The 108,911-nt window shown below is 58.0% G+C and carries 99 protein-coding genes, 7 tRNA genes, 1 pseudogene and 1 riboswitch; of the genes and pseudogenes, 60 read left to right on the top strand and 47 right to left on the bottom strand.

Annotated elements, in window-relative coordinates; all coding sequences use genetic code 11:
* The first annotated feature begins 39 nt into the window (after window positions 1-39).
* The 5 genes from rfbA (at window position 40) to G5154_RS16965 (ending at window position 5,581) form a co-directional block, all read left to right on the top strand.
* Entirely contained in the window at window positions 40-918 is an 879-nt protein-coding gene (rfbA, locus tag G5154_RS16985; protein ID WP_040094731.1) for a glucose-1-phosphate thymidylyltransferase RfbA, read from the top strand.
* A gap of 62 nt (window positions 919-980) precedes the next feature.
* Window positions 981-1,532, top strand: coding sequence for a dTDP-4-dehydrorhamnose 3,5-epimerase (rfbC, locus tag G5154_RS16980; RefSeq protein WP_216979010.1), 552 nt, complete (start codon window positions 981-983; stop codon window positions 1,530-1,532).
* A gap of 106 nt (window positions 1,533-1,638) precedes the next feature.
* On the top strand, window positions 1,639-3,672 hold the full coding sequence (locus tag G5154_RS16975; protein WP_421251442.1) for a capsular polysaccharide biosynthesis protein: 2,034 nt from the start codon (window positions 1,639-1,641) through the stop codon (window positions 3,670-3,672).
* Between the two features lie 7 nt (window positions 3,673-3,679).
* A complete protein-coding gene (locus tag G5154_RS16970) occupies window positions 3,680-5,014 on the top strand; it encodes a capsule biosynthesis protein (RefSeq protein WP_421251441.1) in 1,335 nt (444 codons plus the stop codon).
* A gap of 60 nt (window positions 5,015-5,074) precedes the next feature.
* A complete protein-coding gene (locus G5154_RS16965) occupies window positions 5,075-5,581 on the top strand; it encodes a hypothetical protein (protein WP_216979007.1) in 507 nt (168 codons plus the stop codon).
* A gap of 317 nt (window positions 5,582-5,898) precedes the next feature.
* Here the strand turns inward: G5154_RS16965 and asnB are convergent, their stop codons facing one another.
* The 4 genes from asnB to G5154_RS16945 form a co-directional block, all read right to left on the bottom strand.
* Entirely contained in the window at window positions 5,899-7,563 is a 1,665-nt protein-coding gene (asnB, locus tag G5154_RS16960; RefSeq protein WP_005361356.1) for an asparagine synthase B, read from the bottom strand.
* A gap of 192 nt (window positions 7,564-7,755) precedes the next feature.
* Complete coding sequence (locus tag G5154_RS16955; protein WP_216979005.1) at window positions 7,756-8,124, bottom strand: cupin domain-containing protein; 369 nt, start codon at window positions 8,122-8,124, stop codon at window positions 7,756-7,758.
* Between the two features lie 125 nt (window positions 8,125-8,249).
* Complete coding sequence (locus G5154_RS16950) at window positions 8,250-9,824, bottom strand: cation:proton antiporter family protein (protein WP_159158691.1); 1,575 nt, start codon at window positions 9,822-9,824, stop codon at window positions 8,250-8,252.
* A 54-nt stretch (window positions 9,825-9,878) separates the two neighbouring features.
* Window positions 9,879-10,628, bottom strand: a complete 750-nt coding sequence (locus tag G5154_RS16945) for an HAD-IIA family hydrolase (protein ID WP_005337281.1) — start codon at window positions 10,626-10,628, stop codon at window positions 9,879-9,881.
* 198 nt (window positions 10,629-10,826) lie between these two features.
* On the opposite strand from G5154_RS16945, the gene G5154_RS16940 reads away from it, so the two are divergent.
* The gene (locus tag G5154_RS16940) at window positions 10,827-11,891 is read left to right on the top strand and encodes an adenosine deaminase (protein ID WP_216979004.1); all 1,065 of its coding nucleotides are present in this window, start codon (window positions 10,827-10,829) and stop codon (window positions 11,889-11,891) included.
* Between the two features lie 113 nt (window positions 11,892-12,004).
* On the opposite strand, the gene G5154_RS16935 is transcribed toward G5154_RS16940, so the two are convergent.
* The 4 genes from G5154_RS16935 to G5154_RS16920 all read right to left on the bottom strand — a co-directional run bounded on the left by G5154_RS16935 (window position 12,005) and on the right by G5154_RS16920 (window position 17,219).
* On the bottom strand, window positions 12,005-12,991 hold the full coding sequence (locus G5154_RS16935; protein WP_337072959.1) for a zinc-binding dehydrogenase: 987 nt from the start codon (window positions 12,989-12,991) through the stop codon (window positions 12,005-12,007).
* 146 nt (window positions 12,992-13,137) lie between these two features.
* Complete coding sequence (locus tag G5154_RS16930) at window positions 13,138-14,259, bottom strand: alkene reductase (RefSeq protein ID WP_216979002.1); 1,122 nt, start codon at window positions 14,257-14,259, stop codon at window positions 13,138-13,140.
* Window positions 14,260-14,455: 196 nt separating this feature from the next.
* Entirely contained in the window at window positions 14,456-15,991 is a 1,536-nt protein-coding gene (locus G5154_RS16925; protein WP_266135625.1) for a TerC family protein, read from the bottom strand.
* Between the two features lie 301 nt (window positions 15,992-16,292).
* Window positions 16,293-17,219 carry a cation diffusion facilitator family transporter gene (locus G5154_RS16920; RefSeq protein WP_421251440.1) on the bottom strand — a complete coding sequence of 309 codons (927 nt, stop codon included), beginning with the start codon at window positions 17,217-17,219 and terminating at the stop codon, window positions 16,293-16,295.
* A gap of 167 nt (window positions 17,220-17,386) precedes the next feature.
* On the opposite strand from G5154_RS16920, the gene G5154_RS16915 reads away from it, so the two are divergent.
* From G5154_RS16915 to G5154_RS16890, 6 genes are all read left to right on the top strand, one after another.
* Window positions 17,387-20,458 carry an FAD-binding and (Fe-S)-binding domain-containing protein gene (locus G5154_RS16915; protein WP_421251439.1) on the top strand — a complete coding sequence of 1,024 codons (3,072 nt, stop codon included), beginning with the start codon at window positions 17,387-17,389 and terminating at the stop codon, window positions 20,456-20,458.
* Entirely contained in the window at window positions 20,458-20,946 is a 489-nt protein-coding gene (locus G5154_RS16910) for a hypothetical protein (RefSeq protein WP_421251438.1), read from the top strand. The genes G5154_RS16915 and G5154_RS16910 overlap by 1 nt, the downstream gene beginning before the upstream one ends.
* A 168-nt stretch (window positions 20,947-21,114) precedes the next feature.
* Window positions 21,115-21,576 (top strand): hotdog fold thioesterase, encoded by a 462-nt coding sequence (locus tag G5154_RS16905; protein WP_421212157.1) that lies wholly within the window; start codon window positions 21,115-21,117, stop codon window positions 21,574-21,576.
* 180 nt (window positions 21,577-21,756) lie between these two features.
* Window positions 21,757-23,658: a DEAD/DEAH box helicase gene (locus G5154_RS16900; protein WP_421251437.1), complete on the top strand. Its 1,902-nt coding sequence runs from the start codon at window positions 21,757-21,759 to the stop codon at window positions 23,656-23,658.
* Between the two features lie 332 nt (window positions 23,659-23,990).
* Window positions 23,991-24,473 carry a molybdopterin-dependent oxidoreductase gene (locus G5154_RS16895; RefSeq protein ID WP_115520969.1) on the top strand — a complete coding sequence of 161 codons (483 nt, stop codon included), beginning with the start codon at window positions 23,991-23,993 and terminating at the stop codon, window positions 24,471-24,473.
* Window position 24,474: 1 nt separating this feature from the next.
* Window positions 24,475-26,391: a putative bifunctional diguanylate cyclase/phosphodiesterase gene (locus G5154_RS16890; RefSeq protein ID WP_421212156.1), complete on the top strand. Its 1,917-nt coding sequence runs from the start codon at window positions 24,475-24,477 to the stop codon at window positions 26,389-26,391.
* A gap of 98 nt (window positions 26,392-26,489) precedes the next feature.
* On the opposite strand, the pseudogene G5154_RS16885 reads toward G5154_RS16890, so the two are convergent.
* The 10 genes and pseudogenes from G5154_RS16885 to G5154_RS16840 form a co-directional block, all read right to left on the bottom strand.
* Window positions 26,490-27,779, bottom strand: a pseudogene (locus tag G5154_RS16885) (IS4 family transposase).
* A gap of 565 nt (window positions 27,780-28,344) precedes the next feature.
* A tRNA-Ser gene (locus G5154_RS16880) sits at window positions 28,345-28,432 on the bottom strand.
* A 145-nt stretch (window positions 28,433-28,577) separates the two neighbouring features.
* Window positions 28,578-29,195, bottom strand: a complete 618-nt coding sequence (locus G5154_RS16875) for a TPM domain-containing protein (RefSeq protein WP_164537057.1) — start codon at window positions 29,193-29,195, stop codon at window positions 28,578-28,580.
* 20 nt (window positions 29,196-29,215) lie between these two features.
* Window positions 29,216-29,941: a TPM domain-containing protein gene (locus G5154_RS16870; RefSeq protein WP_164537056.1), complete on the bottom strand. Its 726-nt coding sequence runs from the start codon at window positions 29,939-29,941 to the stop codon at window positions 29,216-29,218.
* Window positions 29,938-30,528 carry a LemA family protein gene (locus tag G5154_RS16865; RefSeq protein ID WP_164537055.1) on the bottom strand — a complete coding sequence of 197 codons (591 nt, stop codon included), beginning with the start codon at window positions 30,526-30,528 and terminating at the stop codon, window positions 29,938-29,940. Before G5154_RS16865 ends, G5154_RS16870 begins: the two co-directional genes overlap by 4 nt.
* Before the next feature lie 76 nt (window positions 30,529-30,604).
* Window positions 30,605-31,342 carry a penicillin-insensitive murein endopeptidase gene (mepA, locus tag G5154_RS16860; RefSeq protein ID WP_005346561.1) on the bottom strand — a complete coding sequence of 246 codons (738 nt, stop codon included), beginning with the start codon at window positions 31,340-31,342 and terminating at the stop codon, window positions 30,605-30,607.
* Window positions 31,336-32,241 (bottom strand): amino acid ABC transporter permease, encoded by a 906-nt coding sequence (locus tag G5154_RS16855; RefSeq protein ID WP_164537054.1) that lies wholly within the window; start codon window positions 32,239-32,241, stop codon window positions 31,336-31,338. Before G5154_RS16855 ends, mepA begins: the two co-directional genes overlap by 7 nt.
* Window positions 32,241-33,062, bottom strand: a complete 822-nt coding sequence (locus tag G5154_RS16850) for a transporter substrate-binding domain-containing protein (RefSeq protein ID WP_421251436.1) — start codon at window positions 33,060-33,062, stop codon at window positions 32,241-32,243. Before G5154_RS16850 ends, G5154_RS16855 begins: the two co-directional genes overlap by 1 nt.
* Before the next feature lie 2 nt (window positions 33,063-33,064).
* Window positions 33,065-33,862 (bottom strand): amino acid ABC transporter permease, encoded by a 798-nt coding sequence (locus tag G5154_RS16845; protein WP_421251435.1) that lies wholly within the window; start codon window positions 33,860-33,862, stop codon window positions 33,065-33,067.
* Complete coding sequence (locus G5154_RS16840) at window positions 33,855-34,625, bottom strand: amino acid ABC transporter ATP-binding protein (protein WP_127006476.1); 771 nt, start codon at window positions 34,623-34,625, stop codon at window positions 33,855-33,857. The genes G5154_RS16845 and G5154_RS16840 overlap by 8 nt, the downstream gene beginning before the upstream one ends.
* Before the next feature lie 106 nt (window positions 34,626-34,731).
* Here G5154_RS16840 and G5154_RS16835 point away from each other — a divergent pair, with 106 nt between their 5' ends.
* Both G5154_RS16835 and G5154_RS16830 read left to right on the top strand, forming a co-directional pair.
* Window positions 34,732-35,274 (top strand): hypothetical protein, encoded by a 543-nt coding sequence (locus G5154_RS16835; RefSeq protein ID WP_304520823.1) that lies wholly within the window; start codon window positions 34,732-34,734, stop codon window positions 35,272-35,274.
* A gap of 216 nt (window positions 35,275-35,490) precedes the next feature.
* Window positions 35,491-35,772, top strand: coding sequence for an RNA recognition motif domain-containing protein (locus G5154_RS16830; protein ID WP_005337180.1), 282 nt, complete (start codon window positions 35,491-35,493; stop codon window positions 35,770-35,772).
* A gap of 71 nt (window positions 35,773-35,843) precedes the next feature.
* Here G5154_RS16830 and G5154_RS16825 read toward each other — a convergent pair whose 3' ends face one another.
* Complete coding sequence (locus tag G5154_RS16825) at window positions 35,844-36,743, bottom strand: aldo/keto reductase (RefSeq protein WP_421251434.1); 900 nt, start codon at window positions 36,741-36,743, stop codon at window positions 35,844-35,846.
* A 147-nt stretch (window positions 36,744-36,890) separates the two neighbouring features.
* Here G5154_RS16825 and G5154_RS16820 point away from each other — a divergent pair, with 147 nt between their 5' ends.
* The 3 genes from G5154_RS16820 to ltaE all read left to right on the top strand — a co-directional run bounded on the left by G5154_RS16820 (window position 36,891) and on the right by ltaE (window position 39,220).
* Window positions 36,891-37,298 (top strand): helix-turn-helix domain-containing protein, encoded by a 408-nt coding sequence (locus G5154_RS16820; protein ID WP_005351138.1) that lies wholly within the window; start codon window positions 36,891-36,893, stop codon window positions 37,296-37,298.
* An 88-nt stretch (window positions 37,299-37,386) separates the two neighbouring features.
* Entirely contained in the window at window positions 37,387-38,088 is a 702-nt protein-coding gene (locus G5154_RS16815) for a short-chain dehydrogenase (protein ID WP_304520825.1), read from the top strand.
* 112 nt (window positions 38,089-38,200) lie between these two features.
* The gene (gene ltaE, locus G5154_RS16810) at window positions 38,201-39,220 is read left to right on the top strand and encodes a low-specificity L-threonine aldolase (RefSeq protein ID WP_421251433.1); all 1,020 of its coding nucleotides are present in this window, start codon (window positions 38,201-38,203) and stop codon (window positions 39,218-39,220) included.
* A gap of 90 nt (window positions 39,221-39,310) precedes the next feature.
* Here the strand turns inward: ltaE and G5154_RS16805 are convergent, their stop codons facing one another.
* From G5154_RS16805 to G5154_RS16795, 3 genes are read right to left on the bottom strand one after another with little or no spacing between them, the layout of a single operon-like run.
* Window positions 39,311-39,742, bottom strand: a complete 432-nt coding sequence (locus G5154_RS16805) for a PAS domain-containing protein (RefSeq protein WP_421251432.1) — start codon at window positions 39,740-39,742, stop codon at window positions 39,311-39,313.
* Between the two features lie 8 nt (window positions 39,743-39,750).
* Window positions 39,751-40,773 carry a response regulator gene (locus G5154_RS16800; protein WP_421251431.1) on the bottom strand — a complete coding sequence of 341 codons (1,023 nt, stop codon included), beginning with the start codon at window positions 40,771-40,773 and terminating at the stop codon, window positions 39,751-39,753.
* A gap of 54 nt (window positions 40,774-40,827) precedes the next feature.
* On the bottom strand, window positions 40,828-41,766 hold the full coding sequence (locus G5154_RS16795) for a LysR family transcriptional regulator (protein ID WP_337072945.1): 939 nt from the start codon (window positions 41,764-41,766) through the stop codon (window positions 40,828-40,830).
* A gap of 825 nt (window positions 41,767-42,591) precedes the next feature.
* Here G5154_RS16795 and G5154_RS16790 point away from each other — a divergent pair.
* From G5154_RS16790 to G5154_RS16770, 5 genes are all read left to right on the top strand, one after another.
* Window positions 42,592-44,544 (top strand): putative bifunctional diguanylate cyclase/phosphodiesterase, encoded by a 1,953-nt coding sequence (locus tag G5154_RS16790; protein WP_337072963.1) that lies wholly within the window; start codon window positions 42,592-42,594, stop codon window positions 44,542-44,544.
* 143 nt (window positions 44,545-44,687) lie between these two features.
* Window positions 44,688-46,253: an AbgT family transporter gene (locus G5154_RS16785; RefSeq protein ID WP_337072944.1), complete on the top strand. Its 1,566-nt coding sequence runs from the start codon at window positions 44,688-44,690 to the stop codon at window positions 46,251-46,253.
* Window positions 46,254-46,324: 71 nt separating this feature from the next.
* A complete protein-coding gene (gene nfsA, locus G5154_RS16780) occupies window positions 46,325-47,050 on the top strand; it encodes an oxygen-insensitive NADPH nitroreductase (RefSeq protein WP_421251430.1) in 726 nt (241 codons plus the stop codon).
* 191 nt (window positions 47,051-47,241) lie between these two features.
* The gene (locus tag G5154_RS16775; protein ID WP_005346503.1) at window positions 47,242-48,006 is read left to right on the top strand and encodes a hypothetical protein; all 765 of its coding nucleotides are present in this window, start codon (window positions 47,242-47,244) and stop codon (window positions 48,004-48,006) included.
* A complete protein-coding gene (locus G5154_RS16770) occupies window positions 48,000-48,593 on the top strand; it encodes a VOC family protein (protein WP_421251429.1) in 594 nt (197 codons plus the stop codon). The genes G5154_RS16775 and G5154_RS16770 overlap by 7 nt, the downstream gene beginning before the upstream one ends.
* A 106-nt stretch (window positions 48,594-48,699) precedes the next feature.
* On the opposite strand, the gene G5154_RS16765 is transcribed toward G5154_RS16770, so the two are convergent.
* Complete coding sequence (locus tag G5154_RS16765) at window positions 48,700-49,923, bottom strand: MFS transporter (protein ID WP_421251428.1); 1,224 nt, start codon at window positions 49,921-49,923, stop codon at window positions 48,700-48,702.
* Between the two features lie 95 nt (window positions 49,924-50,018).
* Here G5154_RS16765 and G5154_RS16760 point away from each other — a divergent pair, with 95 nt between their 5' ends.
* A complete protein-coding gene (locus G5154_RS16760) occupies window positions 50,019-50,894 on the top strand; it encodes a LysR family transcriptional regulator (RefSeq protein WP_042053074.1) in 876 nt (291 codons plus the stop codon).
* 63 nt (window positions 50,895-50,957) lie between these two features.
* Complete coding sequence (locus tag G5154_RS16755; protein ID WP_421251427.1) at window positions 50,958-51,914, top strand: LysR substrate-binding domain-containing protein; 957 nt, start codon at window positions 50,958-50,960, stop codon at window positions 51,912-51,914.
* Between the two features lie 81 nt (window positions 51,915-51,995).
* Here the strand turns inward: G5154_RS16755 and ribA are convergent, their stop codons facing one another.
* Entirely contained in the window at window positions 51,996-52,589 is a 594-nt protein-coding gene (ribA, locus tag G5154_RS16750; protein ID WP_005337152.1) for a GTP cyclohydrolase II, read from the bottom strand.
* A 248-nt stretch (window positions 52,590-52,837) separates the two neighbouring features.
* Between ribA and cmk the strand changes: the two genes are divergently transcribed.
* The 6 genes from cmk to pyrF all read left to right on the top strand — a co-directional run bounded on the left by cmk (window position 52,838) and on the right by pyrF (window position 58,011).
* Entirely contained in the window at window positions 52,838-53,530 is a 693-nt protein-coding gene (gene cmk / locus G5154_RS16745; protein WP_005351160.1) for a (d)CMP kinase, read from the top strand.
* A gap of 94 nt (window positions 53,531-53,624) precedes the next feature.
* Window positions 53,625-55,295 (top strand): 30S ribosomal protein S1, encoded by a 1,671-nt coding sequence (gene rpsA / locus G5154_RS16740; protein WP_005346482.1) that lies wholly within the window; start codon window positions 53,625-53,627, stop codon window positions 55,293-55,295.
* 92 nt (window positions 55,296-55,387) lie between these two features.
* A complete protein-coding gene (gene ihfB / locus G5154_RS16735) occupies window positions 55,388-55,672 on the top strand; it encodes an integration host factor subunit beta (protein ID WP_005299934.1) in 285 nt (94 codons plus the stop codon).
* A gap of 158 nt (window positions 55,673-55,830) precedes the next feature.
* Window positions 55,831-56,115, top strand: a complete 285-nt coding sequence (locus G5154_RS16730) for a LapA family protein (RefSeq protein WP_337072939.1) — start codon at window positions 55,831-55,833, stop codon at window positions 56,113-56,115.
* Between the two features lie 9 nt (window positions 56,116-56,124).
* On the top strand, window positions 56,125-57,291 hold the full coding sequence (lapB, locus tag G5154_RS16725) for a lipopolysaccharide assembly protein LapB (RefSeq protein ID WP_337072938.1): 1,167 nt from the start codon (window positions 56,125-56,127) through the stop codon (window positions 57,289-57,291).
* Between the two features lie 18 nt (window positions 57,292-57,309).
* Complete coding sequence (gene pyrF, locus G5154_RS16720) at window positions 57,310-58,011, top strand: orotidine-5'-phosphate decarboxylase (protein WP_421251426.1); 702 nt, start codon at window positions 57,310-57,312, stop codon at window positions 58,009-58,011.
* Here pyrF and rrtA read toward each other — a convergent pair.
* A complete protein-coding gene (gene rrtA, locus G5154_RS16715; protein ID WP_421251425.1) occupies window positions 57,986-58,579 on the bottom strand; it encodes a rhombosortase in 594 nt (197 codons plus the stop codon). The genes pyrF and rrtA overlap by 26 nt on opposite strands.
* Between rrtA and G5154_RS16710 the strand changes: the two genes are divergently transcribed.
* The 5 genes from G5154_RS16710 to G5154_RS16690 all read left to right on the top strand — a co-directional run bounded on the left by G5154_RS16710 (window position 58,578) and on the right by G5154_RS16690 (window position 61,466).
* Window positions 58,578-59,201 carry a tRNA-uridine aminocarboxypropyltransferase gene (locus tag G5154_RS16710; protein ID WP_337072935.1) on the top strand — a complete coding sequence of 208 codons (624 nt, stop codon included), beginning with the start codon at window positions 58,578-58,580 and terminating at the stop codon, window positions 59,199-59,201. The two genes, rrtA and G5154_RS16710, sit on opposite strands and share 2 nt — an antisense overlap.
* 20 nt (window positions 59,202-59,221) lie before the next feature.
* Window positions 59,222-59,929 carry a 7-cyano-7-deazaguanine synthase QueC gene (queC, locus tag G5154_RS16705; protein ID WP_421251423.1) on the top strand — a complete coding sequence of 236 codons (708 nt, stop codon included), beginning with the start codon at window positions 59,222-59,224 and terminating at the stop codon, window positions 59,927-59,929.
* A gap of 61 nt (window positions 59,930-59,990) precedes the next feature.
* The gene (queE, locus tag G5154_RS16700) at window positions 59,991-60,662 is read left to right on the top strand and encodes a 7-carboxy-7-deazaguanine synthase QueE (RefSeq protein ID WP_021231395.1); all 672 of its coding nucleotides are present in this window, start codon (window positions 59,991-59,993) and stop codon (window positions 60,660-60,662) included.
* 1 nt (window position 60,663) lies between these two features.
* The gene (locus G5154_RS16695; protein WP_005337126.1) at window positions 60,664-60,894 is read left to right on the top strand and encodes a DUF3820 family protein; all 231 of its coding nucleotides are present in this window, start codon (window positions 60,664-60,666) and stop codon (window positions 60,892-60,894) included.
* Entirely contained in the window at window positions 60,891-61,466 is a 576-nt protein-coding gene (locus G5154_RS16690) for a cob(I)yrinic acid a,c-diamide adenosyltransferase (protein ID WP_421251422.1), read from the top strand. The genes G5154_RS16695 and G5154_RS16690 overlap by 4 nt, the downstream gene beginning before the upstream one ends.
* 69 nt (window positions 61,467-61,535) lie before the next feature.
* On the opposite strand, the gene G5154_RS16685 is transcribed toward G5154_RS16690, so the two are convergent.
* Complete coding sequence (locus G5154_RS16685) at window positions 61,536-61,940, bottom strand: H-NS family nucleoid-associated regulatory protein (RefSeq protein ID WP_005346461.1); 405 nt, start codon at window positions 61,938-61,940, stop codon at window positions 61,536-61,538.
* Between the two features lie 302 nt (window positions 61,941-62,242).
* A riboswitch (Lysine riboswitch) is annotated at window positions 62,243-62,414 on the top strand.
* Window positions 62,415-62,502: 88 nt separating this feature from the next.
* Between G5154_RS16685 and G5154_RS16680 the strand changes: the two genes are divergently transcribed.
* Entirely contained in the window at window positions 62,503-64,083 is a 1,581-nt protein-coding gene (locus G5154_RS16680; protein WP_069555733.1) for a Na+/H+ antiporter NhaC family protein, read from the top strand.
* A gap of 91 nt (window positions 64,084-64,174) precedes the next feature.
* Window positions 64,175-64,756, top strand: coding sequence for a thymidine kinase (locus G5154_RS16675; protein ID WP_005337121.1), 582 nt, complete (start codon window positions 64,175-64,177; stop codon window positions 64,754-64,756).
* 80 nt (window positions 64,757-64,836) lie between these two features.
* Here the strand turns inward: G5154_RS16675 and G5154_RS16670 are convergent, their stop codons facing one another.
* Complete coding sequence (locus tag G5154_RS16670) at window positions 64,837-66,174, bottom strand: flavohemoglobin expression-modulating QEGLA motif protein (protein ID WP_005337120.1); 1,338 nt, start codon at window positions 66,172-66,174, stop codon at window positions 64,837-64,839.
* Between the two features lie 158 nt (window positions 66,175-66,332).
* Here G5154_RS16670 and G5154_RS16665 point away from each other — a divergent pair, with 158 nt between their 5' ends.
* Together G5154_RS16665 and G5154_RS16660 are read left to right on the top strand one after the other, a co-directional pair.
* Complete coding sequence (locus G5154_RS16665; protein ID WP_005337119.1) at window positions 66,333-66,788, top strand: YbjN domain-containing protein; 456 nt, start codon at window positions 66,333-66,335, stop codon at window positions 66,786-66,788.
* 134 nt (window positions 66,789-66,922) lie between these two features.
* Window positions 66,923-67,010 (top strand) — tRNA-Ser (locus tag G5154_RS16660).
* Between the two features lie 270 nt (window positions 67,011-67,280).
* Here the strand turns inward: G5154_RS16660 and G5154_RS16655 are convergent.
* From G5154_RS16655 to G5154_RS16620, 8 genes are all read right to left on the bottom strand, one after another.
* Entirely contained in the window at window positions 67,281-68,003 is a 723-nt protein-coding gene (locus tag G5154_RS16655) for an AcvB/VirJ family lysyl-phosphatidylglycerol hydrolase (RefSeq protein ID WP_421251421.1), read from the bottom strand.
* An 11-nt stretch (window positions 68,004-68,014) separates the two neighbouring features.
* Window positions 68,015-70,564: a bifunctional lysylphosphatidylglycerol flippase/synthetase MprF gene (gene mprF, locus G5154_RS16650; RefSeq protein ID WP_421251420.1), complete on the bottom strand. Its 2,550-nt coding sequence runs from the start codon at window positions 70,562-70,564 to the stop codon at window positions 68,015-68,017.
* Window positions 70,565-70,717: 153 nt separating this feature from the next.
* Entirely contained in the window at window positions 70,718-70,900 is a 183-nt protein-coding gene (locus G5154_RS16645) for a hypothetical protein (protein WP_005337116.1), read from the bottom strand.
* A gap of 54 nt (window positions 70,901-70,954) precedes the next feature.
* Window positions 70,955-72,280: a two-component system sensor histidine kinase RstB gene (gene rstB / locus G5154_RS16640; protein WP_421251419.1), complete on the bottom strand. Its 1,326-nt coding sequence runs from the start codon at window positions 72,278-72,280 to the stop codon at window positions 70,955-70,957.
* A gap of 21 nt (window positions 72,281-72,301) precedes the next feature.
* Window positions 72,302-73,012 carry a two-component system response regulator RstA gene (gene rstA / locus G5154_RS16635; protein ID WP_421251418.1) on the bottom strand — a complete coding sequence of 237 codons (711 nt, stop codon included), beginning with the start codon at window positions 73,010-73,012 and terminating at the stop codon, window positions 72,302-72,304.
* Between the two features lie 312 nt (window positions 73,013-73,324).
* A tRNA-His gene (locus tag G5154_RS16630) sits at window positions 73,325-73,400 on the bottom strand.
* Between the two features lie 53 nt (window positions 73,401-73,453).
* Window positions 73,454-73,530 (bottom strand) — tRNA-Arg (locus tag G5154_RS16625).
* 37 nt (window positions 73,531-73,567) lie between these two features.
* A tRNA-Pro gene (locus G5154_RS16620) sits at window positions 73,568-73,644 on the bottom strand.
* Window positions 73,645-73,857: 213 nt separating this feature from the next.
* Here G5154_RS16620 and folD point away from each other — a divergent pair.
* Window positions 73,858-74,712, top strand: coding sequence for a bifunctional methylenetetrahydrofolate dehydrogenase/methenyltetrahydrofolate cyclohydrolase FolD (gene folD, locus G5154_RS16615; RefSeq protein ID WP_064338144.1), 855 nt, complete (start codon window positions 73,858-73,860; stop codon window positions 74,710-74,712).
* Window positions 74,713-74,829: 117 nt separating this feature from the next.
* Here folD and cspD read toward each other — a convergent pair whose 3' ends face one another.
* Window positions 74,830-75,048: a cold shock-like protein CspD gene (gene cspD, locus G5154_RS16610; protein WP_005300025.1), complete on the bottom strand. Its 219-nt coding sequence runs from the start codon at window positions 75,046-75,048 to the stop codon at window positions 74,830-74,832.
* 229 nt (window positions 75,049-75,277) lie between these two features.
* Between cspD and clpS the strand changes: the two genes are divergently transcribed.
* Both clpS and clpA read left to right on the top strand, forming a co-directional pair.
* The gene (gene clpS / locus G5154_RS16605) at window positions 75,278-75,595 is read left to right on the top strand and encodes an ATP-dependent Clp protease adapter ClpS (protein ID WP_005337111.1); all 318 of its coding nucleotides are present in this window, start codon (window positions 75,278-75,280) and stop codon (window positions 75,593-75,595) included.
* 59 nt (window positions 75,596-75,654) lie between these two features.
* Window positions 75,655-77,910: an ATP-dependent Clp protease ATP-binding subunit ClpA gene (gene clpA / locus G5154_RS16600; protein WP_216978969.1), complete on the top strand. Its 2,256-nt coding sequence runs from the start codon at window positions 75,655-75,657 to the stop codon at window positions 77,908-77,910.
* A 68-nt stretch (window positions 77,911-77,978) separates the two neighbouring features.
* Here clpA and infA read toward each other — a convergent pair whose 3' ends face one another.
* From infA to aat, 3 genes are all read right to left on the bottom strand, one after another.
* Window positions 77,979-78,197 (bottom strand): translation initiation factor IF-1, encoded by a 219-nt coding sequence (gene infA / locus G5154_RS16595; RefSeq protein WP_005300033.1) that lies wholly within the window; start codon window positions 78,195-78,197, stop codon window positions 77,979-77,981.
* A 68-nt stretch (window positions 78,198-78,265) separates the two neighbouring features.
* Window positions 78,266-78,982: an arginyltransferase gene (locus G5154_RS16590; RefSeq protein ID WP_421251417.1), complete on the bottom strand. Its 717-nt coding sequence runs from the start codon at window positions 78,980-78,982 to the stop codon at window positions 78,266-78,268.
* Window positions 78,979-79,686 (bottom strand): leucyl/phenylalanyl-tRNA--protein transferase, encoded by a 708-nt coding sequence (gene aat, locus G5154_RS16585; RefSeq protein WP_019445527.1) that lies wholly within the window; start codon window positions 79,684-79,686, stop codon window positions 78,979-78,981. Before aat ends, G5154_RS16590 begins: the two co-directional genes overlap by 4 nt.
* Before the next feature lie 19 nt (window positions 79,687-79,705).
* Here aat and G5154_RS16580 point away from each other — a divergent pair, with 19 nt between their 5' ends.
* Entirely contained in the window at window positions 79,706-80,176 is a 471-nt protein-coding gene (locus tag G5154_RS16580) for a glycine zipper 2TM domain-containing protein (RefSeq protein WP_005337104.1), read from the top strand.
* Between the two features lie 107 nt (window positions 80,177-80,283).
* Here G5154_RS16580 and G5154_RS16575 read toward each other — a convergent pair whose 3' ends face one another.
* From G5154_RS16575 to ald, 3 genes are all read right to left on the bottom strand, one after another.
* On the bottom strand, window positions 80,284-81,531 hold the full coding sequence (locus G5154_RS16575; protein ID WP_216978965.1) for a diguanylate cyclase domain-containing protein: 1,248 nt from the start codon (window positions 81,529-81,531) through the stop codon (window positions 80,284-80,286).
* A 62-nt stretch (window positions 81,532-81,593) separates the two neighbouring features.
* Window positions 81,594-82,544: a thioredoxin-disulfide reductase gene (gene trxB, locus G5154_RS16570; RefSeq protein ID WP_005346409.1), complete on the bottom strand. Its 951-nt coding sequence runs from the start codon at window positions 82,542-82,544 to the stop codon at window positions 81,594-81,596.
* Window positions 82,545-82,730: 186 nt separating this feature from the next.
* Window positions 82,731-83,846, bottom strand: a complete 1,116-nt coding sequence (gene ald / locus G5154_RS16565) for an alanine dehydrogenase (protein ID WP_216978964.1) — start codon at window positions 83,844-83,846, stop codon at window positions 82,731-82,733.
* Window positions 83,847-83,996: 150 nt separating this feature from the next.
* On the opposite strand from ald, the gene lrp reads away from it, so the two are divergent.
* From lrp to G5154_RS16495, 14 genes are all read left to right on the top strand, one after another.
* Window positions 83,997-84,488 carry a leucine-responsive transcriptional regulator Lrp gene (gene lrp, locus G5154_RS16560; protein WP_005300047.1) on the top strand — a complete coding sequence of 164 codons (492 nt, stop codon included), beginning with the start codon at window positions 83,997-83,999 and terminating at the stop codon, window positions 84,486-84,488.
* A 202-nt stretch (window positions 84,489-84,690) separates the two neighbouring features.
* The gene (locus G5154_RS16555; protein ID WP_421212137.1) at window positions 84,691-87,207 is read left to right on the top strand and encodes a DNA translocase FtsK 4TM domain-containing protein; all 2,517 of its coding nucleotides are present in this window, start codon (window positions 84,691-84,693) and stop codon (window positions 87,205-87,207) included.
* Between the two features lie 80 nt (window positions 87,208-87,287).
* Window positions 87,288-87,896, top strand: coding sequence for an outer membrane lipoprotein chaperone LolA (gene lolA / locus G5154_RS16550; RefSeq protein ID WP_421212136.1), 609 nt, complete (start codon window positions 87,288-87,290; stop codon window positions 87,894-87,896).
* Window positions 87,896-89,233 carry a replication-associated recombination protein A gene (locus G5154_RS16545; protein ID WP_421212135.1) on the top strand — a complete coding sequence of 446 codons (1,338 nt, stop codon included), beginning with the start codon at window positions 87,896-87,898 and terminating at the stop codon, window positions 89,231-89,233. The genes lolA and G5154_RS16545 overlap by 1 nt, the downstream gene beginning before the upstream one ends.
* 287 nt (window positions 89,234-89,520) lie before the next feature.
* Window positions 89,521-90,816, top strand: a complete 1,296-nt coding sequence (gene serS, locus G5154_RS16540) for a serine--tRNA ligase (protein ID WP_421251416.1) — start codon at window positions 89,521-89,523, stop codon at window positions 90,814-90,816.
* A gap of 187 nt (window positions 90,817-91,003) precedes the next feature.
* Window positions 91,004-91,492 (top strand): CvpA family protein, encoded by a 489-nt coding sequence (locus tag G5154_RS16535; protein WP_033115174.1) that lies wholly within the window; start codon window positions 91,004-91,006, stop codon window positions 91,490-91,492.
* A gap of 21 nt (window positions 91,493-91,513) precedes the next feature.
* Entirely contained in the window at window positions 91,514-93,034 is a 1,521-nt protein-coding gene (gene purF / locus G5154_RS16530) for an amidophosphoribosyltransferase (protein ID WP_158113146.1), read from the top strand.
* 205 nt (window positions 93,035-93,239) lie between these two features.
* Window positions 93,240-93,998, top strand: a complete 759-nt coding sequence (miaE, locus tag G5154_RS16525; RefSeq protein ID WP_005346385.1) for a tRNA isopentenyl-2-thiomethyl-A-37 hydroxylase MiaE — start codon at window positions 93,240-93,242, stop codon at window positions 93,996-93,998.
* Between the two features lie 303 nt (window positions 93,999-94,301).
* Complete coding sequence (adk, locus tag G5154_RS16520; RefSeq protein WP_005337083.1) at window positions 94,302-94,946, top strand: adenylate kinase; 645 nt, start codon at window positions 94,302-94,304, stop codon at window positions 94,944-94,946.
* Between the two features lie 98 nt (window positions 94,947-95,044).
* Window positions 95,045-96,019, top strand: a complete 975-nt coding sequence (gene hemH, locus G5154_RS16515; RefSeq protein ID WP_005359991.1) for a ferrochelatase — start codon at window positions 95,045-95,047, stop codon at window positions 96,017-96,019.
* A 34-nt stretch (window positions 96,020-96,053) separates the two neighbouring features.
* A complete protein-coding gene (locus tag G5154_RS16510) occupies window positions 96,054-96,446 on the top strand; it encodes an MAPEG family protein (RefSeq protein WP_421251415.1) in 393 nt (130 codons plus the stop codon).
* A 186-nt stretch (window positions 96,447-96,632) separates the two neighbouring features.
* Complete coding sequence (locus G5154_RS16505; protein WP_421251414.1) at window positions 96,633-97,937, top strand: inosine/guanosine kinase; 1,305 nt, start codon at window positions 96,633-96,635, stop codon at window positions 97,935-97,937.
* Window positions 97,938-98,117: 180 nt separating this feature from the next.
* Window positions 98,118-98,480: a DUF2750 domain-containing protein gene (locus G5154_RS16500; RefSeq protein WP_005337077.1), complete on the top strand. Its 363-nt coding sequence runs from the start codon at window positions 98,118-98,120 to the stop codon at window positions 98,478-98,480.
* Window positions 98,481-98,655: 175 nt separating this feature from the next.
* Window positions 98,656-99,150: a hypothetical protein gene (locus G5154_RS16495; RefSeq protein WP_265776243.1), complete on the top strand. Its 495-nt coding sequence runs from the start codon at window positions 98,656-98,658 to the stop codon at window positions 99,148-99,150.
* Here the strand turns inward: G5154_RS16495 and G5154_RS16490 are convergent.
* Entirely contained in the window at window positions 99,113-100,753 is a 1,641-nt protein-coding gene (locus G5154_RS16490; protein ID WP_421212133.1) for an EAL domain-containing protein, read from the bottom strand. The genes G5154_RS16495 and G5154_RS16490 overlap by 38 nt on opposite strands.
* Before the next feature lie 189 nt (window positions 100,754-100,942).
* Here G5154_RS16490 and glgC point away from each other — a divergent pair, with 189 nt between their 5' ends.
* Complete coding sequence (gene glgC / locus G5154_RS16485) at window positions 100,943-102,217, top strand: glucose-1-phosphate adenylyltransferase (protein WP_005337070.1); 1,275 nt, start codon at window positions 100,943-100,945, stop codon at window positions 102,215-102,217.
* Window positions 102,218-102,301: 84 nt separating this feature from the next.
* Here the strand turns inward: glgC and G5154_RS16480 are convergent, their stop codons facing one another.
* Complete coding sequence (locus G5154_RS16480; RefSeq protein WP_421212132.1) at window positions 102,302-104,299, bottom strand: hypothetical protein; 1,998 nt, start codon at window positions 104,297-104,299, stop codon at window positions 102,302-102,304.
* 195 nt (window positions 104,300-104,494) lie between these two features.
* A complete protein-coding gene (locus G5154_RS16475) occupies window positions 104,495-105,046 on the bottom strand; it encodes a lipoprotein (protein ID WP_005337065.1) in 552 nt (183 codons plus the stop codon).
* Between the two features lie 278 nt (window positions 105,047-105,324).
* Between G5154_RS16475 and G5154_RS16470 the strand changes: the two genes are divergently transcribed.
* The gene (locus tag G5154_RS16470; RefSeq protein ID WP_394374037.1) at window positions 105,325-106,044 is read left to right on the top strand and encodes a hypothetical protein; all 720 of its coding nucleotides are present in this window, start codon (window positions 105,325-105,327) and stop codon (window positions 106,042-106,044) included.
* Between the two features lie 234 nt (window positions 106,045-106,278).
* On the opposite strand, the gene G5154_RS16465 is transcribed toward G5154_RS16470, so the two are convergent.
* Together G5154_RS16465 and G5154_RS16460 are read right to left on the bottom strand one after the other, a co-directional pair.
* Window positions 106,279-106,354, bottom strand: a tRNA-Asn gene (locus G5154_RS16465).
* A gap of 4 nt (window positions 106,355-106,358) precedes the next feature.
* Window positions 106,359-106,434 (bottom strand) — tRNA-Asn (locus tag G5154_RS16460).
* Between the two features lie 487 nt (window positions 106,435-106,921).
* Here G5154_RS16460 and dauA point away from each other — a divergent pair.
* Window positions 106,922-108,658, top strand: a complete 1,737-nt coding sequence (dauA, locus tag G5154_RS16455; protein ID WP_421251413.1) for a C4-dicarboxylic acid transporter DauA — start codon at window positions 106,922-106,924, stop codon at window positions 108,656-108,658.
* Window positions 108,659-108,911: the final 253 nt, after the last annotated feature.

Genomic DNA, 108,911 nt, shown 5'->3' with positions numbered 1-108,911 from the left:
CCCTTTTCTTTTGCAATTTAAAAATAAGAAACAAGCATCATGACCAAACGTAAAGGCATTATTCTGGCCGGTGGCTCTGGCACCCGTCTCTATCCGGTGACCATGGCAGTGAGCAAGCAGCTGTTGCCCATCTATGACAAGCCGATGATCTACTATCCGCTCAGCACCCTGATGCTGGCGGGAATTCGCGATATTTTGATCATCAGCACGCCGCAAGACACTCCCCGCTTTGAGCAATTGCTGGGTGATGGCAGCCAGTGGGGCCTGAATTTGCAGTACAAGGTGCAACCAAGCCCGGATGGGTTGGCGCAAGCCTTTATTCTGGGTGAAGAGTTTATCGGCTCAGACCCCTGTGCGCTGGTGCTGGGGGACAACATCTTCTACGGCCACGACCTGCAGAAACAGTTGGAAGCCGCCGCGGCCAAAGAGAGTGGCGCGACCGTCTTTGCCTACCATGTGCATGACCCCGAGCGTTATGGGGTGGTGGAATTTGATAAAGAGGGGACCGCTATCTCTCTGGAAGAGAAGCCGTTGGAGCCCAAGAGCAACTATGCGGTGACCGGCCTCTATTTCTATGACAACAGCGTGGTGGAGATCGCCAAGAGCCTGAAGCCGTCGCCCCGAGGTGAGCTGGAAATTACCGATGTGAACCGTATCTACCTGGAGCAAGGCAATCTGTCGGTGGCCATGATGGGCCGTGGTTATGCCTGGCTGGATACCGGAACCCATGAAAGCCTGATTGAAGCGAGCAACTTTATTCAAACTATCGAGACCCGTCAGGGATTGAAAGTGGCTTGCCCGGAAGAGATTGCGTATCGCCAGAAGTTTATCAATGCCGACCAGGTGCGTGAACTTGCAGCGCCGTTGGCAAAGAATGCGTATGGACAATATCTGTTAAGAATGGTTGCCAAAGCCTGATGTGATATGGGGGAGGGAAAATACTTCCCCCATTAAAAATTGAAGCAAGTGTGGATAGACAGATGAATGTAATCAAGACAGCAATTCCAGATGTGCTTATTTTTGAGCCAAAAGTGTTTGGTGATGAGCGAGGTTTTTTCTTTGAAAGTTTCAACCACAAGTTGTTTGAAGAGGCGGTAGGGTATCCGGTGACGTTTGTGCAGGATAATCACTCCAAATCATCGAAAGGGGTGTTGCGTGGATTGCACTATCAGTTGCCGCCCCATGCTCAGGGCAAACTGGTGCGTTGTGTGGCCGGTGAAGTGTTTGATGTAGCGGTAGATATTCGTAAAAGCTCCCCGACCTTCGGGCAATGGGTAGGCGTTCACCTTTCTGGAGAAAACAAGCGACAGCTGTGGATCCCGGAAGGATTTGCGCATGGCTTTGTTACTCTGACAGAGACGGCCGAGTTTTTGTATAAAACAACCAATTACTATGCCCCCGTAAGTGATAGAGGCATTGCATGGAATGATGCCTCTATTGGTATTAAGTGGCCCGAGTTAAACGCGGATATCCTGACCTCTGCAAAAGATAGTACTGCCAAGTCATTAGCGACCGCAGACCTGTTTATCTAAATTACACTCCCTGCATTACTGCAGGGAGTCTTTAGTTCGCTGAGATAATATGGATTTATATACGGGTTCGAAAGGTATTCTTGCCAGAAAAAACAATATTGAACCTATGCTTGGTTGCTCATTACGTCATATGGCAGGGGCCGTCTCTTTCTCTGAAAATGATGTTTTAGTTGGCTGGGGCCAAAAAGCCAATACCAGGCAGATTAAGCAGAAGGCACAAGCGTTAGGGTTGTCCTATTGGCAGCTGGAAGATGGCTTTATCGGTTATATCGGTCATCCCGCCAGGGGGGGCAAGGCGGTCTCGTTGATCGCCGATCCTGTGGGGATCTATTACGATGCCCGCCAGCCCAGCCAGCTTGAGCAGTTGATTGCCGCCCCGTGCGAGCCACAGATGTTGGCACGGGCCGAGCGATTGATCAGTGAGTTGGTTCACCTCGGGATCACCAAATACAACTGTTATGCCACTGTGCCGGCTCACGCTGCCAACCATGGCAGCGTGAGTCGTTTCGCCGCACAAGGGGGGGAGGGTGGCCTGCCATCGGCGCTGGCCGCGCGGTTGCAGCAGAGCGCCAAACCCAGGGTCCTGTTGGTCGATCAGGTGGCGGGAGATCTCTCCATTCCGGGGGCGCTGGCCAGTGAAGCTGATTTTGTGGCGATGGTGGAGGCGGCGCGCCGCAATCATCCCGATGCGCGCCTGCTGCTGCGCACCCATCCCGATACGCGCTTTGGCAAGAAAAGCGGTGTGCTGGCGCGCTTGCAGCTAAATGATGTTGAAGTGGTTGCCGAGCATTGTCATCCTCATGCGCTGCTCAATGCGGTGGATGCTGTCTATACAGTCTCATCCCAGCTTGGTTTTGAGGGGTTGTTGCTGGGCAAGCCGGTCTACTGCTTCGGTATGCCGTTTTATGCCGGTTGGGGGCTGACCCATGACAGCAAGCAGTGCGAGCGCCGCAACGTAAACGTGTCGCTCGCCCAGCTGGTCGCGGCAGCCTTGATTTGCTACCCGCGCTATCTGGACCCCGTGCTTGGCCAGCGTTGTGAAGTGGAAGAGGTCATTGCCATCATCGCTCGCCAGCAAAAGCCCGCTCCACGTTGGCGCAGGCTTTATCTGGTCGGTTTCTCGCTGTGGAAGCGCGCCTTTATGCAGGCGTTTTGTCATCACCTGGCCGAGGAGCTTTGTTTTGTTAGCAAGCCTCCCAAGCGGTTGACTGGTGATGAGCAGGTTCTGGTGTGGGGAAGTCGCTATCCCGAGCTGGTTTCAGCGATACGGGTCGAAGACGGCTTTATCCGCTCGAAAGGGTTGGGTTCCAACCTGTGCCGTCCTTCGTCACTGTCACTGGATCCGGTCGGCATTTATTTTGATAGCCGAACCCCCAGCGGGTTGGAGCAGTTGCTCAACTATCAGCAATTGACCGAGCCGGAGATTGAACGTGGAGAGAGGTTGATCTCGTTGCTTCGTCAACATCAGATCAGCAAGTACAACGTGGGGGAGATTCAACCCTATTCACCGCCCATGGATGGTCGACAACTGGTGTTGGTGGTGGGGCAGGTGGATGGTGATGCCTCTATTCTGACCGGTAGCCCGTGTATTCGCAGCAACGAGCAGTTGCTCTGGGCGGTGCGAGCGGCCAAACCCGACGCTCATATTCTCTACAAACCGCATCCTGATGTGGTGGCGGGCAACCGTGGCGGGGCGATTTCTGCGGCTTGTCTGGCGGAGTGTGTCGATAGTCAGGTGCTGGATGTTGGCCTCACCAGTCTGTATCCCCATGTGGATGAGCTGCATACCATGACGTCACTCAGTGGCTTCGAGGCGCTGGTGCAGGGAGTCAAAGTGACGACCTGGGGCCAACCCTTTTACAGTGGCTGGGGTCTGACCACGGATGCCAATCCGCCTGCTCGCCGTCAGCGCACGCTGCCTTTGTCAGCACTGGTCTATCTGACGCTGGTCGCCTATCCACTCTATCTGGATTGGCAAACCGGGCTCTGGATCAGCCCTGAGCAGTTGATCCACCAGTTGGCGACACAGGGACACTCATCAGCTCAGAAAGCGAGCCGCTGGCAACGCTGGCAGCTCAAGTTCGGTTATTTGATCCAGACGCTCATGCAGCGCCCCTCTCTCTCCCCGTTTTTGAGATAAGTCGTTAATGAAGATTTTGTTACTGCAAGGACCGCTTGGTCCTTTCTTTCAGACCCTGAGTCGTCAGTTGACCGAGGCGGGACATCAGGTGGTGAAGATCCAGTTCAATGGCGGGGATGAGTGCTGGCCCTGTGCTGGAGAAAATCTGCGCTTTCGCGGCAAACCGGAGAGCTGGAACGCCTTCTTTCGCCGGGTGCTCAAGCAGCATGGTATTGATGCGGTGATCTGTTACGGGGATTGCCGTTACTACCATCTGGAGGCAGGTCGCATCTGCAAGCTGAAGCGAGTGCCATTCTGGGCAATGGAAGAGGGGTACCTCAGGCCTGACTATGTGACCCTTGAGCAAGGGGGGGTCAATGCCTTCAGCCCCTGGTATGAGCGGCGCGATCAACTTGCCCAACTGGATTGGCCTGAGCCTTATGACAGTTCACTCAAGGTGGGCAAGACCTTCGCCGTGCGCGCCTGGTATGCCAGTCGCTACCACATCAACAAGTCGTTGTATCGCTGGCGTTATCCCCACTTCGTCAATCATCGCCCCTGGAGTCTGGTGCAAGAGGCGATGGGGTGGGTCTGCGGGGCCATGGTGAAGTATGGAAACGTGCGTCAGGATCGCGCCCTGCTCAAGGCGTTGCCCCGGCACGCTGGACGGATCTTTTTCGTGCCATTGCAAGTGACCGAAGACTTTCAAATCAGGGAACACTCAGACTTGAGCGGGGTCGAGGAGATGGTTGCGCAGGTGATCAACTCGTTTGCGCAGTATGCCAAGCCTGAAGATATATTGCTGTTCAAGCATCACCCCATGGATCGGGGCTATGTCAGCTATCGCGCCCAGATCAATCGACTCATTGCCGTACTTGGCCTGGAGGGGAGGGTCTTTTACGGTTATGAACTGCCACTGCCGACCCTTTATCCCTTGCTCAAGGGGGTTATTACCATCAACAGCACGGTCGGCCTCTCTGCCCTGCTCCATGACGTGCCCACCTTTTGTATGGGACGGGCACTCTATGATATCGCCGGGTTGACCACCAAAGGCTCGCTGGCCTCCTTCTGGCACAAGCAGAGCCCGGTATGTGCCGAGACATTCAAGCGGGTGCGCCACTCCTTGCTCCATCTGACCCAGCTCAATGCCAGTTTTTACCGTCATTTGAATATGAGTGCGCAGGCGGTCATGGAAAAAATGAAGCTTTCGAAGTCCTGTCTGGGAGATGGTGTTGTATCACCGGAACGCCGTATGAGAGTGAATAAAACAATGTGCCTTACATTGCCCTGGCTGTCGACTCTCGACAGTATTACCGACCCGTTTACATCTGTGGGTTCAACCGTTCTGATGTTACTCGTTTGAAGTCTGCTGAATTTTGCGTTAGTTTGTTAGTGAGAGGTAAATAAAACCAGGAAGGTTAACATGAACATTCACGGTTGCTTGTTATCCATTGGGTTATTGGGGTTGCCGACTTTTTCCATGGCAGCTGATCATGATCTTTCACTGATTATTCACGGCGCATCTATTCACAGTCATTGCTCAAAAGGTACAGGAAGCAAGAGCAAGACCTGTGATTTTAATGGTTTTAACCCCGGGCTGGGATTGGCGTGGGTGTTCTTGGGTGACAGCGACACGGGGAAACTGGCGCTTCGCGGTGGTTTTTATCGAGATTCTCTCGAGAATACAGCAGGTTATGCCGGTGTCTCTTATCGAAAAGAGTGGTATCTCACCGAACATGTATTTGCCGGAGTTGGCATGGAGGCCGGTTATCTCAACGGTTCGGGTATTGATGGTTTTGCTGCATTACCGATGGTGACATTGGGTTATAAATCGGTTGCATTGGAAATAGGCTATGCACCCAAGGTTGATTGGGTACCAGGAGGAGACCATGTTGCGGTCACCACATTTACATTGCGATGGACGCTATAATAGCCCGGATATATTGCTGCAAGGTTTTAATTTGTAACTTTACCACGTACTTTTCATTCATGGTTGCTGAGAAATACACGCTTCTTGTTACTATCTATATATTAAAGGGCAAGTTTTTCTGAAAAAAATAGAAAGTTGAAGATCACTTTTTTATGTGGGCGACAATGATGTTGGATTTATTCAAGATGGAGTCAACAGCATATTTATTTATCAATGTTGATTGCGTCTGAATAATTCGGAAAATAAAAAAGCCCTTCACCATGGTGAGGGGCTTTTTGCTATCTGGCGTTTACCCGCTTGGGTTGCTCCGTCTGGGTTTAGTAGCCCTGCTGGTGCACATCCATTACTGCGCGGCCAGACGGGTCGGCCATCTCCTTGAACTTGGCATCCCACTCCAGCGCGGTGGGAGTGGAGCAGGCGACCGACTTGCCGTAGGGCACGGTGCGGGCGGCGGCTTCCAGCGGGAAGTGCTCGTCGAAGATGGCGCGGTAGAAGTAGGCCTCCTTGGTGAGCGGGGTGTTGATGGGGAAGCGGAATGCGGCCGCCTCGAACATCTGATCCGTCACTTCCTGTTCCACCATGGCTTTCAGGCTGTCGATCCACGAATAGCCTACACCGTCGGAGAACTGCTCCTTCTGGCGCCATGCCACTTCGTGGGGCAGCAGGTCCTCGAACGCTTCGCGCAGGATGTGCTTCTCGATCTTGCCCTTGCCGCACATCTTGTCAGCCGGCTGCAGGCGCATCGCCACGTCCATGAACTCCTTGTCGAGGAAGGGCACACGACCTTCCACACCCCAGGCGGCCATCGACTTGTTGGCGCGCAGGCAGTCATAGAGGTGCAAAGAGGCGAGCTTGCGCACGTTCTCTTCGTGGAACTCGCGGGCGTTGGGCGCCTTGTGGAAGTAGAGGTAGCCACCGAACAGCTCGTCGGAGCCTTCACCGGAGAGCACCATCTTGATCCCCATCGCCTTGATGTAGCGGGCCATCAGATACATGGGCGTGGAGGCGCGGATGGTGGTGACGTCATAGGTCTCCAGGTGATAGATGACGTCGCGCAGGGCATCCAGACCCTCCTGCACGGTGAAGTGGATCTGGTGGTGGATGGTGCCCAGATGATCGGCTACCTTGCGGGCGGCGGCGAGATCCGGCGACCCTTCCAGACCGACGGCGAAGGAGTGCAGTTGCGGCCACCAGGCTTCGCTCTTGCCATCGTCCTCGATGCGACGCGCCGCATAGAGCTTGGTGATGGCGGAGATAACGGAGGAGTCCAGTCCGCCGGAGAGCAGCACGCCATAAGGCACGTCACACATCAGCTGGCGCTTGACCGCCGCTTCCAGCGCGGCTTTCAGCTCGGCTTTGTCGCTGACGTTGTGCTCGACCGCGCTGTATTCCATCCAGTCGCGCTTGTACCACTGTTTGAGCTCGCCATCCTTGCTCCACAGGTAGTGTCCCGGCGGGAAGGTTTCGACGCTCTTGCAGACCGGCACCAGCGCCTTCATCTCGGAGGCGACATAGAAATTGCCGTGCTCGTCGCGACCGGTATAGAGGGGGATGATCCCCATGTGGTCGCGACCAATCAGGTAGGCATCCTGTTCGGCGTCATAAAGAATGAAGGCAAAGATGCCGTTGAGATCGTCAAGAAACGCCGGGCCCTTCTCCTTGTAGAGCGCCAGCAGCACTTCACAGTCGGATTTGGTCTGGAACTGGAAGTCGACCTTGAGGGTTTTCTCCAGCTCTTTGTGGTTGTAGATCTCGCCGTTAACCGCCAGCACATGGGTGCGCTCGGGGTTGTAGAGCGGCTGGGCGCCATTGCCAGGGTCGACGATGGCCAGACGCTCGTGCACCAGAATGGCTTTGTCGGAGCTATAGACGCCGGACCAGTCAGGCCCGCGGTGACGCAGTCGCTTGGACATCTCCAGCGCCGATTTGCGCAGGGCTACTGCATCGGACTTGATATCCAGAATGCCGAAAATTGAACACATTGGCGGTAATCCTCTTGATTTTTATATGAGCCCCCCACGTTTGGGCTCGAAATTCCATTTACATTCCTCGTCAGACACAATGCCTAGCGGAAAAACCTTTTGCAAGCGGGAAAACCGCAGAAAATCATGCCGTAAGCGTCAAGCGGATCAACAGGATAAGGGCTGCTGCAACGGGGCAGGGTGACGTGAACGTCAAGTCGAGGCGGGTTCGAAGATGACGTAGACCTTGCGACAGGGGGTGAGGGTCTCCCACTCTCCGACAAAACCGGCTGGAATGACGAATTGATCGCCGGGTTTGAGGGCCAGCTGGCCGCCCAGATTGTCATGGATCACCACATCCCCCTCCAGCAGCTGGCAATACTCGTGTTCGGTGTAGTGGATGGCCCAGCGGCCGGGCTCGCAAGCCCAGAAGCCGACGTGAAACTGCTGGCGGGGGTCGGAGTAGTGGTTCCACACCGTCTGGCTCGGGTTGCCCGCTTTAATGCGCTCGGGGGCGGGCATCAGCGGGGTAGGGGCCGCCTCGTGGCGGTCGAGCAGGATCCAGTCGTTGAGGGTCTTCATGGTGCCTCCTTGGCTTCGGCAGATAGGAACGCGGGGCCATCCCGGCCCGCGTTTGTTTTATTAAACGAGATTGTGCATAACTTAAACGATGCGCATTCCCTTGCCAAGGGCTGCTGGCCGACGACTCAAAGCGGCTGCAAGCGGCGGATCACATGACGGGCAAAGCCGCTGCCCGCTTCGTTGTAGACGTTGAACACCGCATCCACCCCCTGCTCCTGCAAGGAGGCGATATCATCCTCGAAGCGGACGATGGCAGCGATCTTGCCGTTGAACCCGTGGCTGCGCAGCTTCTCGATGGCGTAGAGATTCCCCGAGTGGTGGGGCATGGCCAGCAGCACCAGATTGACCTGATTGGAGAGCAGCACCTTGTCCCAGAAGTCGGTATCGGTGGCATCCCCCTCGATGACGTTCATCCCCTGGGCACGCAGGGTGGGCAGCTTCTCGCTGTCGTTCTCCACCCCGAGGATGACGTTGCCGTACTTGTTCTCCAGCTCGAAGTAGGCCCCCTGACCGATCCGCCCCATACCGAGGATGATCACCTCGGCATCGCCAAGCTCTATGGGTCTGTCTTCCGGATGGAGGTTGCTCGCTTGCAATCCTCGCAGCCAGTGGCCGATGCGGTGGTAAATGCGCTCGCTCTGGGCATTGAGGGGGGCAGAGATCATAAAGCTGGCCGCCAGTGCCAGCGAGACCGCCACCAGCCACTCGTGGGAGAGCCAGCCCGCCTTGGCGGCGATGGCGGCGACGATCAGGCCAAACTCCGAGAAGTTGGTGAGCGCCAGGGTCGAGAGCAGCGCGGTGCGCACCCGCAGGTGAGCGCCGCTGTAGACCAGATAGTAGAGCGCGCTTTTGAGCGGCAGGGCCAGTACCAGCGCCAGTGCCAGCAACATGGTGTCGTGGGTCGGCAGACCGTTGAGACCGATGGTGAGGAAGAAGCAGATAAGAAACAGGTCTTTGAGGTTGAAGAGCGCCTTGGCAAGGCCCGCTGCTGCCGGATGAGAGGCGAGCATCATGCCGATGATCAGCGCCCCGAGATCCGGCTTGAGGCCGACCACTTCAAACCCGGCCGCCCCCACCACCAGCGCCAGAAAGACCCCGAACAGCACCTGCAACTCGCCGTGACCGGCCCGCTCCAAGAGCTTGAACAGCAGCGGGCGCAGCAGCGGCAGCCCCAGTACCCAGAGCGCCCAGATGCTGGGCCACTTGCCGCTGGAAAACGCCAAAAAGGCCACGGCGAACACATCCTGCATCACCAGCACGCCGATGGCGATGCGGGCGTAGAGGGCATTCATGTCGCTGCGATCTTCCAATACCTTGACCGCAAAGACGGTGCTGGAGAAGGAGAGGGCAAAGCCCAGCAGAAGCGCCAGTTTCCAGTCAAGCGAGAGGGCAAGTTCAAGCCCCAGCCCCTTGCAGACCAGCAGCACCACAGTAAAGAGTAGGGTGGAGAGCAGCAGGTGCAGGCTGGTGGTGCCCCACACATCGCGCCGCATCAGGGTCTTGATATTGAGCTTGAGACCGATGGTGAACAGCAGCAGGGTGACGCCGAGATCGGCGACTTCGCTCAGGGCGGGGGTATTTTCATATCCCATGCCGTTGAGGATAAAACCGGCGGCCAGAAAGCCGAGCAGGGGGGGCAGGCCAATCAGATTGACTACCATGCCGCAACCAAAAGCCACGGCGATCAGAATGGGTTCCATAACAGATCCTGCAAGGGCAGGAGAGACCTGCCCTGTTTAACGCTTGGGTGGTGATTAGACGATATCGATATCGACCACGGAGTCGAAAATATGGTTCGGGCGAAACGGCATGCGGTCGATGTCGGCGACCTTGCTCACCCCAGAGAGCACCAGCACCGTCTCGAGACCGGCCTGAAAGCCCGCCAGAATGTCGGTGCGCAGGTTGTCGCCGATGATGATGGTGTCGTCGGAGTGGGCCTCCATCCGGTTGAGCGCCGCACGGATGATCCAGGCGCTCGGCTTGCCGACATAGAACGGCTTCTTGCCGGTCATCCGCTCGATGGGGGCGCACAGGGCGCCGCAGGCCGGGTGCATCATGGGGCCGTGGGTATCGGGGTTGGTCGCGATAAAGCGGGCCCCCTGATCGACGAACTTGGCCCCCTGTTGCATCATGGTCCAGTTGTAGTTGCGGGTCTCGCCTACCACCACGAAGTCGGGGTCGATATCGGTGATGGTGAAACCGGCTTTGTAGAGCTCGTGGGTCAGCGCCCCTTCACCGATCACATAGGCCTTCTTGCCATCCTGACGCTTGAGGAAATCGGCGGTACCCATGGCGGAGGTGTAGAAGCATTCCTCCGGCACTTCGATACCTGCGGAGCGGAAGCGGTTTTGCAGATCTTTCTGGGTCTGGGCCGGGTAGTTGGTGAGGAACAAGAGCTTGCTGCCCTGCTCCAGCAGGCGATGGACGAAACGGTCAGCACCTGGGATGAGATCGTTGTTGTGCAGGATGACACCGTCGATATCGCAGATGACGTTCTTCTTCATGAAAACTCCTTGTCAAGGCGCAGGCGAGCCGCCAATCGGTAAGATGTTCAATCATTTATGATTTTTGTGACGCCATTATAAGTCTGTTTGATGACAAGTCTCCCCTGTCTCGCCACTTGGGTGCACAATAAAGTTGTCATGGTGTCAGTCTGGTGGAGGGGCTGACGCCGGGATCACTTTGCTGCTGGAGCCGTCGCTATGGACACCCCGATTCCCAAGCCCGTCACATCCGAACACCTCACCGCCGCGCAATTTATCGCCGGACTGCCGAAACTGGAGCTGCACCTGCATATCGAGGGCAGCCTCGAACCCGAGCTGATGTTTGAGCTGGGCCGCCGCAATAACATCCCGCTGCCCTGGCCTGATGTGGCCAGCGTGCGCGCCGCCTATGATTTTGACTGCCTGCAATCCTTTCTCGACCTCTACTATCGCGGCGCCAGCGTGCTGGTGACCGAGCAGGATTTTTTCGACCTCACCTGGGCCTATCTTGAACGTTGCGCTGCTGACAAGGTGGTGCATGTGGAGATCTTCTTTGACCCGCAGACCCACACCGCCCGCGGCGTCCCCTTTGCTACTGTGCTGGGCGGTATCGAGCGGGCGCTGCAGACTGGGGAGCGGGAGTTTGGCATCAGCTGGCGGCTTATCATGAGCTTTTTGCGCCACCTCAGCGAGGATGAAGCGTTCGCTACGTTGGCAGAGGCTATGCCCTTCCTGTCGCGCATTCACGGCATCGGCCTCGACTCGGGGGAGAGGGGCAATCCGCCGACCAAGTTTGCCAGGGTCTTCGCCAAATGCCGCGAGCTGCGGCTGCCGGTGGTGGCCCACGCCGGCGAAGAGGGGCCTGCCGACTACATCTGGCAGGCGATCAACGAGCTGCAGGTATGCCGTATCGATCACGGAGTGCGCTCGGCCGATGATCCCGAGCTGCTGCGCTATCTGGCCGATACCCGCTTGCCGCTTACCGTCTGCCCCCTCTCCAACACCCGGCTCAAGGTGTTCGGCAATATGGCCCAGCACAATGTGCTGCGGCTGCTGGAGCAGGGGCTCTGCGTCACCATCAACTCGGACGACCCCGCCTACTTTGGCGGCTATATGAATGCCAACTTTGCGGCGCTGGCCGATGGCCTTGGCGCGACCATGAGTCAGCTATGTCGCTTGTCGCTCAATGCGGTGGAGGCGAGCTGGCTCTCTCTGGCCGACAAGGCGCGGTTGACCAGGGAGATCCGCAGTTATGCCGCGACTCACGGGGTGATCCTGCATTGAGTCAGGCGCCAATGAAGTCGAGATGACATGCAGTAGATATAAAGAGAGGCCCGCCATCACTGGCGGGCCTCTCTTATTTTAAAGGCTGGTGTGATTTCTGGAGGAGGGCTGTATTACGCCACTCGCACCAGAAACTTCTCGCCCTGTCCTTCGCGCTTGAAGCGCTCGAGCTGGGTAGGCAGTGCCTCAAAGTCGCCCACCACCAGCGGCGGTAGGGTCAGCTCGCCGCTCGCCATCTGCGCCATCATGGCGACCCCGGCGGCGACCAGTCGGCTCCACTGTTTGTCCGAGCCAAAGGCGTGCTGGGCACCCAGTGCAATCTCGTGTAACGAGTGGCAATGGGCAAAGGCGGGCAGCGGATTGTGCGGGATGCGCCCCAGCACAGTCACCATATGGCCGTAGTAGCCAAGGGCGGGCAGCAGGCTCTCTGCCTGTTGGCTCGAGACCAGATCGATGATCCCCTCGAACGGCTCGTTGCCGTTGGCGGCCTGCAAGGTGGCCAGCCAGTCTGGTTCCCGATAATCGGCCACCCCCTGCACGCCGATCTGTTTGAGCCACTGATGGTGGCGTGGGCTGGCGCTGGCAAAGACCCGCGCTCCTTGCTGGAGGGCAAGTTGCACCGCAAATCGGCCGACACTGCTGCCGGCACCTGTGATGAGCAGTGCTTCCCCGTGCAGGCGCGGCAGCTTGGCCAGTGCCTGCCAAGCGGTGAGACCGGGACAGGGCAGGGCGGCGGCGGCCTCGTCACTCAGGGCATCGGGCACCGGCAGCAGGGCACGGGCCGGTACCCTGGTGTGGCGGGCAAAGCTGCCGTGGTGGCGCAGGTCGGTGTGATAGGCGACCCGGGCACCGAGGCGCAGATGGCTGACGTTGGCGCCGAGGGCCATGATAGTGCCCATGCCATCAACGCCGGGCACCTGACCGTCCTGCCAGTGGGAGTGGCCATATTCGATCAGCTTCCAGTCCACCGGATTGAAGGCGATAACCCGGTTTGCCACCAGCACCTCGTCAGGGGCGAGCGGTGCCAGGGGCAGATCGGCGAGGGTCAGCTGGGTCGGTTCACCGGGGGCATGCCAGCACCAGGCTTGGGTGTGATTCATGGTGACTCCTTGTGAAAGCGAGGGGAGATAACAACGAGATCATTGCAACAGCAATATAGAGAAACTGCCACTGCTGCGAATGGGCAACAATACGGCAGGCCCCAACCTGTGGGGCCTGCGTTACATGGCTGGTTGGCCATCGGCAATCAGCTGCTGGTGGTTGCGTCCTCGGCCTGATAGACGGGGTAGTCGGTCAGCCCTTTCTCGCCGCCGCCAAACAGGGTGGCCGGATCGTGGGGGGCCAGCGGATAGCCGTGGCGCAGACGGTTCGGCAGATCCGGGTTGGCAACGAAGGGGCGGCCAAAGCCAATCATGTCGGCCCAGCCCGCTTCGAGGGCGGCGCGAGCCCGCTTGCCATCATATTTGCCGGCATAGATCAGGGTGTTGGGGAAGGCATCCCGTAGACCCTGCTTGAAGTTCTCCGGCATCAGGGGGGCATCGTCCCAGTCCGCTTCGGCGATGTGCAGGTAGACCACGTTGAGCTGGCCCAGCAGGCGGGCGGCGGCCAGATAGGTCTCCTGCGGGTTGGCATCCACGGTGCCGTTGAGGGTGGTGAGTGGCGCAAGACGCACCCCGACCCGATCGGCGCCGATTTCGCTGCTGACTGCCTCGGTCACCTCTTTGAGGAAGCGCAGCCGGTTTTCCAGCGATCCGCCGTAGCTGTCGGTGCGGGCGTTGGATTCGGAGTCGAGGAACTGGTTGATCAGATAACCGTTGGCAGCGTGCAGCTCGATGCCGTCAAAACCGGCGCTGATGGCGTTGCGAGCCGCCTGACGGAACTGGCCCACCACCGCATCGATATCGGCTTGGGTCATGGCGCGCGGGGTGACGGTCTCGACAAAGCCCGGCACATCGCTGCCGTTATCGACGAACACCTTGACGCCCACTGCGGGCAGGGCTGAAGCGGAGATGGGCTGGGCACCGCCGATGTTGTCCGGATGGGTGACCCGGCCCACGTGCCAGAGCTGGGCGAAGATAGTGCCTCCCTTGGCGTGCACGGCATCGGTTACAAGCTTCCAGCCAGCGATCTGCTCTGCGCTGTAGATGCCCGGCGTCCAGGCATAGCCCTTGCCCATGGGGTCGATTTGGGTGCCTTCGCTGATGATCAGGCCCGCCTCGGCGCGCTGGGCGTAGTAGCTCGCCATCATGGCGTTGGCCACATCACCGGGCTGACTGGCACGGGAGCGGGTCATGGGGGGCATGACGATGCGGTTGGCAAGGTGCAGCTGGCCGAGGCGCAGCGGGCAGAACAGGTGATCGTGGCTCATCTTGAGTTCCTCATGGTGGAAGTGAGGCCACTTTATGCCGCCATCTTGTTGTGAAAAAGAGGGGGAATTGCACAAGAGAATTGTGCTTGATGCAGCAATCAGTGCAACCCGCCAGGAAAGGAGGCGTTGAGGCATAAAGTTGAAGCATAAAAAAGAGGACCGTCTGGCCCTCTTCTGTTTTCTGCCGGTGGCTGGCTCAAGCCGCGGCGGGCATCACTTTCACCCGCTCGATGCGCCGCTCGCTCACCTCGATCACCTCGAAGTTGAGCTGCTGCAGTTGCAACTGCTGACCCGGGGTGGGCAGGGTGCCGAAGTGGGAGAGCAGCATGCCGGCCAGGGTCACGTACTCGTCGCTTTCGCTCACCAGCCCCTCGTGCTCCAGCACCTGTTCCACATGGTGGATGTTGGTGCTGCCGTTGATCAGCCACCCTTCGCCATCGCGCACGATATCCGGGGTTTCGTCCTCGTCCGGCAACTCGCCGACGATGGCCTCCAGCAGATCGTGGGTGGTGACCAGCCCCTGGATCACGCCAAACTCGTCGGAGACCAGAATAAGGCTCCCCTTGGCTTTGCGCAGCTCCGCCAGCAGCTTAATCACGTTGATGGTCTGCGGCACGATAATGGGGTCGTTCTGCTTGGCCAGTTCGCTCAAGGATTGCCCTTCGTTCAAGGCAAACAGCAGGTCGCGCGCCTTGACCACCCCGATCACCTCGTCCAGATCCCCGTCACAGATAGGGAACAGGCTGTGGGGCTCGCGCTGCAGCAGGGCACGGATTTCGTCGCTGGAGTCGTTGATATCGATCCAGGCCATCTCGGAGCGCGGGGTCATGATGGTGCGAATGGAGCGCTCGGCCAGCGACAGCACGCCGGTCACCATATAGCGCTCCTCCTCGCCAAAGCTGAGCGGTTCGGCAGGTGCGGCATCCAGATCGTCATCCGGTCTGTCCTGATACGCCTTGCTCCCCATCAATTTGAAGATGGCGGCGGTGGTGCGCTCACGCAGGGGCAGCTTGGATTCGTGACGCATGGCGCTGCGCTGGGCCAGCTGGTTGAAAAACTCGATCAGCACCGAGAAGCCGATGGCTGCGTAGAGGTAGCCCTTCGGAATATGGAAGCCAAAGCCCTCCGCCACCAGGCTGAAACCGATCATCAGCAGGAAGCTCAGGCAGAGCACCACCACGGTCGGGTGGGCGTTGACGAAGCGGGTCAGCGGCTTGGAGGCGAGCACCATCACCACCATGGCGATGGTCACGGCGGCCATCATGACGCCAAGGTGCTCCACCATGCCGACGGCGGTGATGATGGAGTCGAGCGAGAAGACCGCATCGAGCACCAGAATTTGGGCGATCACCACGCCGAAGCTGGCGTAGGCGCCGACAGGGCCGTCATCCTGGGGTTTGGCTTCCAGCCGCTCATGCAGCTCGGAGGTAGCCTTGAACAGCAGGAACAGGCCGCCTCCCATCAGGATCAGGTCCCGACCGGAGAAGGGGTGATCCCACAGGTGCAAAATCGGGGTGGTCAGGGTGACCAGCCATGACATGACGCTCAAGAGCCCAAGTCGCATCAGCAGGGCCAGCGACAGGCCGATGATGCGTGCCTTGTCCCGTTGGGCGGGGGGCAGTTTTTTCACCAGAATGGCGATAAAGACCAGGTTGTCGATCCCCAGCACGATTTCCAGAATGATCAGGGTAAACAGACCAATCCAGATGTGGGGATCCAGCAGCAATTCCATTGTATGACCTCAATAAAAACAGACAGAGCAGAGAGTGATCACGGCGCACGATGGCCGCAGTAACAGCAAGGCAAAGGTGTTATTCAGAGGCGCTGATTAAGCAGAAAAAGATAGGCTTTGACAGAGAGAGACGAAGGGCAACTTCGGGGATTGTCCATGATGGGCAATAAAACCTCGGGTGAAAAATGAGCCCTGATGATAGCGGCTGGCGCCGATTTGGCAAGAGCTGCGTCAGTGGGCGTAATCGGGGGTTGTGATGCGACAGGGGGAGGCGGCCGTGTCGCGCTCCCCCGTGCGGTCGTTACAACCAGCGCTTTTCGCGGGTGAAACAGACCGACAGCCAGGCATCGCCAAGGCTATCGCCGAGGCGGGACCAGAGCTCCTGGCGCAGGGCATCCTGCCGTTCGACCGGCCACTCCTGGCCCGGTGCCACCAGAATGTTCAATTCCAGATCGAAGCGGCGCCCGCTCTTGGCCAGATGGCTGTAGCACTCGACGCCATGGCGCTGGCGCAGCGCCTCGACTTCGCTCTCGACCAGTTGGGAGACATCCCCTCTGGGGGCAATTTTCAGCACTTCCCGCAGGTTGCGACCGAGCACCTTGATGGGAATGAGGGTGGCACAGAGGGCCAGCAGCGAGACCAGCACCGGGTCTATGTAGCGGTTGTATTGGCCGTAGCCGATGGCATCGAGGCCGATGGCAACCACAAAGCCAATCAGCAGAGTGGCGCTGAGCAGGGTATCCACCAGCCACTCCTTCGAGTCGACCCTCACCAGTTCGGAGTCAACCTGCTCGGCGACCTGGGCTTCAATCCGGTAGAGGATGGCGCAGAAGAAGGTGGAGACAATGGCATAGATAAGGGCGTGGCCGAGATCGATCTCCCGTCCGCCAGCAAGCAGGGTGGTGACGCCGTTGTAGAGTGCCGCCAGACAGAGCAGCAGAATAATGGAGCCGTTGATGACGTTGGCGATGGGCTCGAAATGAGCGTAGCCATACTGGAAGCGGTCATCGGAGGGGCGGGTAACAAGATAGGCTGTGATGAGGCCAAGGCCCGTCATGCCCATGCTGAACAGGGTGAAAATACCATCGAGCATGATGGCATTGGAGCCGACGAACAGGCCGTAGCTGATGCCGAAGATGGCGAAAGTGATGCAGCCAAACAGCGACAGGGTGAGTGCCTGCTTCTCTGTGGTGACCAGCGTACTGATAACATGGCTGTGGTGAGCCATAAAAGTCCTCCTTTCAAATGGTTAATATTGCTACGCGCAAGGGGTTTTCTAGCTGATATACTGCCCGCTCACATGTGAGCGGACTGGCCTGATTGCCATTGATAGGCGAGGGGCCAGTCGTAGTCGCCGGGGTGCCGGCATCAAGCAAAATAAGGGAACAAGGATTCATGATCCCGAGACTCGATTACCAGGACAGTTTGTCACCCACAACCCTGTCGTTCCTAGAGTTGCTAGGGCGCAGCGCCTTTCGTGGTGATATCGAAAAGTCTTATGCAAGCCGGTTGGCGATGGCGACGGACAACAGTGTCTATCAGGTAGTACCTCAAGCGGTTCTCTATCCGCGCAGTGCGGATGACATAGCAGTGATGCTCAAGCTGGCGGCTGAGCCGGCGTACCACACTCTGAGTTTTTTCCCTCGCGGTGGCGGTACCGGCACCAACGGTCAGTCATTGGGCGGCGGCATTATCGTCGATCTCTCCCGTCATATGAACCAGATCATGGAAATTAATCTGGAAGAGGGGTGGGTACGCGCCCAGGCCGGGGTGGTGAAAGACCAGCTCAATGCCTATTTGAAGCCTCACGGCTACTTCTTCTCGCCGGATCTCTCCACCTCCAACCGCGCCACTCTGGGTGGCATGATCAACACCGATGCCTCGGGGCAGGGCTCGCTGGTATACGGCAAAACCTCGGATCACGTGCTCGGCCTCAAAGCCGTGCTGGAGAATGGCGACCTGATGGCGACCGAACCGCTGACCGGCGAGCGACTGGCCGACAAGCTGGCGCTGGAGAATCGGGAAGGGGAGATCTATCGCACCCTCTATCGTATCGGCAAGGAGCGCCGAGCCGACATCGAGGCGACCTTCCCCAAGCTCAACCGCTTTCTGACCGGCTACGATCTCAAGCACCTCTATCAACCCGATACCGACACGCTGGATGTGAGCCGGGTACTGTGCGGATCTGAAGGGTCTCTCGGCTTTATCACCGAAGCCAAACTCAATATCACGCCAATCCCGCGCTACCGCACCCTGGTCAACGTCAAGTACGACAGTTTCCCCTCCGCCCTGCGCAACGCCCCCTTTATGGTTGAGGCCCAAGCGCTGTCGGTGGAGACGGTGGATTCCCGGGTGCTCGGGTTGGCCCGCGCCGACATCATCTGGCATTCGGTGAAAGAACTTATTCAGGATGTGCCCGGCAAGGATCTGCAGGGGCTCAACATTGTCGAGTTTGCCGACACCGACGAAGCTGCGCACAAGGTCAAGGTAGCTGAGCTATGCCGCCGTATCGACGCGCTGCTGGCCAAGGGTGAAGCTGGGATCATCGGCTATCAGGTGTGTGATCACCTGCCGAGCATCGAGACCATCTACGCCATGCGCAAGAAGTCGGTGGGGCTGCTGGGCAACGCCGAAGGGCGCAAGAAGCCTGTGGCCTTCACCGAAGATACCGCGGTGCCGCCAGAGTCGCTGGCTGATTTCATCATGGAGTTTCGCGCCCTGCTGGACGCTCACGGCCTCGACTACGGCATGTTTGGCCACGTCGATGCCGGTGTGCTGCACGTGCGCCCGGCGCTGGATTTGTGCGATCCCGAGCAGGAGGTGCTGCTGCGCCGCATCTCCGATCAGGTGGTGGCCCTTACCGCCAAATATGGCGGTCTGATGTGGGGCGAGCATGGCAAGGGCTTTCGCTCCGAATACAGCCCCGCCTTCTTTGGCGAGCTGTGGGAAGAGCTGCAGCGGGTCAAGGGGGCGTTCGACCCGGCCAACCGCATCAACCCGGGCAAGATCTGTATCCCCTACGGTAGCGGCGCCGAGCTGGTGTCGGTGGATGGCCCCAAGCGTGGCAAGTATGACCGCCAGATCCCGCTCGCGGTGCGCACCAGCTACACCCGCGCTATGGATTGCAACGGCAACGGCCTCTGTTTCACCTTCGAGACCGACTCCCCCATGTGCCCCTCGGTCAAGATCAGCCGCGATCGCCGCCACTCCCCCAAGGGGCGGGCGGGCCTGATGCGTGAATGGTTGCGTCAGTTGGCGGAGCAGGGCTTCGACCCGCTGGCGGAAGAGGTGGCGCTGCAATCCGGTGGTGTGCGCTTCAAACAGCTGGTGGACAAGGTGCGCAACAGCTGGGCCAAACAGCGCGGCGAGTATGACTTCTCCCACGAGGTGATGGAGGCGATGGCCGGCTGCCTTGCCTGCAAGGCATGTACCAGCCAGTGCCCGATCAAGGTGGATGTCCCCGATTTTCGCGCCCGCTTTATGCAGCTCTACCACGGCCGCTACCTGCGCGCCCCCAAGGATTACTTCGTCGGCACGGTGGAGAGCTATGCGCCGCTGCTTGCCAAGGCGCCGAAGCTGGTCAACTTCTTCCTCGAAAAAGAGTGGGCCCAGAAGGCGACCGAGAAGAGTATCGGCATGGTCGATGTGCCGCTGCTCTCGGTGCCTACCCTTGCCGAGAGCCTGCACGATAACCGCGCCCGCTATTTTGATCTGCCGGGACTGGAGCGGATGAGTGCCGAGCAGCGCAAGCAGGTGGTGCTCATCGTGCAGGATCCCTTCACCAGCTATTATGATGCCCCCGTGGTGCGCGACCTGGTGAAACTCGCCAGCAAGCTCGGATTCCAGCCCTACCTGCTGCCCTTTAAACCCAACGGAAAACCCCAGCATATCAAGGGGTTCCTGCGTGCCTTTGCCCGCACAGCTGCCAACAGCGCCCAGTTCCTCAACAAGGTGGCGGCGCTTGGCATTCCCATGGTGGGGGTGGATCCGGCCATGGTGCTCTGCTATCGCGACGAATATGCCAAGGCGTTGGGGTCGGCCCGCGGTGATTTTCAGGTGATGCTGCCTCAGGAGTGGCTGCTCTCGCTGCCGGCTGATCAACTGCCTGCTAGTGCCAACAAGGCAAAGAGCGAGGAGGGGAGCGAGCCCTGGTATCTCTTTGCCCACTGCACCGAGAAGACCGCCAAGCCCTCCACTCACGGCGACTGGAGTACCCTGTTTGGCCGTTTCGGGGCCAGCTTGCAGCCGGTCTCTGTGGGTTGCTGCGGTATGGCGGGCACCTATGGCCACGACGTCAAACAGGTGGAGAATTCCAAGGGAATTTATGGGTTGAGCTGGGCCGAGCCACTCGCTCGTCTGCCCAGGGGACGCTGTCTGGCGACCGGTTATTCGTGCCGCAGTCAGGTCAAGCGGATGGAGGGGGAGAAGCTAAAACATCCATTGCAAGCCCTGTTGGAGCTGCTCTGATGCTGCGTTTCCCCAAGCGGTTTCGGGTGCCGAAGGCCTATCGGCACCCATGCTTCTTGCTACTGCCCGCTACCCCTGCTCAGGCGGTGGTAGAGTTTGTCGCCATGTTGCGCGAGCGTGAGCAACTGCATCAACTGTTTCGTCTGAATGATGTCTGGCCCTCTGCCAATTTCAGCTTGAGCCAGCACGAAGGGGATCTGGAGTGGCAGCAGTCGGAATTTCTGGCCAAGCGCTCCTTTGCCTATGGCCTCTGGAGTCCGGATCGGGAGCCTGAGTTTTGGGGAGGCGTCTACCTCTATCCATCGGTGCTGCCGGAGGTGGAGGTCGAACTCTTCTTCTGGAAGGTGGCCGAGGCGCCCATCGCTGATGAGGAGCTGGAGACGCAGTTGCGCGAGTGGCTCGCCAGTGTGTGGCAGTGGCCAGAACCCCGCCTACCGGGACGAGATGTGCCCTGGGCTGAGTGGCCCGGCGTTACCTACCCTTGGTGACATCCCGCTTAAGGGCATGATTGTGTAACATGCAGCTCCGGGTCGGGGCTGCGTTGTTACCACGTCACCCGGTAACCAACCACTCAAATAACTGAAACATTTTGCCGATGGAGGGCGTTTCACTCATATCGCTACGCATTCATCGCTTACATAAGGAGTCTGCTCGCAATGAGTCACGATATTGCGCCCATCTGGCGTAAGCCTATGAGCCTTGAGGGGCTCAACGCCACCTCTCGCAACACCCTGATGGCCCATCTTGATATCCTCTACACCGCCTTTGGCCCAGACTGGCTGGAAGCGACTATGCCGGTGGATCATCGCACTCACCAGCCTCTTGGCATGCTCCATGGCGGCGCGTCTGTGGTGCTGGCAGAAACCTTGGGATCGATTGCCGCCAACATGGCAGTGGGGCCAGATAGTTATTGTGTGGGGCTGGAGGTTAATGCCAACCATCTGCGGGCCAAGCGGGAAGGGATGGTGACCGGGCGTTGCTCGCCGCTCCATCTGGGGGCAACAACCCAGGTGTGGCAGATTGAAATTCGGGACGAACGTGAGCGTTTATTGTGCACCAGCCGACTGACCATGGCGGTGCTCAAACACAAGCGGGGCAAGGACTCCAGCGAGGAGTGATCTGCAATAACGCACTATGAGTGCAAAATAAGCAAGCCATACTCGCCAGATCCCTCTATAATTGCCAACGTCTTGAGAGGCTTATCACATTTTTCAAGACAGCAGAACAAAGTGGCGCTATAATCGCCGCCTTTTTGCTATTCCGCGGTGTTAGCCGCCTGCCTTAATCTGGAAGAATCTATGTCTGATACCGAACAACTGCCCCTTTTTAGTGAGCTTGGACTGGCCGCGCCTGTATTGAAAGCGCTGCAGGACGTGGGCTATGAGCGCCCGTCACCGATCCAGGCCGCAGCAATTCCCCACCTGATGGCGGGACACGATCTGCTGGGGCAGGCGCAAACCGGTACAGGGAAGACCGCTGCTTTTGCCTTGCCTCTGTTGTCTCGTCTGGAAGCTGGTAACCGCAACACCCAGATCCTGGTGCTGGCGCCTACCCGCGAACTGGCGCTGCAGGTGGCTGAAGCGTGCCAACGCTATGCCCACCACATGCCTGATTTCCACGTGCTGCCGATCTACGGTGGTGCCTCCTACGAAACCCAGACCCGCGCCCTGCGTCGTGGTGCCCAGGTTGTCGTCGGTACTCCGGGCCGCGTGATGGATCTGATCCGTCGCAAGAACTTGGATCTCTCCGGCCTGAAAGCTCTGGTGCTGGACGAAGCGGACGAAATGCTGCGTATGGGCTTCATCGACGACGTGGACTGGATCATGGAGCAGTGCCCGAGCTCTCGTCAGGTTGCTCTGTTCTCTGCCACCATGCCGGAGCAGATCCGTCGCGTGGCCCAGAAGCACCTGAAGCAGCCCAAAGAGATCAAGATCGCCTCCAAGACTGCTACCGCTACCACTATTCGCCAGCGTTACTGGCAGGTAACCGGTCTGCACAAGCTGGACGCCATGACCCGTCTGCTGGAAGTGGAATCCTACGAAGCCCTGCTGGTATTCGTACGTACCAAGAACGCTGCCGAAGAGCTGGCTGGCAAGCTGGCCGCCCGTGGCCACGCCTGTGAAGCGCTGCACGGCGACATCCCGCAGAAGCTGCGTGAGCGTACCGTTGACAAACTGCGTCAGGGCCAGCTGGACATCCTGATCGCCACCGACGTAGTTGCCCGTGGTCTGGACGTTGAGCGTATCACCCACGTAGTGAACTACGACATTCCGTACGACACCGAATCCTACGTTCACCGTATCGGCCGTACCGGTCGTGCCGGTCGCAAGGGCGAGGCCATCCTGTTCGTGGCTCCGCGCGAGCGCCGCATGCTGCGCGCCATCGAGCACGCAACCCGTCAGGCCATCGAGCCGATGAAGATGCCGAGCACCGAGGACATCAACCAGCACCGTCTGGCCAAGTTCAAGGAGCGCATCCGCGAAACCATGATGGGCGAAGAGCTCGAGATCTACCACAACCTGGTAAACGAGCTGATCGAAGAAGATTCTGCCGATCCGCTGGAGCTGGCTGCCGCACTGGCCAAGCTGGTACAGGGCGACCAACCGCTGCTGCTGGATGACTCCATCCCGGATCCGCTGTTCAACAACAGCAACGATCGTGGTGGCTTCGAGCGTCGTGACTTCAACGATCGCGGCGGTCGTGACTTCGGTGACCGTGGCGATCGTCCGGCCCGTCGCATGCCGTCCCTGGAGCCGCGTCCGCTGAAAGACAACCCGGATGTGGAGATGGAGCGTTACCGCGTAGACGTGGGTGCCCATCACGGTGTCAAGCCGGGCCAGATCGTGGGCGCCATCGCCAACGAAGCGAACATCGAGAGCCGCTTCATCGGCAACATCGACATCGCTGACGACTTCTCCACCGTTGACCTGCCCAAGGGCATTAGCGCCGATGTGCTGGAAGTGATCAAGAAAGCCCGTGTTTGCCAGCGTCCGCTGCAGATCACTCGCTACACCGAGGTGCCGGCCAGTGGCAACACCAGCAGCCGTCCGCCCCGTGGTGATCGTCCGTTCCGTGGCGACCGTCCTTTCAACAAGGATCGCCGTCCCCAGGGTGACCGTCCGTTCAACAAGAGCGGGGAGCGCCGTGAAGGTGGCTTCAACAAAGATCGCAAATTCGGTGGCAAGCGTCGCGAAAGCTGATTGCTGATCCCGTTATGAAGAAGGCCGCTCATTGAGCGGCCTTTTTTTGTATCTGCGATAGGGACTGTACCGTCAGTTTGCCTGTGTGGGGTCATATTTCTGTTCCACAAGCCAGGTCGAGAGCCAAAGGGAGATGAATATTTTCCGATGCAGTTGTGACATTCGGAGCCAGGATGCCATGCTTTTGGTGGCATTCGGGTACAGCCTGATGCTGGTTGCCTGTTGTGGTGAGCTGGTTGCAGCAACATTGTTTTGCATTGTGACTCTGCCGTTGTCATGTGGGTGGGCTGAGTGAAACCAATAAAACAAACAGTACGATACGGAGGTCTATCATGGGTGGATGGCTTGGCAGGATGCTGCTGTTATCCGGCTGTCTCGTTTCTGGCATGGTGTTGGCTGATGATCCCTTCCTCAAGATCAAGGGGGATGGCTGCTGCCATGGTAAAGGAGAGGTCGTGTTGACCCGGGCCGAGTTTGAGGCCTTACCTCAGACAGAGGTCAAGACCGAGACCCCCTGGACCGAGGGGGACCACACCTATCGTGGCGTGCTGCTGCGAGATCTGGTCAAGATGTATGGTCTCAAGAGTGGGGAGGTCAAGGCGGTCGCCATCAATGATTACTGGGCGGCTGTGCCGCTGGAAGATGGAGATAAATATGCGGTACTGCTGGCCGAGAAGCAGGATGGCAAGGCGTTGACCCTGCGCAACAAGGGGCCGCTCTGGATCATCTATCCCCTCTCTGATCACCCGGAGCTGAACAAGGAGCTCTATCACAGCCGGATGGTGTGGCAACTGACGGCGATTGAGAGCAAATAAGATGCTGCGCGGCAAGTTTCTGAGCTTGATCCTGATGGTGACTACCTTTTTGGGGGTCGCCATCTGGTCGGTCTGGAACTATGACCGTGCTTTTAATGCTGTGACCCGCTATACCCAACTCTCCGCCTGGGCGTTGGCGCAGCTGGAGCTGGAAATCCGTGGCTTTGATGAGGCTCTTTCTCTCTATCGTACCGGTTCGACCAGTCAGGAGGAGATGAACAAGCGCTTTGATATTGCCTGGAACCGGCTCGATGTCTTCCTGCACGGGGATGAAGCCAGGCCAGTGAGAACGCGTTTTGGGGCTGAACAGGCAGCAGGCAATATCATGGCCCTGTTCGAGAAGTATGAGCAGGACGTGATCAGTGGAGGGCGAGATTCAAAAGAACTTGCTCGCTTCGCCGAGGAGTTGGCGCGGGATCTGGCCGCGATCCGCGATGTGATGGTGAAAAATTTCACCGGCCCATCCGCCATTGCCCAGCGGGAGGTGCTCAATTCGTCGCGTACCCAGAACTTTTTCATTCTGGCCTTCCTGATGTTGGCGACCGTGGTGATGCTGCTGATGTTGTTTCGCGAAGTGCGCCACCAGCACTTTCTGGCGTGGAATGATGCGTTAACCTGTTTGCCAAATCGGGCCTCCCTGATCAAACACCTCAAACAGCTGACGGGACATAAAGGGCGTCCCAGTAGTGTGACTGTCTGTCTGGTGGATCTTGGTCATTTCAGGGAGGTGAATGACAGCTTGGGCTACGAGGCGGGGGATGCATTGCTGACGCAACTGGCCGGGCGGATCCGCGCGGTATCGGTTGACGGTATCTTTGCCGCCCGCACAGGTAGCGATGAGTTTGCCATCATTATTTCCGGTGTCATGCCCACCTATCTGCGCTTTCCATTTCTGGAACAGCTGCGTAATGAGCTTGCCGGGCTCGCCTTGGCGACCGACCCCGCCCACAGGGTACGGGTCTTTATGGGGATCAGCCAGTACGTGCGACCGGTACACACGCCGGAGGAGATGCTGCTGTTTGCCGATATCGCTCTCGACAGTGCCAAGCGCAAGCGGCTGAATCGTTACGTGGTTTTCTCCAGCAGCATGTATCAGCACTATCTGCGTAACCGCCGTTTGTCGACCGAGTTGCGCGAGCTGATCCAGCACCACAGTAATTTGCAGTTGAGCCTCTACTATCAGCCCATTGTCCGTGGTCAAGGTAGGGTGCGACTGGGGGCTGAGGTGCTGATCCGCTGGAATCATCCTGAGTACGGTTTTATACCGCCCCTGGACATCATCTCGCTCGCTGAGGAGAACGGCTTGGGTGAGGCGCTGGGATTATGGGTCTTCCGGCGCTTGCAACATGATCTTGCCACTTTCCCTGGCGACTTGATTGAGCCGCTGGAGATCTCGGTTAACCTTTCCAGCTCCATGTTCAATATGGGGTTGGCAGCCCAGCTGGAAGAGAACATGAAAGATGGACCACTAAGCCTGCAACAGCTGATCGTCGAGCTGACCGAAACTATTGCTCTGGATGATATAGAGCTGAGCAAGCAGATCATCGACACCCTGCGTCAGATCGGAGTGCGCGTGGCTCTCGATGATTTCGGCACTGGCTGGTCATCGTTCTCCTACTTGCGGGAACTCTATTTCGACAAGCTCAAGATCGACCGCTCATTTATCACAGCCATCGACAATGACACCCGACAGGCCCTGTTCGTCGAGGCGATTACCAGTCTTTCTCATCAGCTCGGTGTGCGGGTGGTGGCGGAAGGAGTGGAGAACAACGATGAGCTGAATGCGGTGTTGAGTATCGGGGTGGACGAAATTCAGGGCTACTTCTACTCGAGACCCTTGCCGGTGCAGGACTTTTTGCTGTTCTGCCATCGCTACTTTATCAATCGGAGCATCATGCAGGAGGTCGCACTGGGTTAGAGAGCTGTATCTTTTCATCTTCACCACAAGCTATCTGATGTTGTTCCTCTAGCCGAATCAATAAAGAAGGCGACCATGTGGTCGCTAATGCCAGTCAGTTAAGCCTGAGTGACATTGTTTTTATTGGATTTTTTAACTCCATACTTCTCTGGTCTTGGCTTCACACTGCGGGGTAACTCCGCTCCCGTCATGCCTGCAGCACAAACTGCCTGCTTCTCCAGCTCTGTCATCCGCTTCGGGAGACGCCCCGGTGACAGGTACGGTATGCAGCTCAGTTCATGGATGAGTGACATCGACGCCATGTGAAAACTCCGCTGGTTCGCCGTGTATTCGTTCAAACTCGCCGCCATCATCACCATCTGGTGCGCAGCAGGTTGTACGCCAGCAACACGCCCCACCGTTATTGCTGTATCCCCGCCGCCTTTTTGCCAGGCAGGGTCAGCCGATGTTGTTGCAGGCTGTGCTTCATCTCCCGACAGCCCAACTCGATTTCCCTACGCTGGCTATAGAGCTCGACAATGTCGGCGCCCGGGAAACGCATCGGGTCGACCATCGAGGTCAGCACTTGCCGCTCCTTGCCATTGATGTGGCGGGTCAGCAAGCACGCTGCCACCATGCCAGCCAGTTGCGGGCACTTCCTCCTCGCCTGTGGACTGGTTTTGAGATGCACCAGAGCATTCTGACCTCCTGCTTGCGTACCACCGCTTATTGGGAGCCCTTTTTGAGTGGCAGCAACCAAGTGCTGTTCGCTGCCGGTTGTTTGCCATGCGTGGAGCAGTCGAGGGCGCAGAACCCCTTGTCGAACAGGGTGAGCGAGTGGTCCGGTGTGCGCGATGAGTTGCTTGGCCAGTACTATCTCGTTGACGCCGCAGCTCTCTATGACCGCTTGTACAAGCAGGTGGCTGGTGAGCCCCATCTGGCAGAGCATGCCTACTTGCGGATAGGCAGTCTCGCCATGCCGCGTGCCAGGTTTGGTAAAGACAGCGGCATTGTTCGGGGTAGCACCACACCATCGACGGCGAGTGGCCCAAGCGGGGGGTCTGCTGGTGCCAGCGCGATGCGGTTTCGTGAAACAGCCGTTCGATAATCTTGTCCCCCAGTTTTTGGCGAGCTTGCAGGAAAGCGCTGTGGGCAACGAAAGGGCGGTTGCCGGGCAAAAGGATATCGAGCTGATTGACTAGCTGGGTCATGGGGATGCGGCGGAAGATCGCCATGCCGATGATGATCCGTACCAGACGCTCCATTGGCATACGGCGATGACGCAGGGTGGCGACATCCTCTTCGGCGAGCTGCGTTGTGATGAGCTCGGGAGGAATGAGGTCTGAGAGTGACTCGAACTGAGCGGCATTGCTGGCGTAGAGGAAGTCGGAAACTTGAGCTATATGCATAAAAAATCCGAAACCAATCAACATGTTCTGGATTTTTACACAGCAGAATGATCGATCAGATCCTTAACTGATCGGCATTAGCTCATTGAGCGGCCTTTTTTTGTAAGCACGCCAGGTTGTAAGGACGCAGTGAGCCGTAGATGAGAGTAAAAAGGTACCACGCCTTTTAGTTATCCTTCCTGCTGTCATAACGGCGCGATACGCGGTGACAGCCTGGCCGTGGTCATATGGAGTGATAAGAAGAAGTGTGGGTGTGGCCACCGACGCGACTTGTAGTGCCCTACTGTTGCTCTAAGGGGCGTTCTGGATGAGGTTTCTCCCTTCAGCAGAAGAAGGGCGAATGCCGACGAATGATACTGGCGGCGATGAGCAAGTTCATCTCCCACCCGTTGTTGAATGGGATGTGCCGGGGTCTATTGGATTGAGCCGTCGAGTTGGAGTGGTGTTGCTCATAGAGGCGAGGGCCTGGCGAGAGCGTCCACCTGTTCTTGTCGCTGCAATACTTGTCCGGTATTTGTTTTTCCGGAAAGCAAAAAACCGACCATGAGGTCGGTTTTTTTAAATTTGGCGGTGAGGGAGGGATTCGAACCCTCGATACGTTGCCGTATACACACTTTCCAGGCGTGCTCCTTCAGCCACTCGGACACCTCACCAAATTTTCGTTCGCTGCGCTGTTACGCTGGAACGGGGCGTAATTTAGGGGAAAGGACTGTGTGGGTCAACCTCTTTTCCCCTTATTTTTCATAATCTTTTCCGAATGCTTAACCCTTGCGCAGAATGCCGGTTTTTTAAACCGGATCAGGGCTTATCGAGGATGATCAGACTGTCCGGCAGCTCGTTTTGATCCCGGGTGGCCGGGAAGGCGTCGGTCAGAATGGCGCTAACGCGCTCCACGCACTCCAGAAAACCCTGTTCGATCTCCTTGTTGCGCACGCGCGCCACGAAGTCGTCGATGATCTCCTGCCACTGGCCGTTGTCGATATGCTGGGCGATGCCGTCATCCACCAGTATTTCTACATAGTGCTCGGCGGCCGAGACGAAGATCAGCACCCCGAGCCGGTCGCGGGTGCGGTGCAGCCCCTGCTCGACAAATTGCAGGCGAGCCATCAGCGCAGCCCGGTGCTGGCAAACCTTCTTCGGGATGAGCCGCATCTTGATGGGGGTCCAGTGGAACAGCAGGCTCAGCAGCAGCCAGACCGACCACTGCACCAGCAGGATTTCGTACCAGCCTAGCCAGAAGCCGAGCTGGAACACCAGCAGCGGCGTGAGCATCGCCAGCAGCGCCGCCCAGAGGGTGGGAATGTAGCGATAGCCATCGCTGGCCGGGGCCAGCACGGTGACCAGTTCAGCATCAGTCTCTAGCTCCGCTTCGCGCACCTTTGCCTGAAGCGTGTGGAAGAACTGTTTAGATATCATGATTTGTCTCTTTACTCCTGTTACCAGCCACCGGAGGCTCCGCCGCCGCCAAAACTGCCGCCGCCACCGCTGAATCCGCCGCCGGAGCGACCACCAAAGGAGCCGACACCCAATCCACCAGCCATATAGGCCGACCGACGTCGTCCTCCTGGCCCACCGCCACCACCGCCGCGCAGGTTGTGGAGCACGATCATCGCAATCACCACCAGAATAAACAGCCAGGGGCCGCCACCGTTGTCACTCTTTGGCTGCTCGACCGGCTGATATTCTCCGGCGAGTGCCTTCATGATGCTCTGGCTGCCCGCCATGATCCCGGCCACCATATCGCCGCGCTTGAAGGCGGGCAGGATGCGGCCATGGATGATGTTGGCGGCGATGGCGTCGGGCAGGGCGCCTTCCAGCCCATATCCCACCTCGATCCGCACCTTGCGCTCATCCTGGGCGATCAGCAACAACACGCCATTGTTTTTGCCTTTCTGGCCGATCCCCCAGTGGCGACCGAGCTGGTAGCCGTACTCCTCGATAGTCTCCCCATCGAGGCTATCGACAGAGACCACCACCAGCTGGATACCACTGCGCTTTTCAAAGGCGGCCAGCTGTTGGGTCAGTTGATGGGCCTGTTTGCGGGACATCAGACTGGCTTCATCCACTACCCGTCCGCTCAGCGTCGGGAAGTCCGGTGCCGCTTGCAGGGCACTGGCCCAGAGCAGCAGACAGGGAAGAAACCAGCGCAGCATCATCTTCATTGGAAGCTGACCTTGGGCGCCTCATCGGCACCGGGTTTGGCACTGAAACTGGGTTTGGCCTCCAGATCCGAGTAGAGCAGCTTGGACCAGATAACGCCGGGGAAAGTGCGGATCTCGGTATTGAACTGGCGTACCGCCTCGATATAGTCGCGACGAGCCACCGAGATGCGGTTCTCGGTTCCTTCCAGTTGGGCCTGCAGGGCAAGGAACTGCTGATCCGCTTTCAGCTCGGGGTAGCGCTCTACCACCACCATCAGGCGGGAGAGGGCGCTGGAGAGCTGGTTCTGCGCCGCTTCAAACTCCTTGAGCTGGGCAGGATCGCTCACCTGCACGCTGCCGACCCGGGCACGGGCATCGGTGACCGCCTTTAGGGTCTCCTGCTCATGGCTGGCGTAGCCCTTGACTGTGGCGACCAGATTGGGGATGAGATCGGCGCGGCGCTGATACTGGTTCTCCACCTGTCCCCAGCTCGCCTTGACCTGCTCATCCAGGGTCGGAATGTTGTTCATGCCGCAGCCGGTCAGGCTGAGCAGCAGGGTCAGGGTCAACAGGCTCTGCGCGGTTCTGCGCCAGAGTGATGTGGCCATCTTGTTGTTCTCCTATGCAATTTTGAATGGAACGTATAGCGCCTTGCGAATAGTGCATCACCATACCAGCTTGGGGTCAGTTGCGACAACGCGCAGGAAGTATTGGTGGTTTGTTAATGCCGGAGACCTTGGGCAGTTGGGGCTTGTCCTTGAGCCAGGAGGACAGCTCTTCCCCGCAGCCGTTGCCGGGCGGAATGGGGGCCTGTGGTTCGCAATCGGGGCTGCCTACCGGGCAGCGCAGCCGTACGTGGAAGTGGCTGAAGTGGCCCACCCAGGGGCGCAGTTTGGCGACCCAGGGCTCGTTACCAGCCTGCTGGCAGACCGCGGATTTGATCACCGGATTGACAAAGATGCGGGCGACCTCGGGTTTGCTGGCCGCCAGCCGCAGCAGGGTGAGTTGCTGTGGGCCAAAGCGGCCCGGCAACATCTTGTAGCTGGGTTCGTCGATCAGCGCCCACTCCTTGGGGGCATCCTGCTCCCACTTGCTGATGGGGCGGTTGGCCATGCGAAACCAGATATCGGCATCGAGTCCGGTCTGATGGCTTCGATGGCCGGAGGTAAAGGGGCCGCCTCGGGCCATCGCCAGATCGGCGATGTAGAGATCCGGCAGCCCGGCCATGCGGGTCTGGTTGGCCAGCGCTTGCAGGTAGTGGATAAGGTCGGGGTGGCCGTAGTAGCGTAGCCGCTTGGTGCGGATCACCTGATAACCCGGCCCTTCGAGGGGCAGGGATACACCGTTTTTCAGGCAACCGGCGGCATAACCGCCGATGGCTTCCGCTTGCAATACGGTCGCCAGCAACAGGGACGTCAGCATCTGCGTGCTCCTTGTCTTGCTTCGAGTCGGCTCAGCAATACGAACAGACTCAAACATATCAATAAATAGGCCGCGGCCACCAGCAGCCAGATCTCGTAGACCAGTCCGCTGGAGTTGGCCATCTCGGTGCCGACGAAGGTGAGCTCCTGCACCGAGATAAGGGAAACGATGGCGGTATCCTTCACCAGCGCGATGAGCTGACCGGTGAGGGGGGGCAACATCAGCAGCATGGCCTGCGGCAGGATCACATGGCGCAGCCGCACCCAGGGGGAGAGCCCGAGGCTCTGCGCCGCCTCCCACTGGCCACGGGGGATGGCAGCCAGCCCGGCGCGGACGATCTCGGCGACGAAGGCTGCGCTGATCATGCCAACGCAGAGGGTGCCTGAGATGAGGTTCTCCCAGCGGGCTGGTGGGCCAAACAGCGCCTCTTGCCACGGGGAGAGCGATACGGTGCCGAGCCAGCGGGAGAGGCCGCTCGCAGGCAGCAGCTGGTTGGCGATAAAGAAGTAGAAGATGAAGATAAAGACCAGCGGCGGCAGATTGCGGATCAGCTGGATAAACAGGGTCGCGGGCATCACCAGCCAGGGGCGGCGGCTGAAGGCGGCTACCCCCAGCGCAGTGCCGAGCAGCAGCGCTAGTACCATGCCGAGCAGGGCAATGCGCAAGGTGGTGAGCAGACCGCTGAAAAAGTAGGGCAACTCGCCGTGAGGGCCTGGGGTGAACAGCAGGTCGAAGGCTTCATGCCAGCGCCACTGATAGGCCACCCCGATGTGCAGGCGGCTGGCCAGCCAGAGGCCTGCCTGCAGCAGGATCAGGGCGATCGCCCCATCCAGCCAGTTGATGTTCCGACATGCCCCACGGACGATGCGCCGGATGGTCTCTTTTAGAGCAATCAGCATCAGGGGTTAGCGACCTGTGCTTCCCACGCCAGCGACTTGAACCAGTAGTCATGACGCGCCTTGAGCCAGCCATCGGCCTGGCGGGCGGCGATCCACTCGTTGAACTGTTCAGCCAGGGCATCATCCCCCTTGCGCAGGGCAAAGCCTTCATCGCCTTGTGCCAACGGCTCGGCAAACGGCATAAAGAGGGCATCCGGGTGACGTAGTGCCTCTTGCTCGGGTTTCGGGGAAGAGGAGAGGGCGCCGTGGGCGCGGCCGTTCAGCACCTCCTGAAATACCTGTGACTCGTCATCAAACTGGCGCAGGGTGGCCTTGGGGAAGTGTTCTTTTGCCACCTGTACCGGTGAGGCGCCACGACGTACCGCCAGGATCACCCCGCGCTGGTTGAAGTCCTCCACGGTTTTCTTCTCTTTGGCCATGGTGCTGGAGGCGGCCAGCTGCACCCCCGAATGGGAGTAGGCCTGGGTGAAGCGCACGCTCTTCTCCCGCTCGGGGGTGATGGTGAGGCCGCCGATGATGACGTCATATTTTTTCGCCAACAGGGAGGGGATGATGCCATCCCAGGCGGTAGGCACGAACTCTACCTGCCAGCCGTTATCTGTGGCGAGGCGACGGGCCACGTCAATCTCAAAACCGATTAGCGCCCCCTGCTTGTCGCGCATCGCCCAGGGGGCGAAGGTGGACATGCCGACCCGCAGGGTACCGCTCTGCTCGATCTGCGCATGGGTGTCGGATGGGGTTGTTTCTGCCAGTGCCGGAGTGAGCAGGCTTGCCAGCAGCAGGGCTGCGCCCGACAGGGTGGTCTTGAATGACAGATTCATGGTTAGCGTCCTTGTTGATCCGGATTCAGGTGAAGGGCCAGCGCCCGCGAACAGGCTGACAGCGTCAGGGTTAACAGCAAATAGAGGGCGGCCACGGTAAACCACACCTCAAAGGTCAGAAACGTATCGGCAACCAGAGTACGCCCTTCGTTGGTCAGATCGAAGATGGCGATCACACTCACCAGCGCCGAATGTTTGATAAGGGAGACCAGCTCGTTGGTCAGCGGCGGCAAGGTGATGCGCACCAGCTGGGGCAGGGTCACCTTACGCAGGGTGATGGCCCGTGACAAGCCAAGCGACTGGGCTGCCTCCCACTGTCCTTTGGGAATGGCCTGTACACCTGCACGCAGCACTTCGGCGGTGAAGGCCCCCTGATAGAGGGAGAGGCTCAACACGGCGCAGGCAAGGGGGGCCAATCCCAGCATGGGGCCCAGCAAGAAATAGAGAATATAGAGCTGCACCAGCTGGGGCGTGGTGCGCACCAGCGCCAGATAGGCGATGGCGAGCCAGGGGCCGAGCCGGGAGGGAAGCAACCGCAGGCTGACCACGCACACACCGACCGCCATCGTGCCCAACAGACTGAGCAGCGCCACCTGCAAAGTGACCAGCAGGCCGTTTAGCAAGGGGCCGGAATAAAAGGTTCCCTCATCCCATTCGCCGAGAAAAGGCAACACCCGCGGCCACTGCCATTCATAGCCCATCTGGCGAGCGCCGCTATAGAGCGCCCAGCCCAGTAGCGCAGAGAGCATCACAGTGCCTGACAACCAGCCGAGCAGGCGGGGGCGTATGAGCCTAGCCATGATAGCTGAGCACCTGTTCGAGGAAGGCCCGGGTGCGCGGATGCCGGGGGGCGTTGAACAGCTGGGCGGGCGGGGCTGACTCGATGATCTTCCCCTCATCCATAAAGAGCACCCGATCCGCCACCTGACGGGCAAAGCCCATCTCGTGAGTAACGCAGATCAGGGTCATCCCCTCGTCAGCCAGCTCGCGGATCACATCGAGCACTTCGCGGATCATCTCGGGGTCGAGGGCGGAGGTGGGCTCGTCAAACAGCATCAGCTCGGGTTGCATGCAGAGGGAGCGGGCGATGGCGACCCGCTGCTGCTGGCCGCCGGAGAGCTGGTGTGGGTACTTGTCGGCCTGTGCCTGAATGCGCACCCGCTCGAGCAGCCCGAGCGCCCGGGCTTTGGCCTCCTGAGGGCGCAACCCCAAGGTATGCACCGGCGCCACCATCAGGTTCTCCAGCACCGTCATATGGGGGAAGAGGTTGAACTGCTGAAACACCATGCCAACCCGACCTTGCAGGCGGCGCAGGTAGGAAGGGGTCACCGGCTCGCCAAACAGGAACAGCTGGCCGCCATCGATCCCCTCCAGCCCGTTGATGGTGCGGATCAGGGTCGATTTTCCCGAGCCTGACGGGCCACAGATAACCCACTTCTCTCCCCGTTCAATGGTGAGATCGATGTGATGAAGAGCCTGAAAGTCGCCATAGAATTTGTCGACGCCACAAAAGCGCACACAGGGTTGCGAGCTGGTCAAGAAGCGGGTTCCACTGAGAATCATTTACGCCATGGTATTGATTTTATAGGGGGATGACAAAGAAAACCCCCTTGTCAGCATCCTGATGGCTATTCACAATGGCGCCATTTCGTGATGACAGGAGCTTTTCATGCGTATTACATCCTTGCTTGCCGATTCGCAGGTGCAGCTGTTGATGCCGCCAGCGGTTCGCTATCGCTGCGTCATTTTTCTGTTGTTGCTGGTGAGTTGGGGCGTGGTGGCAGCCTCCTTGTGGGATGGCTGGGGCGCCATGGCGCTGCTCAACTGGGTGGGCGTGGTCTTTGGTGGTATCACCGGGATCATGGTGTCGCTGCCCCGCAGCTGGCAGCCCTGGCGACTGGCGGAGCTGGGGTGGGATGAACAGCATATCTATCTGCTCAATGGCAACAAGGATGAGGCGCTGGCGCTGCCCCGCAGCCAGCTGGTGGCGCTCGAACGGGAGCGGCGAGTGGGTCACGACGGCCAGTGGCTCGACTTCAGCCTCGATCTGCAACTGAGTGAAGAGGAGCTGGCGGCGGCCATAGCCTTACTGGATCTCAAGGCGGGGGAGCTCCATCTGGTGAGCCCGTCGGTCTATCGCTTCGGCTTTAAACGGGCCTGGCACGGTCGCCGGAGGCTGGCGCAACGGTTGTCAGATCTGCAATCGGCCTGAGTCGACTATTTTCTCGACAATTCTCGGCAAAGCTCAGATACTGCCAGTGACTCGAATTGATCTTGTCTGCACTGTTAACCCAAGAGATCAATCACTTGACGACAGTGTGGAGAAGGCCACGGCATGAAGCCATGGCAGGTCCGGCATAGGGGTTGTGCCCTTACCGTTATGCTGGGAATTGCATAGAGAAGGCACCTTGAATCGAGAGTGGATGGCATGAAGATTTACGTAGGAAATCTGTCGTACCGGATGACGGCCGACGAACTGAAAACCCTGTTCAGCCAGTTTGGACAGGTCGACAAGGTTGATATCATCATCGACCGCGATACCGGCCAGTCAAAGGGGTTTGGTTTTATTGAAATGCCGGTCAATGGTGATGCCGAAAAGGCCATCGCTGGTCTGCATGGCACAGAAGTCGGTGGCCGTACCATCACCGTCAACCAGGCCAAACCGAAGACAGATGCTCCCCGTGGTCGCCCGCAACAGCGCCACCGCTAAGGTGCCTCGGCAATAAAAAAACGGCATGGGTTTCCCCCATGCCGTTTTTGTTTCTGGACGTTTTGCTGTTATCAGGGGACGTCGTAACCGAGCGCCGCCTTGCGGATGCGGAACCACTGCTGGCGGTTCAGCTCGACAGATTCGGCGGCTACGGCGGCAGCAATCCGCTCCCGCTTGCCGGAGCCAATCAATGGCAGCGGCTGGCTTGGCAGCATCATTACCCAAGCGTAGACCACCTGCTCGATAGTCTGGGCGCCCACTTCCTGACGGATCTGCTCCAGTTCGGCACGCAGCGGGGCATAGGCGTCATCGCTGAACAGTCGGCCGCCGCCGAGACATGACCAGGCCATCGGCTTGATGCCAAGCTGCTGGCACTGATCCAGGGTACCATCGAGGGTCCCTTCCTGATGAAGCGGCGAGATCTCCAGCTGGTTGGTGACCAGCGGGAAGGGGAGGCGCGATTGCAGTAGCTCGAACTGACGGGCGGTGAAGTTGGATACCCCGGCGTGCTTGATCTTGCCCTCCAGTTTCAGGGTGATAAAGGCGTCGGCCACTTCATCGGCGTTCATCAGGGGATCCGGGCGATGGATCAGCAGCAGGTCCAGATGGTCGGTGCCGAGCTTGCGCAGCGAGGCCTCGGCGCTGGCGATGATATGGTCCTTGCCGGTGTTGTAGTGGTTGAGAGCATGCTCCGGCTTGGCGGTGAGGGCGATACCGCACTTGGTGACGATCTCCATCCGGCTGCGCATGGAAGGCTCGAGGCGCAGGGCGTGACCAAAGGCCTCTTCGCACTGGTAGCCACCATAGATATCGGCGTGATCGATGGTGGTGACCCCCAGATCCAGATGATATTTCATCAGATCGAGCAGAGCGGCCGGAGAGAGCTGCCACTCCATCAGGCGCCAGTAACCCATGATGAGGCGAGAGAAGGTGGGGCCTTGCGGATGCAAGGCGACACGGGATACAGACATGGTTGACTCCTTGAAAAATACGATGCGAAAACGATGTGCAACATAGATGACTGCGGGCATCTTGGCCTCATGTGGCTGGCAAAGCAATAATGGGCAGTGGCATGATTCGAACTTTGGTTCTGATCGCAGAGTAGGAGAGAGAGTTGGATGGAAGGATTTGCCGAGCGCTTGCAGAGCCTGATCGGAGAGATGAGCGTGAGCGCGTTTGCCCGCAAGGTGGGGCTCAGTGAAGCGCTGATCCGCAAATATTTGAAGGGAGCCGAGCCTGGCCTGGCGCGGGCCAACCAGATCGCCATGGGGGCCAACTGCTCGCTGGAGTGGCTGGCAACCGGCTGCGGTTATCTCTACCGTCAGGCGGAAGTGGTAGACAGGGAGGCGTTGGCAGCGGCGCAGCTACTGCTGGGCGAGCAGCAACCCGGGGTGGGGCTGCCCGATGAGGAGGCACTGGTCACCCTGCTCGCCTATTACCAGTTTTTGCGCACCCACAAGAAAGCGGACGGTTTTCTCGACTTGGCGCTGGCGCGGGAGTTTGGTCGCCATCTGGGGGAAGCGTGATGAGGGGCATATTACCCTTTGGTCGTGTCACGGCCGGTTGATTATTCTGATACGCTCTAAGCAAGATAAATTATCCATGGAACGGGCGATGAGCTACTTGATCCTCGGAAGCGGTGCGCTGGGCTCGGCGCTGGCAAGAGAGCTGATGGCAAGGGAGGAGTCCTTCCTTCTGGCCGGGCGCAACTATCCCAAAGGGATCGAGATGGAGGACTTCTTCCCGCTGCCAGATGTCGATGCCATCTCGTTCGATGCCTTGTTTACCCTCTACGATAGCGATCCGCTTCCCACCGTTGTGATCAATACCATCGGCGTGTTGCACGATGTCAGCTTTATGCCGGAGCGGCGGGTCGAAGAGGTGCACCCCAAGTGGCTGTGCGACAGCCTGCTGGCCAATGCCTGGCCAACACTGGCGCTGGCTGCCCGTTTCAGCCGGTTGATGGGCAATGACCATCCGCTGTGGCTCTGCGCCATCTCCGATCTGGCTGGCTCCATTACCGCCAACCGGGAGGGGGGGCGTTACAGCTACCGGATGAGCAAGGCGGCCCTCGACATGGGGGTTAAAACCCTTGCCCTTGAGTGGACGCAGCGTTTCCCGCACGCGGGGGTGGTGGCGGTGGCCCCCGGTTTGATGGACTCCCCAATGAATACCCCCTTTCTGAGCGAGTTGCCTGCGGATCAATTGCTGGATCCTGCCGAGGTGGCGGTGAAACTGCTCAATCTCGTCAAGGGGTTATCATTGACTCAATCGGGACAGCTATTGGATCTGAACGGTCAGCCGCTGCCCTGGTAAATCCCCCCTGCGGGTTCCCCGGACGCCTATTGGCTTCACATTCTGCTCATGCGCCCCTTGCCAAGCGAGGGGCGCATGGCTAACGTCACTCTCCTGTTTCAGGAGGGATCTCATGCGCTATATCGATTTACGAAGTGACACCGTCACCCAGCCTACTGATGCCATGCGTCAGGCCATGCTCCACGCCGAAGTGGGTGACGATGTCTATGGTGAAGATCCGGGCGTCAACGCGCTGGAGGCCCATGGGGCCAGATTGCTGGGCAAACAGGCGGCGCTGTTTGTGCCATCGGGCACCATGTCTAACCTGCTGGCGGTGATGAGCCACTGTCAGCGTGGGGAGGGGGCCATCCTCGGCAACGCCGCTCACATCTATCGCTATGAAGCGCAGGGGAGTGCCGTGCTGGGCTCTCTGGCCCTGCAACCCTTGCCGATGCAGCGTGACGGCACGCTGGCCTTCGATGATATCAAGGCCGCGCTGGCACCTGATGATGCCCACTTCGTTCAGACTCGCCTGATCTGCCTTGAGAACACCCACAATGGCAAGGTGCTGCCGCTCTCCTATCTGCAGGAGATGGGGACATTCGTTGCCGAACGCGGCTTGAAGCTTCATCTTGATGGTGCCCGGCTCTTTAACGCTGCCGTGGCCAGCGAGATCCCGGTCGCGGTGATCGCCGCACCGTTTGACAGCATCTCGATTTGTCTCTCCAAGGGGTTGGGGGCTCCGGTGGGCTCGCTGCTGGTGGGCAGCCATGATTTCATCGCCCGTGCGCGCCGACTGCGCAAGATGCTGGGGGGCGGCATGCGTCAGGCGGGCATTCTGGCGCAAGCCGGTCTGTTTGCCCTCGAGCAGCATGTGACCCGCCTGGCCGATGATCACCGCCGTGCCAAACGGCTGGCCGAAGGGTTGGCTGCACTGCCGGGCATCGAGCTCGACCTCTCGCTGGTACAGAGCAACATGGTGTTTCTGCGGCTGTGTGAGGGGGAGTCCGCCCCTCTGCTCGCTTTTATGAAAGAGCGGGGGATCCTCTTCTCCGGTTACGGCGAGCTGCGGTTGGTGACCCATCTGCAGATCAACGATGACGATATTGAAGAGGTGATCGACGCCTTCACCGAGTATCTCGGGGCGCGTTGAGACGGCTTGGTGAGGTAGAGGTTATACCGAGACCTGTTTATACCGAAATAACAGAGGACGCCGCGGCGCCCTCTGTTATTTGCAGCAAGCTCACGCCTGCCGCTGACCGCTCATCAGCATGGCCTCATCGGTGGCATCGTAGATCATCACCGCAATGTGGGTTACCTGACCACCGAAATCGGCCAGTGGCACTAGCGTCAGGTTCTGAAACATGTGGGGGGCCGAGCCGGTAATGGGGCGATAGTTGGAGAAGCGCAGCAGATAGGGCTTCTGCTCCCAGGTGCTGAAGGCGCGGTTGTTGAGCTTGAAGACCATGTTGGCCTTGCGCTCGAACCAGGCTCTGTCCACATCGGGAAAGAGCTCGAACAGCATGCCATCGCGTACTTCACCGGCCAGTCGGCCGCTGTGGCTCTCCATAAAGCCGTTCCACACCTGAACCTTGTACTCCTTGTCGAGCACCACCAGGCCTACGTCCAGGTTCTGGACTATGTTCATCAGCCAATGAAATTCACGGATTTCCATAGTCACTCCTAGAGCATGTGCATGATTTTATTGTTCATGGTAGCGATGGAATCTTCGGTAAACAGCAGCAGCAGATCACACTGTACCGCGTAATCCTGGATCCGGTAGTTGATCTCGATAGCGAGGGTGCGGCGCCAGCGACTCTTGTTGGTGTTGATCAGCTCGTTGATGGGTCTGTGCTGACCGAGTACCACTGGATGACCCTGACTGAAGGGGGTATCGAGCTGGTTGGCGTAGCCACGCAGGAAGGCGCCGATCAGCACGTTGGCGGTATCCATCAGCAGCTCCAGTTCGGCGGTGCGATCCAGCGTTCCCTGATGGTTCATCAGCTTGGCCAAATCTTTGAAGCTGGAGTCATGGAACAGGATCAACGCTTCACCAGCGATCCCCGCCCCGATAAAGCCCTGACAAACGGCAGATAGGGTATCCGAATCGGCGGCTGCCGAGAGGGCCATGTGCAGCTCGGAAACCTCCAGCACGTTGACGTTGGGGATGGGTAGCACCACGAAGGCGTTGAGCAGACGGGCCAGCAAGTCGGCCGCCTGACCCATGGAGACGTTGGCCAGCTCCTGATAGACATCGCGAATTTCGGGGGTAATTTTGACGCCCGCATCAGCGACCACGCCGCTTGGCAGCGCCTCGGCGGCACTTGGCTGACCGCTTGGAACAGCACTCCAGAAACCATGTTGTTTAAGCAGGGCAAGCAGGGTATCGGGGGCGGCGGGTTTCTTAATGAAATCGAGCGCCCCCAGCCCCATGACCCGCTGATAGGCCTCTGGCTGGATATCCCCGGAGACCACGATCACCTTGCTGCGCAGCCTTTCCCGTTTCAGGGTCTCCAGCACACCGTAACCGTCCATCTCCGGCATGGTGAGATCGAGAAAGATGAGATCGCCATGGCCCATCAGCACCTGTTCGATCCCTTCAAGGCCATTGGCCGCATAGTGCAAATCGACTTTCCAGTCAGCCGGGAGCGCTCGTGCCAGCTGTTTGCGGGCGAACCCGGAGTCATCACATATCAATACATTCATGGTGTTAGGCAGGCTCTGTTGGCAAGGATTGCTATAAGTGTGGCCCGCTAACAGTCAGATGCAATGTGGGAGGTTATCACCCTGTGAAAATTGGTTATCCCATTGCCGGTTACGATAGCGTGCGGAGTATTTCTCAACAAATTCAGCGAACATCTTAACACGCAACGGGGCGAACTGGTGTTGGCAACACAACATGTAGAAGGGACGATTACCGGTTTGCCAGTCGGTCAGTACCGGCACCAGCTGCTCGTCATGGAGGAAGCTGCTCAGGTAGTGCAGCGGGGCGTTAACGATCCCCAGATGACGTCGAGCTGCGCGCACGGCGGCCTGGGTCTGGTTGACGATCAGTTTGGCGCTGCGTTTGATGCAGACGCTCTGGCCATCTTTGTCTGTCAGCTGCCAGTGCTGGTGTGGCCAGCAGTAGATGAGATCGTGCTCTTCCAGCTGGTTGGGGTGGGAAGGCGTGCCCTTTTTGGTCAGATAGAGCGGTGAGGCAAACAGGCCGTATTCGATATGACCGAGACAGATAGCATTGGGCAGTGACTGGGGCAGCTCACCGTTGAAGAACACCAGATCCCGATCATTGTCGAACAGGTGTTGATGATCATTGGTTTGGGTGATATCGAACTGTACCTCGGGATAGTGCAGTCCGAATTCTGCCAGCATATCGATGAGGATTGTGTTGGAGAGCGCGATCGGTGCGGCTATCCGGATAAGCCCGGTGATATCAGCTTCTTTACCCCGGATTTCGCTGGTGGCTTGTTCAATTTGTGCAAGCGGTGTACAGAGACGCTCATAGTATCTGAGCCCCTCATCGGTAAGACGGAGTTTGCGGGTAGAGCGATGTAACAGGGAACAACCCAGTTGCTCTTCCAGCTGTGAAATGCGTCGACTGATGGTGCCTGTTGGCATGCCCAGTGCGGCAGCAGCGTGGGAGAATCCTCCCTCTTGCACCACCTTGACGAACAGGTAGAACTCTTCGATGTGCTTCATAAACGCTGTTCTGGGTGTAACAAGGGGGCAACCATAAAAAGAGCATCCCGGGTTGGCAAGCGTAATTCAGCGTTTAATTGATCTGGATTCGATTTCTATTGATACCAGTCCACCTCTTTTTTGTCTTCGAACGAGAACGCTTTCTGCTGCACTTTCGTTGTCACTCTCACTGCGACGAGGACTATCGGATCGCTCAAGTGAGAGAGGCGACCTGGCGTGGATCATCTTGTTGGAAAATGACGAGTACGCTGGTCAGGACGAATTTTTTCTCTGCGATGTGAATGTGATGAGAGTCGCGCATGCATCATGTCGGTCTCGTGCGAATAGATAATGTTTTTGAGGTATTTAAGTTCTTTGTTAAGTCGCTATTTTAAGCTGCGTAGCGATTTTTTGTTTGTTTATTCAACGCTCTGGTTAATAAATGAAATTTTTAAGAGGGAAATGCCGCTACGCCCCTCAGTTGACTTTCTTGTCAGTAGGCAGGTGTTTGTTATAAATCGTAAAAATGTTTTTGAAGTATCCAGAGTGCAATTCTTAGTGCTTGTTTTTGCTGGGAAAAAAAGTTAAAAACGAGCAGGTGATTTGTTTTGATTGGCAAGAGTATTGGCTGAGTCCTTTTTTCTGTGGTTGTATTGGCTCTCCTGCTATTGATTTCTGAAATCAGTTTTCTGCTTTTGGCCATCGCGAGAAATAGTGGCCGAGAGGTGTTTTCACCTTGCATTCTGCATACGGCGGTTTGCCCGTTTGTTTCCGGTTCACCAGTGACCATCCAGCATGAACGACTTTGACCAGATGAATACGCTTGACGAAGGGTTACTGAAGACAATGGATGTTCTGCATACCCCTATCTGGGTCTATGACATCGAACATCACCATATTTTCTGGGCAAACCGCGCAGCACTCCCCCTCTGGGAGGCCACCTCCCTTGAAGAGCTCTGTTCCAGGGACTTTTCGGCTGATATGGCGACAGCGATAGCGCTGTTGTTGCAACGCTACCTCGGTGATTTTCAGCAGGGGCGTAGCTATAACGAATGGTGGACTATCTCCCCAAAGGGGGTCAAAAAGCAGATCTATCTACGTCTCTCCGGCATTCAGCTGGCAGGCCGTTTGATGATGATGACCGAAGCTGTTGTCGACTCAGATACCCTCTATCAGGAGTCCTCTTTGGCGACCGGTGATACTCTTGCCTGCCTGTTCGATAGCCACGGTGTATTTGAGAGCGGCAACTACCACTTCGAAATGTGTTTCGGCCACCAGATCGCCAAGCTCTCCCAGGTATTTTCCGGCAATGACGACAGCTTCTACCAGAAGCTCTCCCGTCTCGATGAGGTGGTCACCGAGGGTGAGTGCCGTACCCTCAAGGGGATGCGCTGGTTCCAGTATCAGTTCCGCTATATCCAGCAGGGTGCCCGCATTCTGCTTACCATGCGGGACATTACCGATCGCAAACTCGAGGAGCTGGAGCATCGCCACCTCGCTTGGCACGACTCTCTGACCGGCCTGCTCAATCGTTATGGTTTGATGAAATCCCTTGAGGCCTATTGCGGGCTGGGGGAGCGTTTCGCGCTGGTGTTCATGGATCTCGACAACTTCAAGCTGGTCAACGACAACTACGGCCACAAGGCAGGAGATCGACTGCTGGAGCGGGTCGCCGGCCGCCTCAAACAGATATGCCCGCGGGATGTTGAGCTGGCACGTCTTGGTGGGGACGAGTTTACCGCGTTGGTTCCCTTGGGAAACCAGAGTGAACGCGCCCAGGATGTGGCCGATCAGATGCTCTCCCAGATGACCAAGCCACTGCAACTGAGCGGGCTGCCTGAGGTGACCATCGGCGGCAGTATCGGCATCGCCATCTATCCCGATGATGCGGACGATGGTGACAACCTCATCACCCGTGCCGACATGGCCATGTATCAGGCCAAGCAGATGGGGCGGCTGCGCTGGCAGCGTTTCACCCCCAGCATGCAGCAGACTCTGCAGCGCAAGCTCAATCTCAAGCAATTTCTGGCCAAGGCCATCGGCCGTCAGGAGCTGAGCCTCTGTTATCAGCCACAGGTTGATGCCGCCAAACAGCGCCTGATCGGCTACGAAGCGTTGCTGCGCTGGTACAACCCGGTGCTCGGCCATGTCTCGCCAGTGGAATTTATCCCATTGGCCGAAGAGATGGGGCTGATCCGCGAGATCGGCAGTTGGGTGCTCTCTACCGCGCTGGCACAGATGGCCAGTTGGAAGAAGCGCTTCCATCAGCGGGTGCCAGTCTCCGTCAACCTCTCCGGTTTCCAGCTCTCGTCAGCGCTGCCCGGGCAAGTGCGCGAGCAGCTGGAGCTGCACGGAGTGGATGCCTCCCTGTTGACGCTGGAGCTGACCGAAACCGTGCTGATGCTCGATATGAAGGGGTGCCTCGATATTCTCGATGACTTGAGTGAACTGGGGATCAAGATTGCCATCGACGATTTTGGTACCGGCTACTCATCCCTTGCCTATCTCAATCGTCTGCCCATCGATACAATCAAGCTGGATCGTTCTTTCGTCACAGGCCTCAACCTGCCGGTGATCCGGGCGACCGCCGCCATGGCTACCAATCTGGGGTTGGGGATCATGGCAGAAGGAGTAGAGGAGCCTCACGAGCTGGCTGCACTGCAGACCCAGGGGTGCCATGTGTTCCAGGGGTATCTGTTCAGCAAGCCGCTGACGGTGGTGCAAGTCGAGGCGAGTGGTTTCGTGGTGGAGTGTCAGGTTGGGCGTTATCCACTGCTCAATGCTGTAATGGCAGAGTAACAAGTGTGCGTTAGGCCACAACTTGGGATTTTATCCCGCAATATTTAATCAAAATTAATCACTCTTTTGCGATCGGTCATGAGACGGATTGGCAGAAATTGCTAGCATGCGACCTCGTTTCTAGGGAAAGGAGTATCGCAATAATGAGTCATGCTGCTGTCAATGACCGTCCGGCCAGCCCTCCCAAGGGGTGGCTGAACCGTTTCCTCAATGGCGTCGAGAAAGCCGGGAACAAATTACCCGACCCCGCCATGCTGTTCCTTTATGCCTTGCTGATCGTCTGGGTCGGCTCCTGGGTGTTGTCACAATTCCAGTTTGATCTGGTCAACCCCCGTACCGGGGAGGCGGTAGTGGTCAACAACCTGCTGACCGGTGCCGGTCTGGCCGAGTTTCTCTCCACCATGGTGACCACCTTCACCGGTTTTGCCCCGCTGGGGATCGTACTGGTGGCCATGCTCGGGGTCGGGGTGGCCGAGCAGTCCGGTTTTATCAATACCGGTCTGAAAAAGTTGCTGAAAGTGACGCCTGCCCGTTTTCTCACCCCCATGCTGATCCTGGTAGCGATCGTCAGCCATACCGCTGCAGATGCGGGTTATGTGCTGGTGATCCCCATCGGTGGCATCATCTTCCACGCTGCCGGACGCCATCCGCTGGCGGGGATCGCCGCTGCATTTGCCGGTGTCTCCGGCGGTTTTGCCGCCAACTTCCTGCCATCCGGCGGGGATGCCTTGCTGCAGGGCTTTACCCAGTCCGCCGCTCAGTTGCTCGATCCTGACTACATGGTCAACACCCTGTGCAACATCATCTTTACCGGCGCCTCTTCGCTGTTGATCATCTGTGTCGGCTGGTTCATCACCGAAAAGGTGGTTGAACCGCGCCTCAAGCGCGTAGCACTCAACGAGGATCTGGAAAGTGCCGATGAGATGGGGCGCTACAGCGCGCAAGAGAGCCGGGCCTTCAACTGGGCCGGGTTTGCCATGCTGGCGGCCATCGTACTGCTGGCGTTGGCCCTGTCACCGAGCGATTCACCGCTGCGTGCTGCCGATGGTTCCCTGACCACCTTCGCCGCTCCCGTGATGAAATCCATTGTGCCGCTCATCTTCCTGCTCTTTATCCTGCCCGGGATTGTCTACGGCTTTGTCGCAGGCAGCTTCAAGAGTGGCAAGGATGTGATCGACGCCATGTCGGCCACCATGAACAAGATGGGCTCCTACATGGTGATGGCATTCTTCTGCGCGCTCTTTATCAAGGCGTTCGGTGACTCCAATCTGGGCACCCTGCTGGCCCTCTCCGGCGCAGAAGTGCTCCATGCGCTGGCGCTGCCCGGTGAGGTGACCATCGTCGGGATGATCCTGCTCACCGCCACCGTCAATCTGGTGGTGGGGTCGGCCTCGGCCAAGTGGGCGCTGATCAGCCCGATCCTGGTGCCCATGCTGATGGCGGTGGGGATCTCTCCCGAGCTGACCCAGGCGGCCTATCGGGTCGGTGATTCTGCTTCCAATATCATCACTCCGTTGATGGTCTTCTTCCCGCTGGTGGTGGTCTATTGCCAGCAGTATGTGAAGAGCACCGGGATTGGCACACTGGTCTCCATGATGCTGCCCTACTCACTGGCCTTTCTGGTGAGCTGGACCATCTTTCTGCTGCTCTACTGGGCGCTCGGCTTCCCGCTCGGGTTGCAAGCCCCTTACGTCTATCCGGCCCCTTAAGCCGGGTGTGCGAGGGAGCCTTGGGCTCCCTCGTTTTTTTCGCTATGGTGTTACCTCATTTTGGAGGTGCCATGAATCAGACCATCGATCTTATCCTTTCCCATCGCTCCATTCGTCAGTTCACTGCCGAGCCGATCGCCCCGCAGCAGCTGGATGCCATTCTCGCCGCCGCCCAGTCCGCCTCGACCTCTAGCTTTTTGCAGGTGACCAGTATTGTGCGAGTCAGCGAACCCGAGGCGCGTGAGCAGCTGGCCATGCTGGCGGGCAATCAGCCGTATGTGGTGCAGGCGGCCGAGTTTCTGGTCTTCTGCGCCGATTACCATCGTCACAGCCAGATCGTGCCCGAGGCCCAGACCGGTTATGCGGAGCAGTTGCTGATCGGGGCCATCGACGGCGCCCTGATGGCGCAAAATGCCCTGCTGGCAGCTCAGTCGCTGGGGCTGGGCGGGGTCTTTATTGGCGGCATTCGCAACCATCCGGCCGAGGTGAGCGAGCTGCTGGGCTTGCCCCATCAGGTGATCCCGCTGTTTGGTCTCTGCCTTGGTCATCCTGCCCAGCAGCCGGAGCAGAAACCCCGTCTGCCCAGGGGATTGGTGGTGCATCAGGAGCGCTACCAGCACGAGCTGGATCGCGACCTGCTGGCCCGGTACGATCAGCAGATCGCGGACTACTATCAGGCCCGCAGCAGCAACAACAAACAGCAGACCTGGAGTGGCCAGATCCGCGCCATTCTGGGCAAAGAGTCCCGTCCTTTCATGCTGGGCTTCCTGCAATCACGGGGCTTTAACCTCAAGTAATGGCGCTAATAGGCGATACTATGGAGAGATAATCAACATGGTCATCATCCCCTGAGTCTGCAATCTCTCCCTGAGACCGGGGGCACAGCTTGGTGACAAACGTGGGCAAGGGGGGGATCTGCAGGCTACCTTAAGTGGGTAAGCTGTTGTAGGATCACGCAATTGAATAGGAACAGGGGTTTGGACATCCTATGATTTTAACTTTGGTATTGCTGTCTATCGGCGCACTCCTGTTTTTGGTTATCGCCTATAACGTGGTGCAGCAATATAAGCAGAAGGCGGAGGCGGACAAGCGTCACGCCGTTGCCAGACACAAGACTGTGGCCGATGAGACCGAAGAGGTGCTGCTGAACGTCAATCTGGTGCCTTTCTCCAAGAATATGGTGTTGCTGTTGCAGCACCGGATCCTCGATGCTTATCGCGCCATCGCCCAGGTGATGCCCAACAACCAGATCAAGCAGCGTATCGCCGATGTGCAGACCCAGATCAAGAATGTGCAGGAGAACTATAGCGTTCAGGATGAGGGGCAGTTCAAGACCCCGGAGTCCGATCGTCAGGCGATCCAGATGCTGCAACTAGTCAAGAAGATGCGGGCCGTGCTGCGTGTCGAGCACAACAAGGGCAAGATTGACCCTCAGGGGTTCGCCCAGGAAGAGCGTCGCCTCGAGCTGATGCAGCTCAAGATCAACATCTCCAATCTGGTCAAGCGGGCGATGGATGCCCGCATTCAGGGCCAATATGGTACTTGCCGCCAGCTCTATACCAAGGGTCTGTCGGCCATGGCGAGCGTGGGCGACAAGGATCCCTATCTGCTGGCTCGTGAAGAGGATATGCGTCAGGGGCTCAAGGAGCTTGAAGAGCTGCAGCAGCAAAACAGCGCGCAGGATCTGCAAAACATCAAGGACAAGGAAGCCGACGAGCTCGATGTCCTGTTTCAACCCAAGAAGAAATGGTAAGCATGTCCCACCCACTCGATTCCACACTGGGGCCAATGGCCCCATTTGTTTCTCAGCTGTTGGCCGAACTGGCCGCCACTGGCGTCACAATTTCACAGCCAACGGTCGATCACCTCTGTTATCGGGCGGCAACCCTGCAGGAGTACCGCGCGCTATGTGCTGTGTTGGCTGAGGCGGGCACCTTGCTGGTGGAGGGTATGATTGGCGGACGTCCCATCGCCACTTATCAGTTGCATCAGCTGCTGTTGGCTGGTGAGGTACAGGTACCCTGTATCGAGCTGGCTGCACCGAAACCGGGTCGCGTCCATCAGGCGGGGCTGGAACATATCGAGCTGGTGGTTACTTCACTGCAAGATCTGGTAGCGCGCTATCCCGAGCTGCCATTCAAAACCGGCAACATGCAGGATACCCGCAACCCCGATATTGGCCTGATGTTGCCTTCCGGCCAGATCAAGTTTCATCTGCGCCCGCTGGCTGAGGTGATCGCCGAAGAGGTGGCGACCGGTGCTGTGGTCGCGGTGCCTGCGGATTATTTCGATCAGGAGTGCTCCTGCTCTAAATGCGGTGCGAGCCTGACAGGCTCTTGAATAACGCAGCAAAAGGGGTCACCGGTGTGACCCCTTTTGTTATCTGGCGGTGCTGGGTTGCGAGATCGCCATCTGCTCGTGGGTGACCCTGTTTGCGCTGAGCCTGTTACCCGTGTCGGTGGGGGTGCTGGGCGGGCTGTGGCGATTGGCTTCGCTGCTTGAGACGGCCGAGCCAGAGGCTCAAGCCTGCCGTCAGGATGAGGACCAGTTCAATTCCCATGACCAGACCGCCCAGCTCGCCTTGCTCCCAGAAGGGGTGCAGGTAAAGTCCCCCCAGACTCGCCCCCAGATAGTAGGCCACCAGATAGAGGGAGGAGGCGAGGGCCCGGTTGTGTTCGACATGATGACCCACCCAGGCACTGGCACAGGCGTGAGCCAGGAAAAAACCGAAGCTGGAGACCAGCAAGCCGCTCAGGATCCCGAGCAGACTGCCCTGCAGCAGCCACAGACTGCCGATAGCCATCAGCGCGATCCCCACTAGCAGCATCCGTTGTGCCCCCCAGCGGTTGGCAAAGCGGCCGCTCAAGGAGGAGGCTACAGTCCCCGAGAGATAGGTGAGAAACAGCATGCCGAGCCATTGGGTGGGCAGGGAGAAGGGGGGCTTGGCCAGCAGGAAGGTGAGGTAGCTGAACTGGTTCAGAAACACCATAAAGTTGAGGCCGCCAATCAGATAGGCCCCTACCAGCAAGGGATTGGTCAGGTGTTGTTGCAAGGCGCGAGCAAATTGGCCGCGAACGGGGGCGCTCGCCACAAAGCGGGTCTGATGGGGCAGCAGCCAGAAGACCAGCGGCAGCAGTGACAGGCTGATCACTCCAATCCCCAGAAAGGTATGCTGCCAGTCGCCAAACCAGCCTGCCAATAGGCCGCCTACCACCCGACCGGCAATGCCACCGAGGGAGTTGGCGGCAATATAGACCCCCACCGCCGAGAGCAGCGCCCGTTTGCTGAACTCTTCCCCCATATAGGCAATCGCGGTCGCGGGCAGCCCTGCCAGCAGCGCGCCCTGCAGGATGCGCAGCAACAGCAGGGAACCAAACTGCTCAACCAGCGGGATTAACAGTGAGAGCAGGATCGCCAGGGTGAGTGTCCCCAGCATGACTTGCCGACGGCCATGGCGATCCGCCAGTCTGGCGCAGATCAGCAGGGAGGCGGCGAGGCCTGCAGTGCATCCTGCCAGGGTCCAGCTGGCCGAGAGGGAGTTGACCGAGAAGACTTCGGCAATCAGGGGTAACAGGGGATGGGTCTGGTAGAGGTTCAGAAACACCAGAAAAGAGCCCAGGCTGAGGGCCAGGGTTGCACGTATCCACTCGCGACTTCCAACTTCAATCATTGCGTATTGTCCTGACTACTTTTGGTCAGGGTAGAGTCCTTGCGGTTATAAATATAATATATTTAAGTTATCTATCTCATAAGATGAATTGATACATGGATCTGAAACAGCTCACCTATCTGCTGGCGGTCAGGGATGCCGGCTCATTTACCAAGGCAGCCAACAGTCTGCATGTGGCACAACCGGCCATCAGCATGGCCATCGCCAAGCTGGAGCAGCAGCTCGAATTGCGCCTGTTTGATCGACAGGATCGGGCGGTACGGCTCACCCCGGAGGGAGAGGTGCTCTGTCGCCATGCCGAGCGCTTGTTGTTGCAGATGCATCAGGCCGAGGCCGAGATGGCCGAGCTCAAGGGGCTGGAGCGGGGGGAAGTGCGGATCGGGATCCCCTACATGATGGGCTCCTACTATTTCCCCCCTCGTCTGATGGCCTTCAAGCATCGCTATCCCGGCCTCAAGATCCGGGTCGAAGAGGCCGGCACCCGTGAGCTGCTCAGCCGGATGGTGGATGGCTCCCTCGATCTGGCCATTCTCATCACCAGTGATCTCCCCCCCGCCATTGAGGGGGCACATCTGCTGAGCGAAGAGATGTTGATGGTGGTGGGGGACGATCACCCCTTGCGCGGCGAACCGGCCGTCACCCTCTCGCAGTTTTTCGCTCAGGAGTTGGCTTTGTTTCGCCGTGGTTTCTACCACCGGGAGCATATGGAGGCGCTGGCCCAGAGCCTGGGCGTTGAACCCGATATCGCCTTCGAGAGCAATCTTATCCCTCTGCTCAAGGCGGTGGTGCGGCAAGGCTTTGCGGTGACCACCTTCTTGCGGATGGTGCTGGAAGAGGAGCCGGATCTGAGTGGCGTACCCTTCGACCCGCCCATCTACCTAGACCTCTGTGTGGCGTGGCGGCGTGGTGATCCGCTCTCTATGGCCAACCGTGCCTTGCGCGATTTCCTACTCAAGGATCGCCCAGCCTGATGGCGGCGGGTCATTGCTGAAAGTTTGTTACTATTAACAGTGGGTTCGCTTGAGGGCTACACCATGAAACTGCAGCAATTGCGCTATATCGTCGAGGTGGCCAACCACAGGCTGAATCTGTCGGCCACCGCCGAGAGCCTCTTTACCTCCCAGCCCGGGATCAGCAAACAGGTGCGGATGCTGGAGGATGAGCTGGGGATCCAGATCTTCGAGCGCAGCGGTAAACACCTGACCCAGATCACCCCCATAGGTCGGGATGTGATCAAAGTGGCCGCCGAGGTGCTGGACAAGGTGGCCACCATCAAGGTGATGGCCAGGCAGCATGTGCATCCGGAGCAGGGAACCCTCACTATTGCCGCTACTCATCTACAAGCCCGTTATATTCTGCCCGCCATCCTCAAGGGATTCATGGCCCGCTTCCCCAAAGTTGCAGTAACTGTGATGCAAGGGAGTGCGGCGCAGTGCCGCGCAGCCGTGCATGATGGCGCTGCTGATCTGCTGCTGGCGGATGAACCGGAGGAGGGGAGCGATCTGCTCATGCTCCCCTCTTTTCAGTGGCAACGGGGCTTGGTGCTGCCCAAGGATCATCCGTTGGCCAAAGCAACATCGCTGACCCCGGCCGAGCTGGTGGAGTTTGCATTGGTGACCGATGGAAGGGCGCTCTCTGCTGCACATGGCACTGATTGCGCTCATGCCGAGAGCCGGATCGCCTGCTGTGCGAGCGACAGCGATGTGCTCAAGACCTATGTCAGACAAGGAATGGGCATCGGAGTGATGGCAACTTTTGCCTGGGAGCCCCAGCGCGATGGTGATCTGCTGCTCAAACAGGTGCCTTGGCTACCTAGTGGCGTTGCCGCTATCGGGTTGCGCAGAGGGGCGTTTTTGTGCGGCTATCTGTATGACCTGATTGGACGTCTCGCGCCGCAATTGACCCGGGAGCGGGTTGAACAATACTGTGCTGCCCGCACTGGCGAAGAGCTTGAAGCTATGCTGGCCAATTTGACCGTGCCACTTAGATAGCTTGGGTTGATGTGTGGTCATCCCAAGAAAAACGCCTCCCAATGGGAGGCGTTTGACAATCTGACATTCGTCAATTCAGGCTCACTTCTTCAGCATATGATCCAGCTTGTTGGCCTTGGTCGACAGATAGAACTCGTTGTGGGGATTGCGCCCTTCCTGCAACGGTACCCGTTCGGCCACCGGAATACCGAAGGATTCCATCGCTTTCATCTTGCGCGGGTTGTTGGTCATCAGTTTGAGAGACTTGACCTCAAGCTGCTTGAGCATATCGGCGCAGATGGTGTAGTCGCGCATATCGGCGGCGAAACCAAGGGCCACGTTGGCTTCCACGGTATCGGCTCCCTGATCCTGCAGGTGATAGGCGCGGATTTTGTTGAGCAAGCCGATGCCTCGGCCCTCTTGACGCACATACAGCAACACGCCACGACCGGCTTTGGCGATATTCTCCATGGCCGCCTGCAACTGGAAACCGCAGTCACAACGCAGGCTGAACAGGGCGTCGCCGGTCAGGCACTCTGAGTGGATCCGGCCCAGCACGGGCTCTTCACCGGTAATGTCGCCCATCACCAGTGCGGCGTGATCTTTGCCTGTGCCGGTTTCCTGAAAACCTACCAGCGTGAAGGTGCCCCAAGGGGTTGGCAATTTGGATTTGGCCACGAGGGTAACGCTGCTCATAGGTTGCTCCTTACTACTAACGGCTCAAAAAAGGGGGCCAGTTTAGCGCGCCTTGTCAGGAACGACCATAAGAACAAGTCCCTGCATTGCTTAATGAAATGTCCAAATGAGATACAAGCACAGCTGTCCGTCGGGGTTTTGGCCCTTTGTGCGGATTGATGACTGCCAGGCTCACCACATTCGGGTATAATCGGCGCCCATTAACCCACCCCTTCGGGATGGGAGCAACACAGTGCAGGAGAGAAGTTATGCCTCAGATGGCCCCCGTAATGACAATTGATGGCCCCAGTGGTGCAGGTAAAGGCACCTTGTGTCAGCTGCTTGCTGAGAAGCTGGGTTGGCACTTGCTGGACTCGGGCGCCATCTATCGGGTGTTGTCCTTGGCCGCCCTGCATCACGATGTAGAGCTGGACAGTGAAGCCTCACTGGTGCCTCTGGCTGCCAATCTGGATGTGCAATTTCAGGTAGAAGGCGATCTGGTCAGGGTGATCCTGGAAGGGGAAGATGTCTCACGCACCATCCGCACCGAAGAAGTGGGTAATGCTGCCAGTAAAATCGCCGCCTTCCCCCGGGTGCGCGAAGCCTTGCTGCGCCGTCAGCGGGCATTTCGTCAGGCTCCGGGTCTGATTGCCGATGGTCGTGACATGGGTACAGTTGTTTTCCCCGAGGCCGAGGTGAAGATTTTCCTCGACGCCAGTGCCGAAGAACGGGCCCAGCGTCGCTATAAGCAGTTGCAAGATAAGGGCTTTGATGTTAACTTTGAGCGTCTTTTAACCGAGATTCGGGAACGTGATGATCGCGACAGAAATCGCGCTACTGCACCCCTGAAACCGGCAGAAGATGCTCTGGTGGTAGACTCTACCGCCATGACCATAGATGAAGTGCTGGCAACAGTGCTCGCCTATGCAGAGCAACAACTTGGTGATGCCAGTGCAAGCTGACATCCGGTCGTCTGCACCAAGGATGGCGCAGATTATTTAAAACAGCCCCGCTTGTGCCGGATTGCAAGTGGATGTTTCATTTGTGACATAAACAATGATCGAATCTTTTGCTCAACTCTTTGAAGAGTCCCTGAACGCCGTTGAAACCCGTCAAGGTTCCATCGTCAAGGGTACTGTCGTTGCTATCGAGAACGGTTTCGTACTGGTTGATGCCGGTCTGAAATCCGAGTCTGCTATCCCGGCTGAAGAATTCAAGAACGCCATGGGCGAGCTGGAAATCAATGTCGGCGACACCGTTGATGTGGCTCTGGACTCTATCGAAGATGGTTTCGGCGAAACCAAGCTGTCCCGCGAAAAAGCCAAGCGCCACGAAGCCTGGCTGCAGCTTGAGAAGGCTTACGAAGAGCAAGCTACCGTTATCGGTATCATCAACGGCAAGGTCAAGGGTGGTTTCACCGTTGAACTGAACGGCATCCGTGCCTTCCTGCCGGGTTCTCTGGTTGACGTGCGTCCGATCCGTGACACCGCTCACCTGGAAAACAAAGAACTCGAGTTCAAAGTCATCAAGCTGGACCAGAAGCGCAACAACGTTGTTGTTTCCCGTCGTGCCGTGATCGAGACCGAGAACACCTCCGAGCGTGAAAGCCTGCTGGCTAACCTGCAAGAAGGTCAAGAAGTTAAGGGTATCGTCAAGAACCTGACCGACTACGGTGCATTCGTAGATCTGGGCGGTGTTGACGGCCTGCTGCACATCACCGACATGGCGTGGAAGCGCGTTAAGCATCCTTCCGAAATCGTCAACGTTGGCGACGAGATCGCTGTCAAGGTTCTGAAGTTCGACCGCGAGCGTACCCGTGTATCCCTGGGTCTGAAGCAGCTGGGCGAAGATCCCTGGGTTGCTATCGCCAAGCGTTACCCGGAGACCACCCGTCTGTCTGGCCGCGTGACCAACCTGACCGACTACGGCTGCTTCGTTGAAATCGAAGAAGGCGTTGAAGGCCTGGTACACGTATCCGAGATGGATTGGACCAACAAGAACATCCACCCGTCCAAAGTTGTTAACGTTGGCGACGTGGTTGACGTGATGGTTCTGGACATCGACGAAGAGCGTCGTCGTATCTCTCTGGGTCTGAAGCAGTGCAAATCCAACCCGTGGCAGCTGTTTGCCGAAACTCACGCCAAAGGCGACCGTGTTTCCGGCAAGATCAAGTCCATCACTGACTTCGGTATCTTCATCGGTCTGGATGGCGGCATCGACGGCCTGGTTCACCTGTCTGACATCTCCTGGAACAACCAGGGCGAAGAAGCCGTGCGTGAATTCAAGAAAGGCGACGAGATCGAAGCCGTTGTTCTGCAAGTGGATCCGGAGCGTGAGCGTATCTCCCTGGGGGTCAAGCAGATCGAAGAAGACCCGTTCAACAAGTACCTGGCTGACAACAAGAAAGGTGCTATTGTGAAGGGTAAGGTTACCGAGGTTGATGCCAAAGGTGCCGTTATCGAACTGGCTGACGGCGTAGAAGGCTACCTGCGTGCCTCCGATGCTGCTCGTGACCGCGTAGAAGACGCCACTCTGGTGCTGTCTGTTGGTGACGAAGTTGAAGCTAAATTCATGGGCGTTGATCGTAAGAACCGCACCGTAAGCCTGTCTGTCCGTGCTAAGGACGAAGCTGACGAGCGTGTTGCTATCGATAGCCTGAACCAGCAAGAAGAAGTTGTGTTCAGCAATGCTATGGCTGAAGCGTTCAAAGCCGCCAAGGGTGAGTAATCCTTGATGCATGAAAAGGGCGGCATTGCGCCGCCCTTTTTTATCCTGGCAAAATGAATATTGCATGTGATCGGGGAAGGAGATTTAACGTTATGACCAAATCAGATCTCATCGAACAACTGGCAGCCAGCCGCATGCATATGCCGGCCAAGGATGTCGAAGCTGCCATCAAGGAGATCCTTGAACAGATGGCGTCGACCTTGCAAAACGGCGACCGGATTGAAATCCGTGGATTTGGCAGTTTTTCACTGCACTATCGTGCGCCCCGCGTGGGTCGCAACCCCAAAACTGGGGACAAGGTTGAACTGACCGGGAAATATGTCCCGCACTTCAAACCAGGTAAAGAGTTGCGCGAGCGCGTCAACATTATTGAATAATGCAGAAATGGGCATACTTCGGGTATGCCTTTTTTGTTTTTGGCGCCGATTCCTGTGCCAATCGTCTTGTTTCTTAAACTCTTTTCCCATTCACTCTAGAGTCTGCCTGCGATTTTAAGGATAATCAGCCTCTCATTAGATACTGACAGGGAGCTCTTATGAAGCGTATTTTGGCCCTCATTCCGCTGGTGCTGATGTTTGTTCTGACCTTGGCGCTCGGCTCGCAAAATGGCCAGCTGGTTCAGTTCAATTACCTGATCGCTCAAGGTGAGTTCTCACTTGCTATGTTGTTGGGTTTCTTCTTCGCTGGCGGTTTTTTATTGGGCTGGTTGGTATTCGGCCTGCTGTTCCTGCGCCTGAAAATGCAAAATCGCACCCTCAACCGCACCATGCGTCGTCAATCCCGCGAGTTGGAACTGGTCCGGTCTTCGGGTAAGGAATAATGTTCCTCAATGCTTGAACTGCTTTTCCTGCTGTTACCCATCGCCGCTGGTTATGGCTGGTACATGGGGCGCAGGAGTGTTCGCCAGGACACCCAGAAACAGAGCAACCAGTTTTCCCGCCAGTATGTGGCGGGCCTCAACTATTTGTTGTCCGATGAATCCGACAAGGCGGTGGATCTTTTTATCCAACTGCTCGAGGTGGACAGTGAAACCATCGAAACCCACCTCTCTCTCGGCAACCTGTTTCGCCAGCGGGGTGAGGTCGATCGTGCTATCAAGATCCACCAGAATCTGGTGACCCGCCAACTGACCCGGGAGCAGCGTCAGCTTGCCTTGCAGGAGCTTGCGCGCGATTTTCTGGCTGCGGGTTTGCTCGATCGGGCAGAAGCGCTCTGGAACGAGCTGTGTGATGACAGCGATTTTGAAGAGACGGCGTTGGCCCAGCTACTGATTATTCATCAGCAGCTGCGGGATTGGGACAAGGCCATTGATGTGGCGGTTCGTCTGCAAAAATTCCAAGGCAAGAAGCTGGCCGATCCCATTTCCCATTTCTATTGCGAACAAGCCGAGATCGCGTTGCGCGAGGACAAGAAAGGGGAGGGGCTGGCCAAGCTCAAACGGGCGCTCAGTATCAATCCGGCGTGTGCCCGGGCCAGTTTGCGCCTCGCTGAGCTCGCCATGGCTGAGGGGCTGTATGAGCAGGCCAGCAAGGAGTTACTGCGGGTGTTCGAGCAGGATATCGACTTTGCCTCCGAGGCAATGCCCAAATTGCTCGAGTGCTATCAGCAGTTGGGTCGCACGCCCGCCTTGATCCCGCTGCTTGAAAAGGCAGTGGAGGATCATGCCGGCGTCAGCGTGACATTGGCCCTTGCCAAGCTGGTTGAAGAGCGTGATGGCCTGAGCCAGGCCCGTTCGCTGGTGCTGCGTCAGCTGCGTCGTCATCCGTCAATGAAAGGTTTTTACCAGCTGGTGGGTTTTCAGCTGGCCAGTGCGGAAGAGGGACCCGCCAAGGAGAGCCTCGAGCTGCTGCAACAGCTGGTCGGCGAGCAGATCAAAATCAAGTCAACCCACAAGTGTCGGCAGTGCGGCTTTGCCACTCACTCGCTGTTCTGGCAGTGCCCGTCTTGTCGCCAGTGGGGTTCCATCAAGCCGATCCGTGGTCTGGACGGTGAATAACAAGCAATAGGATGTGAGATGCAAGATCCCAAAGTACTGGTAGCGCTGGATTATCAGCACGAGGCAGATGCCTTAGCGTTCGTTGAACGTATCTCTCCGGCACAGTGCCGTCTCAAGGTAGGCAAGGAGATGTTTACCCTGTTTGGCCCGCAGTATGTACGCCAGCTGGTGGCCAAGGGATTCGATGTCTTTCTGGATCTGAAGTTTCACGATATTCCCAATACCGTTGCCAAAGCCGTGGCAGCCAGTGCCGAGCTCGGTGTCTGGATGGTCAACGTGCATGCCAGTGGTGGTGAGCGGATGATGCGTGCCGCCAAAGAGGCGTTACTGCCTTATGGTGACAAAGCGCCCCTGCTTATCGGTGTGACCGTGCTGACCAGCATGGAACAGTCCGACATGATCCCCCTTGGTCTGGATGTGAGCCCAGCCGAGCAGGTGATCCGGCTGGCCACCCTGACCAAAACATCCGGTCTGGATGGGGTGGTCTGCTCTGCCAACGAGGCCCATGAGCTGAAAGCCTTGCTGGGCGCCGATTTCAAACTGGTGACCCCGGGTATTCGCCCGACCGGTTCAGCGGTGGGGGATCAGCGCCGGGTGATGACACCCAAAGCGGCGGTCGAGGCGGGAGCCGATTATCTGGTTATCGGTCGCCCCATTACGCAGGCTGCCGATCCGGCCGCCATGCTGGCCAGCATCAATGCCGAGCTGGTTGGTGCGTAACAGGCTCACTCAGTGATACACGGTGCAGGCCGAGCAACAGGCCTGCACCGGCCCCGATAAGATGAGAGCCGATGTGTACCCTGGCATTGATCAGGGTGGATATCGGGCTCTCTCCTGCGTTGTAGAAGTCCATCGCCAGCTTGAGCCCCATCCCTGCCAACAGTAGCCAGCCCGACGTGCGGCGTCCGTGGCGGATATCCTGCATTGCCCCCCAGACAAACAGACCATGCAGCGAGCCGGATAGTCCCATGTACCACTGGGTCTGCGGGCACCACCACCAGATCCCCAAGCCCACTGCCAGCCAGAGCAGCAACATCAGCAGCGGCAGGCGAGCCCCACCCAGATAGTCGCGAAACAGGCTATAGAGGATGGCGAGGCCCCCCAGATTGAGCAGCAGGTGCCACAGATTGGTATGAGCCAGATTGCCTGTTATGATCCGCCACCCTTCGCCCCCGGCGATCAAGGGCCGATCGAAGGAGAGCTGAAGATTGGGTACGGTAAAGAAGAGTAGCAAGCTGGTGAGAGAGAGCGTGATAACCCAGAGAAATCCAGATTTGTCTGACAACATGAAACAGTCCAACGACAAGAACAGTCGATACTGTACACGTTGCACCCGAGCCCTCAAAGCCTGCCTGTGCGATTATATTGTGCCGGTTGACAATCACACGCCCCTCTATATCTTGCAGCACCCCAACGAGGTGGCACATCCCAAGGGGACTGCGGCGCTGCTGGCAGCCTCTTTGCAACAGTGCGAGATCCATGTGGGTGAGGACTTTTCCCGCGATGAGTGGCTTGATGGGTTGCTTGCAGATCCTTCCCGTCGCTGCTATCTACTCTGGCCGGATGAGGATGCCATTTCGCTGACCGATCTTCGCCAACAGCTGGAGAGTGAACCCTCTGGCAAAACGTCCATCGCCTTTATCTTGCTTGACGGCACCTGGCGTAAAGCCTATCGCATGTTGCAGAGCAACCCGACACTGGCCCGCTTGCCCCGCATCGGCATTGGTGCCATTGCCGGTCAATATGCCATTCGCAAGAAACCCTTTCCCGATGCCCTCTCTACCATAGAGGCGGGCTATCACCTTTTGTCCCGATGGGAGGGGAGGCTGGAGCGCTATGCGCCCTTGCTGACCCTGTTCAATCGGTTGAATACCCAGTGGCAGGACTTTGCCGAAGGCCGCCGCGCGTGACAATTCAAGGAGTTATCAAGATGAAAAAAGCAGTCGTGGTTTTCAGCGGCGGTCAGGACAGCACTACTTGTCTGGTGCAGGCATTAGCCCGGTATGATGAAGTGCACGCTATCACCTTCGACTATGGCCAGCGCCATCGGGAAGAGATCGACATCGCGCGTCGTCTGGGCAGTGCACTGGGGATTGCCGCCCACAAGGTGATGGATGTAACGCTGCTCAATGAGCTGGCGGTCTCTGCCCTGACCCGTGACGACATTCCTGTCAGCTGCGCGCTGCAGGATAACGGGCTGCCCAACACCTTCGTGCCGGGCCGCAATATCCTGTTCCTGACGCTTGCCTCCATCTATGCCTATCAGGTGGGTGCCAAAGCGGTGATCACCGGTGTCTGCGAGACCGATTTCTCCGGCTATCCCGATTGCCGTGACGAGTTCGTCAAGGCCCTCAATCAGGCGGTGTCGCTCGGGCTGGATCGCGGCATCCGTTTTGAAACTCCCTTGATGTGGCTCGACAAGGCTGAAACCTGGGCGCTGGCGGATCACTATGGTCACCTCGACACGGTACGCCAGCAGACTCTGACCTGCTACAACGGCATTGCCGGTGACGGTTGCGGCACGTGTCCTGCGTGTGAACTGCGCAGTCGCGGCCTGAACAACTATCTGGCCGACAAGGCGGGCATCATGGCCAGACTGTTTGAGAAAACCGGGCTGGGCGAGAAAAGCGCAGAGTGAGCCTGCGTCTTGCCGTGGCTTGGGGTATAATCCGCGACTTTTGCAACAAGCCGTGATCGAGATGCACTACCCAATCAACGAGATTTTCCAGACCATCCAGGGGGAGGGCATCTTTACCGGCCTGCCCGCCATCTTTGTTCGCCTGCAGGGTTGCCCGGTGGGCTGCCCCTGGTGCGATACCCGTCATACCTGGGTTGTTGATCCGGCTCGTGAAGTGGGTAAGGAGGCGGTACTTGATCGTTCCAACGAATCCGATTGCTGGAGCCAACTCAGCACCGCGCAGATTATCAAGAGCTTTGCCGATCTGGGTTATCAGGCTCGCCATGTGGTGATCACCGGTGGCGAGCCCTGCCTCTACGATCTGTACGAACTCTCGTCAGCCCTGCTGGCGGCGGGTTATCAGGTGCAGATTGAAACCAGTGGCACCAGCGAGATCAAGACCCATGAGCAGACTTGGGTGACCGTCTCCCCCAAAATCGGCATGAAAGGAGGGCTGCCTGTACTGGTTTCTGCGTTGGAGCGGGCCAACGAGATCAAGCATCCGGTGGCGACCGAGCACCATATTGAAGAGCTGGATGCGCTGCTCGCGACCGCAACTCTGCGCCCGGACGTGGTCATTGCCTTGCAGCCGATCAGCCAGAAACCACGGGCCACTCAATTGGCGATGGATACCTGTATCGCGCGTAACTGGCGACTCTCAATCCAGACTCATAAATATCTGGATATCGATTAATATGGATTGGCTATCCGACGAACAGGTACTGCTGACCCTGACCAACAAGATGCCTTACGGTAAATATCAGGGGCGGCGTATCATAGATATTCCCGAGCCCTATCTGGTGTGGATGGCGCGCAGCGGTTTTCCGGCGGGCAAATTGGGCCAGACACTGGCGCTGGCTTACGAAATCAAACTCAATGGGCTCGAGTCCATGATTATTCCCATTATTAACAGGATGTCGGTATGAGAATATATACGAGGCAGGGCGACAAAGGTATGACCCGGCTGGCCGATGGTATCCCATTGCCCAAGGATCATTTGCGGGTCGAGACCTACGGTTATATCGATGAGCTCAACTCCCATATTGGCTTGCTAATTTGTGACATCCCGTCGCAAGAGGTCGGCTTATTGGCTGATTTACAGCTGTTGCAACAAGAGTTGTTTGATCTGGGGGGGGAGTTGGCATTCTCCAGCGATGCCCAGAATGAAGCAATTTGGCAAGTTAATGCCGCCTGGACCACTCGCCTTGAACAGCAGATAGATCGTTATAGCGAGTCATTGCCACCGCTGCGCCAATTTATATTGCCGGGTGGTTCCCGTGCCGCGGCGCAAGCGCATGTGGTGCGTACTCTGGTGCGTCATTGCGAGCGCTTGCTGCTGACATTGAGCCGGGAAGAGCGTGTCAATCCCGAGGTCCTGCCCTATCTGAACCGGATGAGTGACTGGTTCTTTACCGTTGCCCGCTATCTCATCTGCATGGCAGGGGGGCGTGAAGTGCTGTGGGTCAAGGCTGCAGATCGACCGCAATCGGCTATCTGACATTTCACATTTAAGCGCTAATAAAAAACCTCGCCTTGGCGAGGTTTTTTATTAGCAACGAGATTGAGATCAGATAGCAAAGTCTTCCAGTGATTTGCCTGCTGCCACTGCGCTGGCAATAGCCGAAGGCATACGGCCTTGGCCCGTCCAGGTTTTCTCTACGCCATTATCCTGATAGCGGTATTTGGCTGGCCGTGGTGCTCGCTTTGTTTTTTCGGTCTTGCCAGATGTTGTTGCAACGGCATTGACCAGCTCGGCTGGGTCTATGCCGGCAGCTTTCAGCATTTCGCTATATTCGTTGATTTTTCGCTGATGTTCTTCGCGAGCTTGACGGGCGGCAGCTTCGTCTTGCTGGCGCTCGGCTACGATAGTGGAGAATTTATCCAGCGCCTCTTCCAGTTGTTCCAGAGAAAGTTCGCGGCAGGTAGCACGCAGACTGCGGATATTAAGCAGTACCTTTAAAAATTCATTCATAGGAGTTACCACGTCGAGTCAGAGAAAAATATTATGTTCCAGCTGATTCTTGCTTGGTGATTTAAATAAGTCAAGCCGGGTTAAATATAATATCCGTGGGGAACATCAATACAGAGATTTAATATGGCCAGCAATAGGCTTGGTGATTGGATGCCAATGAAGCCGCAGTAGGTGAAAATAGCGTCAAAGCTGGCGTTGTTGCATCATTTGACTACCATTTTACGACCTTGGTCTGTTTATCATGACTATTTAATCAAAAAACTTGCTATAAGCTACCATCTCGATAAAATGTGCATCGAATACCTTTAAGTAGAGGCGCGCTGCCTATGAGTATTTGTGCGGAGGGTGATGCCTGTGATGCACAAGGAAAGGAGTCAGCGCCGAAGTGGCCAGGCCATCATACCGGGCTGCTGGTTCTGCATCTAATAGGTGCAGGACTGCCATAGTCATCCACTATGGAGCGCTACCTGAAGGGGCTGAGGAGTATAACCTCCCCATAGGTTTTGTTTCTTTAGATCCTCTCGGTAGATCTCCACCTGTAATCTTTAGGTGCAAAGAGATCATGGACATTAGTCATTTCGCCGACTCCGGTTGGTCCGTTCTTCCCCCCCTGTTGGCTGTCGCGCTGGCGATCCTGACCCGCCGCGTACTGTTGTCCCTTGGTGTGGGCATCGTCACCGGCAGTTTGCTGCTCAATCAGTTTTCGCCCCTCGAATCCCTGCATTACATGTTGAATACCGTGCTCAAGATCTTCTGGGTCGATGGTGCGCTCAATCGTGACAACGTCAACATGATCCTGTTTATGCTGCTGCTGGGCGGCCTCATCAGTCTGATGAGCGTCTCCGGGGCGACCCGTGCCTTTGCCGAGTGGGCCGAGCGTCGTGCCAAGACCCGCAAGGGCGCCAAAGCCCTGACTGGCATGATGGTGTTTGCCTTCTTTATCGATGACTTCTTCCACAGCCTGTCGGTGGGGGCAATCTGCCGTCCGGTCACCGACCGCTTCCAGATCTCCCGTGCCAAACTGGCCTATCTGCTGGACTCCACCGCGGCGCCGGTCTGCGTGCTGATGCCCATCTCCTCTTGGGGCGCCTATATCATCGCCCTGGTGGGCGGCATCATGGCGGCCCACGGTCTGACCGAACAGAGCCCCATCGCGGCATTTGTCGAGATGATCCCGATGAACCTCTACGCCGTCTTCACCCTGATCATGGTGCTGGTGGTGATTGCATTCCAACTCGATATCGGCCCGATGCGTCAACACGAAGCGTGGGCGCTGGAAGGCAAGCTGTGGGATGAGTCCAAGGGCCGCCCCATCGGTCTGGATATGGAGAGCCCGGAGGAGAGCAACGGCGGCATGATCGACATGGTACTGCCGATCCTGACCCTGACCGCCGCCACCATCTATTTCATGATCGATTCCGGTGCTGCGGTGCTGAGCGAGAAAGGGCTGCCGTTCAGCGTGCTCGGTTCGTTCGAAAATACCAACGTCGGCTCTTCGCTGGTCTACGGTGCCCTGTGCAGTCTGGTGGTCTCCATCGGTCTGGCGATGCGCCTGAAGCTGGGTGCCAAGAACTGGATCAAGGCCGCTCCGCAAGGCGTCATGGCCATGCTGCCAGCCATCAACATCCTGCTGTTTGCCTGGACTATCGGTGCCGTGGTGCGCGACGTTGAGACCGGCAAGTACCTGGCTTCGCTGGCTAACGGTAACCTGCCGATCGAAGTGCTACCTGCCGTGGTCTTTATCCTCTCCTGTGCCATGGCGTTTGCTACCGGTACCAGCTGGGGTACCTTCGGCATCATGCTGCCGCTGGCCGGCGACATGGCTGCCGCCAGCGACATCAGCCTGATGCTGCCGATGCTGGCGGCGGTACTGGCTGGCTCGGTGTTCGGGGATCACAGCTCACCCATCTCCAGCACCAGCATCCTCTCTGCCACCGGTGCCGGTTGCCATCACATCGATCACGTGATGACCCAGCTGCCCTATGCACTGGCCATCGCCTTCGGTGCGGCCATCGGTTACCTGGCAATGGGCTTGATGCACTCCAGCCTGGCCGGTTTCAGCGTCAGCGCCCTCTGGTTCGTGCTCTTTACCAGCTATCACCTGAAAAAGGCCAAAGCGCGGCCAGAGCTGGCCACCGCGTAACATTTATAGAGCAAGGGGCCCGCGGGCCCCTTGGTTTTGTCAGGGGCTTTGGTTAGCATGCGCCCCATAAATTCAGTTTCGGAACAGTATCATGGCTTCACTGCACTACAAATTTGCCACCATGAATTCAGGCAAATCCACCCAGCTCATTCAGGCGCACTTCAACTATCTGGAGCGGGGCATGCATCCTCTGGCGATGACGCCAGCCATCGATGACCGTTTCGGGGTCGGGGTGATCAGTGCCCGGGTTGGCCTTGAACTGAAGGTTGACGTGTTCAGCGACAGCTGCGATCTGTTTGAAATGGTGAAAGAGCGCCATGCGAAGAAACATATCGATGTTTTCATCGTGGACGAGGCCCAGTTCCTGACCCGTGAGCAGGTCTACCAGCTGGCCCGCATCGTCGATGAGCAGGATATTCCGGTGATGGCCTATGGCCTCAAGACCGATTTTCGCGGCGAGCTGTTCCCCGGTTCCTACCATCTGCTCTGTCTTGCCGACAAGTTTGAAGAGCTGAAGAGCATCTGCTGGTGTGGCAACAAGGCTCACATGAACTCCCGGGTCAATGAAGCGGGGCAGGTGATGCGTGATGGCGAACAGGTGGAGATCGGCGGCAACGATCGCTATGTGTCGCTCTGTCGCAAACACTATCTCGAAGGTCGGGCCTACAAGTAATTCGGCGGCGATATTTGAATCGTCGAGAAGGGCGCCAATCTGGCGCCCTTTTTATATTCCCCAACTTCTATCGCTGTGGTTCAGTCGATCTCGATATCCACCGGCGCAATGATGGGGTCGGCCACCGGCAGGCGTTGAAACAGCTGGCGAAAATGGTGCTGTACCCGGCCTATATCGACCAGTGACATGCCGGAGGCAAAGCCGAACCAGACATAGAGGCCGGTGAGATCGCGAAACATCGGCGGCAAATAGCGGGGAGCGGCGATCAGCCCCTCCAGATAGTGCTGATAGAGCACCGGAATGTCATCCAGTGTCACCTTGCCGACAAACAGCATCGGCAGGATCTCGGGCACCCCTTCCAGCACGGCGCTGCGGATGAAGTTGACCGTCTCCACATAGCCACGCACGTAGGAGAGATCCTTAGTAAAGCAGGCACCGCCGCCCACCATGCCGCCACGAAAGACCCGCTGGGTGATCTTGTAGGCGTCGTGCTCGCTGGTGCCCTGCTGCACGAAATGCTGAAACACCTCGATAAAATCGGCGCCGCGCTCGGCCATGTCGATGGCCATCACCCGATCGGAGATGCGCTTGGCCCGATCCGGAAAGGAGCTGAAGGTGAGGGTCTCTATCAGGACAGCCAGCCCCTCCTGACAGGCGGTGATCCGCGGTGAACCTGCGCTCAGCCAGGTGGCATAGGGCTGCTGGCGACCGTTGAGGGTGGTGCCGACATGGACCCAGCCCTCGTGTACCTCCAGCACCTGCAAGTCCAGCTCGGAGAAACGGGCGTGGGAGTTGAGCTTGATGTAGTCGCCACCGGCAGCGGCATCGGAGACGATGCCATCGCTCAGCTTCACCTGCACAGTGCCGTCACTGAAGTAGCTCGACAGCTTGCCCTGCAGTTTGGCGACCGCGGCTTCTCCTTCGAACTCCTTGGGGTAGGGGCGCACCAGATGGCGCGCGCCGGGCAGGGAGAAGATATCGCACAGGCGGGCGCCCAGCTCCTTGAGGGTCTTGCGATCCCCACGCAGGTGATCGCTGGCAGAGCCATAAAGCAGCTGGCTGTAACGCTGAAAATCGGGTTGGCCGCGCTGGCGCAGCATCTCGATCACCACCATGTACTGATCGACCGTCTCTTGCAGGATCCGGCCAAGATCGTCCTGTGGCCCCAGCTTTCTGCGGATCCGGTCCCGCAGCTCCTTGAGCTCCAGATACTTGTTGCGCGGATCGAAGCCGAGGGGGAGGGCATCATAGAAGTGCCTGTCGATAGCGGGCAGCTCCCTGCCACCGCTTGCCAGAAAGCGATCCTGCAGATGGCGTGGCCATTTGATGGCATCCAGAATGCGGATGGGTTTTTGCAGGGTGAGCAGCTCATCCGAGAGTGATTTCAGATGAAGGCGATACTTTTCTTGGATAGTCATGGGGCCCCCTGTGGGGCAAGCGTCGTCGTGGATTTGGCTGAGTATATGCATAGCGCTTGCCAAAAAGAAGCGAGCCGCAGGGTTATCGGGTTGGCGTGCTTTTTGTTGATAGCAAATTGGTTTAGACTGCGCCCCTTGATCCCAATCTTGTCGTGGAAATGATGAATATCCCCAGCTCCGAAATGATAATGCGTTGGTTGCAACAGGCTCGTATCGAGCACTATGTCTGCGACCAGTGTCACGGTATCCACATTGTCTCTTTGCAGTCGGTCGATGGTATTCAGGAGAGCCGGATCTTCGTGGAAGAGGAAGGCCTGCTGTTCTCCTCCGAGCTGGAAGTGCGCCCCTCCGCAATGCTGCCGCTGGTTGCCGAACTGGGCCGACTCAATATGCAGTACCCCTCCCTCAAGGTGTTCCTCGATATCATCGATGACAACCTGCCGCGGCTGGTGGTCGGCCACACCGTCTTTACCAAGGCCGGACTCAGCGTCGAGCAGTTCCTGCTGTTCGTGCAAAGCACCATCGCCGCCACCCACGAATTGGTTGCCGAATGCGAACGTTCCGGCTTCCTCAACCTGCCGGAAATTCAGGTTGCACCGGAATCTGTGCATTAAGTGTTCGAACGGTTCGCCAGGTGAAAAAAGCCGTTGACGCGGGCGGGGCTTTCCCCTAAATTACGCCCCGTTCCAGCGCAACAGCGTAGCGAACACCGTGTTGGCTGAACACGTTAAACCACAGACCAAAATTTGGTGAGGTGTCCGAGTGGCTGAAGGAGCACGCCTGGAAAGTGTGTATACGGCAACGTATCGAGGGTTCGAATCCCTCCCTCACCGCCACATTGCAAAGCCCTGATGGAAACATCAGGGCTTTTTGCTTTCTGGCGCAATCCCCGCGTGGTTGCTGGCATAGGAATGCAAATCCTCATTGTTGATAGCCCAGCATCTGGCTGAACCTCTTGGGCAATCGTAGTGAAAAGCCTCGGTGACTTTGACGCCACGGCCAACCCATTGGTCGATCCTTTTAAAGTTTCCGCCCAATTCAGTAAAAGGGCCTCTCGCAAGAGAGGCCCTGCTCGGTACTTGAAAGGCATTCCGTGGTGATACGGGTTAATGCTCCACAGTCAGCGGATCCGGGGGCAGGTTCAGATGCTTGGTGATGGCCTGATAGAGCTGGGGGTAGTTATCGTCAAAATGGTGTCCTCCCGGCAGGGTGACGGTGGTGACGTTGGGTTGGTTGAGACGGGGGCAGAGGCGGTCGCCGTTATCGTCATCGGCTCCTTGCAGGCAGAGCATCGGCAGGTCGCGGATGGTTTTCACCTGCGGTTCGGTCGGGTAGCTGCGCACCTTGTGGGTCAGCATATCGCTGACGTGGATCTCGAAGTCCGAGCTGGTGGAGGGGGAGAGCATCACGGCCCCGACCAGCCCCTGACGATAGTGCTCCGGCAACCGGTTGATGACGAAGGGGACAATTTCGGCACCAAACGAGAAGCCTACCAGCAGCCAGTGAGGGCGCTGCCAGCGAGTCTGGTAATCATTGAGGATCCGCTCCAGATCGGCGGTCACCTGCTCCGGGGTTTTCTTCTTCCAGTAGTAGGTGAGGGAGCTCCAGCCCACGACCGGCATGCCGTGCAGCTGAAACTGGGCGCTCAACCCCTTGTCGAGGGCTGCCCAGCCACCATCGCCGCTGAGAAAGATCACCATGGGGGCGTCGGATGGTTGCTTGACCGGCAGCTCAATCAGGCTCAGGTCATCCTTGACCGGGGCGGCGTGCGCCGCAAAAGATGAAACGGGCAGTACGAGACTGAGTAACAGCAATATCAGGGATCTCATTGGCCATCCTCCTATTTCTTGATCAGCCCTAGCGGGCCGCGGCTAATCAGGGTGATCAGGTGAGTCAGGGTTCTGGGCAGTACCAGCTTGCTGCTGCAGAGCAGGTAGCGGGGTTCCCAGCGGGGCGAAAATTTCTCCTTGTAGCGTCTGAGCCCCTGAAAGTTGTAAAAACGGCTGCCACGCACAAACAGGGTATTGCCAAGGCGGGCCCAGTAGCTGTTGAGCGGGTGATCGTTGAAGCCGGACATGGGGGCCATCCCCAGATTGAAGCTGGCGTACCCTTGCGCCTTACCCCACAGCAGCAGCTCGACAAAGAGAAAATCCATGATGGGGGCGGTGCCGGTATCCAGGCTGTAGCGCATCAGATCGATGGAGAGCATCTCCTTGTTATCGCTCACCCAGAGGTTGGCAAAGCCGACAATCTGCCCCTCGTGCCATACCAGCGCAGCCGGGCTCAAGGTCAGGTAGTCAGGCTCGAAGCGGCCGACCGAGAAGCCCTTCTCCTTGCCCATCTTGCTCTGCAGCCAGGTATCTGAGACGGTCTGCAATCTGGGCAGCAGGGGGGCCACGGCACCTGCCTCGACTACCTCGAAGGTCAACCCTTCCCGCTTGCCCTTGGCGTGGCTCTGGCGCAGGCCGCGCAGGCGGCTGCCCGCCAGATCGAAGGTAGCCAGATCGACCATCGCCTCTTCACCAAGCTTGAAGGGGATCAGCCCCAGCTCCAGATAGAGCGGCAGATAGCGGGCCGAGACCTGATAAAAGACCGGATTGGCGTCGTGTTCATCGCATCGCTCGCGAAATTGCCAGAGCAGCTCTTCGATCTGCTCGGGGCGACCGACCGGATCCCCCATCACAATCCAGCTGTTGCCCTCGATGCCATACATCAGGAAGGCGTCACCGGCGGGGTGGAACAGCAGGGACTTGTCCTGCAACTGGGCCAGATAGCCGTGGATCCCCCCTTCGCGCACCACCAGCTCGTGAGCGCGCGCCAGCGTCTCCTTGTCCGGCTTTTCGCCGACCATGCGCAGCGGCGCAAGCAGCTGGGCAACCCCGGCAACGGCCAGCACGGCCACCACGCTCCCCATGGCGCGCAGGCCGCGGGCCGCCCCACCGTGGGGCGAGAAGTGGAACCAGAGGGCGTGGTCATACTCCACCTGACGATAGGAGAAGAGCAGCAGCCACAGCGCCCCCAGCAGCACGGCGCCGACCGAAATGAGCCAGCTCGGGGTGTACTGGGGATAGAGCAGCGACCCCTTGCGATAGAAGAGGGCGCGGCAGGGGGTCATGATGAGCAGTAAGCTGCCGAGCAGCAGGGCTGACTCCCAGTCTCCACCCTTGAGCAGGGAGAAGGCGATACCCAGAGCCAGCAGCAGCTGGGTGGTGCGAAACGCGGCGTCGTGACGGCGATAGAGGCTGCGAGCCAGCAGGATCAGGAGGATACCGCTCACGCTGCCGAGCACGTGGGAGAGCTCCAGCAGATGGAGCGGCAACACCTGCAGCCAGACTTCAATGTGGCTGCGCATGGTCGGGATCATCCCCGAGCAGAGCAGCAGGCTACCGGCGGCGAAGGTTCCCATGCTGATAAGGGCGGGCAGAAATTCGCGTACTGCGCTCATCAGCCCCTGTAGCCGCTGCCAGCGCGCTTTTTGTTGCAGCATCTCCTGACTCGCAAAGAGCAGCAGGGCACAGAGAAAGGGAAGCAGATAATAGATGCAGCGGTAGAGCAGCAGCGAGGCGAGCAGCTTGTCGGCTGGCAGGTAGTGAGCCAGCAGCAGGCTCATGCTCGCTTCGAACACGCCGATCCCACCCGGCACGTGGGCCAGTACCCCGAGGAAGCTTGCCAGCACGAAGGCACTGAGCAGCACAGGGTAGGGGACGCTATCTGCGGGTAACAGCACGAACAGTACGGCGGCGGCGGCCATCCAGTCAGCCAGCGCGACCAACAGCTGCAACAGACGAACCTTGACGCCGGGCAGGATCAGGCTGTGTTCGCGCCAGGAGAGACGTGGGGCGGGCCAGCAGAGGTAGCAGGCCACTAACAGCAGAGCCATGACGCCCGCCAGCCTGAGCAGAGTATCTGCCCATTGCGGCCAGTCAGGCAGCAACTGTGATACATCGCAGGTCAGTAGGGCGCCACCTCCCCACGCCAGCAGGCCGAGGAAAAAGGTGATGGAGCAGAACAGCACCACGCGGGCCACTTCTCCGGTGGTGAGCCCCAGTGCGGAGTAGAGGCGATAGCGTACCGAGGTGCCGGTCAGCAGGGCAAATCCCAGGGTGTTGGAGAAGGTGTAGGCGATAAAGGAGGTGATGCTGACCTGTTGCCAGGGAAGGCGCTTGCCCAGCGCATGGAGCGCCAGCATGTCATAGCTGCAGAGGCAACCATAACTGAGCAGGGTCAGCAACAGGGCGCCTGCCAGTCTCTGTAGGGGTTGGGACCAGATGGCCGCACGAATATCGTGCCAGTGCCATGCCTGAGTCAGGTGATACAGCACGGTCAGTGCGGTGCCGAGCAGCAGCAAGCTGCACAAGGGGCCTAGCCATTTAAGCAGATGACGCCACATGCCATGTTCCTGTGGTCATTGACCGTTTCCCGCAAAGGGGGAGCCGGGTCGTGGATCCGGTTTGGACGAGGGAGGCGCTCGTCAGGAAAATTTCGGGAAGAGATGGAAAGGGAGGCGTCAGCCTCCCTTGGTGCTATCAAGTGACCAGCTGGATCACTTGGTTTTCGGCGCGACTTTGACGGCAGGGGTCTTGGCGTGGGTGGCTTTATGGTGTTTTTTCACCACCTTGGTCTGGGTCGCCTGCGGTGTGGCTGTCTTGGTCGGGGTGGCCGCCATGGTGAAACCGGAAGTGAGGGCGAAAACGGCTGCCAGGGTCAGAGGAATGATCTTTTTCATGTTCAATTTCCTTATTCGGTTTGATGTTATGGAGCGTTCTCCATGACAGTCATCCTATGACGGTTGCGGCGACCCTTCAGTGAGCACTTGGTGACGGTTTGTATCCAAATGTACAGGCAGGGTGAGGCAGAAGCGGGCGCCGTGGTCACTGGCCAGCAACGCCACATCCCCCCCGTGATGACGGGCAATGCTGCGCACGATTGCCAGTCCCAACCCGGTGCCGCCGGTGCGACGATCCCGGCTCTGATCAAGGCGCACGAATGGTTCGAAGATCTGGGGCGCCAGCGCCGGATTGATCCCCGGTCCATCGTCGCTCACCTCCAGCAGATAGTTCTCCTGCAGCCGCGAGATGGAGAGGGTAACCTCGCTCTCGGCGTAGCGCAGGGCATTGCCGATGAGGTTCTCCACCGCGCGCGTCAGCAGACGCTGATCGCCGCACCAGGGCATGTGACGTGGCGGCAGATCGAGGGTGAGCTTCTTTTCGGGGGCCAGCGCTTGCCAGTCGCCGAGATGCGCTTGTGCCCAGTTGCTGAGCTCCAGCTCGTCGCGCTGCAACGGCAGTTCGGGTCTATCCAGCTTGGCGTAGGTGAGCATCTCTTCGATCAGGGCGTCCAGCGCTCCCAGATCTCGCTCCAGCGCCTGCTGCTCCTGCTCGGCCGGGGCAGGATCGAGCATGGCAAGCCGATAGCGCAACCGGACCAGCGGGGTGCGCAACTCGTGGGCGATGGCATCGGTCAGTTGCTTGCGGCTGGCAATCATGGCCTGCAATTGGGTCGCCATTTGATCGAAGGTGTGTCCCACCCGGGCCAGACTGCTGCCCGGTGGCAGATTGGTTCGGCAGGAGAGATCCCCATCGCCTACGCGACGTGCGGTTTGCTCCAACTGTTGCAAGCCGCGCCAGTGGGGACGCAGCCACAGAAGGATGGGCAGGCCGAGAGAGAGGCCGATCACCAGCAGCAGCCCCACATCGACCCAGTGCAGCTCGTGCAGGTAGGAGAGGTAGGGTACAGGGCCGACAATCAGCACCCGGTCGGTATCGGGGATGCGCTGCAGGAAGGTGTCATCTTCCTCGACGATGACAATGTTGCCAGCAGCCAGAAAGGCCTGATCCTCGCTGGCCAAGGGCTGGCGCACCAGCTCGCCGATCTTGAGGGGGAGGGTAAACTGACTGCTCTGCTCGGCCAGTCGATCGGGCCAGCGCTCTGGCGGGGTTCTTGCCAACTCGCCGGTTAACAGGCCAAGAGAGCCCTGCATCATGCGTTCGAGATAGCGATCACCCGCCCGTTCGGCGGTCACCTGATAGACCACGCCAACCAGCAGGACGGCCAGGGTGAAGCAGCCGATCAGCAACAGATAGAATTGGATAAAGAGACGGCGCATGGCGGTGCTCCCGAAAGAGGGTTATTCCCAGGCGTGGGGGACGAAGAGGTAGCCTTTCTGGCGCACCGTCTTGATCCGGGTCGGGTTGTCGGGGTTATCACCCAGTTTGCGGCGCAGGCGGGAGATGGCCACATCCATGCTGCGATCCTGACCGTCGTACTCCCGGCCGCGCAAGCTGCGAAAGAGGGCTTCCCGACTCAAGATTTGGCCCGCGTGGCAGGCGAGCTCCCACAGCAGATCAAAGTCGGCGGTCGAGAGGGCAATGCTCTCGCCATCGAGCCGCACATCTCGTCCCGGACCATCCACCCGCAGCCGACCAAATTGCAGCTGCTGGGGAACGCTGCTGGTGGCTGCCGGTTGGGTTGGTGTTTGCTGGTGCTGGCGAAATTGCACCCGAAGTCGGGCCAGCAGCACCGGCGGTGGTGTCGTTTTGAGGATGTAGTCGTTGGCGCCCAGCTCCAGACTCAGGATCTGGTTCATGTCGCTATCCAGCGAGGTGAGCATTACGATGGGGCCGTCGAAGCGTGGCCGAAGATTCCGACAGAGGGACATGCCATCTTGCCCCGGCAACATGATATCGAGCAGCACCAGATCGGGCTGTTCGGCCTCGATCCGGGCCAGCGCCATGTCCCCTCTGGGCTCAAGGATCACGTCCATATCGTGGCGGCCGAGCCAGCTGCTGATGAGCTGGCCAATCTCGGGATCATCTTCGACAAAAAGAATGCGTTGCATAGAAAAGCTCCAACGGGAAGCAGGAGAGAGGAAGAGCGATCAGCATATCAATGGCGCTTGGGAAATACAGAAAAAGAACCGGGCAGGCTGGTGCGTGGGGGAGTGTGGCTGTGTGTATCGATGGGGAGGCGCGAATCGTGACAAATGGGCATAGCCGCGTTTATCGGTCTGGAGGATGGCCTTGTAGACAAGGCATGGCACAGCCGAGCGCAAAACAAAAAACCGGCCAAGGCCGGTTTTTCGCGGAGCAGACCAGAATGTCACTGCACCAAGTCGATGGACATCACCTTGCGGCGATTATCGACAGAATAATGGGGTGGCTGATGGGGCTCGAACCCACGACAACCGGAATCACAATCCGGGACTCTACCAACTGAGCTACAGCCACCACTGAAATTTTCATCAACACTCGCCAATCCAGAAGAATAAGGAGAGCATCAATGGCGCGCCCTGCAGGATTCGAACCTGCGACCCACGGCTTAGAAGGCCGTTGCTCTATCCAACTGAGCTAAGGGCGCTTTGTATCAACACGTCTTGACGACAAGTTGATGAACATGGTCGGTGATAAAGGATTCGAACCTTTGACCCTCTGGTCCCAAACCAGATGCGCTACCGGGCTGCGCTAATCACCGAAAATCCCTGACCAGCATATCGACATGAGTCGTACTGGGCAACGGGCGGGCATCATAGCCAAGCGTAAGGGCCAGCGTCAACGACTTTTTCCCCCAGTAAATTCAAGTGCCTACTTATTGCCCGCTACAGGTATGGCGTGCGTCTGCCGCTAACATCCCGGCTAAAAAAATGCGACAATGCGCGGCAGTTGAACACATGGTGAGTGGAGAACGATGTCTGCCAAAATCATAGATGGAAAACAGGTTGCGCAAACGATTCGCAGCCAGGTCGCGGCGCAAGTCCAACAGCGGTTGGCGGCAGGGAAACGGGCTCCAGGGCTGGCAGTCATTCTGGTGGGGGCGGATCCCGCCTCTCAGGTTTATGTCGGCAGCAAACGTCGGGCGTGCGAGGAGGTGGGTTTTCTCTCCCGCTCCTATGATCTGAGTGCAACCGCCAGTCAGGAAGAGCTGCTGGCGCTGATCGACCAGTTGAATGCGGATAGCCACGTAGATGGCATTCTGGTTCAGCTGCCGTTGCCGGATCACTTTGATACCACTCAGGTGTTGGAGCGGATCCAGCCTGACAAGGATGTAGATGGATTCCACCCGTATAACGTCGGCCGTCTGGCCCAACGTATTCCGGCGCTGCGCCCCTGCACTCCGAAAGGGATCATGACGCTGATCGAGACCACCGGCGTGAAGACGCACGGTCTGCATGCTGTCGTGGTGGGAGCGTCCAACATAGTGGGGCGTCCCATGACCCTCGAATTGTTGCTGGCGGGCTGCACAACCACGACCTGCCATCGTTTTACGCGGGATCTGGAAGAGCAGGTACGCCGTGCCGATCTGTTGGTTGTTGCGGTTGGCAAGCCCAACTTCATTCCTGGGGAGTGGATCAAACCGGGGGCACTGGTGATCGATGTGGGCATCAACCGTCTGGCTGATGGCTCGCTGGTCGGGGATGTAGAGTTTGAGACGGCGCGCAGCCATGCCGCCTTCATTACCCCGGTACCCGGTGGCGTGGGCCCGATGACGGTCGCCAGCCTGATGGAAAATACCCTGATCGCCTGTAGTGAATATCACGACTGATCATGGCTGGTGATAACCCTGTGATCCCGTGAGGAGGCAGGATTCGCCAGAAATCTGACAATAAAAAACCGGTTGCTCAGAGAGGAACCGGTTTTTTATTTATCCAACGGGCGTTATTTACATATTTTGTGCTTCGTTTGGCACAATCACAGAGGCGTGATTTCCTTTCGGCCCCTGTTGCAGTTCAAAATTGACAGCCTGACCCGCTTTCAGGGTCTTGTAGCCCTCCATTTGAATCGTGGAGTAGTGAGCGAAGATATCCTCACCGCCCCCTTCCGGACAGATAAACCCAAATCCTTTTGCGTTGTTAAACCACTTAACTGTGCCGGTTGCCATACTTCTACATCCTTTTATTGATTACCCAGAAGTCGTTGAGTAACCTGCGCCAGCCCTTTATAACTAGGGACATGGGCCCATAGCAGACGGGCACAGATTAGCAAGTAACCAATCTAGTCTAACTTTTGAGCGAGTCAAGAAGTTGTTAACAGCTGATGTGATCTGGTTAACAAGTCTATTGACAACCTTGTGTTAGACGGTAGTAATCTAGAGGTACCGAAGCGCGATTATGAGCAAGCAGAAAGAACTCTTTGCTAATGAAGAGATTGCAGAAGCAGAGAAAACAAAGCTGCAGCCGCCACCCATGTATAAGGTTGTGTTGAACAACGATGACTACACGCCCATGGAGTTTGTGGTGGAGGTGCTGCAAAAGTTCTTTGGTATGGATTTGGACAAGGCGACTCAGGTCATGCTGAGTGTGCATTATAGTGGTAAGGGTGTCTGCGGCATGTTTACCGCAGAGATCGCCGAAACCAAGGTTGTCCAAGTCAACACCTATGCACGTAACAACGAACATCCACTGCTCTGTACTATGGAAAAGGCTTGAATCTGATGACTTGATGGCGAGTGTGACACCACATTGTAGCTGTACTAGGGGAGGTGCCTATGTTGAATAAAGATCTAGAAAAGACGCTGAACGAGGCTTTCAAACTGGCCCGTGACGAGCGCCACGAATTCATGACCGTCGAGCACCTGTTGTTAGCCCTTCTGGATAACAGTTCAGCCCATGAGGCGCTGAGCTCCTGTGGTGCCGATGTCGAGCAGATGCGCAAGGAGATCCGCGCATTCATCACCCAAACTACTCCGCTCATACCGCGCGATGATGAAGATCGTGAAACCCAGCCGACACTGGGCTTCCAGCGCGTGTTGCAGCGTGCCGTCTTCCATGTGCAATCCTCCGGCAATACCGAAGTCAGCGGCGCCAACGTGCTGGTCGCTATCTTCAGTGAGCAGGAGTCACAAGCTGCCTATTTCCTGAAAAAAGCCGAGATCAGCCGTCTCGACGTCGTCAATTTCCTCTCCCACGGTGTGCGCAAGGACAGCAAGCCGGATCTCGGCAGCAATAACAATCCCGAGTCTGATGATGATGTCTCGGCCGCACAGATTGAGAGCTTTGCCACCAACCTGAACCAGCTGGTGCTGGAAGGGCGTATCGATCCGCTCATCGGCCGTGATCAGGAGCTCAATCGTACCATTCAGGTGCTCTGCCGCCGTCGCAAGAACAACCCGTTGCTGGTGGGTGAAGCGGGCGTGGGGAAAACAGCCATTGCCGAAGGGCTGGCCTATCGCATCGTCAAGGGTGATGTCCCCGAGGTGATTGCGGGCAGTACCATCTATTCGCTGGATATGGGTTCTCTGCTGGCGGGCACCAAATACCGCGGTGATTTCGAGAAGCGCCTCAAGGTTCTGCTCAAGCAGATTGAGCGTCAGGAAGGGGCGATCCTCTTTATCGACGAGATCCATACCATCATCGGTGCCGGTGCTGCTTCCGGTGGTCAGCTGGATGCGGCCAACCTGATCAAGCCGCTGCTCTCCAATGGTTTGCTCCGCTGTGTCGGCTCCACCACCTATCAGGAGTACGCACAGATTTTCGAGAAAGACCGTGCACTAGCCCGTCGCTTCCAGAAGATCGATATTGTCGAGCCAACTATCGATGACACGACCCGTATCCTGATGGGGCTCAAGAGCCGCTACGAGGCTCACCATGGAGTACGCTACACCGTCAAGGCAATCCGTGCCGCGGTGGAGTTATCCGCCAAGTACATCAACGATCGTCACTTGCCAGATAAGGCGATTGATGTGATTGATGAGGCAGGGGCTGGCCAGCGATTGTTGCCGGCGAGCAAGCGCAAGAAAGTGATCAATGTGCAGGAGATAGAAACCATCGTTGCCAAGATTGCCCGTATTCCGGAAAAATCGGTCTCCTCCTCCGATAAAGAGGTGCTTAAGAATCTGGAGCGCAACCTCAAGATGGTGGTCTTTGGTCAGGACAAGGCCATTGAGGTGCTGACGGATGCTATTCGCCTCTCACGCTCAGGTTTGGGTAATGAGCGTCGTCCAGTTGGTTGCTTCCTGTTTGCCGGTCCCACCGGTGTCGGTAAAACAGAGGTAACTCAGCAGTTGGGCAAGGCGTTGGGAGTCGAGGTGTTGCGCTTTGATATGTCCGAGTATATGGAGCGCCACACCGTTTCTCGTCTGATCGGGGCACCTCCCGGTTATGTTGGCTTTGAACAGGGCGGTTTGCTGACTGATTCGGTGATCAAGCATCCTCACTCGGTGGTGTTGCTCGACGAGATTGAGAAGGCACATCCGGATGTGTTCAACCTGCTGTTGCAGGTGATGGACAACGGTACCTTGACCGATAACAACGGGCGTAAGGCGGATTTCCGTAACGTCATCTTGGTGATGACTACCAACGCCGGTGTGCAGGAGACCCAGCGTAAATCGATTGGCTTCCAGCAACAGGATTTGAGCCACGATGCCATGGCGGTGATCAACAAGACCTTCAGCCCGGAGTTTCGTAACAGGCTTGATCACACCATCTGGTTCAACCATCTCGATATGACGGTGATTCATCAGGTTGTCGACAAGTTCATTGTCGAGTTGCAGGTTCAACTGGATGCTAAAGGGGTCTCTCTCGAGGTGTCCGAGCGTGCTCGCCACTGGTTGGCAGAGAAGGGATATGACAGAGCCATGGGCGCCAGACCGATGGGTCGGGTGATCCAGGAGCACCTCAAGAAACCCCTGGCCAACGAGATCCTGTTCGGTTCACTGGTTGACGGGGGAATTGTGAAGGTTGAGTTGGTAAATGACAGCCTCAGCTTTGATTTTCAGGTCAATGTTGAAGCTGTTTCCCACTAAGCGTCAGCGATCAGAAAACGACAAAAAACCCCAACCGAAAGGTTGGGGTTTTTTGCTGAATTCCTGGCTTAGCGAGAGCGGAAAACAATACGTCCCTTGGAGAGATCGTAGGGAGTCAGTGCTACCGTTACTTTGTCTCCAGTCAGGATACGAATGTAGTTTTTGCGCATCTTGCCTGAAATATGAGCGATAACCACGTGACCATTCTCCAGTTCCACACGGAACATGGTATTGGGCAGGGTTTCGAGAATAGTGCCCTGCATCTCAATACTGTCTTCTTTAGCCATTGAATCCTCTTGATAAGCCACAACAAAAAACCGCTGGATCATGCCGGATTTAAGGCTATGTGTAAAGTTTACTCGGGCTTGCTATCGATATTTTTCCATTCTCCATGGATGAGAACCTCGTGAGGGAGGTAATTGCGCTTGTAATTCATCTTGCGGCACTCCTCTACCAGATAGCCGAGATAGAGCCAGCTTCGCCCGGTTCTCCTGGCCAGATCAAGTTGGCTCAATATGGCAAAGGTCCCCAGAGAGCGGTCGGCATAATCGGGGTCAAAAAAGGTATACATGGCGCTGAGTGAGTGGGGTAGCAGGTCTGTGGTGGCGACACCGATCAGGCGTCCCTCCTTGCGCATCTCCAAGTATAGCGGCGGCATCCAGTCACAATGGAGAAACCCGCGATACTGGCTGCGGTTGGGGGGATACATGCTGCCATCGTGATGGCGTTCGCAGATATAGCGTTCGTAGAGCAGGTAATACTCGGGCTTGTCATCGTAGCTCAGGACAATCTCGATATCTTTGTTAAGCTGGCGGATCCGTTTCTGGCCGCGGCTGGGGCGAAAGCGCTCGCTGTGAATACGAAGGGACTGGCAGGCATGGCACGCCGGGCAGTGGGGGCGATAGATGTCGTTGCCACTGCGGCGAAAACCGGCAGTCAACAATCGCTCGTAACCGTTGGCGTTGAGCAGATTGTGATCCATCAGCACCAGCAACTGCTCCTGTTCATGGTCCAGATAACTGCAGGGATGCTTGGGAGTCAGCCCTACTTTTAGGATCACTTCTTCAGTCATAGGCTGATTTCCCCCTCTTGCCAGCAGGAAGCCAATAGTGGTTGATGGCCAAGGCGTGCCAGTTCGGCCAGAAAACGGGCCCTTGGCCACTCCTCGATACCCAGGGTCGCCAGAAACGGGTTTTGCATCTGGCAATCGATGAGGGCGCCGCGATGGCGGGCGAAGTGGCGACAGAGTGCCACCATGGCAAGTTTGGCGCCGTTATCAATCCGGCTGAACATGGATTCACCGCAAAACAGTCGGCCGATAGATAGGCCATACAGTCCCGCTTGCAGCTCTCCCTCCTGCCAGATCTCGATAGAGTGGGCATGACCCAGCCGGTGCAACTGCTGGTAGGCCTCGATCATGGGTTGGCTGATCCAGGTGCCATCGGCAGTGCGACGAGGGGCGGCGCAGGCGGTAATGACTTCATTAAAGGCGCGATTGACGGAAATATCGAATGGGGTACGGCGGATAATCTTCTGCAGTGTCCGCCCCACATGGAGTTGGTCGGGACGGATCACCCCGCGGGGATCCGGTGACCACCACAGGGTCGGTTGGTGGGGTTCATTCCACGGGAAGATCCCCTTGTGGTAAGCTGCCAGCAATCTGGCAGGGGAGAGATCCCCGCCGATCGCCAGCAAGCCGTTGGGCTCTTCCAGCGCATGGCTGGGGTCGGGAAACCAGCAAAGCTCATCATCCAGTTGGGTAAGATAGCGAGACATAAGGCAACGAGGTTCATAGATGAAGGCCATTATCCTGATAGTATCCAGCTTGCTCTGCTTTGTCACGGCGCCCGCCGGGGCGGAGGTCTACCAGCGCAATACCGCGCGGCCGGTCAATCAGGTGGTGTTTGGTCAGGTCGAAACGGTGCGTAATATTACCCAGCGCCAGATCCTGGAGTCCGAGCACTCTGGCTGGAAGACGCTGGGTGGTGCCGTGTTGGGCGGTCTGCTGGGCAACCAGTTTGGCGGCGGTCATGGCCGTGAAATCGCCACCGCCGTCGGCGCGCTCGCAGGTGCTGCAGCTGCGCAGCAATACCAGTCCGGGGGAACCGTGGTGGAAAACAAGTTGGTGGAGCTGCTGATCCGCAACGAGCAAAATGCCCTTATCAACGTGATCCAGGATTATGATCCCGCCATGGTCTTTGCCAATGGGGACAAGGTGCGCATTCTCTATTTCGATGATGGGGTGCGGGTCGACAAGACTTACTGACTTTCGATAGTCATGATGATGGGGGATTGTGGCAGGAAAGAAACCCGCAGACTCTCCTGCTGGAAAGTCTGTCGGGCGGTAATACACGGGACTGATGCCCTGAGGGTTCAGATAGCTGTCTCTTGAGAGACTATCTTGTCGCGGCCGGTGTTCTTTGCCTGATAGAGCAGCCGATCCGCTACGCTCAGCGCCTCGTCCATGGATATCCGCCCGACGCTGATCACGCCGTAACTGGCGCGAACGAAGAGCGGGGTTTCCGGTGACAAGGGTTGCTGGCGCAGCTGCTGACGCAGCCCTTCAAGACGCTTGATCAACACGGGGACGGTACAGTGGGGTACCATCATGGCAAATTCCTCTCCGCCAAACCGTGCGATCATGGCATCGGGGAAGAACTGGGTCAGCTGGCGGGTCAGATGGCAGAGCAGCTGATCGCCGATGGCATGGCCCCAGTGATCGTTGACCTGCTTGAAGTGATCCACATCGAGCACACAGAGTGCGAGAGGCGTCTGCTGATGCAGATGTTCTTCAAACCATTTTTGCCCTTCATTGAACCAGTAGCGACGGTTGTAAAGACCGGTCAGATAGTCACGATTGGCTGACTCCTGAATGCTGTTGAACTGCTCGAGCGCCTCCAGATTGTGGCTGACCCGACACTGCAGCTCTTCCGGCTCGAAAGGCTGGTTGAGAAAGTCGTTGGCGCCCTGCTTGAGGTAGCGAGCAGAGAGACCGCGTTTGTCCGAGACCGAGATCCCGATAATCGCCAGCTGCTGCTTGCTGTAACGCTCTCTCAGCATGCGCACCAGACTGATGCCATCAATATCCGGCATGTAGTAGTCGACCAGTGCCAGCCGGATGCCCGGGTGTTGCTCCAGTATCGCCATCGCTTCACTGGCATGACTTGCCTCATGCACCTGCAACAGCTGTTTGCGCAACTGAGCCATGGTGCGGTGACGGGAGGTGCGTGAATCATCGACCACCAGCACTTCGATGGACTGGTTGAGATAGAGACGGTGCACCAGACTGACGGCATATTGCAGCGAGTGGCGTGAATCCTTCATCACATAGTCCAGCACGCCGGTTTCCAGCCAGGCGGCACGTTTATCCTCACTGATGTCGGCAGTGAGGATCACAACCGGCAATCCGCGAGCCAGCAGCTCGTTGACCGCTTCTCCACGGGGCGCATCCGGCAAGGTCAAGTCCACCAGCGCGACCACATACTCCTCGCCCTGACAGTGACGGGCGCCTTCCAGGGTATCGAAGGCGTCAATCTCGAGGCCAGTTTGCTGGGCAATGGCCTGAGTCAGCATACGCCGAATGGTCAGGCTATCTTCGACAATCAATATCTTCTGTTTCATTAGACTCCTTAAATGAAAAAAGGCATACCGACTGGTATGCCTTATATCACAACTGCGCTTGTTTATTGCGCGTCGAGGTAGCGTTCGGCATCGAGGGCTGCCATGCAGCCGGTACCGGCCGAGGTGATCGCCTGACGGTAGTTGTGGTCGGCCACGTCGCCGGCAGCGAAGACACCTTCAATACTGGTCTGGGTGGCAAAACCGTCGAGACCGCCACGTACCTTCAGATAGCCGTTTTGCATCTCCAGCTGGCCATCGAAGATCTGGGTATTGGGCTGATGGCCGATGGCAATGAAGACGCCCATCAGCGGTAGCTCGCTGGTGCTGTTGTCCTGGGTGTTGCGCAGGCGCACACCAGTGACCCCCATCTGATCGCCCAGCACTTCGTCCAGAGTCTGGTGGGTGTGCAGCACGATGTTGCCGCTTTCGACCTTGTCGTGCAGACGCTTGATCAGGATCTTCTCTGCACGAAACTCGTCGCGGCGGTGGATGAGGTGCACCTTTTTGGCGATGTTGGCCAGATACAAGGCTTCTTCCACGGCGGTGTTGCCGCCGCCGATCACGGCCACTTCCTGATTGCGGTAGAAGAAACCGTCACAGGTGGCACAGGCGGAGACGCCGCGACCCTTGAAGGCCTCTTCGGAGGGCAGGCCCAGATACTTGGCGGAGGCGCCGGTCGCGATGATCAGGGCATCGCAGGTGTATTCGCCGTTGTCGCCCTTGAGGCGGAACGGGCGCTGTGTCAGTTCGACACTGTTGATATGATCAAACAGGATGCGGGTATCGAACTTCTCTGCATGGGCTTTCATGCGTTCCATCAGCGCTGGGCCGGTCAGACCTTCCGGATCACCCGGCCAGTTCTCCACTTCGGTAGTGGTGGTCAGCTGACCCCCTTGCTGCATGCCGGTGATGAGCAGGGGATTGAGGTTGGCGCGGGCGGCGTAGACGGCCGCGGTGTAACCGGCCGGGCCTGACCCTAAGATCAGCAATTTGCTGTGAGTGACTTGGCTCATGATGTCATTTCCGGGATGTGATGAGTTTGCGCGATTGTAGGTAATTCGTGATCCGGGGTCAAAGGCTGGTGAGTCGATTGCACTAATCGTGTTCACAAGGGGTGACATGCAAAATAAAGGGATAAAAAAAACCGCCCATCGCGGGCGGATTTTCACTCATCTTCAGTTGGCGCAGGCCAGCGCAGATCAGTTCAGCAGGGTCAGGGGATCCGTGTAGGCAAGGTCATGTGCCACGGCCACTTCTTTGCAGGTGAGCTTGCCCTCCATCACGTTGAGCCCGTGCAACAGGTGGGGATCGCTCAGCAGTGCCTGGCGATACCCTTGCTGGGCCAGCTTGATGATAAAGGGGAGGGTGGCATTGTTGAGCGCCACGGTCGAGGTGCGGGCAACGGCCCCCGGCATGTTGGCAACGCAGTAGTGCACTACCTCATCGACGATAAATGTCGGATCTTCATGGGTGGTGGCGTGGGAGGTTTCCACACAGCCACCCTGATCGATGGCCACATCGACAATGGCAGAACCCGGCTTCATGCGCGCAATGTGGTCACGGCTGACAAGTTTTGGCGCAGTGGCACCCGGTACCAGCACGCCACCGATGACCAGATCGGCCGCTAGCAGATGGCGTTCCAGTGTTTCGCTATTGGAGTAGACCACCTTGGCGGCCCCCTGAAACTCGTTATCAAGGCGACGCAGGGTATCGACGTTGTTGTCGAGGATGGTCACATCTGCGCGCATACCGATGGCCATGCGCGCTGCATTAGAGCCTACTACGCCACCGCCGATGATCACCACCTTGGCCGGTTCGACACCGGGTACCCCGCCGAGCAACACCCCACTCCCGCCACGCGATTTTTCAAGCGCCTGGGCACCCGCCTGAATAGACATGCGTCCGGCCACTTCTGACATGGGAGCCAGCAGGGGGAGGCCACCACGGCCGTCGGTGACGGTCTCATAGGCGATGCAGATGGCACCGCTTTTCAGCAGGGCTTCGGTCTGGGGCAAATCTGGCGCCAGATGCAGATAGGTGAACAGGGTTTGACCCGGACGCAACATGGCACACTCGACAGGCTGAGGCTCCTTGACCTTGACGATCATCTCGGCTTTGGCGAAAACCTCTGCTGCAGAGGCCAAAATTTCGGCTCCGGCAGCGGTATAATCTGCATCGCTAAAGCCAATGCCGTTTCCGGCACCGCTTTGGACGAAAACAGTATGGTTTCGTGCTGTCAGTTCACGTACACTGGCCGGAACCATGCCTACGCGATACTCATGGTTTTTTATCTCTTTAGGTACACCGATAATCATGCTATCCCTCGTCTATCGATTGGTGGTTTATGTTGCCAAAATGTTAACCAACATTTGCGCCTAGTATATTCAGGTATTGACAGGATTTGTGACCATAATTATAAAATGAATGGTGATTCTTACCAAAAAATAGCCAAAGGATGGAATTAAATGATGGAAGCTAAGAGTCGGCTAAAGGATTTGGACAGGATTGACCGCAACATTCTCAATGAACTGCAAAAGGATGGCAGGATCTCGAATGTTGAGTTGTCCAAACGAGTTGGCCTGAGTCCCACACCGTGTCTGGAACGGGTTCGTCGCCTCGAGCGACAAGGGTATATCGAAGGGTATGCTGCGATTCTGAACCCTCATTATCTGGATGCGTCGCTGCTAGTTTTTGTAGAAATTACCCTCAACCGCGGTGCTCCCGATGTGTTTGAACAGTTCAACAAGGCTGTTCAAGTGCTCGAAGAGATCCAGGAGTGCCATCTGGTCTCGGGTGATTTTGACTATCTGCTCAAGACCCGGGTAAGCGACATGTCAGCTTATCGTCGCTTGCTGGGGGAGACCCTTTTGCGTCTGCCTGGGGTGAATGACACCCGCACCTACGTGGTGATGGAAGAGGTCAAGCAGAGCAGCCGTCTGGTGATCAGTACCCGATAACGCAGATTATGCCGTGGTATCTTTTCCATACGAGACACCATGACTGTCAGAAACGAGCGGCCAGTCCGCTCGTTTCTTCTTGTAAAGAAGAGTGCAAATTTGGCCCCGCCCCAGCAGACACAGGCTGACAATCGATGGGCTTTTCAGGGATACTGGGCCCCCTATTTTCCTGCATTATATGTTTTCAGAAAGGAGCCGGAGTTTGGCCGATAAAAAGCTGTTTACTCCTTTATCAGGTATACAACGGATCTTCGAAGCCGTTTTGATCGCCATCACCCTGATGGCTGCTTATCTTCTGCTCGCCCTGTTGTCCTATCATCCCGCCGATCCCGGCTGGTCCCAGACCTCCTGGCAAGGGGAGGTCAAGAACCTCGCCGGTAGTGCCGGGGCCTGGCTCGCCGATATCACTATGTTTACCTTTGGTGCCTTCTCCTATCTGGTTCCACCACTGGTGGTTCTGCTGGGCTGGAGCCTCTTCTGGCGCCCGAGCCGCCTGCTTGATGTGGATTACCTCACCCTGGGGGTACGGATCATTGGCTTTATCCTGACCGTGCTCGGCATGTCGGCCATTGCCAGCATGAACTTCAACGATATGCAGAACTTCTCCGCCGGAGGTCTGGTGGGGGATGTGATCGCTTCTGCAGTGGTGCCGCTGTTTGGCGGCGTCGGTGCCAACCTGATGCTGCTCTGCTTCGTGGCAACCGGCATCACCCTGTTTACCGGCTGGTCCTGGCTCACCATCGTGGAGCAGATCGGCGCGGCCTGTACCGGTTCGGTCAGCGCTGTTTACCACTTCCCGACCACCCTAGGCCGCTGGCTCACCGGTGGCTGGCGTCAACCCCGCAACGAGGGGCCGGATCCCTTGCTGGAAGGCGGGGTAGGGGCCATCGCGTTTGATGACGAGGAAGATGAGCCGCACACCAGCTGGACTCGCAAGCCCAAGGCCAAGAACCAGAAGGCTGCCGCCGAAGAGTGGCTGCCGGAACTCGACGACGATACCTTCGAGTTCGATCCCAAGTTTGATGATGAAGATGATGAGCCAGCTCCGGCTGCCAAACCGAAACGTGCGGTGTCGACTGCCAATGGGCGTCGTCAGCCGGTATTGGCTGTGGCCGATGACGATGATGATGACGATCTGGATCTGCCGTGGGCCGAAGGGGACGACGAGGTCGCCGCACCTGTTGCAGTCGCACCGACCAAGCCCAAGCGTCGTCCGCAATCTACGCTGCCGCCGTTGCCGAGTATCGAGCTGCTCGACCGTCCACCGGCCAAGACCCAGATGATGAGCAAGGATGAGCTGGAGCGTATGGGCCGTCTGGTGGAAGCCAAACTTGCCGACTACAACGTGCAGGCCAAGGTGGTCGGTGTCTATCCGGGCCCTGTCATCACCCGTTTCGAGCTTGATCTGGCGCCGGGCATGAAGGCGAGCAAGATCACCAATCTCTCGCGCGATCTGGCCCGCTCTCTGTCGGCCAGCAGCGTGCGGGTGGTCGAGGTGATCCCGGGCAAGACCTATGTCGGCATTGAGCTGCCCAACCGGGTGCGCCAGACCGTTTACTTGCGCGAAACCCTCGACTGCGATGCGTTCCGCGATAGCCGCAACCCGCTCACTATGGGCCTGGGTCAGGACATCGCCGGTGAGCCGGTGGTGGTGAACCTGGCCAAGATGCCGCACCTGCTGGTGGCCGGTACTACGGGGTCCGGTAAGTCGGTAGGGGTCAACACCATGATCATCTCGATGCTCTACAAGTCGACGCCGGACGACCTGCGCTTCATCATGATCGACCCCAAGATGCTGGAACTCTCGGTTTACGAAGGGATCCCCCATCTGCTGACCGAGGTGGTGACCGACATGAAGGACGCCGCCAACGCCCTGCGCTGGTGTGTGGGCGAGATGGAACGCCGTTACAAGCTGATGTCGGCAGTCGGGGTGCGCAACCTCAAGGGCTACAACGACAAGGTATTGGCCGCCATCGAGGAGGGGGAACCCCTGCTGGATCCGTTGTGGCGACCGGGTGACTCCATGGATCAGATGCCACCGGAGCTGGAGAAACTGCCCCACATCGTGGTGGTGGTGGATGAATTTGCCGACATGATGATGATCGTCGGCAAGAAGGTGGAAGAGCTGATCGCCCGTATCGCCCAGAAGGCGCGGGCCGCCGGTATTCACCTCATTCTGGCGACCCAGCGTCCGTCGGTGGATGTCATTACCGGTCTTATCAAGGCCAACATTCCGACCCGGATCTCGTTCCAGGTATCGAGCAAGATCGACTCGCGCACCATCATCGATCAGGGCGGTGCTGAATCTCTGCTCGGCATGGGCGACATGCTCTACATGCCGGCCGGTACCTCCAACCCGACCCGGGTACACGGTGCGTTCGTCGATGACCACGAGGTACACAAGGTGGTGGCGGACTGGAAACTGCGTGGCGAGCCGAACTACATCGAGGAGATCCTCTCCGGCGAATCTGGTGGTGACGGCGGCAGCGGCGAATATGGCGGTAGTGACGATGAAGAGCTCGATCCCCTGTTTGACGAAGCGGTCGCCTTCGTGGTGGAGTCCCGTCGTGGTTCTACCTCCAGCGTGCAGCGCAAGTTCAAGATTGGTTACAACCGGGCGGCTCGTCTTATCGAGCAAATGGAGAATCAGGGCATCGTCAGCGCCCCGGGTGGCAATGGTCAACGCGACGTGTTGGCACCGCCGCCAGTGCGGGACTAAGACTCACCGTTTCATTCTATCCCTGGCCATGTCCTCCGCGGGCGTGGCCTTTTATCGAGAGCGTCTTTATGAAGAGCGTGATGAAAAAACAACTGTTGATGGGTACCGTGCTGCTGATAGCCAGCAGCCAGGTGTGGGCCGATGCGGCCAGCGATCTCAAGCAGAAGCTGGCTAGTGTCAGCCTCTTCTCTGCCAAGTTTTCCCAGACTGTCTACGACAGCAAGGGCAAGGAGTTGCAGCGCGCCAGCGGCGATCTGCTGGTGCAGCGCCCCAACCATTTCAACTGGCATACCACCTCGCCTGACGAGAACCTTATCGTGGCTGATGGCAAGGATGTCTGGGTATATGACCCCTTCGTCGAGCAGGTGACAGCCCTTAAATTGAAGGATGCGGTGCTCAATACCCCCTTCGTGCTGATCACTGGCAATGACGAAAAGCTGTGGAAGCGCTACGACGTGACCCAGCAGGGGGATGTCTACACCGTCACCAGCAGGGATCCGAGCGAGCTTATAGCCTCCTTCCGCGTCACCTTCGATCGCGACAACAATATCAGTCGTTTTGATGTAAAAGAGGCGCAGGGGCAGTGGACCGAATTTACCCTCAATAGCTTCAACCGCAAGCCGGTGCTCAAGGGTAACGAATTTGTCTTCAAGATCCCGAAGGGGGTCGAGCTGGATGATCAGCGCTGATGAGCAATCTCTCGCTGGATTTCTCGTCGGACTTTCGTCCGTTGGCGGCCCGGATGCGGCCGCAAAACCTCGACCAGTATATCGGTCAGCTGCATATCCTGGGGCCTGACAAGCCCCTGCGCAAAGCGATCCTGGCCGGTCACTGTCACTCGATGATCCTGTGGGGACCACCCGGTACCGGCAAGACCACGCTGGCGGAGCTGATGGCTCACTACTGCCAGGCGGAAGTGGAGCGGCTCTCGGCGGTCACCTCCGGCATCAAGGAGATCCGCGCCGCCATCGACAAGGCCAAAGAGAACAGCTGGCGCGGAGTGCGCACTATCCTCTTCGTGGATGAGGTGCACCGCTTCAACAAGAGCCAGCAGGATGTGTTCCTGCCTCACATCGAAGATGGCACCATCACCTTTATCGGTGCCACCACCGAAAACCCCTCGTTCGAACTCAACAACGCACTGCTCTCACGAGCTCGGGTCTATCTGCTCAAGCGACTGGAGGAGGAGGATATCCTCGCCATGCTCGATCAGGCGATGACCGATCCCCGTGGTCTCAATGATTCGGCACTCACCTTCGCCCCCGGCGTCAAAGAGGCGTTGGCCAAGGCAGTGGATGGGGACGGGCGTAAATCCCTAAACTATCTGGAGCTGTTGGCCGACATGGCCGAAACCGACAGCAGTGGGATGCGGGTGATCGACAGTGCCCTGCTCGCTGCCGTGGTGGGGGAGCACGTGGCCCGCTTCGACAAGGGGGGGGATCACTTCTACGACCTCATCTCGGCGGTACACAAGTCCATTCGCGGCTCGGCGCCGGATGCGGCACTCTACTGGTATGCCCGCATGGTGAGTGCCGGTTGCGATCCGCTCTACATTGCACGCCGCTTGCTGGCGATTGCCTCGGAAGATGTGGGCAATGCCGATCCGCGGGCCATGCAGGTGGCGCTATCTGCCTGGGATTGTTTCCACCGCATCGGGCCAGCGGAAGGGGAGCGGGCTATCGCCCAGGCGATCGTCTATCTCGCCTGTGCGCCCAAGAGCAACGCGGTTTACACCGCCTGGAAGGCAGCGCTCAATGATGCCAAAAACCTCCCTGACTTCGAGGTGCCGGTACACCTGCGCAATGCGCCGACCCGGTTGATGAGTGATCTGGGCTATGGCGCCGAGTATCGCTATGCCCATGACGAGCCGGGCGCCTATGCCGCGGGCGAGGAGTATTTTCCCCCCGAGCTTGCAGGCAAGCAGTACTATCAGCCTACCGATCGTGGCCTTGAAAAGCAGATCGGCCAGAAGCTCGATTATCTCCACGAGCTGGATCGACAGAGCCCGCAAAAACGGGGCCGATAGCCCCGCTTGTTTGTCAGCAGAATGAAAATTGGTCAGGTACCGGAATAATTGGGGTGTTTGACCCCACAAGTCGGCAAAAACGACCCAAATAGTCCCTGTTCGGGCAGGGGGGCGGTCTGCTACACTGCCCCTCTGACCCCGTTGGTTTCGGCCTGATACCATCTTCTTGATTTCGAAGGCCTGACTCTCAAGGCGACGGGGGCCAACCGATGTTAACTTCCGGATCTGTTTTTTAGCCCGTCATGATGACTCAGGCCCAGATCCCTTATTAAAAAAGTAGGTAACCCATGCTGGATCCCAAATATCTGCGCAGCGACATCGATGAAGCTGCCGCTCGTCTGGCGACACGTGGCTACGTTCTGGACGTAGCGGCTGTCAATGCTCTGGAAGAGAAGCGCAAGGATCTGCAGTCCCGTACCCAGGAGCTGCAGGCCGAGCGCAACGCCCGCTCCAAGTCCATCGGTGAGGCTGCCCGTCGCGGTGAAGATGTTGCCCCGCTCAAGGCTGAAGTGACCAAGATCAACGACGAGCTGGAGACCAGCAAGGTTGAGCTGGATGCCCTGCTGGCCCAGCTGAAAACCATTGCCGATGCCATCCCCAACCTGCCGAGCGAAACTACCCCTGTTGGTCGTGACGAAAACGACAACGTGGAAGTGCGTCGCTGGGGTACCCCGCGTCACTTCGACTTCCCGGCACGCGATCACATCGATCTGGGTGAAGCGGCCAAGGGCGTCGATTTCAAGAACGGCGTCAAGCTCTCCGGTTCCCGTTTCGTGGTGATGAAGGGCCAGATTGCCCGTCTGCACCGCGCCCTGGCCCAGTTCATGCTGGATCTGCACACCCTGCAACACGGTTACACCGAGTGCTACGTACCTTATCTGGTCAACCCGGACAGCCTGTACGGTACCGGCCAGCTGCCGAAGTTTTCCCAGGATCTGTTCAATACCGGTATTGACGGCGAAGGGGAAGAAGAGGGCAAGGTGCGCAAGTTCTCCCTGATCCCGACTTCCGAAGTACCGCTTACCAACATGGCGCGCGACGAGATCTTCGACGAGCAGGAGCTGCCGATCAAGATGACCGCTCACAGCCCCTGCTTCCGTTCCGAAGCGGGCTCTTACGGTCGCGATACCCGTGGCCTCATCCGTATGCACCAGTTCGACAAGGTCGAAATGGTGCAGCTGGTTCACCCGGAGAAATCCTGGGAAGCGCTTGAAGAGATGGTGGGTCACGCCGAGAAGGTGCTGCAACTGCTGGAGCTGCCATATCGCGTGATGGCGCTCTCTACCGGTGACATGGGCTTCTGCGCGGCCAAGACTTACGATCTGGAAGTGTGGCTGCCGGCCCAGAACACTTACCGCGAGATCTCTTCCGTCTCCAACTGCACCGACTTCCAGGCGCGCCGCATGCAGGCTCGCGTGCGTGTCGATGGCAAGCCGCAGCTCATTCACACCCTGAATGGCTCCGGTCTGGCTGTAGGCCGTACTCTGGTCGCCGTGATCGAGAACTACCAGCAGGCAGATGGCCGTATCGCCATCCCGGCTGCGCTGCAATCCTACATGGGCGGCCTGACCCACATCGGGTAAGCGCTCGTTGCAGACGACAACGCCATGGCCATGCCATGGCGTTGTGCATTCTGGCGCCGCTCAACCGTTTTTATCGTGAATAAATCTGCGTTTCCGGCGCCTCTTTGAACATGTAACACAATTTTATCAAGCATTGCGCAATCGTTTTTGTTAGACTGCGCCGCAATTTCGCAGGACATCTTTTTCTATGGTCTGGATTGATTACGCCATCATCGGCATCGTCGGTTTTTCTGCACTCATCAGCCTGGTGCGCGGCTTCGTCAAAGAGGCCATGTCTCTCGTCACCTGGTTCGTTGCCTTCTTTATTGCCAGCCACTTCTATCCTGATCTCGCCGCCTATTTTACCTCTTTCTCCGATGCGCTGGTGCGCAACGGTCTGGCCATCGCGGCCCTGTTCGTGGCAACCCTGATCCTGGGCAGCGTGGTGAACTACGTGGTGGGTCTGCTGGTGGACAAGACGGGGCTCTCCGGTACCGATCGGGTGCTTGGAGTCTGCTTCGGCGCAATTCGCGGGGTACTGATCGTCAGTGCCCTGCTTTTTTTCATGGATACCTTCACCAGCCTCTCCCAGAGCGACTGGTGGGCGGCATCCAAGCTGGTGCCGGAGTTCAAGCCGGTGATCCAGTGGTTTTTCGGGTTCATGCTGAACTCATCCAGTTTTCTTAAACAGGTATAGTGACTTCGAGGTAGCAAAGACATGTGTGGTATTGTCGGTATAGTTGGCACCACCCCCGTCAATCAGGCCCTCTACGACGCCTTGACGGTGTTGCAGCACAGGGGACAGGATGCCGCCGGGATCGTGACCATTGATAGTGGAAACTTCCGGCAACGCAAGGCCAATGGCCTGGTGAAGGACGTGTTTGAAGTGCGCCACATGCAGCGTCTGCAAGGGAACATCGGCATAGGTCATGTCAGATACCCCACCGCAGGCAGCTCAAGTGCCGCTGAAGCCCAACCTTTTTATGTGAACTCACCCTACGGCATGGTGCTGGCCCATAACGGCAACCTCACCAACGCCAAGGAACTCAAGGAGCAGCAGTTCAAGGTCGCCCGCCGCCACATCAACACCACCTCCGACTCGGAAGTGTTGCTGAACGTGCTGGCCCACGAGCTGGATCGATGTGACAAGATGGCCCTGCGCCCCGAAGATATCTTCGCCGCGGTGCGCAGAACCCATCAGCAGATCCGCGGTGCATATGCGGTGGTCTCGCTGGTGATTGGCCATGGTCTCATCGGTTTTCGTGATCCCAACGGCATTCGCCCACTGATCCTCGGTCGTCGTCAGGACGAGCAGGGCCAGGTGGAGTACATGCTCGCCTCCGAGAGCGTGGCGCTCGACGCCATCGGTTTCGAGACGGTGCGGGATATTGCGCCGGGTGAAGCCATCTACATCACCGAGCAGGGCCAGCTCTTCTCCGAGCAGTGTGCGGAGAACCCGCAGATGAGCTCCTGCATCTTCGAATATGTCTACTTCGCTCGTCCCGATTCGTGCATCGACAAGGTCTCGGTCTACGCCGCCCGCCTCAACATGGGTCGCAAGCTGGGTCAGAAGATTGCCCGTGAGTGGGAGGATCTCGACGTCGATGTGGTTATCCCCATCCCCGAGACCTCCTGTGACGTGGCGCTGGAGATCGCCCACACCCTGGATCTGCCTTACCGTCAGGGCTTCGTGAAGAACCGCTACATCGGCCGTACCTTCATCATGCCGGGCCAGACCCAGCGCAAGAAGTCGGTGCGTCGCAAACTCAACGCCATCAGCTCCGAATTCAAGGGCAAGAAGGTGTTGCTGGTGGATGATTCCATCGTGCGTGGTACCACATCCGAGCAGATCATCCAGATGGCCCGTGAAGCAGGGGCAGCCAAGGTCTACTTCGCCTCGGCGGCGCCGGAAATTCGCTTCCCCAACGTCTATGGCATCGATATGCCCACCGCCAACGAGCTGATCGCCCACGGCCGTGAAGTGGAAGAGGTGTGCAAGCTGATTGGCGCTGACGGTCTGATTTTCCAGGATCTGGAAGATCTGGAATCGGCTGTGCGGGAGATCAACCCGGATCTGCGTCACTTCGAGACCTCGGTCTTCAATGGCCACTACGTCACCTCCGACGTGGACCAGTCCTATCTGGATCACCTCAACGCCCTGCGCAACGATGACACCAAAGCGGTGCGTGAGTGGCAGGAAGGCACCAGCAATCTGGAAATTTTTAACGAAGGCAGTTAAACGTTTGCGGTTTTGCCGGATGAGATAGCGAGATGGGGGCCAGTGGCCCCCATTGTCGTTTTTGCCTCACACCGGCAGAAGGGGTAGGGGGTATCTGTTTGAAAAACATCCGTTTATCTTGCCGGATATGGGCATGGCCAGCGGGATCCGCTAGCATAGGCGGCAACATATATGATCGATACGCTTTTAAGAGACGAGAGTTCAGATGGATGATCTGCTAGCCCCCGTGCGCCAGTTCTTGCAGTGCGAAACCCCTGACGAGTGGGTGGAGATGGCGCGGGATCCTGCCCGTTTGCCAACCCTGCTCATCGATCACGCCAACTGCGAGACCAAGGCTGCACTCACTGCACACAGTCTGGTGCGCCGCTACTGCCTGCCCAAGGGCAAGCGTCATCTGCTGCCCAAGCTGGAGTTCTATCGCGAGCTGGACGCCATTCCGGAGAAGGCCGAGATCCTAGGCAAACGCAGCATGGGGGAGTCTGATCGCACCGTCTTTGCCGAGCTGGAGCGCAATCCGCTGCTGTTTCCCATGGTGCGTCTCATTCAGGAGGAGCTGCATCACTTCGAGCAGGTGCTGGAGATCATGCAGGCCCGCGGCATCGAATACGGGCCGGTGACGGCCTCCCGCTATGCCCGCCAGTTGATGCAGCATGTGCGCACCCATGAGCCGGCCACCATAGTCGACAAGATGATCATCGGCGCCTATATCGAGGCCCGCTCCTGCGAGCGTTTTGCCAAGCTGGCGCCCCATCTGGACGAAGAGCTGAGCCGCTTCTATGTCTCTTTGCTGCGCTCCGAAGCGCGCCACTATCAGGATTACCTGAGCCTGGCCGAACAGTACGCAGGGGAGGATATCAGCGAGCGGGTGGCCTTCTTTGGCAAGTTGGAAGCCGAGCTAATCTGCTCGCCGGATCCGCAGTTCCGGTTTCATAGCGGCCTGCCTGTCACATCTGACAGTTGTTGACGCACAGGGGGCAAACTACTATTGCCCTGTTCCTACTACGAGCGACAAGTAGTTACTTTTGAGCGCAATTCCCGGCCCTGAGCCGGGATCTTTTTTTCTGTCGTACCTCCTTCCTGCTTTTGGCGCTCTATGCTGAATCCCTGGCTATTTTTGCGTCTTCCCCTTGCGATGAAATCCTGTTCGATCAGCCGGTTATTGTGGTGATAAAGTGCTCATTCAGGTGGCTCACCCTTGTAGAAATGGGCGAAACCGTGTACTTTTTTGCCTTCGCAAGATTTGAATAACCAATCAATAGGAGCGTGTATGCGCATTGTTCTGTTGGGGGCTCCGGGCGCCGGCAAAGGTACCCAGGCTCAGTTCATCATGGAAAAACACGGTATTCCCCAGATCTCCACCGGCGACATGCTGCGTGCGGCGATCAAAGCGGGCACCGAGCTCGGTCTGAAAGCCAAAGCTGTGATGGACGCAGGTCAGCTGGTCTCTGACGACATCATCATCGGTCTGGTGAAAGAGCGCATCGCTCAGCCGGACTGCGCCAAAGGCTTCCTGTTGGACGGTTTCCCGCGCACCATTCCCCAGGCGCAAGCCATGAAGGACGCCGGTGTCGTGGTTGATTTCGTGCTGGAGTTCGATGTGCCGGACGAAGAGATCGTCAAGCGCATGAGCGGCCGTCGCGTTCACTCCGGCTCCGGCCGTACCTACCACGTGGTGTTCAACCCGCCGAAAGTGGAAGGCAAGGATGACGTGACCGGTGAAGATCTGGTGATCCGCGCCGACGACGAAGAGACCACAGTACGCAAGCGTCTGGATGTATATCATCAGCAGACCGCGCCGCTGATCGGTTTCTACGGCAAAGAGGCGGAAGCGGGCCACACCCGTTACGTCAAGATCGACGGTACCCAGCCGGTTGATCTGGTCAGCAAGCAGCTTGCCACCATTCTGGGCTGATCTTTGCTGTCGGCACTGTTTCCCGTGCCATCAGATAAATAAAGAGAAGGGCCCTGTCGGGCCCTTTTTGCATAATGACAGATAGACAGGAAGCCAACGTGACCACGAAAACCGGAATATTGCTGGTCAATCTGGGTACCCCAGCCGCACCGACCACCGCTGCCGTCAAAGCGTTCCTCAGCCAGTTCCTGCACGATCCCCGTGTGGTGGACCTGCCCCGCTACCTCTGGTGCCCGCTGCTCCACTTTATCATCTTGCCGACGCGCTCGCCCAAAGTGGCTAAGCTCTATCAGCAGGTCTGGACCGAGCAGGGCTCGCCGCTGATGGTGATAAGCAAGCAGCAGCGTGCTGCGCTGGAGCAGGAGCTCAAGCGGGAGGGGGTTGAGGTGCCGGTGGAGCTGGCGATGACCTATGGTTCCCCGTCAGTGAATGATGGCTGGCAGGCGCTCAAGGCCAAAGGGGTCAACCGGGTGATCCTGTTGCCGCTCTATCCGCAATATTCGGTCAGTACCACCGCCTCGGTCTTCGATGCCTGGGGCAAGGCAATGAAGAAAGAACGCAATTTGCCGGTGGTACGGCTTATTCGTGATTATCACGCCCATCCCGAATACATTCAGGCGCTGGCCATGAGCGTGCGCCGTCACTGGGAGCAGCACGGTCAGGGTGATCACCTGCTGATGTCGTTCCACGGTATTCCCGAGCGCTACGAGAACGAAGGGGACCCCTATGGTCACCAGTGTCGCCATACCGCCAGCTTGCTGGCGGAGGCGCTCGGACTTGAGGCCGGGCAGTGGACGGCCAGTTTCCAGTCCCGCTTTGGCAAGGAGGAGTGGCTCAAGCCTTACACTGACGTGACCATCGCCGGTATGCCTGCAGCGGGCATCAAGCGGCTCGATGTGATTTGCCCCGCCTTTGCGGCCGACTGCCTCGAAACCCTCGAGGAAATTCAGGTACAGAATCGGGAGATCTTCATGGAGGCCGGTGGCGAGCGGTTTGAATATATTCCGGCCCTCAACAGCGATCAGGCCCACATCAGGATGATGGTCTCGCTCATTTGCCGCGAATTGGCATGAGTGACCGGCAGTCAGTCAAACAAGGAGTCGAGTCATGGTACATATCACGCTGATATACGCAGGCCTGCTGGGGCTGCTGTTTTTGGGGCTATCTTTCTGGGTGGTCAGACGTCGTGCCCAGTTCGGGGTGATGATAGGGCAGGGGGAAGCCCCCGAGCTGCTGGCGGCGATCCGGGCCCACGGCAATTTTGCCGAGTATGTGCCATTGACCCTGCTGCTGATGGCACTGTGCGAGCTATCCGGTGCCGGTGCGCTCTGGCTGCATGCCGGTGGCACCATGCTACTGGCTGGCCGCATCCTGCATGCCATCGGCATCCAGATCCCCAAAGCCCCCAATGTGCCCCGTTTTCTGGGCACCTTGCTGTTCTGGCTCGCCCTCGGCCTCTTCTCGCTGCTGGCTCTGTTGCAGGGCATGGCGGCTGCCTGAAAACCGATGCTTTTTTATGCTATGGAACCACCCCGGACGGGGTGGTTTTTTTATGGTGAAAAGGCAAACGTTTTTCCTTGCAAGCCTTGTCTATACTGACTCCATTATTTAAACAGGGCGACTTTTCGGGGCGGCGGATTGTGTTAAAATCCCGCCCCTCTTTCCCCCAGAGCACAGAACATTGCCATGAAATTTCCCGGTCAGCGCAAGTCCAAACACTACTTCCCTGTCGACAGACGCGATCCCCTGGTTCCGCAAAATCCCCTGTTAACCGAGCTGGGCAAAGCCTACGTGGTCGGGATTGATCAGACCCTGGTTGATATTGAAGCCCATGTGGATGAAGACTTTCTGACCCGTTATGGTCTGAGCAAGGGGCACTCCGTCGTTATCAATGACGATGTAGCCGAACGGATTTATGACGAGCTCAAGGCCAACAACATGGTAGTGAGCGAGTTTGCCGGTGGCACCATCGGCAACACGGTACACAACTACTCGGTACTGGCCGATTCCCACTCCATTCTGCTGGGTGTGATGAGTCAGGATATTCGCATCGGCTGTTACGCCTACCGTTATCTGTGCAACACCTCTTCCCGCGTCAATCTGGACTATCTGCAGCCGGTTGATGGCCCCATCGGCCGTTGCTTCACCTTCATCACCGAGTGCGGCGAGCGCAGCTTCGGCATCAACGCCGGCAAGATGAACCAGCTGGATGTGCATCACATTCCGGAGGATGTGATCAAAGGGGCGTCAGCCCTGGTGATCACCGCCTATCTGGTGCGTGGTGACGATGGTGATCCGATGAAAGAGGCGGCCATGACCGCGGTGCGTTATGCCCGAGAGGCCGGTATTCCCGTGGTGCTGACCTTGGGCACCCGTTTCGTCATCGACGAAAACCCCCAGTGGTGGCGTGACTTCATTGCCGAGAACGTGACTGTGCTGGCGATGAACGAAGACGAAGGTGAAGCCCTGACCGGTATCGCTGATCCGCTCGGTGCTGCCGACAAGGCACTCGACTGGGCCGACATGGTGCTCTGTACTGCTGGTCCCATCGGCCTTTACATGGCGAGCTACACCGATGAGGACTACAAGCGCGAGACCACTCATACCCTGCTGCCCGGCGTTATCCCCGAGTTCAACATGTATGAGTTCAGCCGCCCGATGGCCCGTGCCAAGTGCCGTAAACCGGCCCGCATCTACTCCCACATCTCCCCGTATATGGGTGGCCCGGAGAAGATCAAGAACACCAACGGGGCAGGGGATGGCGCCCTTTCCGCCGTGCTGCACGACATGGTGGCGAACTCCTATCACCGGATGAATGTGCCCAACTCCGCCAAGCACATCTCCGAGTTCCTGACTTACTCCTCACTGGCCCAGGTGTGCAAATATGCCAACCGCGTCAGCTACGAGGTGTTGGCCCAGAGCAGCCCACGTCTCTCCCGCGGTTTGCCGGAGAAAGAGGACAGCCTGGAAGAGGTTTACTGGGAGCGTTGATCTCCTGAATCTGCAAGACGCCTCCATCGGGAGGCGTTTTTGCAGGCAAATGGGAGTTATCCCGGCTTTTTTCCCGGAATAACCCCAATATGCTTGAGTCCATGTCACTTTTACGACACCATTTGGCCATCGTATTGTCGCCCGACAATGCCGCAGCATCCGAAAGAAAGAGAGAATCCCATGAGCATGCTTAACGACAACCTTGACGCCAATTTCCAACTGTTTATCGAACAAGTCCGCGAGTCGGGTCAGGTGTGGGGTCTGCGCTATGGGGAAGACTGGGTCGTCTGCCGCTCCGCCGAATTTGAAGATGCCGACGTGATGCCGCTCTGGTCTGCCGAAGAGGACGCCCGTCTGCACTGCGTCGACGAGTGGGCCGATTACGAGCCGGAAGTGATCGATCTGGAAGAGTTTCTCGATATCTGGATCAACGATCTGGATGAAGATGATGTGCTGGTCGGCCCGAACTGGAACGCCGATCTGGAAGGCCAGGAGCTCGAACCCATTGAGCTGGCCAAGGCACTGGTTGAACTGGACGCCTGAAAGCGCCTCCATTGATGGCCTGAACGCACAGGCCATCGGGACAAAGACCGGCATCCGTGAGGGTGCCGGTCTTTTTTATGGTCGAATGGCCCGATTGATGAGTTAAAAGCCGATTTGCCTTTGCACCTGTCAGGGGGATGGTCCATCATCAACCTTTTGCCAAGGGAGGAGCGCCATGTTTGTATTCGACGTAACGGGAGCTGCGGGTGAGAAGGCCAGCATTCGGGTGCAGGCGCTGGATTGGGCGCAAGCCGGACCAGTGACCTTCCAGTGCGATGACGATCAGCTGGCGGTCGTACTCCTGAGCGGTTGTCGTTGCGATGCGGTGGGCTTTTTCAACCTGTTGGCGGGGTGCAAACCGCTCTATATCGAACAGTGGCTCAGCTATCTGCAAGAGAGTGGCCGCATTGGTAAATGGACCCATCATACCGAGAGTCCCGCCGATGGGGACTATCTGGCCAGAGCCGGTCTGGAGCACGATGAGCTCAATAGCCTGCTTGGCCAGGTTTATCAGGTGGCGGGGTTCAACCGATTGCAGATCAACCGTTACCTCAAAAACCGCCACAATCCCACTACACTGGCGACCCGTTACGATCAGAAGGAGCTGGAGCGTTACCGCCAGCTCAATGACATCATTCTGACCCTGTTGAAGCTGAAGCATCCTCAGTAAAGAGCCCCAGCTGGCTGATATCCGGTCGCAGCGGTTGCGGCCGGGCGATCAGATAACCCTGCAAGCCATCCACGTACATCCCCTGCAGCAGCTGTTTCTGGCCAAGCTGTTCTACCCCTTCTGCAATCACCTGACATCCCATCCGATGTGATACATCAACGATCATCCGCACGAACTGCTGGTTGGTCTGATCCTGCTCCAGCCCGGTAATAAGGGCAGGATCGAGCTTGATGTAGTCGGGCTTGAGCTCGCGAAACAGGGTAAAGGAGCCGATCCCCTTGCCGAAATTGGCGATCGCCGAGCGGCTGCCGTTGCGCCTGAGCAGCTCGAACACCCGCTTGGCCCCGGTCAGGTTGCGTTCCAGATGCTCTTCATCCAGCTCGAACACCAGATTGGCGCTGGTATTGGGATCTTTAAGCAGTTGGCGGTCAAGCCAGATCAGGAAGGTGCTGTTTTGCAACAGGTTGGGGGAGAGGTTGACTCCCCAGCGACTCTGGTTGGCGCCAAAAGCCCGGTATTGACGCATGATATGGGTAATGACCAACTGCTCCAGCCGCATCACCATATCGAGCCGCTGGGCCATGGCAAACAGGGTGTCGGTGGGCAGGGCAGTACCATCGCTGCCGCTGAAACGGGTGTAGATCTCGTTGTAGGCCAGCATGCTGCGGTGCAGGGGCAGGATCGGCTGATAAGTGAAGCTGAGCCGCTCCTGTGCCAGCACGTCGGTCAGCACGTCGCGCCAGTGGTGTTGCCCCTGCAGATCGGAGGCGCTGTCATCTTGCTGGATGGCCCAGCCGTTGATGGTTTCGGTCTGGGCGCGAGCCAGCGCCAGATCCGCTCTGGCCAGCACGGCTTCGATCTTCTGGCCGCTGCTGAGCTTGGTCAGCCCCGAGTAACCGGTGCTCTCCAGCTCGTGCTGATCCTGATAGTGATCGAAGGCCACCTTCAAATCCTGCCCCAGCAGATGGGGAGGAATATTGGCCACCGGTTGCACCAGCACGGCGAAATCGGCCCCCGAAATGCGGTAGACCTGATTGCCCGGGAAGCGGCTTACCACCCGCTTGATGAGGGCCGCCATGTCCTTGATGTAGGCATCACCAGACTGGAAGCCGCGCTGGGCGTTGATCTTGCCAAGCTCGGTGGCACGGATCAGCACCAGGGTTGCGGTCTGGGTGTCCTGATCCCGCTGCAGCAACTCGGTCATGTCGCGGCGAAATGCGTGGCGGTTGAGAAGCTGGGTCAGCTCGTCGGTGGTGGCCAGGTTGCTGAGCTCGGTCAGCTGGCGATGGGCGCTCTGCTCGGCGCTTTCGAACTGCTCTAGCAGCTGTTGCAGCACCTCCTGGGAGGCGGGCTCATCGAGTTGTGAGGGATCCCGCCCTCTGATCGCCTTGACCCAGGTGAGCTCCTGATGCTGGAGCATGCCATCCATGGTGCGGATGGCCAGCATCAACAGCAGGATCATGCCAAGCAGTGTGGTGGCCAGAATAATGGCCAAAGTGAGCGGTGTGCTCTGCAGGGCTAACCAAACTGCTTGCAGGAGCAGCAGGGGTATGGTCACTATGGTGGCGATCAGAAAGAGGGTACGTCCGAGCTTGTGAACCATCTTGTCATCCTTGAAGTGGCTGCTTTGTGGGGGAATTTTAACCAAGCTGGCGGAGCAAAGCATGCTATTCCTCGCAACTCGGTGAAAAGGGTCAATTGAGATCGGTTAAATGTGAGTGAAACCACTTTCACAGGTGCCGAAACAGGCGAAGATGAGTTGAAAATAGATCAAACAAGGCAGAGGTAAATCATGTTGTTAGAGCCCGAAAATAGTGCCAAAGCACGACAATTATTGAACCAGAGTATGGCACTGGTGCTGGCGGGTGGACGTGGTAGTCGCCTGAAGCAGTTGACTGACAACCGCGCCAAGCCTGCCGTCCATTTCGGTGGCAAATTCCGGATCATTGATTTTGTGCTCTCCAACTGTATCAACTCGGGGATCCGCCGCGTTGGTGTAGTCACCCAATACAAATCTCACAGCCTGCTGCGTCACCTGCAATCGGGCTGGTCCTTCCTGCGTTACCAGATGAACGAATTCATCGACCTGCTCCCTGCCCAGCAACGGGTGGACGAGGTGCACTGGTATCGCGGCACCGCCGATGCTATCTATCAGAACGTCGATATCATCCGTGACTACGGCCCCAAATACCTGGTGGTGCTGGCGGGGGATCACATCTACAAGATGGATTACGCAGCCATGCTGCTCGACCATGTGCGCCTTGGCGCCAAGGTGACTGTGGCTTGTATCGAGGTGCCGCGGGCCGAGGCATCCGCCTTCGGGATCATGGATATCGACGAGCAGCGCAAGATCCGCGCCTTCGTCGAAAAACCGGCCAATCCGCCCGCCATGCCTGGTTGCGAAGATCGCTCGCTGGCCTCCATGGGGATCTATATCTTCGAGGCGGAGTACCTCTACCAACTGCTGGAGGAGGATATTCACAATCAGGACTCCAAACACGACTTCGGGATGGATGTGATCCCCCGCATCGTGGAGGAGGGGATGGCATTTGCTCACCCCTTCAACATGTCCTGTGTCGGGGCGCGCGAGGGGCAAAAGCCCTACTGGCGTGACGTGGGTACGCTGGACTCTTTCTGGGAAGCGAACATGGATCTCGCCTCCGTGCTGCCCGAGCTCGATATCTACGATCAGAACTGGCCCATCTGGACCAGCCAGACCCTGACGCCACCGGCCAAGTTTGTGCAGGACCGCAACGGTCAGCATGGCATGACCATCAACTCCATGTTCTCGGGCGGGACCATCGTCAGCGGGTCGTTCGTGCTCAACTCGGTGCTCTTTACCAATGTGCGGGTGCACTCCTTCTGCACCCTCGATCAGGCCATCATCTTCCCCGGGGTCGAGATTGGCGCCGGTTGTCGTCTGCGCCGGGTGGTGGTGGACAAGGGATGTGTGCTGCCCGATGGGCTGGTGGTGGGCGAGAATGCCGATGAGGATAGCCGCCGCTTCTACCGCTCCGAGCAGGGGATTGTGCTGGTGACCAAGGAGATGCTGGACAAGCTGGTTTGAGGAAGGCCCTTGAAACTGTGTCAGACGCTGTAATGCAAAGGGAGCCAATTTGGCTCCCTTTTTCATGCTGGTGAATGGCGAGGATTACTCGCTAACCACTGCTTTAGCAGCCATCACCATGGCGGTGCCGTGCTTGCCACCGGCAGCGGTCACTTGCGGTACGCCATCTTCATCGGTGTCGCTGCCGGCACCTTCGATGATGTTCTCGCCGGAGTCACCGATCCACTCGGCCATCTGCATGCCACCGTTGACGGTGCCACGGAACCAGCTGACGTACTGACCGGTCAGCTTGGCCAGCTCCAGCTCGGGCGCCTTCTCGGCCCCTTCGTTGCGCAGGTTCAGCATGGCAGAGCGCAGGGCGCCGGAGATGGCAGCCTGGGTCCAGGGGGTGTATTCACCCTGTTTACCCACCAGCCAGGTGCCCGCTTTGGCATTGAAGTAGGCCTTGTCGGCAGCGATGAACAGCTCGCGGGCGGCAGTGCGGTACTTGGCATCCGAGGTAGCGAGGAAGGCGGCAGTCAGACCACGGATGGCGGCGAACTGCGCATCGATGGAGTGGCCGGCATCGAGTTTGCCACCTAGCGTGATGCCATCATGCACCAGCCCATTTTTGCCCTTGAGGTTGGCAAGGATGAAATCGGCCTGTTTGCGGATAAGCTCGAGCGCCTCTTGACCCTGCTTGGTCTTGAGGTTCAGCTCGCCATTGTCACCGGCGGCGTAACCGACCGGCAGCGCGTCCTGAGCGCGCTGGAAGATCTGCAGGGCGACCAGTGCGTAAGCGGCGTCAAAGGTAGTGACATGCTTGCCCTGTTTGCCTGCCTGCCAGCTGTCGACCAGGGTGCCAGCCTTGGCATCAAAGTGCAGGGCCGCCAGGTTCTTGAAGGTGAGGTTTGAGAGATTGATCGCCAGCGAGAAGGCATCGCTGCCCGCGACCGCTTTGCCCAGGTCATTGGCCTTGTTGGCAGCCGGTGCTGCGGCAAACGGCGCGCCGTCAAACACGGCGTGGAAGGCCGGGTTCTGGTTGGTGTTGGCGCTGCGCTGATCGCTGAAGGCATAGAACTCGGAGAGCGGCCACAGCATCATCCAGGCATCGCGCAGCTGGGCGGAGCCATCTACCACCTCCAGCTTGCCGATGGCACCGGCATCGTTGTTGCTGGTTTCGGTCACTTTCACCTGATGGGGGAAGTAAATCACGCCCTTGGCCGGATCGTACTGCGGGGTGATCTTGGCGCCCAGTTGCTTGCCATCGAAGCCGAGCTGGTTCTGCATGATGGCCAGCTTGTCGATGGACTGCTCGGTCAGCATCATGCCATTGAAGCCATCGGCGGCAGAGACGCCCAGCTTGTGCTTACCATCCTGATCCATGGTGGCGGAGGCGGCTTCTACCTCTTCATCGGTCTCGGCCACGTGCATGCCGCCGAGGAAGTCTTGCGACCACATCACCTCTTTGAGCAGGATGCCGCCCACGGCTGCGGGTACCAGCAGGTTGTCACTGCCGCTCCAGCGCAGGGTGCTGTAGTCACGGAAGTAGGCGGGCACCTGGGTCTTGATGGTCTTCTCGGTCCCTTTGGCGGTCTTGATGGTGATCTGATCGCCATTGACCGGAGTGGCGTTGACGGCCTGGGCAAACTCTGGATTGGCGGAGGCGTAGGGCAGGGAGAGGGGATACATGCCTTGCGGCACTTCATCGGCCGGGAAGCCGACCGCATCGGCCATGGCCAGCACCCGTTGCCCCAGAGAGGCCATGGTGCCACCACGGGCCAGGTTTTGCGGCCCGTTCACCAGATGTGGGCCCATGCCGGATTGGTAGTTGAGGGCGTACATCGCCTCTTCGGAGTATTCGTAGGATTCGATGCCGGCAGCGAAGTCGAACGGGGTCGGCTCATCGGCACGGTTGGCATCCAGCACATCCAGATCCAGCCCCAGCGCTTCGGCCAGCGGCTCACCGGAGAGCTCGAATTCGGTATAGGCCAGCATGTTGGCGGCGGTATTGAATGTCTTGTCTTCGACTTTGACGGCAGCGTTTGCGGCGCCGCTGATCAATGCGCAGGCGATCGCCTGAACCAGTACGGTTTTTCTCATGTCCCTTCTCACCATTGGTTTTATTATTGACGCTTCTCATAACGAATCTAAATGAGAATGGTCTGCATTATGCTGTGTTGACGGGGACTTGAGAAGTAAAAAACCGTCCCATTCGGCTGCACGTTAAACCGGATGTGCGCTGTCGAAGAGGACGGTTATCTGTTTATTGCGATGAAAGTGCCAGTGTGGCGGCGATCAGAGCAGCTTGAACGGGATGACCAGACGGCCCGGCTCCACCTTGAGGGCTTCGACCTTCTCCTTGATCCTCGCTTCGTTCTTGCGGCTGCTGTCGAGGCGATAGACCGGGGTCTGCGACAGGAACAGGGAAAGGGACTGATTGAAGGTGGGCAGCAGCGGGGTGAGGGCAGCCCCGATATCGGCCGGCTCGGTCTTGACCGAGACCAGCTCAAGGTCGCGCAGATAGATGGCGCCTTGATCGGCCACATAGTCCGGGCGGGCGCTCAGGGCAAAGCGGATCTTCATCTGCTGGCTGCCAAGGGGGCTGCTCACCTGCAGGTCGCCAGCGGCGTCCAGCTCGATGCGATCTGCTTGTTTGCGGCCGATACGGCTCTGCATCTCATCCAGACGGATCTTGCTCGACATGATACCGGGGATCCCCAGCTGTTTTTCAAAAGAGACCTGATCTTTGAGGTACTGGTTGATTTCGGCCTCGCTGACGTTGTACTGGGTCAAGGAGCAGGCTCCCAGCAGCAGGGCGAGGGGGAGTAACAACAACTGTTTCAACATGATGGATTCCGCTTGGGCAACTATGATGGCGCTATCTTACGCGATAACGGGCGTGGAATGAGAGCCTCATACCGTGGGAAATCACGGAGTTGCTGCATTCCCGATTGTTTTTTGGCAACCGCCGGGTTCATCATCGACGAGTGAGTGGAATAGGGCTGAGCTGTTTGCTGCGGGCATGGGTCTACGCCTTAAGCAGAGAGAAGAGAACAGAGAACGAGGAGAGCGTAATGGTTCGGATGGGCAAGGTTGGCCGCAGGGCGCTGCTGTGGCTTGGCTGCATGATGGGGCTCTGGAGCCCATCGCTGTGGGCCGAGGTGAAAGTGATCCCGGTCTTCGAGGCGCAGGCGGCGGTGCAGACCCTCAAGGAGATCTATCCCCAGCTTGGGGTAAGCGCCATGGGTAACCAGCTGGTGCTGAGCGGAACGCCAGCCCAGCTGCAGGAGGCCGAAGCCACGTTGGCGCAGATCAACCAGCCGCCGCAAAGCCTGCTTATCGAGTGGCGGGTGGATGGGGCTGCCAGCGGTCAGCAACTGGGGGGCTCAATCAGTCGCGACGAGGCCAAGCGGCAGTGGCTGCTCGATGGCAATGCCCAGCAGTATCAGCGCAGCCAGAACGACAGTTGGCAGGTGCGCGGGCTGTCGGGTCGTCCCGTGCTGCTGCAGATGGGCTCCTATCAGCCGGTGACCTTCTATCAGTGGAACGGGGGCGCCGTGGTGGGGATGATGCCGCTGGTGAATGGCCTCTATGCTACGGCCACCTTGATTGGCGATCGGGTGCAGATTGCGCTCAGCAGCGAACAGGCGAGGCTGGATCAGGGCACCATCAATCGTGGGCAGAGTGCCACCGAGGTCAGTGGAGCCCCTGGCCAGTGGCTGACGGTGGGGGAGCTCTCGACCAGCTCGGCAGATCAAGGGAGCCGCCTCGGTACCCAGCTACAGGGAGCGCGAGGCAGCCAGAGCGAGCGCCAGACCCTGCAGATCCGGGTCACCCGCCAATAAGTAATTCACCCTGTTTTGTCATGCCCGACTTTCTGGGAAACAGCCTGCTCGTAAGCATGTAGTCAACTGAGCTGGCCGGGTAGGAATCAGAGTCATCATCGAGTCGGGTTGAGACTGAGCGAAAACAGGGAATCTGGATTGCGAGCAGCCAAGGATGATGGGAAAGCGAGATACGTTTGAGGCAAACAACAGCAGATACGAAAAAGCCCAGCCAAAAGGCTGGGCTTTAGAATTTGGCTCCCTCGACAGGACTTGAACCTGTGACATACGGATTAACAGTCCGCCGTTCTACCGACTGAACTACGAGGGAAAAGTGGCTCCTCCTACTGGACTTGAACCAGTGACATACGGATTAACAGTCCGCCGTTCTACCGACTGAACTAAGGAGGAATTGCCTGTCTCGTCAAGACGGGGCGAATATTAATGACCAGGGCGACGGGTGTCAACCCGCGAATTTACCGAAAACCGGATTTTCGGACTGTTTGCCCAAAAGTTGCGCTTTGCGGTTTATTTTCAGCACAATCAGTCCCTTGCCATCACCGCCCCCAACCGGCCCAGGGGTTATTGGCTCGGTTCGCATCAACCTGATGATGCCAGCATGATGTCGCGAACGTGCTGGTAACCAGGCGAGGCTCAAATGGTAATCTTTGTGGCTAAAAGGGGGAGAGCTGGAGTCAAGATCGGCGATTTGGCGGTAAATGGGCCAAATCATGGGGCAGAGTGCTTTTCATTGATCCTGCCCATCGAAAAAATGGCCCGTCTGGAGTAAGGTTACGCAGGATACCATCGCCGCGTCGACAGCTCTGCCGGCCCTTGATGATGATCGGGCGCCGGATCTCTCCGGCCTTTATCTCCCTCTTCTGGTATTACGATATACATGCACAAGCAAGCCTCTTTAAATAGCGTGAAGCTCGCCATAGCCTTACGCCAGTCCTGTATTGATGAACCCTATAGCATGGCCCGCTTCGGCCGTGATCTTATCGCCGGTGTGACGGTGGGCATCATCGCCATCCCGCTCGCCATGGCGCTGGCCATCGCCAGCGGTGTACCGCCGCAACACGGTCTCTATACCGCCATCATCGCCGGTATCGTGATCGCCGTGACCGGTGGCTCCCGTTACTCCATCTCCGGCCCGACCGCTGCCTTTGTGGTGATCCTCTATCCGGTCGCCCAGCAGTTCGGGGTCGGTGGTCTGTTGATGGCGACGCTCATCTCCGGCCTCTTTCTGGTGGCGATGGGGATGGCCCGTCTTGGCCGCCTTATCGAGTACATTCCCCCGTCAGTGACGCTGGGCTTTACCGGTGGTATCGCCATCGTGATCGCCACCTTGCAGATCAAGGACTTCTTCGGCCTGAGCGTGCCCGAGATGCCGGAAACCTATCTGGGCAAGGTCGAGGCGCTGGCCGCCGCCCTGCCAAGCTGGCAGTGGGGCGATACCCTGGTGGGGGGCGCAACGCTGGCCGTGCTGCTGCTCTGGCCGCGCTTGCGTCTTCCTGTGCCCGGCCACTTGCCCGCGGTGCTGGTCGGGGTAGGTCTGGGTTTTGGCCTCCATTACTTCGGGGTGGATGTGGCCACCATCGGCAGCAAGTTCAGCTATACCCTGGCCGATGGCACTCAAGGGATGGGGATCCCGCCCATCGCACCAACTCTGGTGATGCCTTGGGCCTTGCCCGGGCCGGATGGCTTGCCGGTCGAATGGAACCTGGCGGCTATTGAGCGGCTGCTGCCTGCCGCCTTCTCCATGGCGATGCTGGGGGCGATCGAGTCGCTGCTCTGCGCCGTGGTGCTCGATGGGATGACCGGTCGCAAACACAGCTCCAACGCCGAGCTGGTGGGGCAGGGGCTTGGCAATATCTTCGCCCCCTTCTTTGGCGGCATTACCGCTACCGCCGCCATCGCCCGCTCTGCCGCCAACGTGCGTGCCGGCGCTACGTCCCCCATCTCGGGGATCGTGCATGCGCTGGTGGTGCTGGCCGCCATTCTGGTGCTGGCCCCCTGGCTCTCCTGGTTGCCGCTCTCGGCCATGGCTGCCTTGCTGCTCATCGTGGCCTGGAATATGAGTGAAGCGCACAAGGTGGTGGAGTTGATCCGTCGTGCCCCCAAATCCGATGTGCTGGTGCTGCTGGTCTGCCTGTCACTCACCGTCATTTTCGACATGGTTATCGCCATCACCTTCGGGGTGATTCTGGCCTCCCTGCTCTTTATGCGCGAAATCGCCAAGATGACCAAACTGCACGATTTGGCCGAGCACAAGCGCTATGCCCATGAGGTGCCGGACAATGGCTTGCTCTACAAGATCAACGGCCCGCTCTTCTTCGCTGCGGCCGAACGGGTCTTTGCCGAGCTGGAAGCGCAAGTGAAGGGGCACAAGGTGCTGGTGTTGCAGATGGAGGCGGTTTCCATCCTCGATGCGGGCGGCCTGTCTGCCTTCCTCCACTTTGGCAAGCAGATGGCCAAAGCCGGTGTCGAGTTGAGGGTGGCCGAGTTGCAGTTCCAACCGCTCAAGACCCTGGCTCGCGCCAAGGTGCGACCGCAGCCCGGCAAGCTGGAATTCTACGGTTCGCTGGAAGAGGCGCTCAAAGGTGAACATTTGCACGAAGCGGCAGTAAATTGATTGAAAGGGATACGAAACGGCATATTTTTGGTCATTTGGTTCGGATATTGAGCAAATGAACGCAAAAAGTAAAAAATTGCATTGACCAAAAGCCATCGTATCCCTTACATTACGCCCCGTCGCCGCGGCATGGTCCGCCAGCGAATGTGCAGCTCAAGCACACAAAGCAGTGAGCAAAAATTTGGTGAGGTGTCCGAGTGGCTGAAGGAGCACGCCTGGAAAGTGTGTATACGGCAACGTATCGAGGGTTCGA

Source organism: Aeromonas sp. 600527, assembly GCF_049175415.1.
GTDB lineage: Bacteria > Pseudomonadota > Gammaproteobacteria > Enterobacterales > Aeromonadaceae > Aeromonas > Aeromonas veronii_A.
Note: the sequence above shows the minus strand (reverse complement) of the source record. Positions and strands in the feature narration are given on the sequence as shown.

What these genes read in the sequence shown, in the direction of transcription:
- G5154_RS16590 (WP_421251417.1), bottom strand. Translation starts at nt 78,982, where the DNA reads ATGACTGAAGAAGTGATCCTAAAAGTAGGGCTGACTCCCAAGCATCCC.
- G5154_RS16730 (WP_337072939.1), top strand. Translation starts at nt 55,831, where the DNA reads ATGAAGCGTATTTTGGCCCTCATTCCGCTGGTGCTGATGTTTGTTCTG.
- G5154_RS16580 (WP_005337104.1), top strand. Translation starts at nt 79,706, where the DNA reads ATGAAGGCCATTATCCTGATAGTATCCAGCTTGCTCTGCTTTGTCACG.
- G5154_RS16475 (WP_005337065.1), bottom strand. Translation starts at nt 105,046, where the DNA reads ATGTTGAAACAGTTGTTGTTACTCCCCCTCGCCCTGCTGCTGGGAGCC.
- dauA (WP_421251413.1), top strand. Translation starts at nt 106,922, where the DNA reads ATGCACAAGCAAGCCTCTTTAAATAGCGTGAAGCTCGCCATAGCCTTA.
- serS (WP_421251416.1), top strand. Translation starts at nt 89,521, where the DNA reads ATGCTGGATCCCAAATATCTGCGCAGCGACATCGATGAAGCTGCCGCT.
- G5154_RS16470 (WP_394374037.1), top strand. Translation starts at nt 105,325, where the DNA reads ATGATGGGGCTCTGGAGCCCATCGCTGTGGGCCGAGGTGAAAGTGATC.
- G5154_RS16870 (WP_164537056.1), bottom strand. Translation starts at nt 29,941, where the DNA reads ATGAAGATGATGCTGCGCTGGTTTCTTCCCTGTCTGCTGCTCTGGGCC.
- G5154_RS16805 (WP_421251432.1), bottom strand. Translation starts at nt 39,742, where the DNA reads ATGGAAATCCGTGAATTTCATTGGCTGATGAACATAGTCCAGAACCTG.
- G5154_RS16875 (WP_164537057.1), bottom strand. Translation starts at nt 29,195, where the DNA reads ATGATATCTAAACAGTTCTTCCACACGCTTCAGGCAAAGGTGCGCGAA.
- cmk (WP_005351160.1), top strand. Translation starts at nt 52,838, where the DNA reads ATGCCTCAGATGGCCCCCGTAATGACAATTGATGGCCCCAGTGGTGCA.
- G5154_RS16830 (WP_005337180.1), top strand. Translation starts at nt 35,491, where the DNA reads ATGAAGATTTACGTAGGAAATCTGTCGTACCGGATGACGGCCGACGAA.
- G5154_RS16785 (WP_337072944.1), top strand. Translation starts at nt 44,688, where the DNA reads ATGAGTCATGCTGCTGTCAATGACCGTCCGGCCAGCCCTCCCAAGGGG.
- G5154_RS16840 (WP_127006476.1), bottom strand. Translation starts at nt 34,625, where the DNA reads ATGATTCTCAGTGGAACCCGCTTCTTGACCAGCTCGCAACCCTGTGTG.
- G5154_RS16645 (WP_005337116.1), bottom strand. Translation starts at nt 70,900, where the DNA reads ATGAAAAAGATCATTCCTCTGACCCTGGCAGCCGTTTTCGCCCTCACT.
- G5154_RS16940 (WP_216979004.1), top strand. Translation starts at nt 10,827, where the DNA reads ATGGACACCCCGATTCCCAAGCCCGTCACATCCGAACACCTCACCGCC.
- mepA (WP_005346561.1), bottom strand. Translation starts at nt 31,342, where the DNA reads ATGCTGACGTCCCTGTTGCTGGCGACCGTATTGCAAGCGGAAGCCATC.
- G5154_RS16945 (WP_005337281.1), bottom strand. Translation starts at nt 10,628, where the DNA reads ATGAAGAAGAACGTCATCTGCGATATCGACGGTGTCATCCTGCACAAC.
- G5154_RS16935 (WP_337072959.1), bottom strand. Translation starts at nt 12,991, where the DNA reads ATGAATCACACCCAAGCCTGGTGCTGGCATGCCCCCGGTGAACCGACC.
- G5154_RS16855 (WP_164537054.1), bottom strand. Translation starts at nt 32,241, where the DNA reads ATGCTGATTGCTCTAAAAGAGACCATCCGGCGCATCGTCCGTGGGGCA.
- purF (WP_158113146.1), top strand. Translation starts at nt 91,514, where the DNA reads ATGTGTGGTATTGTCGGTATAGTTGGCACCACCCCCGTCAATCAGGCC.
- ihfB (WP_005299934.1), top strand. Translation starts at nt 55,388, where the DNA reads ATGACCAAATCAGATCTCATCGAACAACTGGCAGCCAGCCGCATGCAT.
- G5154_RS16710 (WP_337072935.1), top strand. Translation starts at nt 58,578, where the DNA reads ATGAAACAGTCCAACGACAAGAACAGTCGATACTGTACACGTTGCACC.
- G5154_RS16835 (WP_304520823.1), top strand. Translation starts at nt 34,732, where the DNA reads ATGCGTATTACATCCTTGCTTGCCGATTCGCAGGTGCAGCTGTTGATG.
- G5154_RS16825 (WP_421251434.1), bottom strand. Translation starts at nt 36,743, where the DNA reads ATGTCTGTATCCCGTGTCGCCTTGCATCCGCAAGGCCCCACCTTCTCT.
- G5154_RS16845 (WP_421251435.1), bottom strand. Translation starts at nt 33,862, where the DNA reads ATGGCTAGGCTCATACGCCCCCGCCTGCTCGGCTGGTTGTCAGGCACT.
- clpS (WP_005337111.1), top strand. Translation starts at nt 75,278, where the DNA reads ATGAGCAAGCAGAAAGAACTCTTTGCTAATGAAGAGATTGCAGAAGCA.
- adk (WP_005337083.1), top strand. Translation starts at nt 94,302, where the DNA reads ATGCGCATTGTTCTGTTGGGGGCTCCGGGCGCCGGCAAAGGTACCCAG.
- glgC (WP_005337070.1), top strand. Translation starts at nt 100,943, where the DNA reads ATGTTGTTAGAGCCCGAAAATAGTGCCAAAGCACGACAATTATTGAAC.
- ribA (WP_005337152.1), bottom strand. Translation starts at nt 52,589, where the DNA reads ATGAGCAGCGTTACCCTCGTGGCCAAATCCAAATTGCCAACCCCTTGG.
- G5154_RS16850 (WP_421251436.1), bottom strand. Translation starts at nt 33,062, where the DNA reads ATGAATCTGTCATTCAAGACCACCCTGTCGGGCGCAGCCCTGCTGCTG.
- lrp (WP_005300047.1), top strand. Translation starts at nt 83,997, where the DNA reads ATGATGGAAGCTAAGAGTCGGCTAAAGGATTTGGACAGGATTGACCGC.
- G5154_RS16950 (WP_159158691.1), bottom strand. Translation starts at nt 9,824, where the DNA reads ATGGAACCCATTCTGATCGCCGTGGCTTTTGGTTGCGGCATGGTAGTC.
- mprF (WP_421251420.1), bottom strand. Translation starts at nt 70,564, where the DNA reads ATGTGGCGTCATCTGCTTAAATGGCTAGGCCCCTTGTGCAGCTTGCTG.
- G5154_RS16770 (WP_421251429.1), top strand. Translation starts at nt 48,000, where the DNA reads ATGGTAAGCATGTCCCACCCACTCGATTCCACACTGGGGCCAATGGCC.
- G5154_RS16690 (WP_421251422.1), top strand. Translation starts at nt 60,891, where the DNA reads ATGAGAATATATACGAGGCAGGGCGACAAAGGTATGACCCGGCTGGCC.
- G5154_RS16480 (WP_421212132.1), bottom strand. Translation starts at nt 104,299, where the DNA reads ATGAGAAAAACCGTACTGGTTCAGGCGATCGCCTGCGCATTGATCAGC.
- trxB (WP_005346409.1), bottom strand. Translation starts at nt 82,544, where the DNA reads ATGAGCCAAGTCACTCACAGCAAATTGCTGATCTTAGGGTCAGGCCCG.
- G5154_RS16680 (WP_069555733.1), top strand. Translation starts at nt 62,503, where the DNA reads ATGGACATTAGTCATTTCGCCGACTCCGGTTGGTCCGTTCTTCCCCCC.
- G5154_RS16500 (WP_005337077.1), top strand. Translation starts at nt 98,118, where the DNA reads ATGAGCATGCTTAACGACAACCTTGACGCCAATTTCCAACTGTTTATC.
- rstB (WP_421251419.1), bottom strand. Translation starts at nt 72,280, where the DNA reads ATGCGCCGTCTCTTTATCCAATTCTATCTGTTGCTGATCGGCTGCTTC.
- G5154_RS16765 (WP_421251428.1), bottom strand. Translation starts at nt 49,923, where the DNA reads ATGATTGAAGTTGGAAGTCGCGAGTGGATACGTGCAACCCTGGCCCTC.
- G5154_RS16665 (WP_005337119.1), top strand. Translation starts at nt 66,333, where the DNA reads ATGATGAATATCCCCAGCTCCGAAATGATAATGCGTTGGTTGCAACAG.
- G5154_RS16910 (WP_421251438.1), top strand. Translation starts at nt 20,458, where the DNA reads ATGCTGCGTTTCCCCAAGCGGTTTCGGGTGCCGAAGGCCTATCGGCAC.
- G5154_RS16535 (WP_033115174.1), top strand. Translation starts at nt 91,004, where the DNA reads ATGGTCTGGATTGATTACGCCATCATCGGCATCGTCGGTTTTTCTGCA.
- G5154_RS16670 (WP_005337120.1), bottom strand. Translation starts at nt 66,174, where the DNA reads ATGACTATCCAAGAAAAGTATCGCCTTCATCTGAAATCACTCTCGGAT.
- rfbC (WP_216979010.1), top strand. Translation starts at nt 981, where the DNA reads ATGAATGTAATCAAGACAGCAATTCCAGATGTGCTTATTTTTGAGCCA.
- G5154_RS16975 (WP_421251442.1), top strand. Translation starts at nt 1,639, where the DNA reads ATGCTTGGTTGCTCATTACGTCATATGGCAGGGGCCGTCTCTTTCTCT.
- miaE (WP_005346385.1), top strand. Translation starts at nt 93,240, where the DNA reads ATGGATGATCTGCTAGCCCCCGTGCGCCAGTTCTTGCAGTGCGAAACC.
- rrtA (WP_421251425.1), bottom strand. Translation starts at nt 58,579, where the DNA reads ATGTTGTCAGACAAATCTGGATTTCTCTGGGTTATCACGCTCTCTCTC.
- asnB (WP_005361356.1), bottom strand. Translation starts at nt 7,563, where the DNA reads ATGTGTTCAATTTTCGGCATTCTGGATATCAAGTCCGATGCAGTAGCC.
- G5154_RS16575 (WP_216978965.1), bottom strand. Translation starts at nt 81,531, where the DNA reads ATGAAACAGAAGATATTGATTGTCGAAGATAGCCTGACCATTCGGCGT.
- G5154_RS16655 (WP_421251421.1), bottom strand. Translation starts at nt 68,003, where the DNA reads ATGAGATCCCTGATATTGCTGTTACTCAGTCTCGTACTGCCCGTTTCA.
- G5154_RS16675 (WP_005337121.1), top strand. Translation starts at nt 64,175, where the DNA reads ATGGCTTCACTGCACTACAAATTTGCCACCATGAATTCAGGCAAATCC.
- queC (WP_421251423.1), top strand. Translation starts at nt 59,222, where the DNA reads ATGAAAAAAGCAGTCGTGGTTTTCAGCGGCGGTCAGGACAGCACTACT.
- G5154_RS16505 (WP_421251414.1), top strand. Translation starts at nt 96,633, where the DNA reads ATGAAATTTCCCGGTCAGCGCAAGTCCAAACACTACTTCCCTGTCGAC.
- pyrF (WP_421251426.1), top strand. Translation starts at nt 57,310, where the DNA reads ATGCAAGATCCCAAAGTACTGGTAGCGCTGGATTATCAGCACGAGGCA.
- aat (WP_019445527.1), bottom strand. Translation starts at nt 79,686, where the DNA reads ATGTCTCGCTATCTTACCCAACTGGATGATGAGCTTTGCTGGTTTCCC.
- nfsA (WP_421251430.1), top strand. Translation starts at nt 46,325, where the DNA reads ATGAATCAGACCATCGATCTTATCCTTTCCCATCGCTCCATTCGTCAG.
- G5154_RS16865 (WP_164537055.1), bottom strand. Translation starts at nt 30,528, where the DNA reads ATGGCCACATCACTCTGGCGCAGAACCGCGCAGAGCCTGTTGACCCTG.
- ltaE (WP_421251433.1), top strand. Translation starts at nt 38,201, where the DNA reads ATGCGCTATATCGATTTACGAAGTGACACCGTCACCCAGCCTACTGAT.
- G5154_RS16820 (WP_005351138.1), top strand. Translation starts at nt 36,891, where the DNA reads ATGGAAGGATTTGCCGAGCGCTTGCAGAGCCTGATCGGAGAGATGAGC.
- G5154_RS16965 (WP_216979007.1), top strand. Translation starts at nt 5,075, where the DNA reads ATGAACATTCACGGTTGCTTGTTATCCATTGGGTTATTGGGGTTGCCG.
- G5154_RS16695 (WP_005337126.1), top strand. Translation starts at nt 60,664, where the DNA reads ATGGATTGGCTATCCGACGAACAGGTACTGCTGACCCTGACCAACAAG.
- rpsA (WP_005346482.1), top strand. Translation starts at nt 53,625, where the DNA reads ATGATCGAATCTTTTGCTCAACTCTTTGAAGAGTCCCTGAACGCCGTT.
- lapB (WP_337072938.1), top strand. Translation starts at nt 56,125, where the DNA reads ATGCTTGAACTGCTTTTCCTGCTGTTACCCATCGCCGCTGGTTATGGC.
- G5154_RS16915 (WP_421251439.1), top strand. Translation starts at nt 17,387, where the DNA reads ATGATCCCGAGACTCGATTACCAGGACAGTTTGTCACCCACAACCCTG.
- G5154_RS16905 (WP_421212157.1), top strand. Translation starts at nt 21,115, where the DNA reads ATGAGTCACGATATTGCGCCCATCTGGCGTAAGCCTATGAGCCTTGAG.
- G5154_RS16760 (WP_042053074.1), top strand. Translation starts at nt 50,019, where the DNA reads ATGGATCTGAAACAGCTCACCTATCTGCTGGCGGTCAGGGATGCCGGC.
- G5154_RS16895 (WP_115520969.1), top strand. Translation starts at nt 23,991, where the DNA reads ATGGGTGGATGGCTTGGCAGGATGCTGCTGTTATCCGGCTGTCTCGTT.
- G5154_RS16890 (WP_421212156.1), top strand. Translation starts at nt 24,475, where the DNA reads ATGCTGCGCGGCAAGTTTCTGAGCTTGATCCTGATGGTGACTACCTTT.
- lolA (WP_421212136.1), top strand. Translation starts at nt 87,288, where the DNA reads ATGAAAAAACAACTGTTGATGGGTACCGTGCTGCTGATAGCCAGCAGC.
- cspD (WP_005300025.1), bottom strand. Translation starts at nt 75,048, where the DNA reads ATGGCAACCGGCACAGTTAAGTGGTTTAACAACGCAAAAGGATTTGGG.
- clpA (WP_216978969.1), top strand. Translation starts at nt 75,655, where the DNA reads ATGTTGAATAAAGATCTAGAAAAGACGCTGAACGAGGCTTTCAAACTG.
- G5154_RS16755 (WP_421251427.1), top strand. Translation starts at nt 50,958, where the DNA reads ATGAAACTGCAGCAATTGCGCTATATCGTCGAGGTGGCCAACCACAGG.
- G5154_RS16800 (WP_421251431.1), bottom strand. Translation starts at nt 40,773, where the DNA reads ATGAATGTATTGATATGTGATGACTCCGGGTTCGCCCGCAAACAGCTG.
- G5154_RS16495 (WP_265776243.1), top strand. Translation starts at nt 98,656, where the DNA reads ATGTTTGTATTCGACGTAACGGGAGCTGCGGGTGAGAAGGCCAGCATT.
- G5154_RS16970 (WP_421251441.1), top strand. Translation starts at nt 3,680, where the DNA reads ATGAAGATTTTGTTACTGCAAGGACCGCTTGGTCCTTTCTTTCAGACC.
- G5154_RS16790 (WP_337072963.1), top strand. Translation starts at nt 42,592, where the DNA reads ATGGATGTTCTGCATACCCCTATCTGGGTCTATGACATCGAACATCAC.
- ald (WP_216978964.1), bottom strand. Translation starts at nt 83,846, where the DNA reads ATGATTATCGGTGTACCTAAAGAGATAAAAAACCATGAGTATCGCGTA.
- G5154_RS16815 (WP_304520825.1), top strand. Translation starts at nt 37,387, where the DNA reads ATGAGCTACTTGATCCTCGGAAGCGGTGCGCTGGGCTCGGCGCTGGCA.
- G5154_RS16490 (WP_421212133.1), bottom strand. Translation starts at nt 100,753, where the DNA reads ATGGTTCACAAGCTCGGACGTACCCTCTTTCTGATCGCCACCATAGTG.
- queE (WP_021231395.1), top strand. Translation starts at nt 59,991, where the DNA reads ATGCACTACCCAATCAACGAGATTTTCCAGACCATCCAGGGGGAGGGC.
- folD (WP_064338144.1), top strand. Translation starts at nt 73,858, where the DNA reads ATGTCTGCCAAAATCATAGATGGAAAACAGGTTGCGCAAACGATTCGC.
- rstA (WP_421251418.1), bottom strand. Translation starts at nt 73,012, where the DNA reads ATGCAACGCATTCTTTTTGTCGAAGATGATCCCGAGATTGGCCAGCTC.
- rfbA (WP_040094731.1), top strand. Translation starts at nt 40, where the DNA reads ATGACCAAACGTAAAGGCATTATTCTGGCCGGTGGCTCTGGCACCCGT.
- G5154_RS16955 (WP_216979005.1), bottom strand. Translation starts at nt 8,124, where the DNA reads ATGAAGACCCTCAACGACTGGATCCTGCTCGACCGCCACGAGGCGGCC.
- G5154_RS16920 (WP_421251440.1), bottom strand. Translation starts at nt 17,219, where the DNA reads ATGGCTCACCACAGCCATGTTATCAGTACGCTGGTCACCACAGAGAAG.
- G5154_RS16900 (WP_421251437.1), top strand. Translation starts at nt 21,757, where the DNA reads ATGTCTGATACCGAACAACTGCCCCTTTTTAGTGAGCTTGGACTGGCC.
- G5154_RS16775 (WP_005346503.1), top strand. Translation starts at nt 47,242, where the DNA reads ATGATTTTAACTTTGGTATTGCTGTCTATCGGCGCACTCCTGTTTTTG.
- G5154_RS16930 (WP_216979002.1), bottom strand. Translation starts at nt 14,259, where the DNA reads ATGAGCCACGATCACCTGTTCTGCCCGCTGCGCCTCGGCCAGCTGCAC.
- infA (WP_005300033.1), bottom strand. Translation starts at nt 78,197, where the DNA reads ATGGCTAAAGAAGACAGTATTGAGATGCAGGGCACTATTCTCGAAACC.
- G5154_RS16510 (WP_421251415.1), top strand. Translation starts at nt 96,054, where the DNA reads ATGGTACATATCACGCTGATATACGCAGGCCTGCTGGGGCTGCTGTTT.
- G5154_RS16685 (WP_005346461.1), bottom strand. Translation starts at nt 61,940, where the DNA reads ATGAATGAATTTTTAAAGGTACTGCTTAATATCCGCAGTCTGCGTGCT.
- G5154_RS16795 (WP_337072945.1), bottom strand. Translation starts at nt 41,766, where the DNA reads ATGAAGCACATCGAAGAGTTCTACCTGTTCGTCAAGGTGGTGCAAGAG.
- G5154_RS16545 (WP_421212135.1), top strand. Translation starts at nt 87,896, where the DNA reads ATGAGCAATCTCTCGCTGGATTTCTCGTCGGACTTTCGTCCGTTGGCG.
- G5154_RS16925 (WP_266135625.1), bottom strand. Translation starts at nt 15,991, where the DNA reads ATGGAATTGCTGCTGGATCCCCACATCTGGATTGGTCTGTTTACCCTG.